Source organism: Paenibacillus sp. RC73 (assembly GCF_044908085.1).
Taxonomy (GTDB): domain Bacteria; phylum Bacillota; class Bacilli; order Paenibacillales; family Paenibacillaceae; genus Paenibacillus; species Paenibacillus terrae_A.
In genome coordinates, this window is the sequence record NZ_JBIYCV010000008.1 from 57,672 (window position 1) to 173,014 (window position 115,343).

At 48.1% G+C, this 115,343-nt stretch carries 92 protein-coding genes and 2 riboswitches (2 of these 94 cut by a window edge); of the genes, 17 read left to right on the forward strand and 75 right to left on the reverse strand.

All coding sequences use genetic code 11. The features are described from left to right. The 7 genes from ABH897_RS19335 to ABH897_RS19365 form a co-directional block, all read right to left on the reverse strand. Positions 1-244, reverse strand: the beginning of a protein-coding gene (locus ABH897_RS19335; protein WP_283652861.1) for a MarR family winged helix-turn-helix transcriptional regulator. 314 nt of this gene lie to the left of the window's left edge; the window shows 244 of its 558 coding nt (coding positions 1-244); the start codon lies at positions 242-244; its stop codon lies beyond the left edge, outside the window. A 106-nt stretch (positions 245-350) separates the two neighbouring features. Further along, a complete protein-coding gene (locus ABH897_RS19340) occupies positions 351-542 on the reverse strand; it encodes a hypothetical protein (protein WP_349361862.1) in 192 nt (63 codons plus the stop codon). Positions 543-648: 106 nt separating this feature from the next. Further along, positions 649-1,095 (reverse strand): GNAT family N-acetyltransferase, encoded by a 447-nt coding sequence (locus ABH897_RS19345; RefSeq protein WP_283652862.1) that lies wholly within the window; start codon positions 1,093-1,095, stop codon positions 649-651. 115 nt (positions 1,096-1,210) lie between these two features. Next, entirely contained in the window at positions 1,211-1,513 is a 303-nt protein-coding gene (locus tag ABH897_RS19350) for a hypothetical protein (RefSeq protein ID WP_283652863.1), read from the reverse strand. Between the two features lie 272 nt (positions 1,514-1,785). Continuing rightward, positions 1,786-2,127 (reverse strand): cupin domain-containing protein, encoded by a 342-nt coding sequence (locus tag ABH897_RS19355; RefSeq protein WP_404521705.1) that lies wholly within the window; start codon positions 2,125-2,127, stop codon positions 1,786-1,788. Positions 2,128-2,201: 74 nt separating this feature from the next. Then, positions 2,202-3,485, reverse strand: a complete 1,284-nt coding sequence (locus tag ABH897_RS19360) for a PTS ascorbate transporter subunit IIC (protein ID WP_404592591.1) — start codon at positions 3,483-3,485, stop codon at positions 2,202-2,204. Between the two features lie 286 nt (positions 3,486-3,771). Continuing rightward, on the reverse strand, positions 3,772-4,794 hold the full coding sequence (locus ABH897_RS19365; RefSeq protein WP_283652865.1) for a substrate-binding domain-containing protein: 1,023 nt from the start codon (positions 4,792-4,794) through the stop codon (positions 3,772-3,774). Between the two features lie 327 nt (positions 4,795-5,121). On the opposite strand from ABH897_RS19365, the gene ABH897_RS19370 reads away from it, so the two are divergent. Next, positions 5,122-6,315, forward strand: coding sequence for a glycoside hydrolase family 5 protein (locus ABH897_RS19370; protein ID WP_283652866.1), 1,194 nt, complete (start codon positions 5,122-5,124; stop codon positions 6,313-6,315). Between the two features lie 143 nt (positions 6,316-6,458). On the opposite strand, the gene ABH897_RS19375 is transcribed toward ABH897_RS19370, so the two are convergent. Beyond that, positions 6,459-9,266 (reverse strand): AAA domain-containing protein, encoded by a 2,808-nt coding sequence (locus ABH897_RS19375; protein WP_404581290.1) that lies wholly within the window; start codon positions 9,264-9,266, stop codon positions 6,459-6,461. Positions 9,267-9,516: 250 nt separating this feature from the next. Between ABH897_RS19375 and ABH897_RS19380 the strand changes: the two genes are divergently transcribed. After that, positions 9,517-9,780 carry a hypothetical protein gene (locus ABH897_RS19380; protein WP_404581291.1) on the forward strand — a complete coding sequence of 88 codons (264 nt, stop codon included), beginning with the start codon at positions 9,517-9,519 and terminating at the stop codon, positions 9,778-9,780. A 61-nt stretch (positions 9,781-9,841) separates the two neighbouring features. On the opposite strand, the gene ABH897_RS19385 is transcribed toward ABH897_RS19380, so the two are convergent. The 11 genes from ABH897_RS19385 to ABH897_RS19435 form a co-directional block, all read right to left on the reverse strand. After that, positions 9,842-10,858, reverse strand: a complete 1,017-nt coding sequence (locus ABH897_RS19385) for an ROK family protein (protein ID WP_404592592.1) — start codon at positions 10,856-10,858, stop codon at positions 9,842-9,844. Continuing rightward, on the reverse strand, positions 10,855-12,786 hold the full coding sequence (locus ABH897_RS19390; protein ID WP_283652870.1) for an alginate lyase family protein: 1,932 nt from the start codon (positions 12,784-12,786) through the stop codon (positions 10,855-10,857). The genes ABH897_RS19385 and ABH897_RS19390 overlap by 4 nt, the downstream gene beginning before the upstream one ends. Further along, positions 12,783-13,118, reverse strand: coding sequence for a cupin domain-containing protein (locus ABH897_RS19395; RefSeq protein WP_044648869.1), 336 nt, complete (start codon positions 13,116-13,118; stop codon positions 12,783-12,785). The genes ABH897_RS19390 and ABH897_RS19395 overlap by 4 nt, the downstream gene beginning before the upstream one ends. A 71-nt stretch (positions 13,119-13,189) precedes the next feature. Further along, positions 13,190-14,581, reverse strand: a complete 1,392-nt coding sequence (locus ABH897_RS19400; RefSeq protein WP_283652871.1) for an ABC transporter substrate-binding protein — start codon at positions 14,579-14,581, stop codon at positions 13,190-13,192. Positions 14,582-14,716: 135 nt separating this feature from the next. Beyond that, positions 14,717-16,324: a helix-turn-helix domain-containing protein gene (locus ABH897_RS19405; protein WP_404521715.1), complete on the reverse strand. Its 1,608-nt coding sequence runs from the start codon at positions 16,322-16,324 to the stop codon at positions 14,717-14,719. A gap of 9 nt (positions 16,325-16,333) precedes the next feature. Next, the gene (locus tag ABH897_RS19410; RefSeq protein ID WP_404521717.1) at positions 16,334-18,088 is read right to left on the reverse strand and encodes a cache domain-containing sensor histidine kinase; all 1,755 of its coding nucleotides are present in this window, start codon (positions 18,086-18,088) and stop codon (positions 16,334-16,336) included. A 48-nt stretch (positions 18,089-18,136) separates the two neighbouring features. After that, positions 18,137-19,006 (reverse strand): carbohydrate ABC transporter permease, encoded by an 870-nt coding sequence (locus ABH897_RS19415; RefSeq protein WP_404521718.1) that lies wholly within the window; start codon positions 19,004-19,006, stop codon positions 18,137-18,139. 22 nt (positions 19,007-19,028) lie between these two features. Next, positions 19,029-19,919 carry a carbohydrate ABC transporter permease gene (locus tag ABH897_RS19420; RefSeq protein ID WP_283652875.1) on the reverse strand — a complete coding sequence of 297 codons (891 nt, stop codon included), beginning with the start codon at positions 19,917-19,919 and terminating at the stop codon, positions 19,029-19,031. Positions 19,920-20,213: 294 nt separating this feature from the next. Continuing rightward, a complete protein-coding gene (locus ABH897_RS19425; protein WP_283652876.1) occupies positions 20,214-20,795 on the reverse strand; it encodes an NAD(P)H-dependent oxidoreductase in 582 nt (193 codons plus the stop codon). Between the two features lie 76 nt (positions 20,796-20,871). Continuing rightward, positions 20,872-21,456 carry a TetR/AcrR family transcriptional regulator gene (locus tag ABH897_RS19430; protein ID WP_283656308.1) on the reverse strand — a complete coding sequence of 195 codons (585 nt, stop codon included), beginning with the start codon at positions 21,454-21,456 and terminating at the stop codon, positions 20,872-20,874. A 281-nt stretch (positions 21,457-21,737) separates the two neighbouring features. After that, the gene (locus ABH897_RS19435) at positions 21,738-22,475 is read right to left on the reverse strand and encodes a cyclase family protein (RefSeq protein ID WP_404592593.1); all 738 of its coding nucleotides are present in this window, start codon (positions 22,473-22,475) and stop codon (positions 21,738-21,740) included. Positions 22,476-23,167: 692 nt separating this feature from the next. Here ABH897_RS19435 and ABH897_RS19440 point away from each other — a divergent pair. Next, on the forward strand, positions 23,168-24,451 hold the full coding sequence (locus tag ABH897_RS19440; protein WP_404521722.1) for a pectate lyase family protein: 1,284 nt from the start codon (positions 23,168-23,170) through the stop codon (positions 24,449-24,451). Positions 24,452-24,597: 146 nt separating this feature from the next. Here ABH897_RS19440 and ABH897_RS19445 read toward each other — a convergent pair whose 3' ends face one another. The 5 genes from ABH897_RS19445 to ABH897_RS19465 form a co-directional block, all read right to left on the reverse strand. Further along, positions 24,598-25,665 (reverse strand): ABC transporter ATP-binding protein, encoded by a 1,068-nt coding sequence (locus ABH897_RS19445; protein ID WP_044648917.1) that lies wholly within the window; start codon positions 25,663-25,665, stop codon positions 24,598-24,600. Positions 25,666-25,880: 215 nt separating this feature from the next. Further along, positions 25,881-27,260, reverse strand: a complete 1,380-nt coding sequence (locus ABH897_RS19450) for a sensor histidine kinase (RefSeq protein ID WP_404592594.1) — start codon at positions 27,258-27,260, stop codon at positions 25,881-25,883. 2 nt (positions 27,261-27,262) lie between these two features. Further along, on the reverse strand, positions 27,263-27,976 hold the full coding sequence (locus tag ABH897_RS19455) for a response regulator transcription factor (RefSeq protein ID WP_283652880.1): 714 nt from the start codon (positions 27,974-27,976) through the stop codon (positions 27,263-27,265). Between the two features lie 169 nt (positions 27,977-28,145). Next, entirely contained in the window at positions 28,146-28,676 is a 531-nt protein-coding gene (locus tag ABH897_RS19460; RefSeq protein ID WP_404592595.1) for a hypothetical protein, read from the reverse strand. A 156-nt stretch (positions 28,677-28,832) separates the two neighbouring features. Further along, on the reverse strand, positions 28,833-34,580 hold the full coding sequence (locus ABH897_RS19465) for a WIAG-tail domain (protein WP_404592596.1): 5,748 nt from the start codon (positions 34,578-34,580) through the stop codon (positions 28,833-28,835). Positions 34,581-34,768: 188 nt separating this feature from the next. Here ABH897_RS19465 and fabV point away from each other — a divergent pair, with 188 nt between their 5' ends. Together fabV and ABH897_RS19475 are read left to right on the forward strand one after the other, a co-directional pair. Continuing rightward, the gene (gene fabV / locus ABH897_RS19470) at positions 34,769-35,956 is read left to right on the forward strand and encodes an enoyl-ACP reductase FabV (protein ID WP_283652883.1); all 1,188 of its coding nucleotides are present in this window, start codon (positions 34,769-34,771) and stop codon (positions 35,954-35,956) included. A 261-nt stretch (positions 35,957-36,217) separates the two neighbouring features. Further along, a complete protein-coding gene (locus tag ABH897_RS19475) occupies positions 36,218-36,370 on the forward strand; it encodes a DUF1540 domain-containing protein (protein ID WP_081473770.1) in 153 nt (50 codons plus the stop codon). Positions 36,371-36,443: 73 nt separating this feature from the next. Here ABH897_RS19475 and ABH897_RS19480 read toward each other — a convergent pair whose 3' ends face one another. Continuing rightward, complete coding sequence (locus tag ABH897_RS19480) at positions 36,444-36,707, reverse strand: hypothetical protein (protein WP_283652884.1); 264 nt, start codon at positions 36,705-36,707, stop codon at positions 36,444-36,446. A 92-nt stretch (positions 36,708-36,799) separates the two neighbouring features. After that, positions 36,800-37,168, reverse strand: coding sequence for a DUF4190 domain-containing protein (locus ABH897_RS19485; protein ID WP_283652885.1), 369 nt, complete (start codon positions 37,166-37,168; stop codon positions 36,800-36,802). 759 nt (positions 37,169-37,927) lie between these two features. Here ABH897_RS19485 and ABH897_RS19490 point away from each other — a divergent pair. Both ABH897_RS19490 and ABH897_RS19495 read left to right on the forward strand, forming a co-directional pair. After that, positions 37,928-39,286, forward strand: coding sequence for a DUF6055 domain-containing protein (locus tag ABH897_RS19490; RefSeq protein WP_283652886.1), 1,359 nt, complete (start codon positions 37,928-37,930; stop codon positions 39,284-39,286). A 476-nt stretch (positions 39,287-39,762) separates the two neighbouring features. Further along, the gene (locus ABH897_RS19495) at positions 39,763-40,350 is read left to right on the forward strand and encodes a hypothetical protein (protein WP_283652887.1); all 588 of its coding nucleotides are present in this window, start codon (positions 39,763-39,765) and stop codon (positions 40,348-40,350) included. A 17-nt stretch (positions 40,351-40,367) separates the two neighbouring features. On the opposite strand, the gene lpdD is transcribed toward ABH897_RS19495, so the two are convergent. The 5 genes from lpdD to ABH897_RS19520 all read right to left on the reverse strand — a co-directional run bounded on the left by lpdD (position 40,368) and on the right by ABH897_RS19520 (position 51,377). Continuing rightward, positions 40,368-40,718: a prenylated flavin chaperone LpdD gene (gene lpdD / locus ABH897_RS19500; RefSeq protein WP_283652888.1), complete on the reverse strand. Its 351-nt coding sequence runs from the start codon at positions 40,716-40,718 to the stop codon at positions 40,368-40,370. 179 nt (positions 40,719-40,897) lie between these two features. Further along, positions 40,898-46,402, reverse strand: coding sequence for a S8 family serine peptidase (locus ABH897_RS19505; RefSeq protein WP_404581296.1), 5,505 nt, complete (start codon positions 46,400-46,402; stop codon positions 40,898-40,900). 626 nt (positions 46,403-47,028) lie between these two features. After that, positions 47,029-48,639, reverse strand: coding sequence for a S8 family serine peptidase (locus ABH897_RS19510; protein WP_404520976.1), 1,611 nt, complete (start codon positions 48,637-48,639; stop codon positions 47,029-47,031). Between the two features lie 593 nt (positions 48,640-49,232). Further along, positions 49,233-51,017 (reverse strand): SulP family inorganic anion transporter, encoded by a 1,785-nt coding sequence (locus ABH897_RS19515; protein WP_404592597.1) that lies wholly within the window; start codon positions 51,015-51,017, stop codon positions 49,233-49,235. 30 nt (positions 51,018-51,047) lie between these two features. Beyond that, positions 51,048-51,377 (reverse strand): ArsR/SmtB family transcription factor, encoded by a 330-nt coding sequence (locus tag ABH897_RS19520; protein WP_014282840.1) that lies wholly within the window; start codon positions 51,375-51,377, stop codon positions 51,048-51,050. 576 nt (positions 51,378-51,953) lie between these two features. Here ABH897_RS19520 and ABH897_RS19525 point away from each other — a divergent pair. Continuing rightward, positions 51,954-53,411, forward strand: coding sequence for an RtcB family protein (locus ABH897_RS19525; RefSeq protein ID WP_283657249.1), 1,458 nt, complete (start codon positions 51,954-51,956; stop codon positions 53,409-53,411). Beyond that, positions 53,412-54,692 (forward strand): AAA family ATPase, encoded by a 1,281-nt coding sequence (locus ABH897_RS19530; RefSeq protein WP_283652892.1) that lies wholly within the window; start codon positions 53,412-53,414, stop codon positions 54,690-54,692. Between the two features lie 75 nt (positions 54,693-54,767). On the opposite strand, the gene ABH897_RS19535 is transcribed toward ABH897_RS19530, so the two are convergent. The 3 genes from ABH897_RS19535 to ABH897_RS19545 all read right to left on the reverse strand — a co-directional run bounded on the left by ABH897_RS19535 (position 54,768) and on the right by ABH897_RS19545 (position 57,128). Beyond that, complete coding sequence (locus ABH897_RS19535) at positions 54,768-55,520, reverse strand: amino acid ABC transporter ATP-binding protein (protein ID WP_404520978.1); 753 nt, start codon at positions 55,518-55,520, stop codon at positions 54,768-54,770. Positions 55,521-55,533: 13 nt separating this feature from the next. Beyond that, positions 55,534-56,202 carry an amino acid ABC transporter permease gene (locus ABH897_RS19540; RefSeq protein ID WP_404520979.1) on the reverse strand — a complete coding sequence of 223 codons (669 nt, stop codon included), beginning with the start codon at positions 56,200-56,202 and terminating at the stop codon, positions 55,534-55,536. Between the two features lie 74 nt (positions 56,203-56,276). Then, complete coding sequence (locus ABH897_RS19545; RefSeq protein ID WP_404581297.1) at positions 56,277-57,128, reverse strand: amino acid ABC transporter substrate-binding protein; 852 nt, start codon at positions 57,126-57,128, stop codon at positions 56,277-56,279. Between the two features lie 297 nt (positions 57,129-57,425). On the opposite strand from ABH897_RS19545, the gene ABH897_RS19550 reads away from it, so the two are divergent. Continuing rightward, entirely contained in the window at positions 57,426-58,727 is a 1,302-nt protein-coding gene (locus tag ABH897_RS19550) for an MFS transporter (protein WP_404581298.1), read from the forward strand. A gap of 106 nt (positions 58,728-58,833) precedes the next feature. Here the strand turns inward: ABH897_RS19550 and ABH897_RS19555 are convergent, their stop codons facing one another. Further along, entirely contained in the window at positions 58,834-59,091 is a 258-nt protein-coding gene (locus ABH897_RS19555) for a GlsB/YeaQ/YmgE family stress response membrane protein (RefSeq protein WP_404520982.1), read from the reverse strand. 297 nt (positions 59,092-59,388) lie between these two features. On the opposite strand from ABH897_RS19555, the gene ABH897_RS19560 reads away from it, so the two are divergent. Further along, complete coding sequence (locus tag ABH897_RS19560) at positions 59,389-59,652, forward strand: YkgJ family cysteine cluster protein (protein ID WP_082067208.1); 264 nt, start codon at positions 59,389-59,391, stop codon at positions 59,650-59,652. Between the two features lie 40 nt (positions 59,653-59,692). Beyond that, positions 59,693-60,643 carry an acetylxylan esterase gene (locus tag ABH897_RS19565; RefSeq protein WP_404581299.1) on the forward strand — a complete coding sequence of 317 codons (951 nt, stop codon included), beginning with the start codon at positions 59,693-59,695 and terminating at the stop codon, positions 60,641-60,643. A gap of 137 nt (positions 60,644-60,780) precedes the next feature. On the opposite strand, the gene ABH897_RS19570 is transcribed toward ABH897_RS19565, so the two are convergent. Beyond that, a complete protein-coding gene (locus ABH897_RS19570; RefSeq protein WP_283652897.1) occupies positions 60,781-61,104 on the reverse strand; it encodes a DUF3817 domain-containing protein in 324 nt (107 codons plus the stop codon). A 172-nt stretch (positions 61,105-61,276) separates the two neighbouring features. On the opposite strand from ABH897_RS19570, the gene ABH897_RS19575 reads away from it, so the two are divergent. Then, a complete protein-coding gene (locus tag ABH897_RS19575; RefSeq protein ID WP_404520984.1) occupies positions 61,277-62,281 on the forward strand; it encodes an LLM class flavin-dependent oxidoreductase in 1,005 nt (334 codons plus the stop codon). A gap of 324 nt (positions 62,282-62,605) precedes the next feature. Here ABH897_RS19575 and ABH897_RS19580 read toward each other — a convergent pair whose 3' ends face one another. The 17 genes from ABH897_RS19580 to ABH897_RS19660 form a co-directional block, all read right to left on the reverse strand. Then, on the reverse strand, positions 62,606-64,189 hold the full coding sequence (locus tag ABH897_RS19580) for a cellulase family glycosylhydrolase (RefSeq protein ID WP_283652899.1): 1,584 nt from the start codon (positions 64,187-64,189) through the stop codon (positions 62,606-62,608). Between the two features lie 398 nt (positions 64,190-64,587). After that, complete coding sequence (locus tag ABH897_RS19585; protein ID WP_283652900.1) at positions 64,588-64,839, reverse strand: hypothetical protein; 252 nt, start codon at positions 64,837-64,839, stop codon at positions 64,588-64,590. 191 nt (positions 64,840-65,030) lie between these two features. Continuing rightward, the gene (gene clpP / locus ABH897_RS19590; protein WP_283652901.1) at positions 65,031-65,612 is read right to left on the reverse strand and encodes an ATP-dependent Clp endopeptidase proteolytic subunit ClpP; all 582 of its coding nucleotides are present in this window, start codon (positions 65,610-65,612) and stop codon (positions 65,031-65,033) included. A gap of 20 nt (positions 65,613-65,632) precedes the next feature. Continuing rightward, positions 65,633-66,406 carry an RNA polymerase sigma factor gene (locus ABH897_RS19595; RefSeq protein ID WP_283652902.1) on the reverse strand — a complete coding sequence of 258 codons (774 nt, stop codon included), beginning with the start codon at positions 66,404-66,406 and terminating at the stop codon, positions 65,633-65,635. Positions 66,407-66,776: 370 nt separating this feature from the next. After that, positions 66,777-67,553, reverse strand: coding sequence for a DNA and RNA helicase (locus ABH897_RS19600; RefSeq protein ID WP_283652903.1), 777 nt, complete (start codon positions 67,551-67,553; stop codon positions 66,777-66,779). A gap of 13 nt (positions 67,554-67,566) precedes the next feature. Continuing rightward, entirely contained in the window at positions 67,567-67,722 is a 156-nt protein-coding gene (locus ABH897_RS19605; RefSeq protein ID WP_170970890.1) for a hypothetical protein, read from the reverse strand. A gap of 60 nt (positions 67,723-67,782) precedes the next feature. After that, positions 67,783-68,295, reverse strand: a complete 513-nt coding sequence (locus tag ABH897_RS19610) for an RDD family protein (RefSeq protein ID WP_283657251.1) — start codon at positions 68,293-68,295, stop codon at positions 67,783-67,785. A 104-nt stretch (positions 68,296-68,399) separates the two neighbouring features. Next, positions 68,400-71,051, reverse strand: a complete 2,652-nt coding sequence (locus ABH897_RS19615; RefSeq protein ID WP_404520985.1) for a molecular chaperone — start codon at positions 71,049-71,051, stop codon at positions 68,400-68,402. A 31-nt stretch (positions 71,052-71,082) separates the two neighbouring features. After that, positions 71,083-71,772 carry an iron-dependent peroxidase gene (locus ABH897_RS19620; protein WP_404520986.1) on the reverse strand — a complete coding sequence of 230 codons (690 nt, stop codon included), beginning with the start codon at positions 71,770-71,772 and terminating at the stop codon, positions 71,083-71,085. After that, the gene (locus ABH897_RS19625) at positions 71,769-73,088 is read right to left on the reverse strand and encodes a normocyte-binding protein (protein ID WP_404520987.1); all 1,320 of its coding nucleotides are present in this window, start codon (positions 73,086-73,088) and stop codon (positions 71,769-71,771) included. Before ABH897_RS19625 ends, ABH897_RS19620 begins: the two co-directional genes overlap by 4 nt. 47 nt (positions 73,089-73,135) lie before the next feature. Continuing rightward, positions 73,136-75,034 carry a serine/threonine protein phosphatase gene (locus tag ABH897_RS19630; RefSeq protein ID WP_404520988.1) on the reverse strand — a complete coding sequence of 633 codons (1,899 nt, stop codon included), beginning with the start codon at positions 75,032-75,034 and terminating at the stop codon, positions 73,136-73,138. A gap of 22 nt (positions 75,035-75,056) precedes the next feature. Beyond that, positions 75,057-75,887 (reverse strand): PP2C family protein-serine/threonine phosphatase, encoded by an 831-nt coding sequence (locus tag ABH897_RS19635; RefSeq protein ID WP_283652910.1) that lies wholly within the window; start codon positions 75,885-75,887, stop codon positions 75,057-75,059. Positions 75,888-75,921: 34 nt separating this feature from the next. After that, entirely contained in the window at positions 75,922-76,449 is a 528-nt protein-coding gene (locus ABH897_RS19640) for an FHA domain-containing protein (RefSeq protein WP_014282882.1), read from the reverse strand. A gap of 39 nt (positions 76,450-76,488) precedes the next feature. Next, on the reverse strand, positions 76,489-77,037 hold the full coding sequence (locus ABH897_RS19645; RefSeq protein WP_283652911.1) for an FHA domain-containing protein: 549 nt from the start codon (positions 77,035-77,037) through the stop codon (positions 76,489-76,491). 32 nt (positions 77,038-77,069) lie between these two features. Then, positions 77,070-77,519: a J domain-containing protein gene (locus ABH897_RS19650; protein ID WP_283652912.1), complete on the reverse strand. Its 450-nt coding sequence runs from the start codon at positions 77,517-77,519 to the stop codon at positions 77,070-77,072. Between the two features lie 130 nt (positions 77,520-77,649). Then, positions 77,650-78,075: a membrane-associated protease 1 gene (locus ABH897_RS19655; protein ID WP_283652913.1), complete on the reverse strand. Its 426-nt coding sequence runs from the start codon at positions 78,073-78,075 to the stop codon at positions 77,650-77,652. Between the two features lie 119 nt (positions 78,076-78,194). Beyond that, positions 78,195-80,363 (reverse strand): transcriptional regulator, encoded by a 2,169-nt coding sequence (locus tag ABH897_RS19660; RefSeq protein ID WP_283656309.1) that lies wholly within the window; start codon positions 80,361-80,363, stop codon positions 78,195-78,197. Between the two features lie 630 nt (positions 80,364-80,993). Between ABH897_RS19660 and ABH897_RS19665 the strand changes: the two genes are divergently transcribed. Continuing rightward, the gene (locus tag ABH897_RS19665) at positions 80,994-83,084 is read left to right on the forward strand and encodes a VWA domain-containing protein (RefSeq protein ID WP_404581304.1); all 2,091 of its coding nucleotides are present in this window, start codon (positions 80,994-80,996) and stop codon (positions 83,082-83,084) included. 41 nt (positions 83,085-83,125) lie between these two features. On the opposite strand, the gene ABH897_RS19670 is transcribed toward ABH897_RS19665, so the two are convergent. From ABH897_RS19670 to gcvH, 17 genes are all read right to left on the reverse strand, one after another. After that, entirely contained in the window at positions 83,126-84,037 is a 912-nt protein-coding gene (locus ABH897_RS19670; RefSeq protein ID WP_404520990.1) for a serine/threonine protein kinase, read from the reverse strand. 178 nt (positions 84,038-84,215) lie between these two features. Beyond that, entirely contained in the window at positions 84,216-85,463 is a 1,248-nt protein-coding gene (locus ABH897_RS19675) for an L-lactate MFS transporter (RefSeq protein ID WP_283652916.1), read from the reverse strand. A 190-nt stretch (positions 85,464-85,653) separates the two neighbouring features. Then, positions 85,654-86,418, reverse strand: a complete 765-nt coding sequence (locus ABH897_RS19680) for a LytR/AlgR family response regulator transcription factor (RefSeq protein WP_404581305.1) — start codon at positions 86,416-86,418, stop codon at positions 85,654-85,656. Further along, the gene (locus ABH897_RS19685) at positions 86,415-88,076 is read right to left on the reverse strand and encodes a sensor histidine kinase (RefSeq protein WP_283652918.1); all 1,662 of its coding nucleotides are present in this window, start codon (positions 88,074-88,076) and stop codon (positions 86,415-86,417) included. The genes ABH897_RS19680 and ABH897_RS19685 overlap by 4 nt, the downstream gene beginning before the upstream one ends. 52 nt (positions 88,077-88,128) lie before the next feature. Beyond that, the gene (locus ABH897_RS19690; protein WP_404581306.1) at positions 88,129-89,115 is read right to left on the reverse strand and encodes a S66 family peptidase; all 987 of its coding nucleotides are present in this window, start codon (positions 89,113-89,115) and stop codon (positions 88,129-88,131) included. A gap of 75 nt (positions 89,116-89,190) precedes the next feature. Further along, positions 89,191-89,349: a hypothetical protein gene (locus ABH897_RS19695; protein ID WP_404581307.1), complete on the reverse strand. Its 159-nt coding sequence runs from the start codon at positions 89,347-89,349 to the stop codon at positions 89,191-89,193. 135 nt (positions 89,350-89,484) lie between these two features. Continuing rightward, on the reverse strand, positions 89,485-89,622 hold the full coding sequence (locus ABH897_RS19700) for a hypothetical protein (protein WP_283652920.1): 138 nt from the start codon (positions 89,620-89,622) through the stop codon (positions 89,485-89,487). Between the two features lie 40 nt (positions 89,623-89,662). Continuing rightward, a complete protein-coding gene (locus ABH897_RS19705) occupies positions 89,663-89,944 on the reverse strand; it encodes a hypothetical protein (protein ID WP_404581308.1) in 282 nt (93 codons plus the stop codon). A 234-nt stretch (positions 89,945-90,178) separates the two neighbouring features. Further along, a complete protein-coding gene (locus ABH897_RS19710; RefSeq protein WP_283652922.1) occupies positions 90,179-90,820 on the reverse strand; it encodes a 50S ribosomal protein L25 in 642 nt (213 codons plus the stop codon). Positions 90,821-91,052: 232 nt separating this feature from the next. Further along, positions 91,053-93,554 carry a type I pullulanase gene (gene pulA / locus ABH897_RS19715; protein ID WP_404581309.1) on the reverse strand — a complete coding sequence of 834 codons (2,502 nt, stop codon included), beginning with the start codon at positions 93,552-93,554 and terminating at the stop codon, positions 91,053-91,055. Between the two features lie 370 nt (positions 93,555-93,924). Beyond that, a complete protein-coding gene (locus ABH897_RS19720) occupies positions 93,925-95,580 on the reverse strand; it encodes an amino acid ABC transporter ATP-binding/permease protein (RefSeq protein ID WP_283652924.1) in 1,656 nt (551 codons plus the stop codon). Next, positions 95,573-97,738, reverse strand: coding sequence for a DUF454 family protein (locus ABH897_RS19725; protein WP_404520992.1), 2,166 nt, complete (start codon positions 97,736-97,738; stop codon positions 95,573-95,575). Before ABH897_RS19725 ends, ABH897_RS19720 begins: the two co-directional genes overlap by 8 nt. A 217-nt stretch (positions 97,739-97,955) precedes the next feature. Continuing rightward, entirely contained in the window at positions 97,956-99,101 is a 1,146-nt protein-coding gene (locus tag ABH897_RS19730; RefSeq protein ID WP_404581310.1) for a mannitol-1-phosphate 5-dehydrogenase, read from the reverse strand. After that, positions 99,098-99,532, reverse strand: a complete 435-nt coding sequence (locus tag ABH897_RS19735) for a PTS mannitol transporter subunit IIA (RefSeq protein WP_014282897.1) — start codon at positions 99,530-99,532, stop codon at positions 99,098-99,100. The genes ABH897_RS19730 and ABH897_RS19735 overlap by 4 nt, the downstream gene beginning before the upstream one ends. Continuing rightward, positions 99,529-101,607 (reverse strand): BglG family transcription antiterminator, encoded by a 2,079-nt coding sequence (locus ABH897_RS19740; protein WP_283657260.1) that lies wholly within the window; start codon positions 101,605-101,607, stop codon positions 99,529-99,531. Before ABH897_RS19740 ends, ABH897_RS19735 begins: the two co-directional genes overlap by 4 nt. 83 nt (positions 101,608-101,690) lie before the next feature. Continuing rightward, the gene (locus ABH897_RS19745) at positions 101,691-103,169 is read right to left on the reverse strand and encodes a PTS mannitol transporter subunit IIBC (protein WP_283652929.1); all 1,479 of its coding nucleotides are present in this window, start codon (positions 103,167-103,169) and stop codon (positions 101,691-101,693) included. Between the two features lie 516 nt (positions 103,170-103,685). Beyond that, positions 103,686-104,081: a glycine cleavage system protein GcvH gene (gcvH, locus tag ABH897_RS19750; protein ID WP_283652930.1), complete on the reverse strand. Its 396-nt coding sequence runs from the start codon at positions 104,079-104,081 to the stop codon at positions 103,686-103,688. Positions 104,082-104,380: 299 nt separating this feature from the next. Further along, a riboswitch (glycine riboswitch) is annotated at positions 104,381-104,569 on the forward strand. Beyond that, a riboswitch (glycine riboswitch) is annotated at positions 104,570-104,666 on the forward strand. 80 nt (positions 104,667-104,746) lie between these two features. Here gcvH and gcvT point away from each other — a divergent pair. The 3 genes from gcvT (at position 104,747) to gcvPB (ending at position 108,856) form a co-directional block, all read left to right on the forward strand. After that, positions 104,747-105,847: a glycine cleavage system aminomethyltransferase GcvT gene (gene gcvT / locus ABH897_RS19755; protein WP_283652931.1), complete on the forward strand. Its 1,101-nt coding sequence runs from the start codon at positions 104,747-104,749 to the stop codon at positions 105,845-105,847. 130 nt (positions 105,848-105,977) lie between these two features. Continuing rightward, positions 105,978-107,333 (forward strand): aminomethyl-transferring glycine dehydrogenase subunit GcvPA, encoded by a 1,356-nt coding sequence (gene gcvPA / locus ABH897_RS19760; RefSeq protein ID WP_283652932.1) that lies wholly within the window; start codon positions 105,978-105,980, stop codon positions 107,331-107,333. Then, entirely contained in the window at positions 107,330-108,856 is a 1,527-nt protein-coding gene (gene gcvPB / locus ABH897_RS19765) for an aminomethyl-transferring glycine dehydrogenase subunit GcvPB (RefSeq protein ID WP_404580098.1), read from the forward strand. The genes gcvPA and gcvPB overlap by 4 nt, the downstream gene beginning before the upstream one ends. 117 nt (positions 108,857-108,973) lie before the next feature. On the opposite strand, the gene ptsP is transcribed toward gcvPB, so the two are convergent. The 5 genes from ptsP to ABH897_RS19790 form a co-directional block, all read right to left on the reverse strand. Continuing rightward, positions 108,974-110,686: a phosphoenolpyruvate--protein phosphotransferase gene (gene ptsP / locus ABH897_RS19770; RefSeq protein ID WP_404520997.1), complete on the reverse strand. Its 1,713-nt coding sequence runs from the start codon at positions 110,684-110,686 to the stop codon at positions 108,974-108,976. Beyond that, a complete protein-coding gene (locus tag ABH897_RS19775; protein WP_014282905.1) occupies positions 110,679-110,954 on the reverse strand; it encodes an HPr family phosphocarrier protein in 276 nt (91 codons plus the stop codon). Before ABH897_RS19775 ends, ptsP begins: the two co-directional genes overlap by 8 nt. A 120-nt stretch (positions 110,955-111,074) precedes the next feature. Beyond that, positions 111,075-113,126 (reverse strand): glucose-specific PTS transporter subunit IIBC, encoded by a 2,052-nt coding sequence (gene ptsG, locus ABH897_RS19780; RefSeq protein ID WP_404592598.1) that lies wholly within the window; start codon positions 113,124-113,126, stop codon positions 111,075-111,077. Between the two features lie 256 nt (positions 113,127-113,382). Next, positions 113,383-114,240 carry a glucose PTS transporter transcription antiterminator GlcT gene (glcT, locus tag ABH897_RS19785; RefSeq protein ID WP_283652935.1) on the reverse strand — a complete coding sequence of 286 codons (858 nt, stop codon included), beginning with the start codon at positions 114,238-114,240 and terminating at the stop codon, positions 113,383-113,385. Positions 114,241-114,433: 193 nt separating this feature from the next. Then, positions 114,434-115,343, reverse strand: partial view of a flotillin lipid rafts scaffold protein FloT gene (locus tag ABH897_RS19790; protein ID WP_283656311.1) — the 3' portion only. It continues 626 nt past the right edge of the window; 910 of the gene's 1,536 nt are visible here — the last part of the coding sequence; its start codon lies off the right edge, out of view; the stop codon is at positions 114,434-114,436.

Genomic DNA, 115,343 nt, shown 5'->3' on the forward strand with positions numbered 1-115,343 from the left:
GCAACTCTTCTCCTTCGTTATCTTCAAGGTCTGCCAATAAACGATATCGCCCTGTTGATAAACCGAATCTGGAGAAATGAATCTCTGCGGCATGTCCAAGCTTGGCTCCCGCTTCCATTAGCCTAGACGCGACGAGTATAGCCTGTGCATCTAGGTCTAGGTTATAGCGATCAATCTGACGCTTGGATTGTGCAAGCGAGGGAATAGCATCAATGTCGTTGGTTATTTTATTATCCTTGTTCATATATATAGTATGGTTCCTAATCATTTTTGTGTCAACACATTTATTACCACATCTTCATTTTTAGGTTTTTTCCTTTTTCTACAGTAGCAAGATTATCAAATCGTCTCTAAATTTGTGTAGGCCAATGAATACATTTCTTTTCTGGTGTTCCGTCTTCTAGCACATAGGCATTCAAAGGAGATAACACTATGGCAGAAAACTGTCCATTCGAGTCGATATAGTTCAATTTGTAGCTCTCGCCAAAGATTTCAGATTGTTTCCATAGCTGTAGTTTATGCTCTTTATCCCAATGATTCATATGTACGTCTATATTATGTATGGCTTCGTCCTGATCCGAATGGGACACATAGTTTACTGAGCGGCCTTATCCTGGTTGCTCAGTGAGCTCTCGTTCCACATATGTACTATTTGAACTTTTTTATAAAATTTTTTTGGTCCTTTGTAAACATATAACCACGTTGTTCGTAGAACCTGTGAGCATGTATTCGACTTGGGTGAGATAACAGTTTAATCCCAGAAAATCCATGGCTCTTTCCCCACTGTTCAAGACGCTCAATCAACAGGCTACCTACACCTTGATTTCTATACTTTTCTTTTACAACAAACCCCAGTACGTTTACTAAAGAGTCAGAAAAAAGTAATTCATACGGGCTCCCATGAATATATCCTATTACCTCGTTGTTTTCTTCACAAACAAAAATAATATCATTTGTTTTCTTTGTTATGATTTCAATCTTCTCTTTTACTTTTTCTTCAGAAAATAGATATAGTTTTGGGTTAAAGTCTTGGTTTAACAAATAAATATCATGATAATCAGTTACCCTAATTCCCCTGACATTTTTTTCTTTCATTCTTGAACGCCTCCTATTTTCATCACGAACACCCGAAATAAATGTTAGACGTCTTTGTACATTTTGGCAAGACTATACGCTTGCACTGATCTGCCCACTTGCTTAACGGATTGGATCAATTGGACAGCCCATATAAACTATCCGGCGCATCGTCGTATGTACAGTTTCGATTGTAATCCTTAACCTGATAGTTATATCTGAGGTTATCCGAATTGAATAGAATATGCCCTTTCCTAATTTCAGGCTCCAGACTCATAATGCGTTCATGCTTCTGTCCCTTGGAATGCACACTTTCTACAGGTGTATGTATATGAGCCTTCCATACCTCTTCTTCAAACTTTTGTTTCATGTAGCTCTGTGCCATATTCAATAAGTCTTCGGCTTCCAGTATTTTCTGCTCCCGGTATTCTCGCCCCATTTCTTACGCAATCCCCTGATTACTATAAACAATGATCACCATTCAGGCGGAAACAATTTCTAGCTCTATAGTCATACTCCTCTCAAAGATCTTATGCTATTCATATTCTATAGAACTAATAGTTTTTCCTTTACTTGAAACAAGGTATATCGCTGGGTAGACAAATACAAAAAGGGATGCTCGCATTGGGAGTATCCCTTTCTTTTACTCTTCCTGTCCATCAATCATTTTTTCGACATACTCAATAGATACACCGTATTTAGTAAGGGAATTTACATAAAATCTGCACGTGCTGGTGTAAATGCATCTAGCAGAATACCGTCATCCTCTAGTGGGATACAGCCATGAAGAGTATCGGATGGAAAATGGATGCTGTCTCCTTCTCTAACGGTCTGCACATCCTTTGTTTCGCCATTATCGATCATGAACTTAAAACTTCCCTTTATTACATAAGTGACTTGTTCATGGATATGCTTATGCAATGGGATCTCCCCTGTTTGGGCTTTAGCAAACATCACTTTGACATACATAAGCTGGTCGCTGTGGGCCAGCACTTTCCGGGTGGTATTACTGTCAACGGTATCAAGTTGAATATCTTGGTCGTTAAAAAACATGGATAATTCCTCCTCATTTAGAACACAAATTATTGAGATGAGTTATTCTAAAAAACTTCATAAATCGATTTAGTTTAAAACCAACGGAAAATAAGCCACAGTACTCCGGAAAGGGTAGTAAAGTCGGGATCGGCGAATGTCACCCCTTCGGCACCCAAAAAAGAAAAGAGCGGCAAGGTGAGGGCCGGCAGCAGACAGAGCAAGAATCCATTAAGACAACTGGAAATGACAGCCCCTCTGAAACCACCGCTGGAATTGCCAAATATCGCGGCTGCACCACCAGCGAGGAAGCAGGCCATGATCCCCGGCACAATGACAGGCAATCCGACAAGCGGAAAAAGAAAGACGCAGGCAACGCCTGTGAAGAAGCTGACCAAGAAGCCGACCAACGCGGAATTGGGTGATTTGTCGAACAGTACCAGAACATCCACACCAGGGATTGCTCCAGGTGCGAACACTTGGGAGAACCCTTTGAAAGCGGGTACAATTTCAGTCGTGAACAGCTTAACACCTGCTTTTGCTATATACAAGCCGGCAGCAAAAATAGCTGACTGTTCGAGGATGAAGACGATGTATTCTTTGCCATCAGATAATTTGCTGACATAATCAGAACCAGCAACCAGTCCGGATACCAGTAAAAGCACAAGCATCGTCAAGGTCGTTGCAACATTGGGGTCGCGCAAAAAACTGATGCGGTCATTAATTTTTACATTTTCGGTGTCATTTTCACGGTTACCAAAAACTTTTCCTAAATAGGTGCCGAGAATGTAAGAGGTCATGGAAGCATGAGCAATCGTATATTCATCAGATTTGATAATGTTTTTGCTGGCATTCCGAAGCAGGTAAGGGAACACTGCCATATAGCTCCCGATTACCAAAGAACCGACGATGATCGTAGTCAGCGAACTGAGACCAAGACCTTTCATAACGGCTGTAGCGGCAAAGCTCATGAACAGAATCAAGTGAAGAGACAAATAAATGCACTTGAACTTGGTCAGGCGTGCAAGCACGATGTTAAGGATCATGGAAAAGAGTAGAATGAGCGCAGCATCCGCCCCGATCTGATCAATGGTCAGTGCCATGATAGCTTCATTGCTTGGTACGACACCTTTAAGTTTGAACGCATAAGAAAAAATTTGGCTGAAGTTGGTGAGAACGCCTCCTAAAATTCCGCCGCCGACTTTGATCATGGTGAAACCCATGAAAGAAAGGGTAGTTCCCGTAATGATCTCGGATACTTTCTTCCTCTGAAATATAAGGCCGAGTAATGTCACAATCGCGATAATGATGGATGGCTCCCTGATAATACTCATAAACATTTCCATAGTGATCTCCGACTTTCTTTTATTAATTTTCACTCTTACTAAATCGATTTAGTAATACTTGAAAAAAATTTCCCTTCCGGGAATGTAAAAAGAAGCAGAATTATTTTTTGTGAATTAAATCACAACTTACTCCATACATTATTCGTTTAAGCTCCATTCCTCCCCTCTCTTCAATCGCAACATCACTAAAATCAGGACATACATAAATGAAAGGGTATTCATGACTCGAATCATAGGATCATTATAGCTCATTATTTTCTTTTTACAATAGAATTCATAAAAACGTTTCCAATAAGATAAAAAGACTTATTCAAATTATTCAGTTCAATTTTTGTACAGATTCTCTGTGGTTAATGGCCGGATCCAATCGGATGATTTCTGACAGCTCCTCATGGTCCTGCTCTTTTTGATCGATTTTCTCCAGCAGCAGCCTCGCACTTCTTTTCCCCATTTCAAAGCTCGGCTGGGAAACGGTAGTGATCGGCGGATTATAAAAAGACGCAAAGGATACATCATCTATGCCAATCAAGGAAAAGTCATTAGGTATAGTCAGACGGTTATTTTTTGCATAAATCAGCACCTGCTCCAAAATCATGTCATTAGTAGCGATGATTGCGGTGGGCGGGTTCTTCATGTGGAATAGTTGTCCAATAAGATTTGGCATTTCATCCAACCTGCCGCTTTTGATATAGTTTTCATTCACTGGGATGTCATGTTTGCCCATCGTATTTCTATAACCGGACAGCCGCTCACTTCGTGTGGTGATCGCTTTTTTGCCTAAAGGGAACGTGATGATGCCAATATTTTTATGACCATGCTCAATGAATGCTTCAACCGCAAGCTCGCTGGCTTTTTCATTATTCAACAGCACCGTGTCTACGCTGACTTCATCGATTTTTCGGTCCACAAACACGAAAGGATAGCCATTCTTGACAAGAGAAACATATAATTTCTTGTTCTCTTCCGTCGGAAAAATGATAAGTCCATCCACTTGCCGAGCAATCATCGACTGGACATACTTTTTCTCTTTGAGCGAATCATCATCGGTATTGCAGACAATGACCTGGACATTTTCCAGTTGGCATTCATCTTCAATTGCACGCACGACTTCTGTTGTAAATCTCGATAAAATGGTTGAAGAAATAACACCCACAATAAAGGTCTTCTTCTGCTTGAGACTGCGTGCCACCTCATTGGGAATATAACTGAGATCCTCAATCGCTTGCTCGATCTTCTTCTTGGTGTTTTCACTCATATAGTTGTATCTCTTATGCAGAAACTGCGAAACTGTGCTCTTCGACACCCCCGCACGTTCTGCAACTTCTTTCATCGTTGTGACCATGGTTAACCCCCTCTCTTTTTCTGCGTGTTAGGCGTGTTCATTTTCAAATATATATTCTGCAACCTGTATGTAAAGCGAATTTCACTTTATTATATACCTTCTTGTACAGGAGGAAAATATAATAAATGAAGTGTTGAACTCCCTTACGAATCTTTTACAAGAGGAACTTTCGCACTTAGCTTGACCATCCGTTGTTACAAATCTATTGAATTAGAACGAAATCTTAGAAATATACGAATTTTATGAACTTGTTTGATGGAATATTTGAACATAAAATGGAATTGTAATCGGTTACAAATATATTAAAATAAAGGAGGAAGCAAAAACATGAAGAAAAAAGGGTTGAAAAAGACATTTTTCGTCATTGCCTCCCTCGTAATGGGCTTTTCACTGTATGGCTACACTCCCGCTTCGGCAGATGCAGCCAGTGTGAAAGGATATTACCACACCGCAGGAAACAAGATTGTAGATGAATCCGGGAAAGAGGCGGCATTTAACGGCCTGAACTGGTTCGGTCTGGAAACTCCTAATTACACCTTGCATGGACTGTGGGCCCGTTCAATGGACGACATGCTGGACCAGGTGAAGAAAGAAGGCTACAATCTGATCCGTCTGCCATACAGTAATCAGTTGTTCGATTCCAGTTCCCGTCCAGACAGTATTGATTATTACAAAAACCCTGATCTGGTCGGATTGACTCCGATTCAAATTATGGACAAGGTGATCGAAAAAGCTGGACAACGCGGTATTCAGATTATCCTTGACCGTCACCGTCCAGGCTCAGGTGGACAATCCGAGCTGTGGTACACGTCCCAGTACCCTGAGACTCGTTGGATCAGCGACTGGAAAATGTTGGCTGAACGTTATAAAAACAATCCTACCGTCATCGGTGGAGATCTGCACAACGAGCCACACGGTCAGGCAAGCTGGGGGACAGGCAATATCTCCACAGACTGGCGTCTGGCGGCACAGCGCGCTGGGAATGCGATTCTGTCCGTGAATCCGAATTGGCTGATTCTCGTCGAAGGTGTGGACCACAATGTACAAGGAAACAATAGCCAATACTGGTGGGGTGGCAATCTGACAGGTGTAGCGAACTACCCTGTTGTTCTGGATGTACCGAACCGCGTCGTATATTCTCCGCATGATTACGGCCCTGGTGTGTCCTCGCAGCCATGGTTCAACGACCCTACCTTCCCGTCCAACCTGCCAGCCATCTGGGATCAAACCTGGGGCTACATCAGCAAGCAAAACATAGCTCCGGTGCTGGTCGGTGAATTTGGCGGTCGTAATGTCGATATGTCCTCAACAGAAGGTAAATGGCAAAATACACTCGTAGACTATATTCGTGCCAACAACCTGTACTTCACCTACTGGTCCCTGAATCCGAATAGCGGCGACACAGGCGGGCTGCTGCTGGACGACTGGGTTACCTGGAATCGTCCAAAACAGGATATGCTGAGCCGGATTATGAAGCCTGTCATCTTCGCAGCGGAGCAAGCGACAGCAACCGCTGAATAAGCCTGTTGTCCATGCTTCGCAGGTGAATGATAGCAGCCCATCCTTTCAAAAGCTTATTCCAACTTAACATGAGTGGGAATAAGCTTTTTTTGCATGTTCAAAACTATTGGATATTAAGCTTCTTACCAGTAAGAAAAGATATATTATTTATAGCCTAACACGCTATCCAACATTTCCCGAACCTTTTGTTCCTCCCCACTCCCCTCTGTTTTTAATCTCAAAAAAGGAACCTTGTATTTCGCCAAAATACTGTCTTTCTTGCGATCTCTCTCCAGCTGCTCTGGCTTATTTTCATGGTAAGCAAACCCGTCCACTTCAATAACCAATTGAGGCCTTTTGTCCAGCTTGTGGTACACTACAAAATCGAGCGAAGCGTTGTTTTTTATGTATTTCCGCTCACCCTCATCGAGCAGGTCTGTCGAGCTCAGGAAATTTTTGAGGTATACCTGTCTCTGTATGTTCAGAATATGGTACTCTTCCCTTTTCAATAACTCCTGCAAAAAAACATTCGCTATATTCTCGGACTCATGTTTGGAAATCTTTATTTTTTTATCGCGAAGTCCAATTAAAACCTCAGAGTATTCTTTATACAATAAATCAAAAATAGATACGATTTCGCTTTTGATAATGTTCTCGTTCAAAGTGCTGTACTCCATATATCGGATCAGGTTGCCTACATCGCTGTTCGCTTTGGTGAAAACATTTTGCCCTGTCACTAGCACGAATTGCTGTTGTGCTCTGGACACGGCTACGTTAATTTTGCAAGGATCATCGACAAAGCGAATTCCCTTTTTACCTTGAGCACTCTGGTCAAGCACGGTGGAAAGGATCATGAGTGGTTTTTCACGTCCTTGATATTTGTGGATAGTATCACTTTCAATTTCCTCAGATAACACTTGCCCTGCTTTGATGACCTGCTTTCGGTAGGGTGTAGCAAAACCAATTTCCTTCTTATCTTTCACCGTTACAAATGGGTGCTCCAGTACCTCCTCCACAATATCCAGCTCTCGCTGGTTGAATTTCCCTAGTTTCTCCCCTCGCGTCACTTCACGCATATGATTTCCTTTAGCCGTATGAAACAAAATAAGCGGCTCGACATTCTCTTCGTGTGTGGTAAAAGGAATCAGATCGTCGTCATAGTACTGTGCGTTACAAAATCCAATAATTTGGGGATGGCAACGATAATGCTCTCGCAGCATGACTTTGGGTAAAGCTTCACCATACAGCGACAGCATGGAGGACAGGATATTGTGCTGGAAATAATCGAAATGATGAGCAACATCGTTCTTACTGAGTTTGTTCTTGATCTTTAAGTCCACGATATGCGGCAGTTGCTTCGTATCCCCTACGATGATAGCATTTTTACAGCATGACAAAGCAAGAGCTCCTGTCAGTAGATCCACCTGTGAGGACTCGTCGATAATGACATAATCAAATAGAAAGTTTGGTGGCGCACAATTGCGTAAGGAATGGGTGGTACTCAACACCACAGGAAAATGCTGAACAAATTCCTTATACTTTCTTTTATAGGTGCGGTGTTCAAAATTCAAGCTTTGTCTTGCGTGGTATTTGCTGTGTAGTTGATGCTTAAATACAGTCGTCGAAATCCGCTCATGCTCACACAACAATTCATCAAATGTGGCTTTATCCATTTCCTTTTGAATATGCTCTATTTTTCGCTCGATGTACTTAATTTTAGCGGCATAAAATTCTTTTTGAAGATTCAACAAAACATCATTTTGATGTTCACGTAAGCTCACAAAATCGGTATAGCCGAATTTGAACGCTGCTTTGGCCTTATACAGCCAACTGTTCAGCTTTCCTTGCGCCGCAGCCACATGATGATGAGCCAGAAACGAAAGGATACTTTGCGGACTTTCCCGATAAAACTTGCGATATACTTGGTATAAGAGTCCTGGCTTAATTTCCTCGGAATCCTGATTCTCATAGTAATGCTCATAATGTTGCTGCTCCAATTGGTAGGCCGCTAACTGCTGCTTTAATTGGGCCTGCTCATTTTGAAGCTCCATCAGCTTATGGATCTGATCATCCAATTCTTTGATCCGGTGCATCAATTCGGGCACGGATTGCTCGCTTTTCCATTCTTCAGACTTGTCATATTGGGGAATATGCTCAAAAAAAGCTTTCTGATTTTCCGCATTGCCCAGCGAAGCAACAAAAAAGCCATACCCCGACTTCTCCAGCTTATCCTTCACGTTTTGCACCGCTGCATTGTTTCCTGAAACAACTGCTACTGTCTTATTTTGCATGATCGTCAGGTTCGCAATAATGTTGAGAATGGTCTGTGTTTTACCTGTACCAGGCGGCCCCTCAATCACGGAAATATTGCTACTGAGTGCATGAATCAAGGCTTGCTTTTGACTCAAATTAAATTTAAAAGGAAAAATCATATGATCTGTCTGCGGTGCATTCCGAGTTAAGGCAGTTTGATTTATAAAACAGCTAAGAGCACTTTGGAGATGAATAAAAGCATTCAACCTTACCATTTGTTTACTCAAAAAAGAATGAGACTCGGATTCGAGATCGTTTCCATTATCTATCTGGGTATGCTCTGATATTTCCGTCCAATATTGAAGAATGCGGATGGCATTAGCATTGGTTAAGGCGCGATGGTGCAGTGTAAGCTGATCAGCATCTACAATCAGTGTTCTTCCCCATGTAAGCCATATTTTCACCTTTTGGTCGAATAAAATGACTTGCTTGACATCTTTCAAAGGCTTTTCTTGTACAAAAACTTCCTGTTCGGATACATCTATCACTTTCGGATTTTGGCTTATTAACGTATGCAACTGATCTAGCGGATAGTTATAGGTTTTACTAGAGTCATTTTGGAACGTCACAGTCGCTTTATTCCCTTGTATCGCGAATGAAAGAACTTCTGCAGTACGATCCCTATCTTTTAATATCAGTAAAAACTTCTGTTCATCCATTATGTTTCGATCCCTCTATATCTTCGATTAGTATGCTTTTATGTAAAATCATGGTGTTATAGGTATACCCCTCTTCTTCATTTCGACATTTTCCTGTATCATCCTTTTTTTGAAGTATTATTTTTGTCGCGATCAACTTTTCCATGCTTCATTCACAAATTAGAGTAGATTCACTACGTCACAATGAGATTGACCTTGGTAATGAGGGAGACAAGCTGATTTGACTATCCCTACTACGATCTCAGGAATAATGAAGCTTCCCATCCCAATCGTTCGTGCAACAAAAAACCGTTCCCCAGTTGATGATCAGAGCGTGCAATCCTGCACACTTACCATTCAACTGGAGACGGTTATTTGTCGGTACTCTAACTTTGCAGATAATCCCTCTCTTGCAACCGCTATTTCAGGCATTTCCGACCCTTTTATCGACTATCACAACGACGTTGAAGTGGCTTTGAAGCAGACTGACTATCAGGTTGGCCCGAATTTGTACAAAATCTTCAACGTTGTCTAATTTCAGTACGTTTATCAAGATAGGCCTCCTCATAAATAACGGGGTACGTATTGCAGGATGCTTAAGATTCCGTCAGCCGCCCACTGCCCCGGAGCGCTCTCCTGATGGCCTCGACCGCTCCGATCGCGCCCGCTTCGTTGCCGAGTGCCGCCTTGCGAATGTCCACAGCAACAGGACTTAATGCGGAGACACGTTCGGCCAATTCGCCAGCATATTCCGCATTTTTCTCCACGACGCCGCCACCCAGCACAACAAGCTGTGGATTAAGTGTGATGGTCAAGTTGGCGATGGCAACGGCCATCAGATGATAAGCCCGGTCCAACACGCGGGCCGCGAGCTGACTGCCCTCTGCAGCCGCCGCGAAGACATGCTTGGCCGTGACCGGACCGCCAGCCGCCTGCAACGAGAGCATCGGGCACAGCTCCCCTTTTTCCAGACAACGCGCCGCCTGTAACGCGATGCCAGTACCGGAAGCTTGATTCTCCAACGCCCCGAACCTCTCCAAGACACCGCTCTTCCCTGCGGACAGCGTCTCCCGATCCATTTCGATCACGAAGTACCCGATCTCCCCAGCGGAGAAGGTCACCCCTTTATACAGCTGCCCGTTCAGGTACAACGCACCGCCGATGCCAGTGCCGACCGTAATCATTATAAAATGTTCACAGCCAGCCGCTGCACCCTTGCACTGCTCCCCAAGCGCCGCCATGTTCACATCATTGTCCAGCACCACAATTCCTTCATAGTTGTGCGCAATCCACGGGCGAATATCTTCTGCGGGCCAGTCCAGTGCTGGAGCGCTGGACAGAATACCTGTCTGCTCGTTCATCACTCCCGGCAAGCCGATACCCACTCCGGCCAGTTTGGAAAGTTTGGTTCCATGAGCTTGGCAAAATTGCCCCAGCTCGGCAAACAGCCATTCCATAAAGCTTTTCGGGTCCCTGCTCAGCTGCGTATCGAGCTTGCGTTTGCCGCGAATGCTCCCGTCCACCCCAGCGAGGCAAAACAAGGTCTTGGTGCCGCCGACATCAATCCCCGCGATCCACGCGGTAGGTGTGTCCGGCTTAGCATCGCCCGTCATCCATGATCCCTCCATTCCAGCGTGGTGCCATCAATTACGATGGTTCCGGATGCGGTACCATACACATAGGACACCTCGACCCGCTGACGCGCAGGATCGATCTCCCACGCGGTCAGGCGGAGCGGCTCGCCGTTATCGGCCGAATCCTCCGGCAGACACACCGTAAGAATGCCTGCTTTTCCTGAAAAAGCGGCTTGTCCCTGTAACACAGGCGTCTCCGCTTTGGAGCCGTATATTTTCGATACCCAGCCCTGCTGTTCGCTGACCGTGAAGCGCCCTTCCGTCAACCCGGCCGTTGTCCATTGTATAGCAAGCTTGACAGAAGAACCCGGATAAACCAAGGAAGCGGAAGCGCCCAGACTACCCGTCTCGCCCTCCAACAGCTCTACTACAGCTTCCGGGTGCAGATGAAACCGTTGCTCCATCTCGTGCTCCGCTTCGGCTTCCAGCCAATCGACTAACAGCATAATTGGAACCTCCGAACCAAGCAGCACCCACCTGCGATGTGTTACAGGATCGGACAAGCGAGTATAACCGTCATGGGAAGCATCAATGAAGTGATAACGGCTGTTGCTCTCCCAGCGGTATGTCTTCGCTTCGGCCGCAGGTGTGCCCCATTGCTGCGTGGACACATACGGCGTCTGATCCTCACCGTCCACCGTGATCGTATTATGCGCCCGTGTGCTTTTGAAATAATGGCGCCATTCCCCTTCTTCGTAGGTATACCGTCCGGTATCTGTGAAAAAAAGCTGCTGCTTCCACATCCATTCCAGATTCAGCGCATCGGCATGACCGTGCGCCCCGCCCATAGCGGCGGCGTCAAAAAACAAATACTGCTGCTCATCCCGCATTACATAGTACCCGGTCTGTGGAAATGCTCGGCTCGCCGTTGAAGGCTTGTAAGCAGCCTGAAGCTGCATATAACGTTCGTATTTCTCCGCTCCCAGCAGCCACAGGCTTTCCGAACTTTCCGCCCCCCGGCAGATCAGTTCGTCATCTTCGAGAATCGCGCCCAACAGCGTCAACCGCTGCCGCCCGTCACCAACCCAGTCGGAGTCGCCGACTCCGGTAGATTGATGGTCTGGCCGAATAAGCCCCTCCGTGAATGCCGTCATTTTGCGAAGTTGCTCGCCGAACCATTCCGAGAAGGGATAACCGGACAGCCGGCCCAGTAAATAAGGGGTACCGAACATTTCGATGCTGGCATTGTGATAATGGGTCGTAAGCTCAATCTGCACCCCTTCGGGGCCAACCTGATGCAGCAGGCAAAGCTCCAGCCGCTCGGCCGCCAACTGCCGCCAATACGGCGCGCGTGGATGCCAATGATAAAATGTGGCGATCATGAACAGACCTTGCATATGCATAATGGCATGATTAATTTCGGTACTGCCCAGATACCGGGTGAGGAACTCAGCATGCTCTTCCAGCCCCTGCAAAAATTCGGCGTGAAACGGTTCCGTCAGTAGTGAGCTGTCCTCCATATATTTGTAGGCAGAGATCCAGGACTGCACGCGCAATCCGGTTTCCAGCAGCCGCCAAGGGCCAAGCTTCTGGAAGAAAACGGCTTCTTCATAGGACGGAACGACTGGAACCGGGTTCTGCTTTCGCCAACCGCGATAATGGTTGATAAACGCGGAGACGTACTGCGGATTGCCGTTCATCAGGTATGCTTTGCCCAGATCCGGCATATGCCAATGCCGATTGATTCCCCAGGTGAACTCCGGGTCCTTGGAGGGATTATGCAGCCAATCTACCGGATCGCCTAGTGGAATCCAGCGGCTCAAGTCATGGGTGTAAGGCACGATAAATTCATTGACCACAGCATGATCGGCAATGGCGATTGACGCTTCGGCTTCGCCGGGAAAATGGCGGGCGTAATACTCCGCAGTCCTGCGCAATTCGAGCTGCGGCAGGTAATAGTCGTTCATTGCTGATCCTCAAGAAAATCTTCGCGGAAGGGATTGAACACATCCAGAATGACGGAGTCTTCCAGCGCCTTCACGCCATGCAGAACGTTATAACCCGCGTAGAAGCTATCTCCCGCCTTGAGAATGCGCGTCTCGTCGCCGACTCGGACCTCGAAGCTTCCTTTTACAATATAGCTGACCTGCTCATGCTTATCGTGGGAATGGACTTCTCCGACTCCGCCCTTGCGAAAGGTGACCTCCACCATCATCAGCGTTCCACCCATACCGAGAATTTTGCGGGAGCTGCTTCCGTCAATGACATGCGTTTTGGCTTCCCCATTTTCAATAATCATGCTTTTCTACCCCTTTCAGATAAAATAAGCGGCCGAACCGCTTGGGGAATCGGCCGCGGGACAGCCACAGGTTATTCTTCTGTGGACAATTTGCCCTGTAGCTTGGCAGCATCAAAATTGGGATCAGCTACAATATTGGTAGTACCAGATGCTCTTAATTTTTCCAGAGATGTATTATACCTGGTATCCAAATCCTTGATTATGGCATTCACATCACCGCCGGTGAATACAAATACGTTAAAGGCTTCTGCCCATTTCATGCCTTCCAAAGAGCTTTCCGTAATTATACTTGGATTAGCTGGATAAATAGCGTCAACCCGTTTTGGCAGGAATCCTTCAATGCCCGGAATACTCGGCTTCTTGCCTGAGCTCAACACGGCTGGGATTAAGGAGATTCCATAACCCTTTTCATAGTATTCACTTTGCAATTCCTTGCTGTACACGTACTCCATAAACTTCCAGGCCGCTTCCTTATGGGCGGAATCTGCGCTGATACCAATGTAGGAACCGCCGATAATTTGCGATGCCCCTTTAATGGTTCCGTCAATAGACGGCACGGGAACCGCTCCCCAGTTTTCGGTGGTCGGGAACTGGTCCTTGTACACTCCGGGTTCAGCCGAGTGGTTAATGTACATCCCGATTTTACCTTGGGCAAATTGCGCGCGTAGCGGATCGATATCCAGATTCTCCACTCCCGGCAGCATACTGCCGTCTTCTTTCATTTGCCGCAGCGCCAAAGCGATATCCTTGTACATGCCAAAATCAAACTGGCCTGTTTTGTAATTGTAACCGTCGATGCCTGTATTGTTGCTGACGCCTGCAATCGTATTCGCCGCCCGCCAGAAGCCGTTTCCGCTCTTGAACGGACTGGCAAAGCCGTAAATACCTTCGCTTTTGCCGACCTCTGTAATCTTTTTGGCCGCAACCACCATGTCGGCAAGCGTTGTGGGAGGAGTAGCGATGCCTGCTTTCTTAAAGATATCTTTATTATAAATCAGTCTCCAGATTTGCCCGGTGTTGGGCAAGGTAAATATCTTGCCGTCGATGGTGTTCTTATTCTCGATCAGGCTGTCTTTGAAGGTCGCCTTCATCTCGTCGCTCATATAGGAGTTGATCGGGGCCAGATAGCCTTTCTTGTAATAGGTCTGGAAATCGTTGACTTGCAGTACATCCGGAGCCTGCTTGCTGGCAAACGAGATGTCCACCGCCTGCGGATAATTGTCGCCCATAACGTTCATTTCCACTTCAATATTATCTCGGTTTGTCTGGTTAAACTTGTCAACCTTTGCTTTCATGAAATCGGCATCATGGCGGTCAGGCGTCCAGTAAATGATTTTGGTTTTCGCTCCCGTAGTTCCTTTGGAATCGGCCGGAGCGTCATTATTGCCACTGTCCGATGAACAGCCGCCCAGGCTCAAGGCCAGGACTGCGCTCAGTGTTAGGATAATCCACTTCTTAACCATCGTTATGCCCCCTTTTGTTTTTCCGGACAACCTCTGCGGTTACCCGTTAACGTAATCATAGTGGTTCCGTTTTCACGGGAGTGAGGGACATTTTAACTTTGTATGGGGGAAAAAATGATTGTCCCGGCTTGGTGTTCATTTCAAATACATCTGCCTGAAACTGGTGGGCGTCATGCCACAATACTTTTTAAACAGACCGCTGAAATACGGACGGTCCTCATATCCGAGCATCTGTGAAATTTCCTGAACCTGTACTCCTGCAATCAGCAGTTCCTTTGCTCTTTCCATTCTCATCTTGGTAATATATTGGATCAGGGTCATGCCTGTCTCCTTCTTGAAGGCGTTTGCAAAATAACTTGGACTTAAATGAACCGCCCGAGCGCAATTGTGCAGCGTTAGATTCTCCTGGAGATGCAGGCGGATGTATTCCCTGGCCCGATGGATCGCTTGCGTAACATCCCTGAGCCGCTTCTTCTCTACAAATTCACAGCCCATGCTGCTGAAATGATTGATGTAGCTCTTCCAGCCGCCGAAGGTCAACGAACGGTTCTCTTCCAGCGCCATTAAGTCAGCCTCCAACTGAATGCGTTCTTCCTCGGTGATCTCATCACAAAACGCCCGGTACATGGCGAAAGCGAGCCCTGACAGTAAGCGGATCATAGCCAGTGGCTCCGGAAATTTTTGGGACAATGTCCATTGGTGGAAAATGTCGTCAATCATGAGGTGACAGCTCGTTTTATTACCGCATCTCAGCGCATACAGCAATTCCTTTTCCTTCTCCACAGGGTAGTCTGGAGCTGCAAAATCCTCCTGCGCCAGTTCCGTATACCGGAATACACAATTGCCCTCGCTGTAAAAACGGTAAGCCAGCGCTTTGGCGGCATGCACAAACGCTGCATGGATTTCTCTGGGTCCCCGGGCCATCGTGCCCAGGCCAATCGAAACGGTTTTTTTGCTGAATTTCTCCACATTTCCCCGGCAAAGTTCCAGCAACTCCGAAGTCTCCATCCCATCTGGCGGATTAAAGATGGCTGCCAGCCGCTGCTTGCTCTCATGCAGCACAACACCCCGGGTATGCAAATTCAGCGTCTCGTCCAAAATATTTTTGATCGCAAAGGGAATGATTTCGTTGTCGTCAAGATGCAGAGTGTAGCCGTATTCGGTATAGCAGTCCATTTCGATGGCCATGACCATTAGTTTATCGGCTTCCAGATCAATATGGAGATCGCTCCAACGGCTATCGCTTAGACGGCCACCTGTTTCCTGGCGAAGCAGACTGGTCAAATAATCCTGGCGGAGCTGCAAATGGCTGGCGTCCATTTTTTGCTCCAACTGCTTAAGCTGCTCCGACTTGGCCCGTTCGGACTCGATTACCTTTTTCACTTTCAGCACTGCTTCCAGAATTTCCGGCGGAGTGAACGGTTTTAGCAAATAATCGGAAGCGCCAAGCTTAATCGCTTCCTGCGCATAACTGAAATCGGAATAACCGCTGATAAAAATAAATTTGGCGCGTAAACATTGGTCAGAAGCGCGCCTCATCAGTTCTAGACCGTTGAGCTTCGGCATCCGGATATCACTGATGACGATATCCGGATCTTTCTCCAGCAGAAGAGTCCAACCATGCTCGCCATCACCTGCGGTGCCCACAACCTCAATATGGTGATCCGACCATGGAATGGTCGCAGATATTCCTTTTACAACGGCTTGAATATCATCCATAACACACATCGTCAAGTGATCCATTCTGACCTCCTACATGAACGGGATTGTGATGGTAACGGTCGTCTCGATGTCTGGAATACTCCTGAACGTAATGGATGCCGATTCCCCGTAATGCAGACTGAGCCTGCTCCGGAGGTTGGAGAGCGCATAACCCTTGCGGTCGGCATCATGCTCGTACACAGCCTTTTCCATCTGCCCGGCATCCATTCCGCAGCCGTTGTCGGTCACTTGTAGCAGCAGGAACTCGCCTTGGCGGTACACTTTGATGAAGATATTGCCAAGAACGGCCTTGTCTCGAAACCCATGCAGAATGGAGTTCTCCACCAGCGGCTGAAGTAGTATTTTCAACATTGAAATGGAAAGATATGATAGATTTTCAACATGGATCGAATACGTAAATAGGTCCTCATAGCATTTTTGCTGCAATTGCAAATATTGCTCGACATGCTTAATTTCCTGTTTCAAGGTAGTGATATCGTTCCCGTTGTTCAGTCCTAGCCGGAACAATAGCGACAAGGAGACAATCATCTCACTAACATCTTTTTTCTCGCCGCTTTCGCTTTTCCAAAAAATAGTATTCAACGTGTTATATAAAAAATGAGGGTCCACCTGCGCCTGAAGCGCCTTGACCTCGGATTTGCGCTTGTCCTGCTCCGAAGTCCGCACCTCCTGAATCAGCAACTGAATCTGATCCAGCATTCGGTTAAATGTATGGCCAACACTGCTCACCTCATCCTCATACCTGCTGTTGAACCGCACATCCAGATCATTGTATTCCACCTTAGCCATCAGGCTCTGTAGTTTATGAAGCGGTTTCAATAAAGCGGAGGCCAGCAGGTTGGACAAGATAAGCGCGAGCACAATGCAGAACAGCATAATCCAAATGATCAGCCAGCGGATCTTCTTCAACGGATATAGCAGGTCGGCCTTGGACTGAATGCTGACCATCACCCAATCCTCATTCATGGATAGTGTGTTGTAATTGACCAGCAATTCCTCTCCCTTGGCATTCGTATAATGGAAATCCCCTTCTCCTCCCCTGCTAAAATGGTCGATAAACTCCCGTTCTGTATTAAAATCATACTGCCGGGCTTCGGGCTGGATCACCATCGTTCCATCCTTTTGTAGCAAAAAAAGCTGAACCTGATTATTCATCAGATCCTGCTCCAGAATGGCCCGCATAGCTTGCTCTCTCATATTCACAACCATATATACATTCGGAATATAATGATTGTCCAGCACCGTCGGCTTTAGCAGCAACGACAGCACGTTGCCTTTCCACTGAAACAGCTCGTTGCGATGGGTCCCGATCCACAGGGTATTCCAGCCTATCTGCTTTGTATAGGTTCCATATTCTTCCGAAAAGTGCTTCGTCCGGTCGGGAAAATCTTTGGTGGAGAAGAAATCGCCGATTGGCGTACTCAGATAAGCTGTATCAATCAGCGGCTCCACCAGCTTCAACTGGGCAAACGAAGTCTGCAACAAGGACAGATTCTGATAATAGTTGACAGCATTATTGCTGCGCACATCCTTCATCACCTGGTTGAACGTTTCATTAAGCATAAAGGAATAAGACGAAACTACAATATGCCTGAGATGTTCATCCATCACCTGCACTGATTTTTTTAAAATTCCCTGCTTAAGCTGCAAGGCATTGCGCTCGATGCTGCGAGCGGCAAAGAGATAAGAGCAGATCCCCGTCACGCTGATGCACAATATGGCCAGGAAAATAAATAGCAGTTGAATTCTCTTTTTCAGAGAAAGCTTGTAGAAACTGAGTCTCATTGGCCACCACTCCTTGAAGCCCATTGTATCAACAGAACCCAAGTTACTCTACCCCTTGACAGCACCAGCGGTAACTTGCATAAACGATTTACTGGCGAACACATAGACCACCAGAAGCGGCAGAATGGACAGGCAGGCGCCAGCCATCATCAGTTGAACCTCCGCGGCAGCTCCGATACCGTACCGAAGATTAGCCAATCCTACTGGGAGCGTCTGCAATTCCGGATTACTCATCGTGAACACAAGCGGCAAAATATACTCATTCCATGAGCCCTGGAAGGCTGAGAGCCCGGCAACGGCAAGCGCAGGCCGCAGCAACGGGAGCACAATCCGCCAATACACCGAATAAAAGTTGCAGCCGTCAATCATCGCTGCCTCGTCAAGATCCTTGGGAATACCTCTGAAGAATCCAATCAGCATGAAATAACAGGTGGCATGTGTGCTGACCAGTATAATGATGATGCCCCACAGCGTCTTGTTCAGACCGAGCATGACCATCAAGTCAAATTGCGGACGCAGCACCACAGCCCCGATCGAGATAAACAAGGTGGATGCCATGAGCAGAGAGTACGCCTTTTTGCCGATAAAATGTACCCGGTTCACTGCATAGGCGGACATGGACGCAACCAGCAGAGTACCGATTGTCGTAGCCACGCTTACAAAAATGCTGTTCAGGGTAAAGCGGGAGAAATTGGCGTTTTTCCAGGCCTGAACATAGTTGGAAAAGTGCCAGCTTTGTGGCCAGATGGTTGCACTGCTGGTCAGCTCCTGATTCGTCTTGAACGAGCCGAGTACCACGATGACAATCGGGAATATCGCTAGAATGGCCGTCATGAGCAGGAACACCCAGAGCACTGTCTTGCCAGTCCAGTGCACCAGCTTCGGGGATAAGGTATGGTTGGTATGAGTATGATTCATTCTGTTCTCCTCCTGCCTGCTTCTAGTAAATATCATTCAGCTTCTTGGAAATACGGAAGTAGATGAACGTAACTCCCCCTACAAGCAACGCTGTAGTGAAGCCGACGGCACTGCCGTAACCCAATTGCTGGAGCGACTGGCTTTCAGCCGACACCGGAAACAGCAATTTGAACAGATACAGATACATCACCTCTGTTTTTCCATAAGGACCACCTTCGGTCAGCACCATGATGCTCTCATAGCCCTTGAGGGAGATGGTAATGGCCAGCATGATGATCATCTGCATAACAGGTCCCAGCATCGGAATCGTCACATACTTAAGCTTCTGGAACTCATTAGCACCGTCAAGCGAAGCCGCTTCGTAAAGGTCGTTGGGAATGCCTTGAAGACCAGCGAGGAACAGTAGCATGTAGTTGCCCACAGCGCCCCAGATGGCGATGATAATGGTGGTCATCATGGCTTGATCGGCACCAAGCCAGTTAATCGGGGCAGAGACAAGATGATACTTGAGCAGCAGTTGGTTCAAAATTCCGTTGTAGGAGTTGAAGATAATAAAAAAGACGATCGCCATCACCGAGGCGCTGAAAATCGTGGGCACATAATAAATCGCCCGCAGCAAGGAACGCCCTTTTAACTTACGATTCAAAATAATAGCCAAAACCAGAGACATTGGAATGGTGATGAGCAGCTTGCCGAGAGCGTAAATCCCGGTATTTCCCACGGAGGACCAGAATTGCTGGTCTCGCAGAACTCGCGCAAAATTATCGAGGCCAATAAAAACAGGCGTCCCGAATCCCTGATAATCATAGAACATATAGCGTAGTGCCCAAAGCAGAGGATAAATGCCAAACACAAGGGTCAGAAACAAACTCGGGAATACAAACACATAGGCGTGTACTTTTTTCAGTTTCATCGAATGCCCCCCTAGAATCTTTAATTTGATTATAGAGGGAACGAAAAACAGGACGGGATAGGGAAATCAACTTTTCAAAGGGGAGAATGTTACTTTAGCCGGATCATCTCCCAGATGTAGCCCTGTGAGACGTGCCACAAACAGCCCCTCTTTTACTTCAAAGAGAGACTGTTAGGCTGACCCTATTCTATTAACCAATCTACTCCGATGCAGCTCTCAGCTTTTGATGATCCTGTCCCCACTGATTCATTAAATCCAGCAATGGAATCAGACTGATCCCGGCATCATGAAAACTTAACTCATGCTGCGTCCTAGCTGCTCGACCTTGCTCAGCCAATCGTTGCGCTGTTGATCTGTTTTCTTATTCATGAGATCAATCACAGTAGAATGCACCGGTTTGACACCGCATAAATGCAGCGTGGAATCCTTCATCATTCGATGCCCAGGCTGTCCCTGGAAAAATCGGTAATACCAGCCCGGTCCGTCCATCGTAGTAATGAGGCGGGCCGTTCTGCCTTTTAAGAGCTTGTCAGGCAACGACTTTCCCTTTTGATACTTAAACGCAAACCCCGGCATAAAGGTACGGTCAATGAAACCCTTCATTAATGCGGGCAAGCTGCCCCACCAGATCGGAAAGACGAAAACGAGATGCTCTGCCCACTTAATGGATTCCTGAGCCTTGATTAAATCCGGTTCCAGCGGCAATTTATTGCGATATCCACCTAATAGATTAGGATTAAAGTCCAACGCGGACAACTGCAATAAACGCACCTCAGCCCCCGCAGCCTCCGCTCCTTTTACATAGGATTGAGCCAGCGCTTCTCCATAACTGCCAACGACCGGATTTCCCTGAATAACCAATATCTTTTTAGACATTCGAGCCACTTCCTACCCTCATATTTTATTTTTTTAGTTAGAAAACACTAACTTTATATTTAAAAAGAAAAGGTCACTACTGACCTTGACTTAATAAAGCGGTTAAACGTTCCTTGACCTCCGTTGCAAACGGAATAAGCTGCTGGGGCAATTCACCCTCCAGACTGGACACGGACAAGCGTGTAATGGCCCCAATAATGAGCACACCAGATAGCAGGGCATCCTGCTTGGGCAGTTCTCCGTGCTGAATCCCCTGCTCGATAAATTCGACTAACGCATCCTGCGGCTGCCGGACATTCGAGCTTTGGCTGGCCTCTACATACAGCTCATGATGCTGTGATAACAGAAGCAGACCATACTGGTCTTCATCGTGCATCACAAGCACCTCGTCCACCAGTTGATGAAAACGACTAATAAAGCTCCCGCTCTGCTTGCGATAGAAGTCAATCAACGTAGTGTAGCTGTTGCAATACTGCCCGAATACTTCCAGGGCCATCGCATCTTTACTCTTAAAATGCTTATAAATCGCGGCATCCGTCACACCGGCAGCCTCCCCGATTTCTTTGACAGAAATGCCGTCGATGCCTTTGGTTGCAAATAAGCGCATAGCTGCTTGCATAATATCCTTCTTCTTGCTATCTACATGTGTTTTCTTGTTCATAAGCATATAGTAAGTGATAACTAACTAAATTGCAAATGATATTTATGCAAGGCGAAAAAGGATAACTATCGTCTTGTTTTATTAATATAAAAATGGATATGTAACCAAATAAAAACGGACGTTCTAAACCGTGAATAAGAGGAGTGAATCAAATGAGCTGACTGTTTCAGCCCAGGAGGATGGAAAAGCAACCGATTGGCATAACTGCATACTACCCATATAGATCTTAAAAGACCGATCACAGATATTCATGTCTGTAATCGACCTTTCCTTGTTTATGATTAAGGTAAAATAGCAAAGGAACGTACCGGAAATCCGGGGGAATCCTGAATGCTCGGAACGATATTATAAATAACAGCACCCATCGCGGGCAGCTTGTCCAAATTCGTCAGCACCTCAACCTGATAACGATCCTGTTCCAATATGTAATATTCCCCTACCAGCTTGCCTGCTTTGCGATAGGCCACGGAGGAATCGGTATCCAGCGTTTCATGTCCGATCGCAGCCACATTCCGTTCTTCCACCAAAAAGCGCAGCGCTTCCAGCGACCAGCCCGGGCAGTGTGCGTCTCCGGCTGCATCCTTGTTCGAAAAAGCTTCCGAATCAGGCCAACGCTTGCTCCAATCACTGCGAAAGGCTACAAAAGCTTGATCAACAATTCGTCCATGCTCCTTCTCAAAGTCTACAATATCCGCAACCGTAAGCTCATAGTCGGGATTAGTGGCGACAGCTGCTGCACGATTGATAACGACCAGTGGCAGAACCAGTTCCTTCAAGGAAAGCTCATGTAAATAACGGTTGCCCTTCACAAAATGAACTGGCGCGTCAATATGAGTACCATACTGACCCGGAAAGCGGTATTGCTTCACAAAAAAACCATCGTCATGAGTAAACAGCGTGTCTACCTGAACATCATCGAATACCGGGAAATGAGGAATTTCAGGATAAAAGGCGTGGGACAAATCCACCCACTCTTTTTGCTTCAATAACTTCAAGATATCTGCTAAATGCTCTGCCATGATGCCCATTCCTCCTCAGCTATATTACAAGGATTGTACCTGAGGATTCTGCGAAAATCCACAAAGTGACTTGTAATCAGAAATATATAGATCAAAATGGTGCTATTCATCTATATATTTCAGCTTGGAGCGGCTGGTATGAGTAACAGGACTGCCCACGCAGTCAGCCAAAATCTGCGATAAAATGAGCGGTTTCTTAACATTTGAGATTCCTCCTCTTAGATTGAAATCGTTAACATTTTCAGCTAATCTATGTTCACTTCCATTTGTCTAGTGTACGACCCATTGCTAGTATTGTGGTAAATATGCTCAATTTTGTTATATTTACCAATTTTGATTGTAGCATGAAATTTGTTCGTTTCCCAGTATTTTTCCACGGAAAGCGCGAATTCAGAATACGGAAAATAATGATTTTCCGAGTAGAAAATACAAAAACAATTCCATATATTCATATATACAATTCCCATTTCATGTGATTGTTAACGTTTCCATTAGTGTAACTACGATATTAATGGAAAAAAGTAGGGGTACGCTGTATTATGTAAAATTTTCGACAAATATTTTAGTATGTAACTTTTATTATATTAACAAATACTGGAACAAGAAGTATGATAGAAAAGTAGAAACCATAGGAGCACCCGGGACTCCCTTCGTTCGTCTACTCCACTAACCCCATATACGGAGGTCACTTTATGAAAAAGAGATTTTCACTCGGCATTGCAGCAGCTCTGCTGTTCACTACCCTTGCTCCTCTTGGCACACCCGCTCATGCGGCAGGCGATATTGGTAAGGAGGTGCTCGGCAGCAAGAACGGATGGGCAGCCTTTACTACAGGCACAACAGGCGGATCTGCAGCCTCTTCTTCCAATATTTTCACCGTAACAAATCGCAAACAACTTGTGGATGCCTTGGGTAAAAGCAGTAATACAACTCCTAAAATCATTTATGTCAAAGGCACAATCAATGTCAATGTCGATGACAATAACAAGCCGTTAGGATTAAACGATTACCAGGACCCTAAATATGATTTCGATGCATACCTCAAAGCATATGATCCATCTACGTGGGGTAAAAAGGTTCCGTCCGGTACATTGGAAAAGGCACGTGAAGCTTCACAAAAAAGCCAAGCCAGTCGTGTCGTCATTGAAATTCCGTCCAATACAACGATTGTCGGTCTGGGTAGCGATGCCGTCATTAACGGCGTAAACTTCCAACTGAAAAAAGGGACGGACAACGTCATTATCCGTAATATTGAATTCCAGGATGCCTACGATTATTTCCCTCAGTGGGACCCAACTGACGGTAGTACAGGCAACTGGAATTCGGAATATGACAGCATTACAATTAATGGCGCCACACATGTATGGGTAGACCACAATACCTTCAATGATGGATCTCGCCCCGATAGCGGAAACGGCACCTTTTACGGTCAAGAATATCAGCATCATGATGGACTTCTCGATGTGATTAACCAAGGCGATCTGGTTACTGCTTCTTACAATCACTTTTACGATCATGATAAAACGTCGATTATTGGCAACAGCGACAGCAAAACAGCAGATGAAGGGGCTTTACGTGTAACCCTGCATCACAATTATTATGAAAACACAGTACAACGCACACCACGCGTGCGGTATGGACAAGTCCATCTGTACAACAATTACTATACAGGTGATGTAAAACGCTCCGAATATCCTTCGCTGTATATATGGGGCGCAGGCAAATCCTCCAAAATCTTCGCCGAAAACAATGTTATCGACGTTGCAGGTTTGTCCGCAGCTAAAATCGTAACTGTCTTTGGAGGCACCGCCCTGTCCGACACAGGCACTCTCCTGAATGGACAAGCCGTAAATGCAGGCTCCAGCGCGGGTCTTAGCTCCTCTGTAGGCTGGAAACCATCGCTGAACGATAAGATTTCTCCATCCGCCAGCGTGAAGGCAGAAGTCACTTCCCAAGCCGGTTCCGGCAAGCTGTAAAAAACTGCCCCGCTAGCTCAAATAGCCACAGGCTCTCACAACCTGCGGCTTCACACCAAAAAGGCTGTTCCCACCGTAGATTCTTCCACGGAGAGAACAGCCCTTCTTTTATTTTGACTCGGTTTATTTACAAACTACATTACACCTTAACCGCCGTATTGTTCTACCAAAACGGGCTTTTCAAATGCATTATCCAGCTTGCGAAGCTTGGCCTTTACCGCTTCTGGCGGCTCAACCGCAGGCGCATCCGGATGCAGTAACCATGATTTCACAAAATGCGTATCGGATAATTGAAAGAGCGGAGGCTCTTTCTCAAAGTCAATCTTCATCGCATAAGCACTGCGGGCTGCAAAAGCATCCCCTACAGGCGGATGAAGCAAATCAGGAGGTGTACCCGGAATTGCTGCCAGCTTCTGACCGTGGCTGTCCAAACTTGGCATGGAAGCGAGAAGTCCCCATGTATATGGATGTTTCGGGTTATAGAAAACTTCATTAACTGTACCCGTTTCCACGATTTGTCCGGCATACATAACAGCAACACGATCCGCCATCTTCGCTACAACGCCAAGATCATGGGTAATAAAGATGATGGAAGTGTCGATCTTCTTTTGAAGGTCCTTCATCAGCTCCAAAATTTGAGCTTGAATCGTTACATCCAGTGCAGTCGTCGGCTCATCGGCAATCAGGAGCTTCGGATTGGCAGCCAATGCCATCGCGATAACGACACGTTGACGCATACCACCACTGAACTCATGCGGATACTGGTTAAAACGCTGCTCCGGATGTGGAATACCTACCAGATTAAGCAGCTCAATACCACGTTTATGAGCAGCATCCCTGGATATTTTTTCATGCTTGAAAAGCACTTCCGTGATTTGCTTGCCGACTTTCATCGTCGGGTTAAGCGAGGTCATCGGGTCCTGAGAAATCAGTCCGATTTCCTTACCGCGAATTTTCTGCATCTGCTTTTCCGTTTTATTAATCAGCTCTTGTCCGTCAAAAATAATTTGACCCTTTTGATAAATACCGGGAGGGGTCGGAATCAGCTTCATCACAGCCTGTGAAGTTACACTTTTGCCTGAGCCGGATTCGCCCACGATCGCCAGCGTCTCTCCTTTATTGACATGAAAGTTTACGCCACGAATGGCCTGCACTAGTCCCTGGCGGGTCTTGAAAGATATCGTTAAGTCCTTCACTTCCAAAAGGCGGTTCATCTCATCACTCTTTCATTTATTATTAACCACTATTATTGACCACTATCTAAAAAAACGACGTTCAAGAGTCAAGGTATATACGATTAATTTTACTCAGTTTAGTACCCGCCAGTCAAGCTATATCTGCAATAATACCTAAAACCTGTCATATTGTGTTATATTAACGGAATGTTTATCCAGAAAAACGATCATTTTTAACCATTTTTTGCACTCATTTATAACATGCGTTGAATATAGCTGAACCGTGCTCCACCCAATGGCGAGCGTGTGCAGATCAGTTCTCCGTTCAGCCGGGAGGCAATTTGGCGGCAAATAGCCAATCCCAGACCTGTAACACCGTTCGAGCCGGTATAGAATCGTCCAAACACCTCAGCCGCCTCTTCTTCGGTTAAACCTTCTCCGTCGTCATCCACATGGATTATCCATACAACCTCCGGTGTCGTTCCCGCCTCCAAATGGATGACAACCTCCGTGGAGGTATGTCGAACCGCATTTTGCAACAAATTCAGCATCATACGGAATAATTGCTCGGCCGGAACAGCCACATGCAGGCCCTCCCCCTCCACGCGAAGCGAGATCGAGCGTTCGGCAGCCACCGGCATCAACAAATGAACAGCGTCCTCTGCCATGCTTCTAAGATCAATCAGAGAGACAGGCCATTCTTCGTTCAACGCCTCCAGCCTCGATAGCTGAAGCAGCTTTTCCACCATATCAATTAATCGCTGGGACTGCACTTTAATGATACTCAGCCCCTCATCCTGGGATACCACCTGATCCTGAATGGCGTAAACGTAGCCTTGAATGGACATTAACGGTGTCCTTAGCTCGTGAGATACATTTTGCAAAAATTCAATTTGACCGTGGTGATGCTGCTGTATACGGGTAGACATGGAGTGAAAAGTACCGATCAGCTCGCCAATCTCGCTTTTGTCCGCTTGTGGAAAATCACTATCCTGTGGTTGATTCGGCTCGTAGTTGCCTACGGCCTCCTTCAGACGTTTGAGTGGGCGCACCAGGCGTGAAACGACCATCAGTCCAATGACGAGAATGACGACAAAGCTCGCGACAATGGATAGCAGCGTGGTTCTCATTAATGGCACATACAGCGCTCTTAAAGAAGACAGCGGTGAATATACAAAAATACGAAAAGGCTGCCCGGGCAGTTCTTCATTTGTAAACAGTATCTTTTTACCTTGGAGCACAGCAACCCCTTCATGTACGGTAGCCAGATCATGGGCAGACGGATGAACGGATGCAAAAAAAACCTGACGGATCAATAGCAAACTCTCTATCTTCTTGCCCTCCATTCCAGAAACACTGGAGTCGATGATGCGGTTATCCGTGCTTAAAATAAAATAATCGGCAGACAAAAGCATACCTTTGATAACATAGTTAAGCTCAGCGTTATCCAGCCGATCAAAGCCTCCGTCGCTCATAATATGGACGGCTTTGCGTGCCTGCTCATGAAGCTTGGATTTAGCCTGATTTACAAGAAGGTCGTCGATAAGCCTGATGAATAAAACCACCGTAATACAAACGGTAATGAGCATTGCGATGGATAGAGACAGCAGTATTTTAGCTCTCATCGTACGCATGGCTACTGCTCCTGAACCGTTGCTTTATATCCGAATCCCCAAACGGTATTAATGACGAGCGTAGAGTGGCATTCCGCCAGCTTTTTACGAATCCGTTTGACCAGATCGTCCACGACCCTCACATCACCTATAAAATCATAGCTCCACACCTGCTGAATCAGATGCTCCCTGCCAAAAGGTCTTTCCAAATGATTCGAAAGAAACAGCAGCAAATCAAATTCACGCGAGGTTAGATTCAGCTCTTGACCGTCCACCGTTACCTTACGAAATTCAGCGAAAATACACAGATTGCCCGCACGACATACATTTCCGACTGCCTCTGCTGCCTCCTTATCGTCCGGTACAGATGTTCCGGCCTTGGTCAGCCTCAGCATGGCTTTGACTCTGCCAACCAGCTCCCGAGGATTGAATGGCTTAGTTAAAAAATCGCTGCATCCCAGCTCCAGCCCGTGAATACGGTCAGTTTCTTCCCCTCGAGCGGAGATCATAATAATCGGCATTTCCGTAAATTCACGCAGCTGAGTCAACAGGGAAAGTCCATCAATTCCGGGCATCATGATATCGAGAACGAGACAATCCGGATGGTCGGTACGGATATGCTCTACCAGTGTTTTTCCACTGGAAAAGGAAGCCACCTCGTAGGATTCCTTTTTTAAATATTCAGATATTAATTGCAAAATGAACACGTCATCATCTACTACCACTATTTTTGTCATGACCTTAACCCCTTGCCGTTGTTCTGGATGATTTCATCCTCTCTATAAGCTTAACAGAAGCCTAGCAAAATAGACAAAAGACGGGTATACCGTCCCCGGTCCCGTCTTTTCTTATCATGAATCGCTGCTGTATATGCCAGGCGAGCTGGAGGCGAATTGCGCTCCAACCTTATTTCTTGGTTGTTACCACTTTAGCTGCTTTTGGAGCTGTTTTCACTGCTGTTTTTGGAGCTGTTTTTACCACTGTTTTTGCATGAGTCACTTTGCTAACAGGAGCTTTATGAGCCACTTTTTTAGCTACAACATGGTGTGCACGAGTTTTGTGAGCTGGCGCTTTTGTTTTTACGGCATGATGTTTTTTCACATGATGTTTAACGGTACGATGCTTCGCTTTTACTGTTTTTGCTTTGTGGGCTACTTTTTTAGCAACCGCCTTTTTGACTGGAGCTTTTTTCGCTTTTGTTGTTGATTTATGAGCTGTTGCAGCTTTTTTAACAGGTGCTTTCACCACTGGTGTTTTCGTCGCAGGTGCTTTTACTGCTGGTGCTTTGGTAGCCGGGGTCGTAACCGCCGGTGCTTTCGTTGCTGGTGCAGTTGTAGCTGGCGTTGGTGTCGCTGTAGCGGCGAATGCACTGCTTGCTCCTCCCAGTACGCTTACTACGGTCAATACGGCTGCTGCGTTTTTAGTCCATTTTTTCATGATTGTATCACCTCTCCTTTAAAGTATCTTTAGCTTATCAGGAGAATTCGGGATAATTGTGGAACAAATGTGTGAAAAGTATATGAAAAGGCGTGCAGCCCCGTATTCAGAAAATACGTGAGTCTGCACGCTATAAGTTTTACACAATTACATTCACTAACCGATGGCAATCCAGGAAACAATACCGTAGTTGTGCGCGGTTTCGTTCCATTTGGTTACTACGATCACCGCTCCATTCGGCGTCTGCGATTTCAGCGTCGCATGAAATAGAGGATGGTTCGTCATCGCTACCAGCGTATAGTCCGGGTTCATAAAAGGCTCTGCGAATACAATGGTCACTTCCGTCTCTCCTTCGCTGCCCTTCAAAAGAAACGGCGCTCTGCCAAACTGCTGCAATGCAGACTGATTGGCACAAGTACGAACCGGGGTGATGCTCAGATGCTCCGGCTTCACTGCGTTCAGCTCCAGCTCACGCGAGCCTACGGAGCCTTCCACCAGATGATGCCCTTCAATGCTTTGCTCTGCCAAGTGATGGCTTTGTACCGCAGCGGTCTGTAGATGCTCCGATCCTACAGCTTCCGGGCTCAGCACCTCGCTGTCGACGGCCTGAGCTTTCAGATGGCTTCGAGATACACTATCTACCTGGAGTCTGTCGCCACTGATACCTTCCTCCGGCAAAAGCCCCGCGAGGTGAATATCTGTGGATAGCTGAGCCAGCGTCACCGCCCCTGGCTTCAGGTGATACGTATCAATGACTTCCTCGCCAATATGTCGGCCTTCAATGGACTCCTCGGCCACATGCCAGGACTGTACCGCTCCATTCACGATCTTGCTGGACGTAACCGCTCCTTCCTGCATTGCGTCTTCCGACACCACCTGCCAGCCTATATGCTGCGGCTGGATGGCACCTGCTTGCAGATGCTCCGACTGGACGGAATCCAATGCGATATGCCTTGATTGCACCGCGCCTTCTGCCAGCGCTGATTCCTGTACCGACCCATCAGCCAGATGTTGGTGGTGTACTGCTTGCTCCATCAGATGTACGGAGCTTACGCTGGCTTCCGCCAGATTCGAAGCACGCACTGCCCGAAGCGCAAGCTTCTCAGCGTTCACGCTCCCTGCCTGGAGCGCGTGAACAGATACACTTCCCGGCGCAATATGCCGGGTCATCACCGCTGAAGCCTGCAAATGGTCAGAGGTGACGGCTTCCGGGGCCAAATGGCTCGATTGAATCGCTTCTTCTGCCAAATGGTTTCCTTGCACCGCTTCGTCCGTAATGTGCCACGGCTGTACCGAGTGGGCGGACAGCTTGGCGGCCGTCACACTTTCCTCCGCCAGTTTGTCGGACGTAACAGACTCACTTTGCAAAGCATCGGTTGATATCGCCTGTGATGCGATATGCTCGCCCTGAATGGTTCCGATGTGCAGATGATGCGGCTGGATGGACTCCGGTGCGATATGCACGGACTTCACAGCTCCCTCTGCCAGCGCTCTGTCCTGTACCGCTCCAGCTGCCAGATGCTGGGGATGTACGGCCTGCGCAGCCAAATGTGCAGGACCGACGCTACCTTCCGCGAGGTTCATTCCTTGTATCGAGCGCGCCGCCAGCTTTTCCGAGGTGACGCTTTCCGCTTGAAGCGCGCGACCGGATACGCTATCCGGAGCCAGATGTCTCGTAAGCACCGCCGAAGCCTGCAAATGGTCAGAGGTGACGGCTTCCGGGGCCAAATGGCTCGATTGGATCGCTTCTTCTGCCAAATGGTTTCCTTGCACCGCTTCGTCCGTAATGTGCCACGGCTGTACCGAGTGGGCGGACAGCTTGGCGGCCGTCACGCTCTCATCCGCCAGTTTGTCGGACGTAACAGACTCACTTTGCAAAGCATCGGTTGATATCGCCTGTGATGCGATATGCTCGCCCTGAATGGTTCCGATGTGCAGATGATGCGGCTGGATGGACTCCGGTGCGATATGCACGGACTTCACAGCTCCCTCTGCCAGCGCTCTGTCCTGTACCGCTCCAGCTGCCAGATGCTGGGGATGTACGGCCTGCGCAGCCAAATGTGCAGGACCGACGCTACCTTCCGCGAGGTTCATTCCTTGTATCGAGCGCGCCGCCAGCTTTTCCGAGGTGACGCTTTCCGCTTGAAGTGCACGACCGGATACGCTATCCGGAGCCAGATGTCTCGTAAGCACCGCCGAAGCCTGCAAATGGTCAGAGGTGACGGCTTCCGGGGCCAAATGGCTCGATTGAATCGCTTCTTCTGCCAAATGGTTCCCTTGCACCGCTTCGTCCGTAATGTGCCACGGCTGTACCGAGTGGGCGGACAGCTTGGCGGCCGTCACGCTCTCATCCGCCAGTTTGTCAGACGTAACAGACTCATCCTGCAAGGCATCGGTCGATATCGCCTGTGATGCGATATGCTCGCCCTGAATGGTTCCGATGTGCAGATGGTGCGGCTGGATGGACTCCGGTGCGATATGCACGGACTTCACAGCTCCCTCTGCCAGCGCTCTGTCCTGTACCGCTCCGGCTGCCAGATGCCGGGGGTGTACGGCCTGCGCAGACAAATGTGCAGGGCCAACGCTGCCTTCCGCGAGATTCGTCGCTTGCACCGAGTGTGCTGCCAGCTTTTCCGAGGTGATGCTTTCCGCTTGGAGCGCACGACCGGATACACTATCCTGGGCCAGATGTCGCGTAAGCACCGAGGAAGCCTGCAAATGAACCGAGGTGACCGCTCCGGCTGCCAGATGTGTCGAATCCACAGCCGCCACAGCCAGGTGGCTGCTTTGTACGGCTTCATCTGTAATGTGCCCAGACTGCACTGCATGGGCAGATAGCTTGGCGGAGGTTACACTTTCCTCCGCCAGTTTGTCGGACGTAACAGACTCACTTTGCAAAGCATCGGTCGATATCGCCTGTGATGCGATATGCTCGCCCTGAATGGTTCCGATGTGCAGATGATGCGGCTGGATGGACTCCGGTGCGATATGCACGGACTTCACAGCTCCCTCTGCCAGCGCTCTGTCCTGTACCGCTCCAACTGCCAGATGCCGGGGGTGTACGGCCTGCGCAGACAGATGCGGAGGACCGACGCTGCCTTCTGCGAGGTTCATTCCTTGTACCGAGCGCGCCGCCAGCTTTTCCGAGGTGACGCTTTCCGCTTGGAGCGCACGACCGGATACGCTATCCGGGGCCAGATGTCTCGTAAGCACCGTGGAAGCTTGTAGATGTACCGAGGTGACCGCTCCGGCTGCCAGATGCGCCGAATCGACAGCTGCCACAGCCAGATGGTTGCTTTGGACCGCCTCGTTTGAAATGTGCCCGGACTGCACTGCATGGGCAGACAGCTTGGTAGAAGTTACGCTTTCCTCCGCCAATTTGACAGAGGTGACCACTTCATCCTGTAAGGCCGAGGTCGCCACGGCCTGGAATGCGATATGCTCTCCCTGAATGACCCCGTTTTGCAAATGCTCCGATTGGATGGATTCCGGTGCAAGATGCTCGGACTTCACCGCGTTCTGAGCCAGTGCCGTTTCCTGTACCGCTCCGGCTGCCAAATGCTGGGTGTGTACCGCTTGCGCAGCCAAATGTGCAGGACCGACGCTGCTTTCCGCCAGGTTGGGCGCTTGCACGGCCCGAGCCGCCAGCTTCTCCGAGGTGACGCTTTCCGCCTGAAGTATATGACCAGATACGCTATCCGGGGTGAGATGCTTGGTCAGGACCGATGCAGATTGCAAATGGTTGGAGGTGACGGATTCAGGAGCGAGATGATTCGCTTCCACCGCTTCAACAGCCAGATGATTGCTCTGTACAGCTTTATCCGTGATATGCCACGGCTGCACGGAACGTGCGGACAGCTTGGAGGAAGTTACGCTGCCCTCTGCCAATTTAGGAGCTGTAATCGCCAGATCATTAATTTTATCCGTAGCTACGCTCTCTGGCGACAGTTTCAGCGAAGTTACCGCATGATCCTGCAAATGATGGGAGTACACCGCTCCACTCGCCAGATGCCCTGTTTGAACAGCGCCTTCACCCAATATGTCTGCGGTAACAGACTGCCCTTGCAAAGCCGAGGTTCCCACACTTCCGTTCCCGATATGTTCACTTAGCACAGAACCCACGGCCAAATGCGCCGAACGAACGGACTCAGCCTGTAATGCCTTACCACCCACACTTTTGTCCGCCAGATGGTTTTCACGAATAGCCCCGGATGCAATGTGTACATCTGCAATTTCTTGAGGCGCAATTTTATTTCTGGTTACCGCCCCTGCGGCAATTTTGCTTTCCGTAATCGCTTCGTCAGCAATTTTGTCAGGCTTAATAGCGTTCGAAGCAATGTGATTTTCCTTGACCGCCTGATTCGCCACATGGTGATCCAGAACTGCGCCCTTCCCTAATTTCTCGCTCGTGACAGCCCCGGACTGTAAATGATGCTCCGTAACTGCACCCGTTACAATATGATTTTCCCGAATAATTTCGGACTGAAGATGTAATGAAGAGACCGCCTCCGGAGCAAGCTGAGGGCCTTGTATAGCCGCTGTGGCAATATGTCTGGTAAGTACCGCCTCATCGGCGATTTTGTGCGGTAAAATGCTTTGATCCGATATTTTGGATGAAGTCACGGATTGATCGACAATTTGCAGCGAGCCTACAGATTGATCCGCCAACTTGTTGGACTGGATACTCCGGTCTGCCAAATGACGAGCTGTTACTTGGCCCGTTCCAAGCTGCTCTTCCCCAATGGAGCCGGGACTCAGATGCTTTCTTTCAATCGCTCCAGCCTGAATATGCGCACTGGTGACGGCCTCATACTCCAGATGACGCCCACTGACAACTCCTTCTTCCAGTTGTTCCTTGCCCACAATTCCGTCGGAAAGCTGCTTGCGGTTAATCGAACCGGGTGCCAGATGCCGGGCAGTGATGGCATGCTCCGTTAAATGTGCACTTTCAATGCTGCCAGCCTGAATTTTAGAGCCATCCACAGCCCCATCCCGCAGTTTGGACGTGGTCACAGACTGATCTCCAAGCTTGGAGCTGTCGACGGCCTCATTGGCCAAATTGTTAGATTGGATTGTGCCGCTGCGAATTTTATCAGAGGTGATCGCCTGATCCTGAAGCATTTCTGAAGACACAATCCATTGCTTAAAGTGTCGGCTTTCAATCGAGCCATTCGCGATATGATCGCTGCTGATAATCTTATCGGCCAGCTTTTCCGGGGTGATACTGCCATCACGAAGCTTCTCACCGCCAATGGAACGATCCTGCAACTTGCTGCCTGCCACCGATGCGTCCGACAGATGCTCCACCGTAATGGAATCCGGGGCAATTTTCGAAGAAGTTACTGCACCGTCAGCTATTTTAATGGTATGAACAGCATAATCCGCCAGAGTTTCCGTTTGGACGCTCTCTTGCTTCAGCTTGCTGGAATCTATGGAGGCGGGAGCGATCTTCTCACCGGTTACAGCCAGATCACTTAAATCGTCTGTATAGATGAAAGCATTGTTTACATGTGGCGCCTTTTTATTGTTCAAAATTTCTTCGACGTCAATCGCTTCAGGCAATGGCTCAGACGGGGGCTCAGACAGAGGCTCAGATAGAGGCTCAGATAGAAGCTCAGGCTCTTCGGGCACATCCATCAATACTTGAGTTTCCTCTGCTGCACCTGCATCTTTATTCTCCGTCCCGTCCCCGATTGGGACTTCGGGCTCGGCAATGGTCTGTAGCTCCGCCTCCTCTACCATTGGGGGAGGCGGAGAAGCAACCTGATGAAGTCTTGCTTCTGTCTCCCTCTCCGCAGGCTGTGGCTTCAAGCGCTGTATCATACTTAATTCATTCATATCCGGGTCAATTACACGATAGAGCGGCTTTTTGCTTCTGGTGGTCTTTCGGCTCTTGTTCTTCAAGCAGCTCTCTCCCTTCTCATATTTATCGTTACGGCATCATATGCAGGCTCTTAGGCACTTGCCACCCTGCATACGGGATTCACTTTTGTCCAGGAAAGGCTCTATAAAATCCACGTTTGAAAAAAAATTGTTAAAAGTTAAAATAGTAAGGGTGAAGATTGCTACAAGAAGAGAGGAATTACAATAAAATGATTATCAAACCAAGAACACGCGGCTTTATCTGTACCACTGCTCATCCAGTGGGGTGTGCCCGACATGTTCAGGAACAAATTAACTATGTGCAAGCCCATCCTGCTATCGAGGGACCTCGCAATGTGCTTGTGATCGGGGCATCTGCCGGATATGGCCTGGCTTCCCGCATTACGGCTGCATTCGGAGCGCGGGCCAATACAATCGGCGTATATCGTCCTAGTAATGCTACAGCTACACGGACAGCATCGGCAGGCTGGTACAATTCCGCTGCATTCGAAAAGGCTGCTCAGGAAGCAGGGCTTAAATCCTTTAGCGTGACAGGGGATGCCTTCTCGGATGAAATCAAAGCCAAAACGGTGGACGTCATTCGCGAAGAGTTGGGGCAAGTCGATTTGGTGGTGTACAGTGTCGCTTCCGGTCGCCGCACCAATCCCCGTACAGGTGAAACGTTTAGTTCCGTGCTCAAACCCATTGACAAGCCGTACACAAATAAAACAGTCAACTTCCACACTGGCGAAGTGAGCAGCGTTACACTGGAACCAGCGACAAATGAAGAAGTGCAGGGGACTGTAGAGGTTATGGGCGGCGAAGACTGGCAGTTGTGGATCGACGCCTTGCGTGAGGGCGGTGTGCTGGCTGATTCCGCGACCACCTTCTCCTTTTCGTATATCGGTTCAGACATTACCCAAGCAGTATACAGAGAAGGTACGATCGGAAGTGCAAAGGATCATCTGGAAGCGACAGCACATCAGCTGAATGATCAACTGAGAGCCACAGGCGGACGCGCTTTCGTCGCAGTCACCAAAGGACTGGTCACTCAATCCAGCTCTGCTATACCAGTCGTACCTCTGTATATTTCCGCTTTGTACAAGGTAATGAAGGAAAAAGGATTACATGAAGGCTGCGTGGAGCAGAGCTACCGTCTGTTTTCCGAGCGTCTCTATGCTCCGGAAACTCCTGTGGATGAGGAAGGACGTATTCGCATTGATGATTGGGAGCTACGAGAAGATGTTCAGGCTGAGGTAGCGAAAATATGGGACGAGCTGACGACAGACAACATCTACGAGCTGTCTGATCTTGAAGGATATCGCCGCGAATTTTTTAAACTGTTTGGCTTTGAATTTGAGGGTGTGGATTACGAGGCCGACATTGACCCGATCGTGGATATCCCTGCCGTTCGCTAAGTCATTTTAGTACCGTTATTGTTATATGTTCAGACAGCAAAAAAGCTGCTCTCCGTCAGAGGGGTATTCCGCTCTGCATGGAGGACAGCTTTTGTTTGAAGCAAACATTGCAATTTTAAGATTCATTTGATATTGTACAAGTAGGCATAGCAAAATCCCTCTTTCCAATAAGAGGGTAATCACAGTTGGACAAGTCCTACCTTGCCTGACCGTATTTATTTGCTTAGCCTATTACATCCAACTCATAAGGAGATGAACAACATGGCAAAAGACGTTATGTGTGAAGTGAACTCATGTACACACTGGGCTCAAGAAAATAAATGTAGCGCAAGCTCCATTTATATCGTAAGCAACAGACCTACAGACACTCACAAGTCCGAAGAAACGGACTGCAAAACCTTTGAAGCAAAATAAGGTTGGTTATTTCTGTAAAGCATTGGTTTACCCTAAAGGAGCCCCTAGCCGGGTTCCTTTTTCTTTTTATATTTTAGCAAGAATGATAATTATTATCAAGTCCTTTTTTAACAACTTGGAATAAAATAATAACACGGAAGACAAAAAAAGAAGCGTCGCTCTGAACGATTCGCTTCTTGTGCTTGATTCTTTGTAATTGTTCCTGCTTGGTTGGCTTCATTCGCACATGCTGCGATATCTCGCCATAATGACCATTTGTTTTGCGGCTCTGTGCAGAGCAGTAGTTTCCGGCGTGCTTCGCCTTGCTTAGCGCTTTTTGTGTTTGAGTACGTGCCATATGACTTTCACTCTCCTTGATTGGACTCCATTCATCATAGCATCTGGAATCCCCATCGTGAAGAGTACAAGTGTATGAGCTCACTGATTTCATTAAATGTCGGAAAACGGATTGTCGCCACTTGAGGCTGCTAAAACAAAAACAACGACTATGAAAATGATGATCAATGCATAGATCAGTGTTCCGATAATGCTGCATACCAATCCGGCAATAGCCATACCCCTGCCTTGTTCGCCATGACGGTTAATTTCCTTCAGGGAAAGACTGGACAAAATGATACCGATGATGCCGATAATGAACCCCAGATAGGGAATGACGACAGCTAGAATACCGAGCACCATCGAAGCAACAGCTTTACTGTTTGTAGGCGGAAGCTGTGGGGGCGGATTAAATGGGGCGTTATAACCATTCGTCTCCTGAAAAGGATCGGACGATTGGGGGTCTTTGTATAAATTACTCATTTGTCTGATTCAGCTCCAATATGTAAAATAACAATATATACGTTCTAGGGTACCACAATCTTACAAATCAGGACAGTACTTATTTCAAAAAATGATGGTTATCTTTTAAAGCCATATGCAATTCTGATTAAAGTTCACAATACATTTTACCGCAATACGTCTGTACTTAATTGTCGAGATCATTGGCCTTTATATAAAATGTAGTCAAGAGCTAAAGAAGCTTAGATGCACTAATATCCTCACTCTTTGGCAACAGCCGCTTTGAAGAGCGGTCGCCAATAGGTTGTATCATGAAATGGACTGTTACCTTACCAAAGTAGGGCAGCGGTCTATTTCTTTTTCTTTTGGTACAATTCAACAATAATGTTGACGATCGGCACCCAAACCTTCAGCAGTCTCACGTAGAGGACCCAAATTAGCACAATGATCTAGAAAATAGACAAGAGCCACTGTCCTTATAATTATAACATCAGGTCTATATGAGTATACGCAACGATAATAGTAATCTTCTTTTTCTATATCTGTCCATTCGCCAACTCGAATCCAGCAGCAAAAAAATCAAAACCTCTTATCCTTAAATTTGATTTTATCAAGGTACTAAGTAATATTCTCAGCTAAATCAATTTGATTTCGCAGGCTGTTCTTTTATTATTGGAAAATAATATAAAACATTAAAATATTTTCATTTCAGCATCGAGGAATTTGCGTTATTATATAAAAGAAATCAATATACTACATTAATGTAAAGGAGTGTTAATTATGAAAAAGCTAGTATGCTGCTTGTTAATGGTTTTATTATTATTGAATGTAACAAGCTATGGGGCAGTAGCTGATTTACTAGGCACTGCCAAAACGGCAAAAGCTGAAGGTTATGAAAGCGTTATCACTACAGAAAGTACGAAGAATACAAACGAATACAAGGCAAGAGATGCTTTTTATTCTTTATCTGATTCTTCTGTAAATCGTGCTACCTCCGAGCATTTTCAAATTATTTGGGGAAACAGAGATACAACTGGAACAGTAAATAGGGATTTTGTTCAAGGCAACTTGGCCAACCTCGAAAGTATCCGTTCATTTTACATGGATAAATTTGGATTGGGGGATATCGGAACTTCTCCAAATTTAACTGGAAAATATAAAACGAACATTTACATTGCGAGCACTGGACTGAAAAAGATTGACGAAGATTGGGCTTATATGTCAGTAGACAACGATGCATTTGCTTACATGGTCATGATGCCGGCTGCGATGCGTGTAGACCCACCAAGCTGGGTAGTTCCTCATGAATTAGGCCATGTATTTACCTATCATAATGGAGGAGAGGTCCCTTATGAGTGGTATGAAGCGGTAGCTAACTTCTTGCGTAATGAATATTTGGGTAGCGATTACTACAGTTATGGTGGAACGGTATATGGTCCAGACTCTGACTTTTTTGCCCCCTTTATACTGAATTCGGAATCACATTTTCCACATGTAAAGAATTGGTACGATGCATGGCCTATTCTCCTGTATATTAATGAAAATCCAGATCACATCAACGGACTTGGCCATCGAGCAATGTTGGATTTATTGTCTTACGGCGGAAAAGATACGACCTACTTTGAATCTATGGAAAAGGTAACTGGAGTTTCTACTAAAGAATTACTGGGTGGAATGGCAAGAAGATTGGTAACTATGGACTTCAAGAGCCAACAATATTATTTGAAACATTTAGATGAACTTTTGAGAACTAACGGCAATTATGAAAAGATATATACAACACTGAAAAGTGGTAAAGGCGGCTGGATGACCGTCCCTGAAAACAAGGCTCCACAACAGACAGGCTACAACATTGTTCCTTTAGATGTTGATTTGAGCAAAGCTTCCGTTACCATTGATTTCCAAGGAACAAGCACAGCAAAAGGCGCTGATTGGAGAGCTAGCATTGTTACCGTAACGCATTCGGGGGATACCCGATATTCTACAATGTGGAACAAAGGGAAAAATTCATTGAATTTGCAAGGAGATGAAAAATCTGTTTATTTGGTTGTATCCGCAACTCCAGATGAAATTAAACATTTTAATATTGAAGAGGATGGTGAAACTTATCCTTATAAAGTAAAAGTAACAACAAAGTGATTGTGGATAATAATCATATTGTGGTTGAATGAAAAGCTTATCTAGGGTAAATATCAGAGTTTACGAAAAAAAGTGAATAAATGCCTGAACAATGGCACTGGTATCAAAATACCAGTGCCATTGTTGTTAGTATGCTCTGAAAATAATCTTTGGGAATTGAATACACAGCAGCTTCACTAATGTTATCCATCGGGATACATCCAAAGGTAGTTTCTGAGATATGGGGTCATACAAGTGTAACTATAACATTAGATACTTATTCACATTTATTAAACAAGAAAGCGATAGAGACATCACTAGAAATTGAAGAAAAATTCTATGATCAGAAATTCGACCAATAAATTTTAAAAACAGTTAATTATTAGCAACAAAATATGGATACATAATCACTTTTCGTAGTGATCGGGCATACAGTATTTTACCTATTACTGATAAAATGCGCTCCCTGAGAGCATCCTGCCTAGGAGGTCGGAGCTATGGTATATCGTGCAACATCCCGCAGAAGGTGTTCGCCTCACAAACGCTTAAATGCTGACATGCTCAGGAAAATATCCGCCGCCATGCTGCCATTTTACAAAGCTATTGCCACCCGTCGTTCTTTCGCCGTTCAATGGTCACGTGCTGTAGTGCATGGCAATTTGGATCGGATGAAGGCCCTTCTCTGCTCGGTAGCGCCATTTGCTGCCAAGCAAGGACTGGGCACGAATGGCATCGGCTATTTTATCTCCTTCTTGGCCCAGCCACCAATGCTGTATTATACGAACGGAACGACGATTCCACCCGGTACGGTGCAGTTTACATTTGAGCCGAGGGTTCACCGCGCCATCGCCAGAGCCGTTTTTCCGCTGTATCTCGAATTGGCACGCAATCGATGCTTTGCTTCTGCTTTAGCCAAAGCCATCAACCAGAAAGACCAGCGTGCGGTTACTCTGATGATCCGCAGCTTGATTCCATCCACTGCACTGAAATCCGTACAAATCGAGGATCATGGCTTTGCTTTGCTTTTTAAGTATCCTTACAGTAAATATCCATACCGAAATCTGCTCATTCAGGAGTTTTCTTAAAAAGGTCGCTACAGTCGTTACAGACGTTTTTGCTTGAGTTGATCGATCAGCTCTTTACCCAATTGTATAGCCATTTCCGTCAACATTCGGATTTCGTCCTTCGTTACATGGTCCATATGCGCCCCGCAGCAAATTGCAAAGTTACCCGCAAACTCTTTTCGCAAACGAACGGCAATTTCTTCGGTAATATAAAATTCCTTGTGGGCTTGCAATTGAACGGTTTGGATCGGCTCCAGTCTGGCGCCTGCTGTAATCGTTCCCAGATGCGGCTGATCGCCGCCGGAAATAAGTACGACCATGTCCTCTCCCATAAAATAGGCATCCAGCACAAGGCGGATACGCCCGCTTTCTTTTTGCAAATGAATCATATGATTCTCTCCTGTCTAAAAAATAGTATTGTGAATAGATTCACTTTATATGTTTCTATTCATTCTATCGCTTCCAGACCTGTTCCACAATTCAAAAAGACCCACAGCAGACCTCCGAAAATGGTGGCTTGCTGTGGGTCTTCTGTTGTTATTTTAAAAGAAACATTCCGTGTACCTTATTAACGGATCGTGATGGTATGCGCAGCTTTTCCGCTTGCACCATTATTATCTGTCACCGTCAGCTCCACGGTATACGTTCCGGCTGTGGTAAATTTATGCTTTACCTTGGAGCCGGACGCTGTATCGCCATCGCCGAAGTTCCAGCTATAGCTGACGATTTCACCGTCTACATCACGTGAGGCTTTTCCGTTAAACTGAACGTTCTTGTTCTTCTTGGCTGAATCATTCGCCTGAATGATTGCAACTGGTTTCTCGTTAGAGGTCGGTGGATTCGGATCAGGGTCCTGCCCTCCACCCTTCGTTACATACAATCTTCCGGGTGCTTCCGTCTCCACTTCATTTCCTGCTGCATCCCTTACCCGGATCACGATGACTCCGCCTTCCAGGCTCAGAGAAGAGGAAGTGAAGTAAGTTCCTTCATAATGACCTGACGAAGTTTCGTTTAATGGAATTTCGTTTCGGGCCAAGGTGGTCAGATTGAAAGGCAATTCCACACGGAAGGATGCCTCCAATCCGGACGTACTGTCGAAGGATACCTGCACCGGTTGCCCTGGAGTGATACGCACATCCTCAGCAGGACTGATATTTTCCAGCTTCGGCAAGGCTGTATCGACATACACCGAACGGGTAACCGTAGTTACGTTCTCGGCAAGATCCTTGGCCGTTACCGTAATTTGATTTTCCCCTTCATTGATGAGCAACCGCTTGTTAAAGCTGCCGTCGCTTCCAAATTCGGTTGGCTCCCCGTTAATCGTCAAGTTGGTGAGGAACTCATCATACACCGTACCTGTTACACTGACGACACCCGCATTTGTACGGGCTCCTTCATCTGGCGAAGTCAAGATCAGACCCGGTTTAGTCTGGTCAAGTATGACGACCACAGGCTCGGAACGATCTGTTGCTTTGCCGTATACCGCCGCCTGAACACTCAGTGGATTGGCACCCGGCTGAAGATCGACTGCCAGACTGAACTGGCGATCCTTCACCTTGGTTGTACCAGCCAGTTCATTACCGTTAAAAAGCTGGATATCCGCTCCGTCTGCCGGGGAAGTACCTGTAACGGTGATTGTCTCTTCCTTCGTATACGTTGCCTTGGTCGGTGTTGTAATCGTTGGCGCATTAACCGGATATCTGACGATCGCCCGGATCATGTAATTGCCCTCATCCTCCGGTGATTGGCTCCATGCGCCGCTTACACCTTGCCAGCTACGAAGCGCATTGGGTCCACTCTCGTCTGTAGCAAGACCCGGAGCTTGCGTGCCTGCGCTTGGCTGCGTATAGACGATATAGAAGTCGCCTTGAACCGTTACGGGTTCAGGGAATTGTACGGTCGTCCACTGTGTTTCATCCCGAACGGCTGTGCCATCAAATGGACCAGCCAGCAGACGTCCCGGTGCGCCTGCCGCACCAGATGCATCATATACGGAGTATTTGAACGCCGTTCCTCCCGGATTCGGGAAGGTTGAATTCCAGAACAGAAGCGACGCTCCTGTCACTTGAGCCACCTCTGATTCAGGTGTCATTCTGACTGCCCAGGAGTTGCCTGCCGCGTTAAAGGCTCTGGCATTTTCTCCGGTACCGTCATCGTAAGCGATGCCCCCCTGGAAGCCGATAAATGGCTTCAATGCGACATTCGCTTCCACACTGCCGTTCGGAGGTGCTGTGACCGTGACACTGTCGCTGTAATAATTTTCTGCTGCAATGGATAATGTATATGTCCCTTCCAGCACATCCAGCGTAAATTCTCCAGCCTCATTGGTTTCTACCGGAGCAATGCGTGCATCCTCCAGCACAAGCACTTTCGCTTTTCGGATCGGTTCACCGGATTGCTTATCGGTAATGACTCCGTGAATCGTACCATGAGGTACCGCTTGGAGACTAAAGTTCGCTCTGATTACTTTATTATTCTCAATCGTGACCTGCTTCGTTTGAGGCTCATAGCCATAGGCTTCAGCCTTCAGCGTATAATCGCCTGCTACGTGAATGAAGCTGTATTTACCTGTGGTCGGATCGGTTTTCACCGAACGTCCGGTTTCCAGTACGGTAACTGTGGCGCTGGCAGGAAGACTTTCGAGACCGACACGTCCACTGTCCACCGTTGTTTCCGTCGGCTTCACTTTTTCCTGGAATTCACTCTTTTCGGTGCTTGTAATTTTGTACAGTGGGAATTGTTCTTCCGCTTTTTCCAGTTTGATATTCGACTCAGGTACTACATCCTTGGTCACTGTCGAAGCTGGAATGCCCAGTACACGGAAATCGTCAATGTACCAACCGTTTTTGTTCACACTGTTATCCGATTTCAAGCGGAAGCGAATTTGAATCTCATTGCCGGTATAGCTATCCAGATTGTAGTAAACTGGAGTCCATTTTTTCCCATTAGTGTTATGAGAGAATTTGCCCAGCTCGGTCCAGGTGTCGCCACTATTTTTGGACACTTCTACATAACCGAAGTCATAGCCGGACTCAATTTCAAACCAGTGGTTGAAGGTAAGTGTTGCGTTCCGCACACCATTCAAATTAATTTTTGGAGAAACCAGCGAAAAGTCAGCTCCGCTCTCATAGTTACTATCGAGATCGGTTGCCCATACGTTTGGTCTGGATACTGCACTTTCTGGTCCCACTTCTGTGGGGATGCCACGTTCCCATTCATCCTTGGTACCAGAATGAGTCCAGCCGTTATCCGAGTTGCCATCAAACGAATCGCTATACAGCGTATCCGGCACTTCTACTCTCAGTGAAGCCTCATTCGACTTGGCTCCCTCGTTACCACTGTAATCCTCGGCCGCCACTGCATAATGATAGGTCGAGCCGCTGACCGTGATTGTATCGGTGAAGGTCAGTCCAGAGGTTGTACCCAACGAAGTATAATTTTTGCCCGATTGGGTGGAGCGATACACCTTATACTGCTTCACGTCTTCATCGGATGAAGCATTCCAAGCCAGCGAGACGTTGCCGACTGTATCCGCTTCGGCAGTCAGATTACTTGGCGCGGCAGGTGCAACGGTATCCGGCTCCTGAATCGACAGATCGTCGATATACCAGCCATCTTTTACAACCGTATTATCACTTGTAAAGTTGAACAGAAGGTATACCTTCTGACCTGCAAATGCTCGCAGATCGAGATATTGTGTTTTCCAGCCGTTGCTGGTGCCTGTAAATGATAATACCTGCTCAAATGCATTCTGATTGTTGGCGGTGGCTATATACACCTTGCCCAAATCAGAATTGTTTTCAATATCGTACCAATGCTTGAAGCTGAGCAACGCCCCTTTGGGACTATTGGTCAGATCAATCGGAGGAGCGAGGAAATAGCTGTTAGAGTTGGACGCATATTTGCCTTCGAGATTGGTCGCAAGGACCTTCGTTCCCGAATGTGCGCTTCCGGGGCCACTTACCGGGGTTCCCCATTTCCAGACACTACCCTGTCCACCGACATTGATACCAGCAATATCCTTTTCAAAATCCTGTGTATAGCCAGGTTTGACGCCTTTGGAGACATTAACCTTGTACACTTCGGTTTCAAAACCGTTATTGCCGTAATCATTCACGCGAATATAGTATTCCAGACCGGCGCTATCCACCAAGAAAGTCGGGATGGACGCTTGATATGTACCGTCTTTGCTGTCGCCGGAGGTCCGTTCCAACGGAATATATACATAGTTTGACGTACCCGCTGTTTTGGCAAAGGCCTCAACTGCTGTCACCCCGACATTATCCGTTACATGAGCAGTCAGAGGTATGTCAATGCCCTCGAATGCCGCAGCAGACGGTGTATGCTCCAGAACAGGCGCTTCCAGATCATCTCCACCTGTTACAACTTTACCGGATACGGAGCCCAAGCCCTGAACGACAGAGCCGACTGCATCCAATGCATTAATGACACCATGTCCGTAGCCATTGTTCGGAGAGGTCGGATATGTGCTATCCGTGCGTGGTGTAGCTGTATTTTCCAGAATTTCTTCCAGTTGATCCACGGTAAGCGAATGATTCGCTTGCAGCAACAGAGCCGCAAGTCCCGCTACATGAGGGCCCGCCATGGAAGTTCCGTTATATCCGCCTTTATAAGCACCGCCAGCAACGGATGATCGAATATTTACACCCGGTGCAGAAACTTCGGGCTTCACTTCGCCATATGGCGACGGTCCCAGCAGTGAGAAGCTAGCCAGCTTGTCATTAAGATCGGTTGCTCCAGTAGCAAAGGATTCCGGATAGTTAGCCGGATTCGCTACCGATCCAGGACCGCCCGGATTGGAAAGGGAAGTATTACCTGCGGAGAATTCAGGGAATATCTGTGCATCCCGCCATGCTTGAACCACAGGTCGGAACCATTCATCGAGGCCGGGTCCGCCGCCCCACGAATTGTTCACCACGTCCGGTGCAAGCTCGGGATGAAGATTGCCTTGGGCATCCCTTGGCGCAAGCAGCCATTGACCGCCGTCGAGTATAATTGCATCCGTCGTTTCCGGATTAAAAATCCGAACGGCAATCCACTTCGCGCCAGGCGCAACGCCGACCCGGTTCGTTCCATTTTCCTCGGAGCCGACCATCGTTCCCATCGTATGCGTACCGTGGGAATCCGCTTCCTGATCGACCGGCAACGTCGCATGACTATGCGGATCGTACCAGCTCAGCTCGGGATTCACGACATTGCCTGCCGCGTCCAGACCGCGCCATTTGCGATGCAGGGCCGGATGAGTATAGTCTACGCCTGTATCGAGATTGGCCACGACGATTCCGGTTCCGTCGATTCCTTGTTCCCATACTTGCGGTGCATTAATATGTGATATATTCCATTCCACGGTAGACGGGTCTACAGCGTTCTTACCTGCATTGTCTGGCTTCGCCGATGTTTTACTATCGTCCTTTTCCAGCTCTACTGCTTTCTCTGCCGTTGCAGATTTTGCAGTGTCTGCTGTCGCTGTTTCAGCAGTTTTGGCTGCTGTTCCCTCTGCCTGCTTGTCAACTGTCACCTTTTGCAGATAACGTGTTTCATTCGGCAAAATTTTGTCTACCTCAGGCAGCTGCGAAATATGGTCCAGCACCTCCTTGGTGCTTGTGACCGCCAGGGCATTGACAATAAAGTAGCTTTTATATTCCTTCACTCCGCCGCTCTCTGATTGTTTATCCAAATAATTTTCAAGCCCGTATTGGGTTCTTGAAGCGGTTTCACGCAGAGAGCTGATCACATTGCTGCGAACAGCCATTTTGGCGGCAGAGGGTGTTATTTTCTCAAGCGAGGCCTTTTGGAGAGCATTTTTGGAAACCTTGTTCGTGTCTACCTGTTCTTTTAATTTGACCAGATAGGTTACATAGTTGTTCTCCTCAAACTGTTTGGTCAGTTTAGGGGATACCTTCGCAGTCGTTACTTTGTGCGCAGCTGATTTCAACTCCAGCTTGGAGCCATCCGGTGTGTTATTCGCCAAAGCGGGTTGAACAAAAGAAAAGGCCATAAGCAAAGATAGTCCGATAGATAGTGGTTTCTTAAATCGTTTAGGTTTAATCAATTACTTCTCCACTCCTTTTACTAGGTTTAATATTTCTGGTATAACCTGTACGAGAGTAAGACCTCATGCCTTCTTGCCTTCACATCAAATCTACGGGCTGTACAACATGATATGGTTGGCAACCACCTCCTTCATAGAATATAGAGGTCAGCATTTTGCATCATTCGATCCCCAACGCTCGAAAGTACAATTTGAAATCGCTCTTGGGATTGTTGCAAAATGCTCAGGTATAAAACGATTTGGATTTTCTTAGGTGAGTTTATTTCATAGATGAGTTTGTGAATCAAAGATAACATGCGATGAAATTCAGCAGATACCAAGGAGAACAAGCAGGAGAATGTCGAAGAGAGAACATGCTATAACACGACATGTTATATCGTTACATTTTATATTAAAAATTGATATAAAAACATATATTATGGATAGTATAAAGTTATCAAAACAGATATACAAGTGATTTTTTTGCAATTTCCTTGAAATTTATAATTTTTGTATTTTCTATGTACGAAAACCCCTTTGTAGCGGCTGCGTTAATGTTACATTACACGGTTAGCAGGTGTATGCAATCTCTGGACGAGCCGCTCCAAGGGATTTCCGAAATCTTTCTAAAGAACGATCAGATCATTCTAGTTAAGTACCGAATTGACCGCAGCCAACGCGTCGATCAGGCCATATCCATAGCCGTTATTCGGTGAAGTTTTATATTGGCTGTCTGTCAGCGGCGTCGCTGTTTTCGAAATAACATCCTCCAGTTGGTCCACTGTCAAGGATGGCTTGGCCTGAAGCAGCAATGCCGCTAATCCGGCCGTATGCGGGCCTGCCATGGAAGTACCGTTCCAGCCCCCCTCATATACTCCGCCAGGAACAGAGGAACGGATGTTTACCCCAGGAGCCGATATTTCAGGCTTCACTTCGCCATATGGAGAAGGACCGCGCAACGAGAAGCTGGCCAGCTTGTTGTTGACATCAGTCGCTCCAGTGGCATAAGCTTCCGGCAGATTCGCCGGATTGGCTACAGACCCAGGACCGCCCGGATTTGACAGAGTCGTGTTACCTGCAGAGAACTCAGGGAAAATCTGTGCCGCTCTCCACGCTTTGGTGACAGGACGATACCATTCATCCAGCCCAGGTCCGCCACCCCATGAGTTATTCACCACATCCGGTGCAAGCTCAGGATGCTTCTTGCCATTTTTGTCTACTGGAGCCAGCAACCATTGACCTCCGTCCAGCAGAATGGAATCTGTCGTGCTCGGGTTGAACACTCGAACAGCAATCCATTTGGCACCGGGAGCAACCCCGATTTCATTCGTACCGTTACTATCCGAGCCAACGCTCGTACCAATCGTATGTGTACCGTGTCCATTTGAATCTGTTGGCAGTGATGCTCCGTTAACCGCATCATACCAGCTCAGCTCTGGATTCACGACTTGACCGGAAGCATTCAAGCCGCGCCATTTTCTTTTCAGCGCCGGGTGAGTGTACTCTACGCCTGTATCGAGATTGGCAACGACAACCCCTTTGCCGTCGATGCCTTTAGCCCAAACCTGTGGTGCTTTAATTTTGGAAATATTCCATTCGGCTCGGCTCGGCGTTACAGCATCCTTATATACGGATTCCTCCACGGATTTTTGTGCATTCTCTTCCGTTACAGCCGTGTCTACAACAGCTTGTTCGGCTGTCGCTTCCTCGACTGCTGGCTGGGCATCCTTATCTATTTCAACCTTTTGCAGCTCCCGCGTTTCATCCGGTAAAATTTTGTCTACCTCAGGAAGTGTGGCGAGATTATCCAATACCTCCTTGGTACTCGTTACCGCAAGCGCGTTCACGATAAAGTAGCTCTTGTACTTTTTGACGCCTCCGTTATTGACTTCCTTCTTTAAGTATTCTTCCACAGGCTGTTGAGATTTTTCAGCAGTATCAATGAGAGAGTTCACAACCGTTGTACGTACAGAAAGCTTAGCGGCAGCCGGAGAAATCTGGTCTGCGGAAGCCTTTTGGAAAGCATGCTTGGCAACCGACTCTGTATCTACCTGATCTTTTAATTTGACCAGATAGGTGACGTACTCGCTGTCACTGAATTGCTGGTTCAGCTTGGCTGAAACCTTGGCGGAAATGGTCGAAGCTCCTGCCGCGGTGGTTGTGCTTGCATCTCCGTACACCGGAGAAATCAGAGAAAAAGCAAGAATAGCAGTAAAACTAGCCGATAACGTCTTTTTGATATTTTTCGACTTAATCAATACTTTCCATCTCCCTTTACTTGGTTTTATGGTTCTCAAGAATAACCTGCCGACAGCCACGTGAAAAGCTCACAAAATAGCCTTTGGCCCTCACCTCCTTCAAAAAATATAGATTCTAGCATGGAATCCATAGGTCATGATTCTGTGGTGAACAACCAAGAGGGCAGGACCGAAAGAAACAGTAATCCTTCGGGCAAAGGTGACCGCTGATGCTCGTACAGCACCATTCTGCCTACCTCGTTCCCATGTAAATTTTTAAAATTCAGCTTATATCGCTTTGGAAAAAGTAAGAGAAAAACGTGAAGAAAAAGTAGGGTATGAAGCTAGAAGTTATCGAGGGGTTTAATATCTGTGCATTAAAAACCAAATTAAAACAAAAGAATGATACAATTGGTATCTTTTGAATCTAGTATAATGTCATAAAAACAGATATACAAGCATTTTTTTGAATTTTTTCCCTTTTTCTTCGAAAACAAAAAACCTCTTCCGTTTTTACGAGCAGGTGCTAATCTTGAGGGCGCACTGCTAATCGTAAAAATAAAAGAGATTTTTCAGCATTCGTTCTGCACTCCAATAGAAGAGTTCAGAGAGGGCTATCTGCCGCTGTTTACAGGTATGGGAACCGGAACAGCTCCATCCGAAATGGATGGTTTTGATAGTGCTTGCGATCTACCGCATAGAGCAGCACATTCCCGAAAAGCCATTTGGCTGCACCCGCGACATGCATCCCGATCCACCAGTGCTATGGCTGCCGTGAGGGCTTCTCCTGTATGCTCGAAAAAATGCTCATGTCCGATCATGTCGTAGCATCCGGTTTTGTGAAGTAATGCCAGAGGCTGTGGCTGAAGGCCGGAAACAAGCACCGTTCCACCGGATTTCCGATATTTCTGAATCAATGTGGTAAAGTTAGATTCTCCTGTCATATCCATAAAGGGAACCTTACCCATACGCAGCAGCAAAATCCCTTGCTGGCGGTTAGCCTGACCTCCCATCCCCGAATTTTCCAATGCCGAAGCGGCACCAAAAAATAGAGGGCCTTCCACACTATAAATCGCCACCTGTGGGCAATCATGCTGCTCTGTTACCATATGCGCGCCGACTTTTTCATGCTTGACAGAAGGATCGGGTAGTACCTTATCCACTGAAAGTGTACTGCTCATACGCTTGACGAACAGCACAACGGCCAGAATCAGACCTACTTCAACAGCCGTAGTCAGCGTCGTAAATACCGTCAGTAAAAAGGTGACAACCAGTACAATAGAGTCAGCTGTCCGCGTCTTGAGGATGTGTGCAAAATGTTTGCGCTCGCTCATATTCCAGGCGACCACCATCAACACCGGGGCCATGCTCGCCAGCGGAATATTGGATGCATACGGAGCAAAAACCACCAGAATAAGCAGCACAACCAAGCCGTGTACAATACCCGACATGGGAGACACGGCACCACTGCGGATATTTGTGGCTGTACGCGCAATCGCCCCCGTCGCAGGAATGCCGCCAAATAGCGGTGTGAGCAAGTTGGCAACACCCTGTCCAACCAGCTCACGATTGCTGTTATGCCGGTCTCCTGTCATGCCGTCAGCAACCACTGCCGAAAGCAGGGATTCGATAGCTCCCAGCATTGCGATGACAAGTGCGGGCGGCAGCAGCTTCACAATCAGGTCCCAGGTCACGCCTGGAACATGCAGCTCAGGCAGAGATGCCGGAATTGCGCCGTATGCGGAGCCGATCGTTGCCACCTGACCCGGAAAAAGCCAGACTGCCACCAGCGTGGATAAGAGCAGGCCCACGAGTGAACCGGGTACCTTGGGCCATTTTTTAGGCACCAGAATGAGGGCGGCAAGACAGATACCCGCCGTCAGAATACTGTACACATTCAGTGAAGGCAGGCGATGGATCAGCTCTGCCATAGAAGGCAGAAACGTTTCATGCCGCTCTACTCCGCGCAAGCCGAGAAAGTTAGCAATCTGACCGCTGAAAATCGTCACGGCAATGCCCGCCGTAAAGCCAATCGTTACCGGCTTGGGGATGAACTTAATTAACGCGCCTAGCCTCAGCACGCCCATTAAGATGAGCATAATCCCCGCCATAAAACCGGCTATGAGTAAATTCTCATGACCGTACTGCATGACAATAGCCAGCAAAATCGGAATAAAAGCGCCCGTCGGTCCGCCAATCTGAAATTTGGACCCTCCCAACAGTGAAACCAAAACTCCTGCCACAATGGTCGTGTACAGCCCGTATTCCGGCTTTACTCCTGATGCAATGGCAAACGCCATACCGAGCGGAATTGCCACAATTGCCACGATACTTCCGGAAATCAGGTCCTTTCGCAAAGCTCCTGCGTTATATCCCTCGAACCTTCCCATCCACTTCATCCTCTGTAACCCTTCTTTTCTGTAGTAGCATTACTTCTCGTTCCGAATACCCTCCAGCAACGAGATCGCTTCGACCAGATGATTGTCAAAAATTTGCCGCGCCACCGCAAGCAGTTCCGTCAAGAGCGGGTCCCGCAACGAGTAAACGACCGTCGTGCCTTCCTTGATGCTGCTCACCAAATTTTTGGCGCGCAACACGGCCAACTGCTGCGATACGGCAGAGCCTTCGGAACCGAGCGCAGTCTGTAGCTCATTTACGTTCCGCTCCCCTTCACTTAACACCTCCAGAATGCGGATGCGCAGAGGGTGAGCCAATGCTTTGAAAAAGTCGGCCTTAAACTTCTGGAGATCCCCTTCCATGCTTGCTCCGTCCCCCTCACAAAAATTGTCCTGTAAACCATCAACAATCTCTGAATATTTGAATATTTAGACAATAACAGGTTTGGGTCATTTGAACTATGATCTAACTCACACTTCACTATGATTAAAGTCACATCTTTCCATTCTCCCTCTTTTCAGGGTTGACAGCTTCCACAGGTTTCCATTAACATAGCAATTAACTTTAGGAAAAGGGGGCCGACAGACATGACTGAGCTTTACATGATGGTGACAGACAGGCAGCATGACAAAACCATATATATGAATTTTCGTCTCATCGGCCCCGTTCGGGCGACATGATGGGTGACATCGCGCTGTCTGACGGCGTGATTAACCAGGCTTTTTTCTGTATTTAATGCTATTGGAAGAACAGGTTATTTTACGTATTAATGATGTATAGATCATGACGTGTAATGACACTTTCGGTGCAGGAAGCCGTAGACGACAAGTCTGCGGCTTTTTTTTATTTTCTTTTTTAAAGCTTAATTTGTAAGTAATTTTAGATTTCAGGATTTTGCAAAATCCTGATTTACATGAAGAAGGGAACTATCCAACCATATGAATATACAGCACACAACAGACTCGTTCTTAGAAAAGGGACCATACAGCCATCTTATGAAGCTTCCGGCTGGCGATTTGACCGTATATGCTTCTCAGCAGCTTTTCTCCTCGCTGGATTACAAGGTGTTCGAGATGGCTAATAACAATTTACAAATTCCCGGTATCCGCTATATGGGCTATACTCCGGATGTGCATGTAGGCGTCGGAACCTGCATCGGCACGACAGCGGTATGGGGAATGGAGGACGGCTATGTATCTCCCTCCATCGTCGGCAGCGATATCGGCTGCGGCATGCGCGTACACCTGACAAATTTGCACAAGGATGCCTTGAAGGAAACCAAGCTGCGCCGCAAGCTGGTCAAGACCATTGATAAATATTTGCCGATGGAAGCCCACCAGCGGGGACATTATTCAGATATCCGGCTGGAGCATATTGTACGCAAGGGCCTGCATGGGTTACCCAATAAATATATTCCAGACAGCTACACGCCTAAAAAATCAACCTCACTCACCCATGTAGAGCACAGTAAATTCTCATTTGATGAAGAGGTACTTAATCTCGTCGAAGATCGCACGTGGCACCGGGCTCACCGACAGCTTGGCACGCTGGGTGGAGGCAATCATTTCGTTGAAATTCAGGCGATTGAGATTGCCGAGCACAACCGTGAAATAGCCGAAGCCTGGGGAATGTTCGACGGTCAGGTTGCCGTCATGGTCCACTCCGGATCACGTGCCTGGGGTGGAGCGGTCAGCCAAACCAGCTCGTCTGCCATTGCCAAAGCAATGGGTCGCCTTGGGCTTGGTACCTCTGATCCAAGGTTGGTATTTGCCCCTCTGGAGCATCCCGAAGCTGCGCAGTACATCAATATGATGTACTCGGCGCTGAACTATGCGGTGGTGAACCGACATTTGATCGCTTTTTCCGTGCGTGAAGCCTTCCGTGATGTCTTTGGTACAAAGTGCGAGTTGCGCACCTTGTACGATCTGATGCACAATTATGGTTGGGAGGAATCCCACCCGGATCACGGTAACGTGTTTGTGCATCGTAAAGGGGCTACCCGCGCCCTTCCAGCCGGACATCCCGACAATCCAAAACCTTACCGGGAAACAGGACATCCGGCCTTGATTCCCGGCTCTATGGGGACGTCCTCCTATATTATGGTCGGTCTGCCGGGCGGGCAGGATAACTTCCACTCCATTTGCCATGGAGCGGGCCGTATCCGTTCACGCTCTGCGACCAAACGGCTCGTAAGTGTGGACGATTTTGCCGGAGCACTTGGTGTAGGGACAGACGACGAGATTGTGGTCAATCAGTCATCGCTGGAAAGCATTCTCGACGAATCTCCCCAAGCCTACAAAAATGTAGATGATATTATTGAAAGTGTCACCGGGGCAGGACTCGCAGCCGTTGTAGCTAAATGCAAGCCGCTGGCCGCCCTGAAAGGAGCCAAATAATTGAGTATAGACATCCCAGCTATTTACGAATTTGATGAACGTACAGATGGGCGTATTACCGGCTATGCCGCTTATGCCCGTCTGATCGACGGCATCAGTGAGGCCCTATATAACCGCTATGGCGTAAAATATGAGCTGTATGCCAGCGACGATCCCAATATTGAGTATTGGGACTTGCTGGAGGAGGACATTCGTTCAGGCAGCCCGGATCTGGAGCATGTGGCACGGGTCTTTGATCGCCTGGAGGAACGTACCATCCAATATGACGATGACGGGCCCACTCCAGAATACGGCGTGCACCTGTCTATGCGTAATAATGTATTCGCCTATCCCAAGTGGGGCATCGCGCTGGCGCGGGTTCCCTTTTTCCGTGAAAATGGCGTATATAATGAAGATTACGTATTTGCGACAGGCGATCAGGAACTGCAAGGCTTCCTCGCGGGGGTACGCGGGCGTGAACGCAAGCAGAACATGAAGCGGGTCACCGTCTTTACGGACACAAGCCGCGGATTATCCCGGCAGGCGGAGCCGATTACCCGTGCCATTACGCGGGATGACGTTATTTTGAAAGCGGAAATCAAGCGCGATATTTTCCGTTCACTCGATCAGTTTTTTGAAGCAGATCGTACATTCTATCAGACTTATAATATTCCATACAAACGCGGTATTCTGCTGTATGGCCATCCGGGCAACGGGAAAACGACGCTTGTTAAATCTATTGCGAGCAGCGTACCAGGTCCGGCCGCCTACTGGCAAATTACGGAGTATACAACTAGTGAATCAGTCAAAGAGGTGTTCGAGGCGGCTACCCGTCTGGCTCCGATGGTGCTGGTCATTGAGGATATTGATTCCATGCCGCAGGAGGTTCGTTCCTTTTTCCTGAATACGCTTGATGGCGCTACTTCCAAGGAGGGCATCTTCCTGATCGGAACGACCAATTATCCCGAAAAAATTGATCCGGGTCTGATGAACCGGGCGGGTCGTTTCGATCGCGCCTATGAAATCAGTCTGCCGGACGAAGCGCTGCGACTGGCGTATCTCAAGCTGCGCAACTTCCTTATTTTTGCAGGAGAGACAGGTACACAGAAGGCAGCAGCGATGACTGACGGCTTCTCCCTGGCTCAGCTCGGCGAGCTGTATGTCAGCACTGCTCTGGAATGGCATGAGAGTGGAAAAACAGATATTGAGCTGATTATTAAAGGTATGAGAGGCGAGCTTGATAAGAGCCGTAAGCAGGACTGGTTAAAAAATGTGGCCGAAGGACGCGTTGGATTCTTCTAAATCATCATAAAAAGGAAGAACCTCTGATGCCCATAATGGCGCATTTAGAGGTTCTTCTTTTTTCCAGCTTCATTTTTATTCTGTTTCCCCGCTCAACCGATTTAAAAACTGAATAGCTCGTGAACTGGTGGGCTGCTCCAGAACCTTATGTGGCGTCCCCTGTTCAACGATCACACCCTGATCCATCAAAATCACATGGTCCGCGACCTCAGCGGCAAACTTCATTTCATGGGTGACAATGACCATGGTCATGCCTTCGGCAGCCAGTTGCTTCATAACTTTAAGCACCTCACCTACCAGCTCGGGGTCAAGCGCAGAGGTCGGCTCGTCGAACAATAGCACCTCAGGTTCGACCGCCATTGCCCGGGCAATACCGACGCGTTGCTGCTGTCCGCCCGACAACTGATGGGGATAGGATTCCGCTTTGTCAGCCAGTCCCACCTTTTTAAGCAGCTCCAATGCGCGTTTGCGTGCCTCGTCCTTGTTTTTCTTTTGAACGGTGACTTGTCCCTCCATTACGTTTTGAACTGCTGTCATATGCGGAAACAGGTTGTAGGATTGAAACACCATACCCGTTCGCTTGCGCAGCGCCAAGATGCTTTCCTGCCGCAGCTTCGTTCCTTTGGCAAAATTCAGTGCAATATCCCCCACCTGAATCTCACCCTGATCGGGAACCTCCAGCAAATTCAGACAGCGCAAAAGCGTTGTTTTTCCAGAGCCGGACGGGCCGATGATTACCAGCACCTTCCCTTTATCCAACGTCACATTAACACCCTTCAGCACTTCCAGCGAGCCGAACGATTTGTGTATATTCCGAATTTGGATCACCGTACAATCTCCTTTATCTGACGGAAAAACGTCTCAGCCGCTTCTCCAGGTAATTTTGCAGCACGGTCAATACGGTGCTAAACAGCAGATAAATAACCCCCGCCTCGGTATACACCAATAACGGCTCATACGTGGTGGCTACAATCTGGTTAGCTGTTCTGAACATTTCCACATAGGTGATCGTCGCAGCTAGCGAAGTATCCTTGACCAAACTGATGAAAGAATTCGCTAACGGCGGTACGGACACACGGGCTGCTTGCGGAAGCACGATACGTCGCAGCACTTGCCAGCGCGTCATCCCCAAGGAGTAGCCAGCCTCCCATTGACCTTCCTGAATGGATATGATAGCCGCACGCATAATTTCGGAGCCATAAGCCCCCACGCTGAGCGTAAAGCCGATCACTGAAGCAATGAAAGGGTCCAGCGTAATGCCAACTGAAGGCAAGCCGTAGAAAATAATATACAATTGCACCAACAACGGTGTTCCCCGAATCACCCACACATAGAAGCCGGAAATCAGCTTAAGTACTTTCCATTTGGACAGTCGAGCCAACGCCGTAACCAGCGCCAGTATCAAGCCCAGAGCAAAAGAGATAAGTGTGAGCGGAATCGTGAAAGAAACCCCTGCTTTCAGCAGAGGCAGTAATGAATCGATAATAATTTGTATCTGGCGATCATCCATTGTGCAGACATCCTTTAAAAAGATAAGTTTGCGAAAGTCCGGTTCGACATGGCGAGACTCCGGTTATTCGTGTGTTATTTGGATACGTCGGATCCAAAATATTTCTCGGAAATTTTCAGATACGTACCGTCAGCCTTCATGTCAGCCAGCGCTTTGTTGACTTCCTTGATCAAGTCTTCACTGCCTTTATTAAAAACAGCCGCGCTGTGTGAAGCATCTGGAGATTCATCTACCTTTTTGATGGGAGCGTCAGGCTTTTGCTTCTTCAAATCAAGATAGGACAAACCATCATTGACGGTCGCATCCACTCGTTTGGATGTCAGGAGATCAATCGCCTGATTGAATCCATCCGTTGCCACAATTTCCGCGCCATTGCTCTTCGCGATTTGAGTCAGGTTACTGGTCAGGGATTGCCCGGCCTTTTTACCTTTCAGATCAGCAAACTTTTTGATGTCATTATTATCCTCGCTCACGATCAGCACTGCCTTGGAGACAATGTACGGATCGGAGAAATCGTATTTTTGCTTGCGCTCATCGGTAATGGACACTTCATTGAACACCGTGTCAAACCGTTTGGAGTTCAATCCCGCGAATATACCATCCCATTGCGTCTCGATAAACTCCGGCTGTACGCCCAGACGCTTACTTACTTCAGTTGCAATATCGATGTCGAAGCCTGTCAGCTTACCAGCAGCATCATGGTAGGTAAATGGAGCATAGGTACCTTCCGTACCGATTCGCAGCTTGCCGCTCGCTTTTACAGATTCCAAAGTAGCTATGGCGGTTGAATCTGCTTTTCCATTAGTAGACCCGGCATCCCCGGTAGAAGCATTATTTGAATTAGTACCTTTATCGTTGTTGCCGCAGGCCGAAACCAGCAAAGCCATTACGATCAGTACGACTGGTAAAAATCTAAATTTTTTCATGTTAACCACACTCTTTTCCTTTTTCTTGATAACCTAGCACTTAGCTGGCTCATTGAATAGTACATCATTCATTTTTACACGTCAATGCTTTTATCCAATAATCCCTATGCAAAAGGTGAGCTATAGCATTTCTGGGCTCAAAGTTATCCTAGGTTGACTCATTCATAGACAGACTATTCATTTTATCTATCCTCACAGTAACTTTTTTCTGTACCTTTACGTCCAAGGTTTCGTATAATTGATTTCAATATGAAGATTAGTAATATTTACCTCGTTTTCGATTGAAAGGAAGGCATTATGGAAACCCAAAATTCAACCCTATCCTCTGCTTCACCCGAAGGAAGACGTTCAGCTTGGGCCACCTTCACTTCGCCTTTAAGGCAATCCAAAGCGTTCACTCTTCTGTGGCTTGGACATTGGATCGCTATGCTGGGAACCTCAGTCACCACCGTCATTTTGCCACTGGTTATCTATTCCCTGACGGGCTCGACTACAATCATGGGCCTGGCGATGACTGTCTATATGCTGCCTAACGTGCTTATTCTGCCCTTTGCAGGGATGATTGTAGATCGGATCGACCGAATCCGTCTGCTTCTGTTCACCAACATTGCCCGCTTTGGGCTGATGTTCGCTGCGGCGGTGCTGATGTTTACCGACGGGATGAAACTGCCGTATCTGTTCGTTGGCCTTGCCTTATACGGATTGATGGACGGTATCTTTAATCCGGCTTATTCTGCCCTGCGCGCACAGGTGTTTACGCCGGACATTCGCAATGCGGCTAACGCGCTCAGTCAGATTAGTATTCAAGCCGTCCGCCTTCTCGGCCCTCCACTGGGCGGCTTCATTGTATCCTTCACCTCACCAGGGGTCGGCTTTGGTCTGGATTCTGTCGCCTATCTGATATCTTTTGCCTGCTTCTGGATGCTGAGCAGTCATTTGGCCTCGCTCATCGGTGAGCGCCAGGCAAATGCAGAACAACAGGATCAGGAAGGTCAGCATTTTCTCAAAGATTTTATTGCGGGCTTTACGATTCTTAAAAGTCATCCGTGGCTGTGGATTACGATTCTGGCTTTTTCCTTCATTAATATTTGTTACTCAGGCATTATTGCAGTACTCATTCCGTGGCTGTTCAAGGTTCATCATAGCTACAGTCCAGTCGTGTATGGCGTTGCGATGGCAAGTAGCGGCGTCGGCGCTATGCTGGGTGCCTTTGTATACGGGTCGCGCAAGCACTGGAAGCATCGCGGCCTGCTCGCTTACCTCGGGGCTTTTGTCAGCGGGCTTGCTTTATTATTGTTGTCTGTAGTCACCTGGATGCCGGGACTGATTATGAGCATGATGCTTGAAGGGTTCGGCATTATGATATTTGCGATCATATGGGAAACAAGCCTTCAGGAAATGGTTCCCGCCGAATCCTTTGGCCGTGTAGCCAGTCTGGATCTAATGTTTTCCTTTGCCTTACTGCCTGTAGGCTATCTGGCTGTGGGTGCGATGGCGGACAAGCTTGGCGGCATTTTCACTATCGGTCTGTTTTCAACCGTTGGCATGTGCATCGTGTTGGGCGTTTTATGTGTGCCTCATATCAGGCGGTTTCAATAAAAAAAGCTGCTCCTGCAGGTTCATTTGCGAACCTTGCGGGAAGCAGCTTCTTTTCATTTTGTAGCCTTATGCCCTATAAGGGCTAGTGGAATCGATGTTTTATGTGTTAGCCCCTGCTCCGTCCAATGGAACGGAAGATCAAGCTTACGATAACAACCAGCACAATCGCACCAATTAATGCAGGGACAATGTAGAACGATCCGATTTCAGGACCCCAGTCGCCCAGAATCAAGCCACCCAACCATCCACCGATAAAACCAGCGATAATGTTACCAATCACGCCACCCGGAACATCACGACCTGCGATAATTCCTGCCAACCAACCAATAATACCTCCAACAATCAATGCCCATAACCAACTCATTTTACTTCACCTCATTTAAGTTTTTATCGTTGTGTTCTATTATTAACCACTCGAACTCCTTTTGAACACGTTGAGCACAAATGGTTAATATTACCTAATGAACAGAACAATGACTTAGGAGCTTGATACCATCCTACGTGCCTAACTGCTTATTTATAACCCTTGTGTGAAAAGCGTGTATAAAATACAGTCATCCTTGTATTCCTGCTTTTTTTGTGCCATCCTCACATTATGGCTTCATTGAAGTCGCTTCATGCATACGTTGCAAAAATAACAGATGATAAGGAGTGACCCCAACTGGAGTGTCGTGTCGGATGCGCCGCGTGCTGTATTGCTATTACGATTTCATCTCCTATTCCCGGCATGCCTGATGGAAAACCGGCTGGTGTCCCTTGCCCACAGCTCACTTCGGATAACCGTTGCCGATTGTTTGGCAAGCCTGAGCGGCCAGCCGTATGCAGTGGATTTCATGCTGATGAGGATACGTGCGGAAGCACAAACGAAGAAGCATTTGAGCTGCTGAGAGAGCTGGAAGAGTCTACTCTACCGGGTAAAGCTTGAGTAGATACTCGTTCTATATATGAAGGAGGATTTTTTCACTATGAATTTCATTGAAAAAAGAATTGCCGAATTGAAGCAGTATCAACCGGATCTGACCGCCCCGAAGGACATCGAGCAGTTCTGGGACAAAACACTGGAAGATGTACAGGCTAAACCCGTGTGTGCGTTCAAAACACCAGTGGAAACGCCGTATCCTCATATTCATGCCTCACGGGTTACCTTTGAAGGTGTAGATGATACGCCGCTGCATGCATGGTATATACGCCCCCAATTTGCCGGAAATCAAAAGCTGCCGTGTATTGTCCTTTTCCATGGCTACACAGGTGGCAAGGGCTATCCTGAGGATTACTCGTCCTGGCTGATGCTTGGCTTTGCTGTATTTGCCGTAGATGTACGCGGTCAGGGTGGTGAAACAGGAGATCGTTTGGATGATCCTCATGGTACGGTTAAAGGCTGGGTAACGAAAGGAATCCTGGATAAGGATACCTGCTACTACAAAACGATAACGACAGATGCCCTCAGAGCCGTAGATTGGGTGGCAGAGCAGCCGGATGTGGATGCGAGCAAAATTGTAATCTCTGGGGCTAGCCAGGGCGGCGGACTTGCATTAATGGTAGCTGCACTCAGTGATAAAGCTGCTGTTACGGTGGCTGACATTCCTAATATGTGCCATATGGATTTTGGTATGATGAATTCTACCAGCTCGCTGACGGAAGCTGCCGAATTCGCAAACCGATTTCCAGAGCATTTGGAGCAGGTGCTACATACATTAAGTTATTTTGACGTGATGAATCTTGCTCATCGCATTCATATTCCTGTCATGGTATCGGTGGGACTCAAGGATACCGTATGTATGCCGGAAACGATTTTTGCCGCATATAATCGCATTGAATCGCCCAAAACGATTGAAATTTATCCATTTACCGGTCATTGGGTGGACGGCTTTCAAAGACGTAAAACTGCTGAGTTTTTAGTGAAGGCATTCAATTAAATTAGTTTCCGGTGCACAAAAAAAGAACACCACGCGTCAATCTGCGCAATGCTCTCTTCTCTGCTGCACCGGGGCTAGTCCCGCTTGAGGGGCTTAAGGAGCAGATCCTCGAATCTCACTCGACCTTTACTAAATTATTACGATGCGGCTCGCTGTTCTGCTGCCGAATCCCCTGTCCATTTTTTCACCCAAATCCAATCCATAATGATCAGACCAAAAGGAATGAAGGACGCAAACATAATGAATAGAGGCCGCCGTAGGGACCAATTCAGTGCTGTTTTGCCATAGATCAAAGCGACGAGGAGCAGCAAAAAGCTGATCCGGTATATGTTACCGATCACCATGACTGTCTGGGTCATGCCCGCAGCTTGCAGCGGCTGATGGGTGAATAGTATTGCCAAATACGCTATACCTTGAATCCAGAGCATGAGTCGGACACGCCCCAAAGGTGTTCTTAACACAAATTCGTTCCCCTTTCCAAAAGCAAGGATGTTCTCTCATCCTGCACTTCTTTCATTATAACGAAAAGATTCCTAAACTCCAACCGATTCAGCTTCAACTCCAAATAATCCAACTTCAAGTTTTGACCAAATGAGTTGTGTCTGATACAGTTGTGTAAGAGGTGATTGCAAAATGCTTAAACTGGGTATACTGGACCAGTCTCATATTCCTGAAGGTGGTACTGCTCAGGATGCCTTATCCCATACAACTGCGTTAGCGCGTGAAGCCGACAAGCTGGGATATAGCCGTTATTGGGTGTCTGAGCATCATGCGTCCAAAATGCTTGCACACTCCAGTCCTGAGGTGCTGATCGCACATTTGGCTGCGAATACGTCACGTATTCGTGTCGGCTCAGGCGGTATTATGCTGCCACACTACAGCGCATATAAAGTCGCTGAGAATTTCCGGCTGCTGGAGGCGCTTCATCCGGGTCGAATTGACCTGGGTCTGGGACGTGCTCCGGGCGGTTTGCCGCTGGCAACACGTGCCTTGCAGGAAGGTAAGTACCAATCCGTCGAGCAATATCCACAACAGATTCTCGATTTAATTGATTATTTCCATGATTCTGTGCCTGCCAACCATCGGTTTGCCGGACTTCATGCGGCACCGACGATTTCGACCATTCCTGAACTGTGGCTGCTCGGTTCCAGTGGAGAAAGCGCAAGATTAGCCGCGATGATGGGCGCATCCTATGCCTTTGCCCAATTTTTCGGCACACCAGGTGGGGTAGAAGCTACCGCACGTTACCACGATCAGTATCAGCCTTCCATCCTGGGCGATAAGCCCCGCTCCATGGCGGCAGTTACTGTGTCATGCGCCGAAACTACAGAAGAGGCCGAGCAGTTGGCTTCCAGCGCCAGCCTGTTTTTCCTGTTGCTTATGCAAGGCAAAGAAATGACTTCACTGCCATCAGTGAAAACAGCGCTGTCCTATCCGTACACGGAGTTTGATCGCGAGCGACTGCGTCAGTCAGCATCATGGCGCGTTGTCGGTACACCCGATCAGTGTAAGGAGCAATTACTGCGCTTGGCTGAGCAGTATCGTACCGATGAGCTGCTAGTTGTCTCATCCATTCATGACTTTGATAAGCGCGTTCAGTCCTATCGTCTGCTGGCCAAAGCTTTTAATTTAGCTTAAACACGATTGAACCTAGAAATACCTATATTTGGAAACGTAAAGAACCCCCGCCTGCCTGTAATGGCAAACACGGGGGTTCTTTGTTAAGGGACGGTCCATTAGGACCAAGCCCTCTGTGCTATGGAAGTAGTTCAAGCACCACTAAAGTCGAATATCATATGGTACTTTAGTAGTATGAACACCGGAACCAAAGTTCTTAAATCGCCCTCCTAAAGTTCCAGTACACATATACCAAAGGCGCATACTATATAATCCAATATTGAAAAGTATGGACCCAAAAGTCCCATGTTCATTACTCATTCCGGGCATGATCCCTGTTGTGCCTTAAGGCTCTATACCCCATACCAGCTTGCCCTGTTGATAAACGGTTGCACGGTCCCAGTTTGCGAAGGCAGTTTGGCTGGAACCATACGAATAATCATTGGTTTCATCAAAATTGCTCCAGTTCGCAGCATGGATACGGGGTTGAATTTCTCCGCTTTCCCCGCCGGGCTGAATAGTACCCGCTCCATCAGTAAATGAAATTTCCACATATTTATCAGCCTTGGCCTTCGGCTCTGGCAATGTTACAAAAGTCGATTTTACCTTTTCATTTCCAACCTTGGCCCAGTCTACAAATAATTGCTGACCTTGTTTGCTTTCATCTGTGTAATAGTAGCGAATTTTCAAATCACTCAGCTTGACAGCCGTTTTTCCTGTGTTTTTGATATTAAATTCAGGGCGGATTGCGTTATCCTTGGTATTCGTGTCTCCGGTGCGATACTGAAGCACAATCCCTTGATCGTCCCCGCCTGGTGTGCTTCCTCCGTTGCCGTTATCGCCGCCGTTGTTTCCACCACCGTTATCGCCACCATTGTTTCCGCCTCCATTATTGTTGTTGGAGCCTTCCAGAATGGCTTGTTTTACGAATTTACCGGAAGCTGACAATTGTGAATCAGGCCATCCCCCTTTACGGTTAGCGCCAGGTAAAAGCGCAGCAGAGGTTTCATTTTTATCGGCCAACGACCAGTTTGCCCAACTGATTCCACGACTAGCCAGGAAATCTGTCCATACCTTAGACTCATTCAGGAACGGCCCCCCGTTACCCGAAGCATCACTGGTTCCCCATTCCGTAGCAAATATGCCCACGCCCTTGTTCAGCGCGTAATCGACGCGATCCCGCAGGTATTGTCCGTGCGTACCCGCATAGAAATGCACGGTGTACAGCGTATTTTTGTCTGGAAGTGGGTTATCTGCTGCATCGTGTACATCCTGACTCCACATGCCTGTACCTGCAATAATAATATTGTCCGGGTCCTTGGCTCGAATAACCTGGGATACCTCCAACGCATAAGGACGAATTTGGTTGTTCCAGTTCACGTTCCCGTTCGGTTCGTTGGCAAGCTCGTAGATCACGTTTGGCAAATTCCCGTACTGAGTTGCAAATTCATTAAAGAAAGCCTTGGCTTCATTTTTATGAATGTTCGGATCACCATCCGAGAGAATGTGCCAGTCAATAATAACGTATAATCCCAGCTTCTGTGCTGCTTCAATGGCTTCCTTCACTTTATTTTTTAATGAAGGATTGGCAATATAACCATCTTCCTCGGTGTATAGCGCAACCCGGAACACGGAAATGCCCCAGTCGTCCCGCAGCCATTTCATCGAGTCCTCATTCACCAGATCCCCAAACCATTGGACACCATGAGAGCTGATCCCTTTGAGCTGCACAGGCTTCCCGGTTTTATCCACCAGCTTACCATTCTTCACTGAAAGTTGTCCGTAACGCTCCACGGGAGTTGTCCCGGCAGCCTCTGCGGTCTGCGCATTCCAGTTAAATCCGTTCGTTAACGTCAACAGTAACACCGCAGTTAACATCACCGCTACTCTTTTTGCGATCCTTGGCAGGACCCATTGCCCATTCATCATTTACACATTCCTTCCTTTTAATAAAGTGGATAAGCTTATCAGTACGTTGTTCTCCGCCTTTTCGCTCCCCTCCTTTATACAGCAAGAGGATCAGGTCCAACATTAGGTGTCACTTACCTGTATATGGATGTTACTACTATTATAGTTAGTTCCATGTTATATTTCGACTTTATGGTGGAAAATGAACAGGAAGTCACGGTTTCGGGACAAAAGACCCACCTGAAAATTGCGAAATTTGACGAATTTTGCCACTACGAAAAAGGATCCTAAAACTTCTAAAAAGCCTAAAAAAAAGACTGCTCCCCCATGCCCTTCGGCCCGGTATAGCAGTCTTATACATGATCATGTATGTGAATCGGATCGTGTTAAAAATATCGTATTAACGTATGATCTGCCTATTACCCCTGAGCGGCTGCCTGAGGTTTTTTGATCGTCTGATCTTCCTTCGTATCGCCGCCATCCGTCACTTGACCTGTCAGTATAGTCTCAGATGAGTTGCCCATTACCTTGTCGATCAGTTGCAGCCAAGGCTCTTCACTTCCACCACAGCTCTCAATATCACCGAGCAGGGAGTCCAGCGTGGTTCCTTCTTCCGGCAAATCAATAACTAAACTGTCTTCGTCTACCTGGATGGTGCAGCAGGTTTTCATTGTAAATCCCTCGCTTAATTCTTATTTGAGCATGCACACGCAAGCTCAGATAGGATGAATTCCCATGGATTCCGGGATAAGCCCCTTTGAATCCGTTTGAAATTATAAACCTATTGTTTTGAAATTGCAATGAACAAACCTTGAATTTTTTCAGAATTAGCGAGGGACTACATGAAATTTTTCAATAAAGGCTAGATCCGAGTAACAATTTGATCCACCAAGCCATATGCTACCGCTTCCTCAGCCGTAAGGAAGTGATCTCTATCGGTATCTTTTTCCACACACTCCAGCGGTTGCCCGGTATGATCTGCCAAAATACGGTTCAACTGTTTCCGGCTCTTGATCAGACGCTCGGCGTAAATCAGCACATCCGAAGCTTGTCCCTTGGCTCCGCCCAACGGCTGGTGAATCATAATCTCACTGTTGGGCAGCGCCATCCGCTTGCCCTTCGTGCCTCCGGTCAGCAAAATCGTACCAAAGCTCGCTGCCATGCCTGTGCATATGGTAGATATATCATTTTTCACAAATTGCATCGTATCATAAATGGCAAACCCCGCTGAAATGGACCCGCCCGGACTGTTAATATACATCTGTATGTCCTTCTCGGAATCCTCGGCGGTAAGATGCAACAGTTGCGCTACAATGACATTTGCCATTTGATCCTCAATCTCACCCGACACCATAATGATACGATCCTTTAATAGCCGGGAATAAATATCATAGCTTCGCTCTCCGCGACTCGTTTGCTCAATTACATAAGGAATGGTGCTCATTTGCCAAAACCCCCCTCTTGTTAAGCGGCCATCCTAGCCTGCATGCCATGGGAAGGATTAGAGTTCATTTGAGCGCCAGAAGAATAAAAGCTCTGATACAGCACAGATCCGGCAATCGCTATTGGCTCAGCCATATCGTTCAAGCCAAGCGCAATCCAGCGTTGTGCGTCTCCTGCACAAAAGGCCGCCAAATAAGCCTTAAGCCATTCCCGCTCCTCTTCATGCTCAGGTAGGGTTACAGACTCCAGCCCATTTCCCTCTTTGTGCTTCTGGGCAAGCAAAGCGCGGGCCCGGCTTAAGGCCGCTTTTACCGCACCTTCCGTCGTATTCAGCATCTTTGCCGTTTCCGACGCCGTATAGCCCCATACATCCCGCAGCACCAAGATGGTCCGCTGCCATGTTGATACATGTGTCATTAAATATTGAAGCGCCAGTTCCAGATCTGGTGTGTAATTTTCTTCATAACTCGGTGAAGGCTCATCATACTTTCGAGTATAATCTCCTTCGCCAGGCGCAGACAGGCGCTTTTGAGCATTTTGCCTGCGAATATCATCAATCCATCGATTCCGCGCGGAACGTATTAAATAAGCCTCGCCATTTTCCAGCTCATGCAGTTTTTTCTCAGATTGCAGCATATGCAGAAAAGTCGCCTGCGCCAAATCCTCCGCATCCCATGTGGAGCCTGTCAACGAAAGACAGTAGCGATACAACGCAGGAAGTACTTTTTGGAATGGTTCATTTCCCTTAGAGTGGGAAGATTCATTTTTCATCCGTTCGGATATCACAAAGGCCATATTTGGGGCCCCCCTTTGTTCAGTCCATTTGAGTTTGAGTGTTTCATTGAGGTAGACGGAATTACATATCAAAAGGATACGGTCGTTTAATGGTTTTATTGTAACAAGTAAAATAAACAAAAAACAGCTGATTCACGAGGCCTAGTTCGTTGCTACGGCAACTCCATTTACTTATAACTCCCTTCAACACATCTACCTCTGTCAAAATGAATGTCGATTTTTCGCAAATAAAGGAAGTTTCAATTCATCAAACGAGTGTCTAATAGCCCCAGCGACTTTATTCCTACTTTTGGACATATGTAAATTTTTATTTAAAAGAATACGTTAAAGCATCCTACTTCCATATTGAGGGCTTTGTCAAATTTTGAGACTAATCCACAATCATCCGTCCGGCTCCGCCGCCTTGCCAACGCCCTGCTGTACGTTTCCCCCGTCCAGCGCCTTCCAGAATAAGAACCAACTGTCTGTGTAGCTGTACCTGGGAATAGTCTCTGTATTCCGCACCGCTTCGGTTTGCAATGTAATGCTGGATTGATTCTCTGTCCACGGCTTCCAGGTTCAGGCACATGAGCGCAAACATACAATCCATCGGATCGGTTGCGCCACTTTTAAGCAGCTCGGATGCAAAATACCGCATCGTTTCCGGGCGCAATGTACTTTGATGCAAGCCTGCAAAGGGAGCATGGATATCGCTCCATGTATTGAATTCGGTAGCCATATCAGCAAAATCCTGATAATCCGAGCGAAGCACGGCTCCATCTTTGAGCTTAAACCTGCCCAGCTCCAGTTCATCCAGACCCAGCTCTGGCTCATCCTCCAGCACAATATCCGCATGATGAACAGTGAAATCCGGTCGATCCGTTTGTTCCATAAATAGCAGCTTCAACACCGACAGCCGCCCCATAGCCTTATATGGTACTTCCTGCTCTTGCTCCAGCAGGTACAGCCTGCCCTTGTGCTTTACAATGCCTCTGCCAATGGTCAGCGTGTGCTCCCCGACAGTGACGTTCATCCCGGTAATAATGCCATCCGAATAATCCTGATACCGGATATCCAGAAAACTGCGAGGATAATCTCGCAGATTTTCCAGCATCTCGGTTTTAAGAATACGGCCTTTCTCAAACTTCGGAACGATATGGGTTAACATGGTTTCCCTCCTTTCACAATTCTTCTTTATTCAGGGGAACAGACAGCCGATTCACACCGGGCGCAGGAGGTGGAACAGTAACTCCATCATCGGTGGGCTGAGCTTTACTTCCTCCGAGTAATCCAGTAAACAGGCGAAAATTCTTTTCTAAAAATCTGCGTATATCCATCGTGCTCCCCCTGATTGAAAACTGCGATTCATTAGGATTTTAAGATCTATTTATCTACCTTTACAGCCCGGCTCCCCGCTCGGCCTGCTCACGCAGGATATGATTCAGCTCGCGTTTATCCACGACGTAGGTACGAGCGATCAGATCGTGAAGGGCTTGTTTTCTAGCTGTAAAGGCTGTCATGATAAAGCCGATGCACAGAATGATAGCGGATATAAACTTACTCCAATGGCGGGCACTGGCACGTCCAAAGCTGAGCCTCTGGTTAAACTCATCTACCACGACGATCCCGAGAGCCAGCTTGCCCACCGAGGCTTTGCATTTGGAAGATTCCATAATCGCGTGATACAGCCACAGCGCACCCCAATTAAGCAAAGTCTGTCCAACCATCTTTATGGTAAAAATAGGGGGCGATCCGTCTGTGAGTAAAGAGGTTTCCACCGAAGAAGACCCCCAGTCCCCAATGGCTTGAATCACAAACCAGATCAGACCCAGAATCATAAACACGAACCACATCAACAGATTGTCAATAATACTCGCCAAAACCCGTTTCCAAAAACCTGCGTATAACATACTATATCCTCCATATATTGTATTTTTATTCCACGGTGTCTCCTGGTATTTCGCACTTCATAGTGTCTTCGTATCGCGCTGTATGCTGCCTCTGTTGGCCTGTCCTACTTCGTACCGTCAAAGAAATCCAGCTCGGAGAGATCGTTTTCGAAGGCAAAAAAGCGTTTGGGTCCCAGATGCAGCAATTCATCCCGGCGGGTAACCGGCACCACATAAAAGCCCCAACGGCTGTCGCCTGCAAAAACAAAATATTTCGTCTCACCGTTGCGAATAGAGTCGGTATCATCCTGCGGAATATCCCGCCCGTACAGCACGGCGATTTCCTCATATGGCATCGGCTCAAAGGCTTCTGGCCGACTGCGGTACACATGGCGCTGACGCAGCTTGCCACCGTTCGCCGTCAGGAAAAATTCCACCTCGGCCGCATGGGACGGCCTGGAAATAGAGCCGCGCACGCGGTTGCTTTCCAAGCTCGCAATCAGCTCCTTCTCGCGCCCCGTATGCGTCCATGCGCTGACGGTGTACGGAATAGCTGGAATATGATTGGTAATGACAGGCTCAATCGTGCCCATTTTTTTGGCGTTCAAGTAACGGATAGCGCCGCGCAGACAGGCCATTTTCAGCTCGGGCACCCGACTCAGGTCCTCCGCCTTCTGACGGAACTCAATACTGCGCCCCGGCACAAATTCCTTGAGTGCCTCACGGAACACATCAATTCGGCAGGACTGCCCGGTCAGCTTGATAATCGAGTAATCCTGCAAGCGCCCCTCCTGATAAAAATCATCCAGAAACTTACGCACAATATTATAGATATCCGCCTTGAGAAGCTGCTGTATTTCACGGATATTGAACACTACATCAGGCAATCCATATTCATCACGAAAACGTCCATTTTCGATGACTGAAACCAGCCAACGATCCATCACGGCAATGTTCAGATCGCTTTCAGATGAAAATACCTGCTCTGATTCGAAGCGGCTGCGCAGGATGCCTGTGCGTAAGAAAAATTCCTTTTTCATATTTTCCGCCGCGCTCCACAGCAGATGAAAATTGCTTAGCACCCGCTGATATTCATCCCGTGTGGCATGCTCGTACTGCTTGAATGCCGTAGGCAAGATGGCCTCTGCCTCTCGATAACGTTCCTCCAGTCCGGCATACACAGCATCTACGCCAAACTCATCCACATGGCGGTACAAATCCCCTGAAGGAATGCCGATCAAGGCATCAATATCAGTGTCAGGCAATCGCGTTTCCGCAGCATAATAGCCTGCAAACACAATTTTCATGAACTGCATAATCCGATACGTCAGATTGTTTCCGCCAAAATTGGTATCCCCATTTTCATACGTGGTGTGGATATCCAGCTTATAGGCAATACGTCCATCCTCAATGCGAAATCGGCAGGATGATAAATCCGTTGTACCTCCACCACAATCGATCACAAGAGCCTGATATTCCTCACCATCCGCAAACGTCCCTCGTTCCATCTGGTCTGCCAGTGTATTGTACAGCACAGCCAGCCCTTCATCCAGTGCATCCTCTGCTTCAATCCGATAATCCGGTAAAATATCGCTAAACATCTCGATAAACTGAGGCTGCAGCTTGACGGGTGCTGAAAAATGAAGGTTACGAAACCGGCACTTGAATTGCTGCTCGGCTGTGGCAATCACATAGCGTATAAAAGCCGCCAGAATTTCGCTGCGGGAAGCAGTCGCCGTATTCCCCTCGGAATCCATTAATTCCTCGGTTCGCTTATAGTCGTTGACCCAGCGCTTGATACCCCGTAGTACCGTCGCCCGGCTGCCCGCTACATCCGTTCCACGCAGTGCTTCCTCTCCGAATACATATACGATATGCTCCGGGTTAGAGCAGTCCGCGACACGAATGGCGGTCGGCAACACTTCGATCCAATCCCCCTCCGCTCCCTCCGGGCCGGGGAAGGACACATAGTTGATCGCGTTTAGCCGTACCGTGCTGCTCATGCCCGCATCCGGGGCAGTAACATAGGAGCTGTCCAGATATGCGCCTGCCGTGGTGTTCGAGGTGCCAAAATCAACCGCCAATACTGCATCTGTCGTTTCAGTACCGCGAATGATCAGCTCTGCCACCGGAATACGTTGGCCTTGAAGCTTCAATGGCAGCATCGGCTTATCTCCATAGTAGAGGTTATAAAAATATTCCGATTCCTGTCTTCGCAAAAACAGCAGACTGTAATTATGGTTGGTCGTCTCTCGCAGTTCAGCGTCGAGATGGCGGGAAAGGTAATATACGCCTGTCCGCCCCTCGTCCTTCACCAAATTCAAAATACCGCACAGGTCGCCTACCGCATTCACCAGCAGCACATTAGACGCATTCAGCCAGGGCAAGTCGGATTCAATCCGGTAATTGTCCATTCGACCTGTACGCACACCCTGATACAGCGTGATTTTGGCGGGAACCCGGATACCGCCGCTCTCCTGCCGTCGATCATTCCAATTTTGCCGCAGTGCCGATTCGATGCGCTCGAAGCCGCCGGGGTTGGGCCGCGTGATGAGCAGGTGCTCCTCTGCACTCCGAAACCGCAGAATCACACGAATCAGTTCCTCACGTGCCAGACGATTAGCAAAGCCCTCGACCAGCCGCTCCTTATCGCATATTCCGCGCAACTGAAAGGTTGTCATTTGCTCTAGCTCCGCCCGCGTGTATTTCGCCGTGAAGCGAATGCCTTTTCGATCGGTGAGCGGGTCAAGCAGTCTGTATGTATAGGGTCCGTTCATCGTTCACATGTCCTTTCTCTGCCATTTGGCCTTAATAGAGGGCAATAGCGTCTATTTTCATCGTCGGGTCTGCCTCCAAAATACCGAAATGACGTGTCCAATACAGCTCAATCGTAAAACGCGCCGGAAGAAACAGATCCAGAATTAAATCTGCTTTGGTCCGTGATAACTGCGTTTCCTCCTGACCGATATAGATGAGCAATTCGTCCTTTTCCTCACAATTGGTATAAATGATCGAGCGGTGAAAAACGCGGCGCATCGTTTCTTTTAGCAGATGTACAGCTTCCCCCGTCTCATACAGCCGCAGCAATCCTTCGGCAATCGCATCCTGCTCATCACGGTTTAACTGTGCAAAGCTTTCCCTCACCTTCGGGCCAAAAATGCCGTTCCCGATGTCACGCTGAACAAACCGGATATGGTACTCCCGCCGATTCATGCCCTGATACAAATCAGTTTCTGCCAGAAAATGTATCATAATATCGAACAGCGATTCTCTCAGCTCTAGGTACTCCTCAGCATCCGGCGGAAACAGGTCCCGAAAAATAGAATAAAAGCGGTAGTATGGATTGATTTCCACCACCTGCTCCAGCTCGGATGTATTCAGCTCGGTCAGACTCAGCTCCATATACGGGGAGTAGCTAACAGCGGGTACAAACCGGAAGCTATTCACATCTAACTCCTGTTCCCTCGCGCGCATAAGCAAATCCCAGACGTAATTCACAGCCATTCTCCTTCACATTTGTATTCCGGGAAATACATCTGCACTTCCGACACCAGAAAGCTCATCAAGTCGGACAAAATATAAGCGGGAAATGTTGGCGAAGCATCCGCAGAAGCGTGTCTGAACCCCAATCGCATGATCTGCTTGCCTTCTTCGGTCCGCACGTTGTCACTGACAAACGGATTTAACGGATACGTCTGAGTTTTGGATAAAAGCTTGCTCACATCATTTCTGCCTGTGCCTCCCCAAATGTCCACACGCTCCAATTCCAATCCCTGTGCAGCTTCAAAAGAGTGTACAATGCGTGTAATTTCGGCTTTGGCCCGGACGATCACAGCCTGTTTACCTGCATAGCGGCCCAAAAAGCTGTCCTGCCGCCGATTGGACAACACCGGATAGGTCTGACGACTAAGCCGCGTTGGGACGGGCTTCGTAACCTTCAACACATTCCATTCGCCGGACTTATCACGTGGCGTGACAATCGTCAGTTCCTCTTCCGTGCGTTTGATATACCGGATATCGCCTTCCACTCCGTCAATCAGGTAGCCGTGCTCAGGTCCTGTTTTACTTAAAGGAAGCACATGCTCATAGTTCACATGATCTATAGCTGGTATTGGGAAACCACTGTTTTTCAGAGACAGTCGTTCAATGTTCCAAAGTGGAAAAACATCCACCTTCTTAAAAACGTCGAATTCCTCCAATGAGATCGTAATTTCGTGGATTTCCTCATCAGCGTCAGGCTCGCCTTCTCCTCCAACCAGTACACAATCGACAAATTTATAAGCGTACGGGTGATTAATCGTTTTCCACGGCATGCCATTTTGCATGAACATCAGATACAGCTTCTCAATCTCTAAAATATAAGAACGGTTGTGTTCCAGACGAAAACGAATCGGATAGCTTCCGGTTTCCGTTACCAATGTTCCCCCGAAAACCCGTTTGCTGCGTACAAGCGCGGTGATCTGCTCGGTCTCCATCTCCAGAAAAAGAGTAAACAACGGCAACGCTCCGCCTTCCCGAACGACCTCTGCCACACGGCTGATATCCATCACCTTGTCCTTGGTATCTGTCGGCAACACCGGAAATAAAAATTCATGAATCGGATCATAGTCCTCACGTGATGTCAATGACACGTACACGTCAAACTTCTCTTCCGTATTCTCAATTTCCTCAAATACCCGCCGTTCCAGCTGGCGGGTCATTTCTTCCTGGTATTCGACGAGGTTCATAAACACCCCCGCCATCATATTTTTAAGCAAACGTCTCTGCTCCAAATCGTCCATCTTGCTCAAACGGTCCTGCACCAGCTCTTTCACGACGCCTCACTCCTTTCCGGCTCCAGCATTCATTGAACATGAAAACCTCAATTCCCGTTCGCAGCCGCCTGATCCTTGCTGCCTGAATCAGACGTACCTGCTTCTTTGGAAGTGGAATCAGCAGTTCCTTTCTCCTTGTTGACAGCTGCCTTCGTCGAAGAAGCATTTCCATCACTCGTACTGCCGTTCTTTGTAGCTGATGAAGCTTCCTTCTTCGCGTCCGCTGTATCCCCTGAACTCGTTGTCGCAGCATTACCCGTAGCTGGCGCAGCCTTGGTTTGCGATGTTGTAGCAGCTGGCGCAGCAGCCGAAGCCGCAGCTTCGTCCGCTACGTCCCCGGTGCCTGTATCGTTCAGCGCTCCGTCAGATAGTGACGCTCCATCAGCAAGCTGACCATTTTTCTGCTGGTCCGCGCTCTGTTTCTCCTCTGCCTTCGCAATACTTCGCTCCAATGCCAGCACACTTTCTAGCTTGCCGATTTCCTGATAAATCTCCTGTGCCCCGCTATAAGCGTCAATGGCTCCTTCATAATCGAGGTCCTTCATCAGCCGATCCCCTCTGGCCTGAAGCTTGCCAGCCTGAATTTCCTTGAGCTGCTGCTGGATGGCCGTCATTTTATCATTAGTCTCGGTAATCTTTTTCTCCAACTCTTTTTGCGCAGATGTATAACCGGATTCCATCGCAGCTTTATTCGCCTTCGTATACAGCTTGAGCGCACTCGCGTAATCTCCGCCCTGAAATTTCAAATCTCCGTCCTTCATCCAGCTCGCCGTCTCGGCATAGCTGTCCAGCTGGTCGATTTTTTTCTCAATATCCTTCACATTGAAAGGCGGGTACAGACCGGCACTTTTCCTCGCTTTATCGTAGCTCGCTTCGGCTTTGGCAAAGTCTGCTTTTTCCACATATCCGTCTCCGTCAACCATGAGTTGAGATACTTTCTGCTCTGCCGTATACAGTCGCTTGTGAATCTTATCGTTAATTTTAACTGCCGCGTTTTTCGCTTCACTGTAGGACTTGAGCGCCTTCGCATAATCTCCTGCCCTGGCGTAATCATCCGCGGCCTGAGCCGATTCGACCATCGTTTCCAACGCAGCCGCCTTGTTCGCAGCCATACGGGCCAGGGTAATCCATGCTCCTCCGCCTACAATCACAAAAGCGAGCAACGCAATCAAAATCCGTTTGATCAGCTTGCGGCGGTTCTTAGGCTTTTCCTGAAAAATTTTGTTCACATAGATGGCGGCAGCCGTATAATTGTTCACCGCCCGACGCTGCTTGCTCAGCAGAACCTCTTCCAGCGTATCCGTCAGCACGACCGGGTCCTTTGCTTCCTCCAGCGCACCCAGCATTTCCGCCAGTTCAACATCTTCCCACATCCCGGATGTGGCAAGCAGCATTACATCTCCATCTGCAAGCTGCGTCTTTTTGGCATAATGGGCATGAACTCCATTCGGATTTCCCAGGTATTCCAGCAGATTGCCCCGTTCCTCATGCGTGCTGGTCGCTTCGTCGGGAATACGTCCGTCATCCGCCAATGACTGAGCCAAGCTATGATCCTTACTGCGAAAATTAAGCCGTCCATTGCGAAAATGATACAGCCTCACATTACCGCACGAAACATATACCATTTTGTTGTAGTTGGTCACCACTATGAGCAGACTGGCCTTGAGCCGCACACGGCGGCTTTCGAATTGCAGCCAATCCTGCGCTTCACGCAGGTCTCTCATCAGGCGCCGCTTGGACATGGAAGGCTTCTCCATGAAGTTTTCCAGTACCGTTTTGACAACCATTTCCGCGCTGCGCAGCTCCTGATCCGAATCCAGACCGTCTGCGAGGACATAACAGGCCATGTCGTCCGTCTCCATGAATGCAAAATAGTCCCGGTTGTCTATGTAAGAGCCCGCTTCCGACACAAAGGCGGTACTAAAATCGCTGTTGTCCTTGCGCATCGCTACCCCCGTCTTTCTGGTTTCATCCTATCGCCAACATAACCACTGTCGCGTTATCCTGACTTTTAAAGCCTTTATCATTAATCGTATCGATCATCGCTTCCGCCATTTCCTGCGGTGCTCCACCCTTGCGCATGATCTCTTCCAGCTCAATCTCAGTCAGTGCCTCCTGAATGCCATCGCTGCACAACAGCACATGATCGCCTGCGTACAGGCGAATCGGTGCCGCACCAAGCTCCATGCTCTCAAAGCCCTCATAGCCCAAATAATTGACCAATTGATTGCGAACCGGACTCGTTTTGGCCTCTTCCGAGGTCATTTGCCCAGCCAGCACGCGTTCCTCCAGCAAGGTTTCCGCCGTATGCTTGGAATTAACATTCTGAAAATGACCATTGCGGTAAATCGTAATCAGGCTATCGCCCACCGCTCCGTAATACAACTGATAGCCACAAATAATGACCGCCGCCAGCGTCGTTCCTCCACCCTGCCCATTCAAATTTTGCAAAATACCGCGATTGCTCTGAGTTGCCGCTTCTGCAAAATAACCGTTCAGGTTCGACGCATCCTCCAGTTTGACGAACGCCTTCGTAAAGGTTGTCACCGCTAACGTACTGGACATGCGCCCATTAGCCAGTCCGCTGATGCCGTCTGCGACAACCGCCAGCGTACCGACAGTTGTCGTCATACTTGCAAAATAATCATCCTGCTCGCTTCGGCTCCCGATCGTTTGACCATTTCCGATCTCAATTCCACTCACGGTACGGCTGCCGGGACTTCGCGTCAGCCGCATGCGGATCATGAGAAGAACAGCGAATAGCACCGCAGCTCCGCATACAACAAAATAAGGCTGCATTTCGTTACCTCCCTGCACCATGCCCACTTCCGTCCTAGTTTTCGTTGTCCCACTCAAAATGGGCACCGCACAGCGGGATAAAGATAAATTTGCTATGTCCCAGCTGAATCACGTCATAAGCAGCCAGCTCTGCTGGTGAATATACTGCCTCGTTATTGTGATACGCCAAGCCTGACGAATCCCCCGGCAGCAAGTAGAAATTACGCTTCTTCGGATCATACACAATGACCGCATGATTTCTGCGGGAAATCGTGTTGTCCCCAATAATACGGACATGCATTTCCTCGGCGCGTCCAATAAAGTTTTTCTCGGCCATAATGCGGTAGTCCTGACCCACCTGCGCTCCTTCGATGCATACCAGCCACCCGGTTACCGGGTGAATCCCCACAGTCTCGCCCAAATACGGCATCGTTCTGTCATCGTCTCCCGCACCGTTGGTTTTTGCCGTTGGTTCAACACTTTTGGGTGCGGCTACATTTACCACCGTATTACAATAAGGACACGTATTTCCATGCTTTCGTGTACTGAACATGTGTCCGTTCGGGCATCTTGTCAAACTCATAATCGGTTCCTTCCCCCATTGTCATGATTGTCTTTTCAGCTATTTAACGAGCAGCCTCGTATTGGCAATATATAATAAATCACCTGAGTAAATCCGGTACGGCTCACCGCTTTCCAGCTTCTTGGTTACACTTTCGTTCGCAGGTCGCAACCCCGTACCATTGCCAGAATCCACATCCTCCACAAACCAGTCACTGTTCACCCGATTGAGGACTGCATGTTCCACGCTTACAAGAGATGCATAATCTGTGCCTGCCAAATCAATATCCGCCTCGGAGCGACCCGTTGTTTTGCCGATCAGGAGCGAAGTTTCGCCTTCGATATACCATTCTTTAATGGACTCACCCTCTTCATCCATCAGTATCAGCTTGGCAATCCGATTGCGCTGTGTCTTTGGCTTCGCTACACGTTCAACTGACACCAGATTACGCAATATGTATACAAGCACGCCGATTCCGATACCTATCACGACCACGGTTTTCAAACCGCTATAGCCTGTACGACTAAACATATAATAGGCGATCGCCAGCATCAGCCCGAACATGGCAACATCTATGATGAAAACCCATCTGTTCTGCGCCGTTTTCACTGCTTGCTTCCCCCGTTTCTATCCTGAAATCATCACTTTTTACGAATACCGAAAAACTGATTAAACATCGCCGAGGTATCCGTCGGATCACCGGATTTTTTCGTTTTTTTCCCCGGTGAGCCTTCCTTCGTTTTCGGATGAAAACCGAAAAATTGCTCAAAATCAGTTCCTATATCAGCCGGATTAAACCCTTTGGCTGCGGTGCGAGCACCGCTGGAAGATGCTGACCCTCTTCCTCTATCTTGTTGCGGTCCGCCAGCTCCCTCTGTTTTTCGGATGAGCTCGGCATCGTATGCCTGCCGCAATGCTTCGTCACGCAAGGTATTGTAAGCCTCGTGAATCAGCTTGAACTTGCGCGTTGCTTCCTCGCTTCCCTGGTTGGTATCAGGATGATACTTTTTGGCCAGTTTGCGGTAAGCCTGCTTAATCTCTGTCTCCGAAGCATCCCGGCTGACACCGAGCAGCTCATAATAATTGGTCATTGTGTGATGTTCCCCTCTCCGAAAAAAACAAATATTAAGAGACCCGGGGGCCTCTTAATATTGATCCACCCTACGCTTGCACGTGGAGTGAGTGTGTGTTCAAGCTGCGCTTAACGTCAGGACGTCAAGCTTAAACCGGATATCCGCCGTCGATGGTAGCCAGCTCGGTTTTGTCTTTCTTTTGTTTGATGAAGAGTGTAAACGCACCTACACCTTCTGTGTCGCCAAAGTGCTCGTTGTAGTCTACAACGAATGCATTCGGGAAGTGGATTTTACGCACAACTTGGTCAGCTGCGATAACTTCCAGTGTTACTTTACGGTAGCTGTCTGCTTTTTCAGCAGGAACCAGGGACCACAAAGCCAGTTTCAGCGTGTCATCCGCGCTGTCGCCGTCTACGGCTGTGATAATTTTACCGCTGATGCGCAGCGTGGAGCCTACGTCAGTGGAACGTGCATTGGAGTCGTCCGGTGTATCGGTGTCATAAATAACCGTTTGGATGTTATCCAAGCCCAGCTCGATTGTTTCTTGTCCTTCAACTTTCAGTCTGAATCCCATGTGTGTTGCCTCCTTGAAATTAGGTAATATGATGGCGGGAGAAGCAGGGCTTCTCCGCAATTTATGTATAAAGGCAGTTCTGGATAGAATCGCCTCTAACATCTTTCGTAGCGCTCGGATCATGATTTGACCGAGCTGGTTCCTTTAGTAATCATGACTTCCAGGTTCTTCACATTGCCGTTGAAGACCAGATCGATATGGCACATATTGCTTTTCTCATCAATAATGAAGCTCATATCGTCTCCGTCCTGAATGATCGAGTTAACAGATCCTCTGCTGCCCAACCACTTGCTCTTTTGGCTGCTCGGATTGTTACTGAAGAAGCGGACGATATTTTCGTGCTTGAAGTCTCCTGTCTGGTAGCGCAAAATACGTTCAATGTACGTGCTGACCAGCGTCTTGTAGATGGAGTCAAAGCCGTCCTCAGACATCGCCATGCTTCTCGCCTTGTAGACGGTAATCCGGCGGATATCCTTATCCTGAATCTGAGCATTCTCGGACGAGAACACAAAACCGAAGTTTTTACGGTTGATGGCATCCTTGATCGTGTTGGTGAACCCGGTGATTTCCTTGGCCATCGTCGTCACCGTGCGCAGACTGTTGTCTCCCGCTTCAATGTCAAAGCGTACGCCAGGGAAGTTTTTGTTGACCGTTTTGAATGTCTCACGCAGGTACTCAGGACACTGATAAGAAGCGACCAAACCAGCGGCAACATAGGCTGCACCCACATAAACGCCTTCGATCCACAGCTTGAGAATATCCTCTTTCTCCTTGGAGAGCTCCACACCGCTTTCGGTCTGTAGCATTTTGCTGTCGATAATGACACCCGATTTGTCCTTCGGAATAATCGTGAAGTTCGGTACGCAAGGAATTGCAAATTCGCTGTATTCTCTGCGAACGAGACTGGCGCATTTATCGACATATTTATCGATGCCTGCTGTCGCCATACTGTTGAAAGTCGTTTCTTCACCGGATTCAAAATTAAAGAACATTTGAATTTTGTAATCCTTCACGACTTGCAGCAGCATCGAGAGCGATTCCATAGAATTTCCGCCCTGCTTAACGACCTTCTCGTTGCCTTTGAAGCGTTCACGTGAAACCTTCACCTTACCAGCTGCTTCCAGCTCGACGGATGGGACGATACCGAACCAGATCGTGTCGCTGAATTCATTTTTGGCATTCACGGTATTCAGGTATGTTTCCAGACGCGGGATATTGCTGCTTTTCACCAGCATGTCCAGCTTGTTATTTGCCACCAGCATGGTTGGTAACATACCTTTACTCTTCGTTGCATATTGATCGAAGAACATTTTGACACCGAGGATTTTTTCCACAAGCGGCTTAACCGCCTTTACGAAATCATCCTTGGCATTTTTATAGAACTCCAGATACGTGTTGTAGTTCTGAACTTCAACTGCTGTATCGACCTTGGTCTGAACAGCTGGCAGCGGCACAAACGTGCGCACCACCAAATCCTTCACATAGTCGGAAGGCGTATCCGTAATAGAGTTGTAATCTTCCTCGAACACCTGTGACAGATCGCCCGTGCTGTTCTCATCCAGCAGCATCAGCTCGGTGCTGTCACTCTTCGGTGCTTCAATGATTTTCAGCTCGCCGCTTTCCCCAATGGAGAGCATACCCACCTGGATCAGCTCACCGGAGTTTTCCTCCTGGGCACCACCGAGCAAAAGGCGGGTTTTGATATCCTCAATCGCCAATGGCAGCATCGCCATAACGTTGTTATAGTTCTGGCTTGCTTCCTCGAACATGCCATTCAGCTTGTCGCCCATGTCGAGTTTCTTCGGATCGCCATCATCCAGCTTGTCATATTCACCATACATATAGTGAATTTCTTTGCGGACTTGGCGAATATCGTCCATAACCTTTTTCGGAGAAATCATGTCCAGCAGATTTTCAAACTTGAAATCTACGTTTGTGATTCCTTGACTACGCTTGGTGTCAATGAGCGTAAACAACATTTTCAGAAAATCATTACTTTGGTTCACACGAATTTCAGAAATGCTGTCCTCATCAATCCCTTCCGGCTTTTTGAGGGTATAGACCACTTTTTGATTAGCCGCGTTAAAAAACGAATACACAGTCGGCGAAAATTTATCCAAAAATTCGTCGAAGCTGCGCACCAGAAGGTGCTGGTTAATTTCCTTGATTTTCTCATCACTCAAGCTGTCAATGCCCTTCACATCACCTACAATTGTGATCAGGTCCAGCTTTTCCGGGTTGATTTCTTCAAAAAGCATTGTCCGGTTTGTTTGATAAATGATTTCCATCGCTGTCGGCAAACGAATAAAGTATGGATATACGCCGAAAGCCCCATACACGGACACGGGATGTCCAATTTAGAGCAGCCGGGTTTCCACGCTTAGTTCTTTTGCCTCCTCCCCCCCTACATAACATTCAAATTGGCCAAAGGATTCGGCTCATACTGCATATGCAGTACAGGCATGTAACCTCGAAAATTAGTCCGAAGCGTTCATTTAACTTTTAATTACAAAATTAACAAACGGAGATATGTTGTTCAGATAACAAGGAATATTGCGTTTCTGCTATTCCGTGATCCTACTGCTATCCCATTTTTTGCCGTTGATACGAGAGCTATCATACAAAGTACCCGTTAGTTTTGTCAATTTCTGTAGCCCCAGATTGAAACAGGGCAATTCGACTCATTTTATGCGTAAATACGTAATTTTCATGATATGTTAGACCTGTTTATTCAGGGAATTATTCACAAATGGAACTCAATTGCCGATAGAAATCCATTGGATATATCTGTTAAGCGTAAAAGTATCAAATTCATGGCTAATGTGAGGGTTAACAGTCTGTTTTTATCCTTTATCCCTTATATCCCAAGGATTAGGAGAGTGGGCGCGCCCGCATTGGCCTCGTCGATGGAGGGGCTTATGTTCAGAATGAGGAAATTGGGAATCATTTCTTTTATGACTTTTGTACTATTTTTTCAAATTGGCTCAAACGGGGTCATTGGGACTGTAAATCAGGCCAATGCCGTATCTTTGGGAACTGTTCCGGTCGAGGGTTATGATGCCGTTTTTGTATTGGATACCAGCTATTCCATGAGGGATACCGATCCCGAGGGCATTGCGGCCGAAGTTATCAATATGTTTATGGATTTGAGTGATGCAGACCGTACACGCGTCGGATTCGTCGCTTACAACCATCATGTAGTCGCCTCGAAGTCGCTGACTTCTATTGCGGTAGCAGCGCAAAAATCACAAATTCAGCAGGAAATCAGAACGCTAAACCGTTCCGGTTATACAGATTTGGGACTTGGATTGCGTAAAGGCTCGGAACTGCTTTCCGCAGGGGCTTCTAAAGGACGTCAGCCTTTTATGATCCTGTTATCAGATGGAGAGACTGATTTTGGAGCCTCTTCCGGTTCCCGATCCAAAGGAGACTCAAGTAATGACGTGTCCTCCGTTATTAAATCTGCACAGACTAAAGGATACCCGGTGTATACGATTGGTCTGAATCATGACGGGACGGTGAACCGTCAGGAACTGGAGCGAATCGCTTCGCAAACGGGGGGAGCTTCTTTTATAACGAGCAGCGCCGAGGATCTGCCAGAAATATTAAACCGTATTTTCGCCAGCCAAATTCGTTCCAAGCTCGTTCCAGTCGCGGCGATTACAACCACTGGCGAAATGCAGGAATTAACCGTGGATATACCGGACTCTAGTATGGAAGAAGCCAATCTGGTACTTTTGTCGGAGCATCCTCTTCAGGAAACACAGCTCTATTCCAATTCAGAAAATGTCCGCAGGTACAAATCGAGCCGATATGCAATTTTAAAAATTGAGCATCCACAGGCAGGCAAAGTAAAGCTGAAACTGAGGGGCATTCGCGGAGATTTGGTCAAAATCAATTTGCTTGGCAGCTATCGACTGGAAGCCGAGGCCACCATGACAGGAATTAAGGAAACACAAGCCACTGGAAACAAACCCGTGCAGCTACTTAAAGGACAAGCCATACCGTTCAAAGCTCAGTTGTTGCTGCCGGATGGTCAAAGGCTTACAGACGAAGCCATATATAAATCACTTCAAGCCCATATCATGGTTACACCCGTAAAGGGTGGTACAAGCAAAAAGGTACCTATGACCTACAAGTTGGGATTCTTTCAGGCCGAATACGCGTTCCCTCTAACGGGAGATTATACGTGGCAGTTGTCTTTGGACAGCCCGCAATGGTATCGCAAGGGAGCAGTCCATACCGTCCATGCGGCGAATGCAGCACCGCAGGCTTTAAAGGACCTGACGATTCGTCTGGTGAAGGAAGACGGGAATGCCCGCCGGAGTTTAAGCGAATTTTTTGCTGATCCTAATCATGACAAGCTCACCTATAAGCTGGATTCAGGAGCCTCCGGGGATGCGGTGAATGCTGAGATTAACGACACAGATCTGCTGTTATCCGGGCTTCACACGGGCGACTCCGAGCTGAAAATTACCGCTACCGATTCGGAAGGAGCATCCAGTAGCGCTACGCTGACCGTTTCCGTACAGTCCCGGTATACAGCCATCAAATGGACGGTAGCTGTTAGTGTCGTAGTAGCGGCACTTCTGTACTGGTTCTTGCGGCCAAAACCGCAGTTTGCGGGAAGAATCGAAGGATATTTCCTCGCGACAGCAAGTGGACAGGAGATTCCGGTAAAATCCTGGCCGCTTACCTCCTTTCCGGGACAGAAGGTCAGCTTGCAGGAGTTGTTCCGTACGCTTGACGTTCACGAACCGCTGCCGGAAGCGGAGCGGATTGTCTTTTCCGCGGGTAAAAAAGGGACTCTGGTGGTCAAACATGATACACGCTGCGCCTTGCAGCACGGGAAAGTCAGAATTACCCGCAATAAAAAGGCCGTGCTGGAGTACAGCGACAAGCTGTACATTACGTTCGAGGACGGTGTTACTGAAATCGAGCTGCGGTACAAGGCGATCAAGCCCAATACCTCCGTGTACACCGATCATATTCAAGCTCCGACAGGATAACGTACTTCGGAAACAAAAAAGGGAAGCGCCGTCTCTTACGATTAACGAACCGTAAGAGTTGGGCGCTTCCCTTTTTTTATCCAATATTCCGCACGCAGTGCGGCTTTAAACCATCTGAGCGAGCGGCAACGCTTGTTAGCCTGTACCTCCAGACCACGCCGAATCACATACGGCAGCAGGGAAAGACCTGCATTTTCGATCTGAATCCGGTCAGCCTGATCTGCAAACAATCTGCCCGGCACATCCGGTGGAGGTGATCCTTTTCGGCAATAATACAGCGTGGCCGCCAGGCTGTAGATATCTGACACGGGTCCTTGCTGCGAGCGGTTAGAGTAGAACTCCAGCGGAGAGTAGCCCGCCGTGGTGAAAATCGGATGCTCTTTGCCTTCAAAATGCACAGCCGATCCGAAATCAAGCAGCTTGATGTTGCCATTCCCCCCGATCATAATGTTGCCCGGCTTAATATCCCGATGAATAATGCCTTTATCATGAATGTATTCCATGGCATCAATTAAAGGCAGCAGCGCATGGTACAAAAAAGCAGGATCGGATGTTGGAGCATCCTCTTCCTTCATCACCCTGTCCAGCGTCTTGCCGGCACAGTATTCCATGACCAGATAAGCGGTTCCATTTTCTTCGAAGTGATCTATATAACCGACAATACCCGGATGGCTTAATTCCTTGAGCATTTGCCCTTCACGCAAAAAATAATGCATAAACTCCACGTATTTGAATTGCATAGATGCACTGCAGGTCACCATTTTTCGATCCGATCCCCGCAAAGCGAGCGCATTCGGAAAAAACTCCTTAACAATGACCTTTTCACGATTATCCAACAGCCTTGCCGTATACACGATGGCCAGCTCACTGCGGGACAAGGCGCTTCGAATTTGATATGTATTTCGCAGCTTCGTATTGCGGGCAAGCAGATTCCCGCTTGTATCCACGATCATGACTCGTCCTCCTGTCAGGTTCTTAGCTTATGTCTTTTGTATATATCGGCTTATCACATATCTTTTTATTATACCGTATAATCGAATAATGGAAAAACAAATAACCTGCCATAATCTCCCTCAGAGAAATGATGACAGGTCTTTTGGCATTCATCTGGTACTTTGTTCTCAATCCCTTTTAACCCAGCTTCGTTTCAGGCTTCATGCTGCGCATGCTGTTGGTATCTTTCTTTCGTTGGCTGCGCAGATTGCCTTGATCCGGGGTCCGGATGGTAAGCGCAATCAGGAACGATACGACACACAGCACAGCAATCGTGGTAAAGGTCGGGATGAATCCGCCGAGTAAGGCTGCGATAAAGGATCCCGCCAGCGCACCAAGGCCAAAGCCCTGATACACGATACCGTAGTTTTTGCTTTGATTCTTCAGACCGAAGAAATCAGCTACGATGGCAGGAAAGACTGTAATGTTACCACCGAAGCAGAAGGCAATCCCTGCTACACAGGCAAAGAACAAACCGTAATTCAGCGGCACCAGACTCAGCACTGCAACTGCGACCGCTGTTGTTAGCAGCGCACCCGCTACTACTTTCAGACGACCAACTTTATCCGACAGCGCACCTAATATGATCCGACCCGCCGTGTTGAAAATAGCGACCATAGCAACCGCATTAGCGGCTGTAGCTACATCCAGCCCCGCCATCCGTACGCCGATATCCTTTACAACTCCAATCAGATACAAGCCACTCATACAAGCTGTGAAGAACATGACGAATAGCAGATACGCCTGCTTGGTGCGCAGCATTTCTTTAACAGTGTAGTCACGCTGCACAACTCCATTTTGTACCGAAGGCTTGTTCACGACTGCAGCTTCTCTCACCAGGAAAGAACCACCCACAATCATGATTAGCACGATCATTCCCCAATACAGAAATGCCTGCGATACGCCAACGGACTGAATCAGCGAACCGTTAATATACTTGAATATAAGACTGCCTGTTCCGTATGCCCCAACCGAGATACCGGAAATGAGTCCTTTTTTCTCAGGAAACCATTTAATCAGATTCGACAGTGATGTAATATAAGCCGTACCATCCGCAAATCCTACAACAATACCCGCCAAAATGTACAACAGGGACAGGGAAGTTACCTGTGAGCTGAGCATGAGTCCAGCGCCCAACACGACGCCCGCACACAAAATCAGACGACGTAGTCCCCATTTATCCTGTAGCTTGCCTGCGAATAACGTAGCAAATGCCAGCGCAAAGCTGGTAATCGAAAATGTAATGGCGACCGAGCTGAGATTCCAGCCAAAGCGGTCCACCAGCGGTTGATTGAATAAACTCCATGTGTAAATCGTTCCTAATCCCATTTGGACGATGATCGTTCCAAGCACGACCAGCCAACGGTTTCCGCTGTTTGTTTTCATATGAATCTCCTCTTTTCATTCCGGCTCTATAGCTTCAATTCGTTATCATGATGACCGGGAATCCAGTACGCTTTGCGTCTTGGGAGAAGCAAGTCTGTAAGGATTCTCTCTACATGGATCATTATAACGTTGCATGTTAGCCAGAAATCGTTTGAGGAATGAAATGCACCTATAGCGGAATGAAATGCCTTTATAGCCGCATAATTTGCCGAAATTCCTTGGCCTTGCTGCGGCTTACCGGAATCTCCGCGTCCAGACCCCGCAAGCGCAGGAGATACGTATGATTGAACCAAGGTACAATTTCACGGATCTGCGACAGATTAACCGTGTAGGATCGGTGACAGCGGAAAAAGTCCTGCTGCGGCAGTCGGGCATGAAAATCCGAGATGCTCATCGGCATCGTATATTCCTCATGTCTAGTAAAGACAAGAGTGACCTTTTCCTGTGCGCACGCATAATAAATATCGTTGGCATCCGTTACGATGATTTTGTCGTTTTTCAGCAGATTGATACGGCCCGGGGCGCTAACGATGCTGGTTTCAGCAGGTCGGGGCTGCGCAGGCTGGGCATTCTCCTGTACCTGAACGTTTCGCTGCTCATAAGCATTTTCCAGCTTGCGCAGCATGGCGGCGATCCGCTTTTCATCATACGGCTTGAGGATGTAATCAAATGCCTCCAGTTCGAAAGCCTGCGCGGCATGCTCTTTGTAGGCGGTCGTAAAAATAATATAAGGCTTTTTGGCAAATTTGCTAATGTTCTGCGCCAGCAGCATCCCGTCCACCGAAGGAATGTTAATATCGAGAAAAATAGCGTCCGTCTCATGGTCCTGCAAAAAACGGAACACGTCCAGCCCGTCCTCAAAGCTGTCCGTCACTTCAATATGGCTGTGGGTCTGAATAAGATACTCCAGCTCTTCACGCGCCGGAATTTCATCTTCTACAATGATGGCCTTCATGACTGCTCCTTTGGTATGTCAAAATAAACTTCGGTGCCTTGCTCATGCTTGAGAATAATAACCCCTTCTCCATACATGAGCTTGAGTCGTCTATGCACATTATACAAGCCAATTTGTTTGGCTGGAACCCGATCATGATACAGGTTATCCACGACATCATCCCGTATGCCTACTCCTGTATCTGCCACAGAAATCCGCACCTTTTCTCCCCGATCCTTTACGGAAATGGTCACTGTACCCGGTCCCTTTTTCTTGAGAATTCCATGATTAATCGCATTCTCAACCAACGGCTGAATAATAAGGCTTGGAATGCGCACAGACACCTCGTCCATCACATACTCCACCTGAAGCCGGTTCCCGAAGCGGGCTTTTTCAATTTCCACGTAATCAGACACCTGCTGAAGCTCCTTATGAATTTCGATCAAATCATCATTCAGCTCCAAATTATAACGCAGATATCCCGACAAATTAATGATCAGCTCTCGTGCCTTATCCGGCTTGGTGCGCGTCGTAGAGGCAATGGCGTTCAGTGCGTTGAACAGAAAATGCGGATTAATTTTAGTCTGGAGCGCCTTCAACTCGGCTTTATTCGCCGCTTCCTTAATTTGCTCCACCCGCGATACTTCCATTAATGTGGAAATAATTTGGGACAAGCCAATCGCCATCGTTTGCAACGGATACGTGATTTTATAAGCTTTGCGGTAGTAAATTTTCAGGGTTCCGGTCACCTCTCCCCGTTCCTCCAGCGGGATAATGAGCAGAGACTGGATTTGGGGTGTTTTATCGTCGGCAATATGGTTGCGAATCGTGATTTTACCGCTGCGGATCGTCGATTTGGTCACATCGCTAATGATCTCGTCGCCGATATGATAACGTTCCTCGCCAAAACCAACGTAGGCCAATACATCTCTGGTATCCGTAATCGCCACCGCGTCCGCCTTGATATCCTCCTTAATGATCGAACAAATGGTATGCAACGATTCCGCATTAATGGAGCGAAAATAAGGCAAAGTCTTGTTGGCAATATCTAGTGCCAGCTTGGCCTGTCTGGCCGCGATATTTTCCTTTTCCCCCTCGACACTCTGAATCAGCAGAACGATCAGACCGACGCTGACTTGCCCGATAATCATGGGCAAACCTATTTTAGAGACGATGTCCAAACCAAGCTCGTACGGCTGTGCCATCACCAGAATAAGGAGCATCGTTAATGTTTCGCAGATCATCCCGGCGGCAATACCGACCAGCCACCTCTTGGAGCGGTCGACCCGGCGCCCAATATATCCCGATACCACACCTGCCAGAATACTCGTAATCAGACACGGAATTGAGGTCACTCCCCCGATATCAATCAGATAACGGTGAATACCCGATACAATACCCGTAATAATCCCGACCCACGGTCCAAATAAGATGCCACCCGCCATAATCGCAATAATCCGGACATTGACAAGCGAGCCTTCGACTTCAATCCCGGTGTACGTGCCAAACAGTGCAAACATGCAAAAAATCATCGTTAATAGCGTCAGCTCTGCCGGGGAATGACTGTTCTTCTGCAAGGTCTCCTTAAACCGGGGAATACGGGTAATAAAAAATAGACAAATCAGCAACAACGCTGCGCGTTCAAATAGCTGCATCAGCGTTTCCAAAAAGCCGTTCACATGCGTTCCTCCTAAATATAAACCCATCATTAAGCCTTCTCTATCCCACTCACTATTCACATATTTCAAGATCAATCATGTCATTCCGGGCACGAATACTCGCCTTCCCGCCAATCGGATATGTAAATTGTGGTGTGGTATGTCCGAAATCGGCATCTGCAATCACCGGAATAGAGGTCAGTTCCTTTTTCGAGCTAATGATTTGCCGCAGCAACTTTTCCGTCATATGAGATGCCTGCTGAAAACGTCCGATGATGATTCCTCTCACCTGATCGAATCCCGGCTGGTGCAGCAATGATTGCAAATCTCGATCAAACGTAGCAGGAGAGCTTTCATAATCATCCTCAACCAATAGAATCGTTCCTTCCAGACTCGGCATATACGGCGTTCCCTGCAACAAATTCAGGGTGCAAAGGTTTCCACCCACAATCGTACCGTATGCTTCTCCTTCGTGAATCGCATAAGGCCCGACATTGCGGTGAAAGATTCGTTGATCCTGATCCAAATACCATGTATCGTCACTCCACTCTGGCGAAGACTGGATTTGAATACTGCCCTCTTCCAACATCATCCTTTGAAAATACGCTGTCGTATATTCATTTCCTTGCTGCATGCCAAATGTCAAAAAATGAGGCCCTGCATACGTGATAAGTCCCGTCTTTGCATATATGGCATGGCTTAAAGCAGTAATATCCGAATAACCACATAACCGTTTAGGATGAGCGCCAATCAGTTCATAGTCAAGGTGGGCAAGGAGCTGATTAGCATTATACCCTCCAATGGCAGTCAAAATGCCCTTCACCTTCGGATCGGCAAAAGCTTCGTGTAAATCTGCTACTCTGGATTCTATTGAGGAAGATGTAAAATCATCGCTTTCCAGCACATGCTGCGAAAAGCTTACCACAAATCCGAGTTGCTCCAGCTTTTGCTGGGCAATTAGACGATTTTTCTCAGAAACGATAGACAAACTTCTGGACGGCGAAAGAATGCGTATCTCGTCTCCAGCCTTTAGTTTGGGCGCTTGCTTTCCCATGATCATGGTCATTCCCCCTATATACGAAGCATTTAAACTGCCACAAATTATACCATCAACTTCCATCTATATAAACTGAACTTAAAAGTTACCTATTGCGCCACTGCACAGTCGGATAGTGCTTCCCATCGCCACCGCCCCCCGGATTTCTCGAATAAAGCCTCTGATCAGGGAAGAAATCCGGGGACAAAAGCGACCGCTTCGCTTGTACAGCACCATTCCGCCTACTCCGTTTTCCATGTACCTTTTTTAGTTCAGCCTATGTAATTATAGCTTTTAGAAATATACTCTCAACTCTACATCAGCAAAAAACCGGGGATTACCGTCTGATAGCGATATTCCTCGGCTCATTAGCCCGATGATGAAGCTATCTGATTACTTGCTTTTGCTGGTTTCGATATGGTTACTGTCCTCATTCTTTTCTTGTACCAGCTCTTTCAATTGGATAATCAGCGTCTCCAGCTCACCGAAGCCAGCCACCATGTTGGAGGTTATATTTTGTTGCTCCTCCACACCAGCAAAAATCTGTTCCGACGCCGCACTAACTGTTCGGTTACACTTTAAAACGCTCGGTAAAGCTATACAATCCAGCCACAGCTTGTCTAACCTGTTCAAAAAGAAAATCAATACGTTGCCTTGTCGCATTAATATCTTTATTTTGCTCTTCACTTTTTTGATACTGCATTTGATTCAATACCGACACCACTAACAGCAAAAGCCCAATTAATAAAACAATCACAAACTCGTGAACATAGCGCAAAGAACTGGTAACAGGTGGACCTGCAGGCGTACCGATCGAAATTTGCACAAAAATATTACACAGATTTAAGATCATAGCCACCAGAAAGTATCGGTAAGACGGATACAGCAAAAATAAAGAGCAAATCAATATGGTGGTTTCCAATCACCTTTAATTACCAAGTCACAAAATGACATCATCACTAGATGGATGTAATCGCATATTATTTAAACGCAAAAAATCGCCCCCTGATCAGGGAGCGATTTTACATTTATCTTTGAATAGCCGTCTTCGGCAGGAAGACACTCATCTATCCGATGACCTACAGCATCAGGCCTCCTTGTTTTCGGAAGCCTTTTCTGTACCTTCTGTTGCAGCTGCATCGCCTGCCACAGCAGCATTTTCCACCTCAACCGCACGCGGAACGATAATGGAAGCAAGCAACTCTTCCTCAGGAACGTGCAACGTTACTCCTTTAGGAAGTTTCAGGTCGCTCGCGCTCAGCTTGTCACCGACATCCAGTGCGGATACATCCACCTCAATGGTAGATGGCAGGTCAGCAGGAAGACCCTCGACTTCGACTTCGTTTTCCTGAATTTGCAGAATACCGCCCGTTTTTGTACCTACAGGTGTACCCTGATAATCAATAGAAACACGCACGCGAAGCGGCTTGTTTTTGGAAATTTTCAAAAAATCGGCATGCAACCACTGGTTGTCACGCTGCTGATAATCCTTAATGATGACCGGAATGGTTTCTCCACCCTCTACGGTGAGGTTGAACACCTCCGAACGTCCGGTTCTGACTACTTTATTAAATTCTTTGGCATCGACATGTACAGGGGTTCCTTCAAGCTCAGAGCCGTAAACCACAGCTGGAATCCGTCCTTTTAACCTCAATCCACGAAGTGCCGAACCCTTCTTCTCTGTTCTCGGCTGGGCGGTCAGTTGAATACTTCCTCCATTAGAACTCATGATATACAACCTCCTTCAGGTTACCTTACAAATGATTATTCCTCAAGAATCTTGCCTGTTCACCAGTCGCACTACAAGGTATAAGCCAGCAAGCTGGCAAAATCAAACAAGTCCATAATTCTATATTACCCCTTTTTTCTGAAAATGACACACGTTTGCATAAAAAAATAGCATCTCTCGAAATAATCGAAAAATGCTATTCAATGTACGAAAGACAACCACCCCTATAAAGCTATCCTGCCCGGTTGTCGTTGACCAGCAGCAAATATTCTTCTCTGCCACTGTGAATCAATACCTGCATCACAGATCGGTTCAGGTCTACATCAATATACCGATCGGCCTCAATATCCTTGGCATCCCACTGATTGAGGCGGACGATATAGCCGATACGCCGCACATGAGGAGCCACTTGAATAAGCGCTACTGCGCGACCGTCATCCAATTCACTCAATTCTACATGTCCGTCCCGGCATCCGGTGCCCCATACCCACACATTCCAGCCAGAATATTGTCGATCCGCACGCTCGTAAATCAACTCAATGGTGCGATACAACGCCACTTCTTCGTAGTAACCTGCGATTTCTTGGTCTGTTCCCTCATCCGAACCTTCCAATCCGTTCTCCGCCAGCTCGGTCGTCTGATCCTGTCCGGTCAAAAAGGATGGCTGAGCGGGTTCCTCCTGATCATACAGTACCATCATCGACCAGCGCGAAACGGTCACACGATGGCCTGCTACTTCATACCGTATCTCATTTCCAGCCCCGTGAGCATCCACAACGACATGCCAGCGATCCGATTCCACAGGCAGCAGTATCGTCTGCTCCGTATCCGAGCCGTTATAAATCACCACAATCTGATTCCAGGCATCGCCGTTAGCATGGTGCCTCAATGCAAAAGCTACCACATGCCCGCTGCTGTGCAGCACTTCCATATGCTGCTTCACCAGCTCCCGATGATCCATCCGGAATGCCGGATGACTGCGCCGTAAAGCGATTAGTCCCTGATAGTAATCAAATACGGGACGAAATCTCGCTTTGTTCTCCCAGCGAATAGCATTCACCACATCCACACTACGGTAGCTATTATGGTCTCCATATTTGGAGCGCAACAGTTCATCACCTGCATGGATAAAGGGAATGCCCTGGGAGGTCAGCACCATGCCGTTTGCCAGCAAGGATTTGCGTACGGTTTCATTCTCCAGCAAGTCATGCTCATTCACTTCCCGGTACGGGTCTGCATCCGCCACGGCTTGTTCGGCGGCTCTCCCATCCTGCGGCTGACCCTGCTTCCATTGAGGAAAACCGCAGCGTTCCCGCAAATGCCGCACCGTCAAAATTTTATCCCACAGATTGAGATTATCGTGAGCCGTGACATAATTGACCGTTTCCGAAGGTTGGGCTGTAAAATCATGAATAGCTCCAAAAACACCTTTAAGCACCAGTTCCTCCTGATCCCATGCCCCCGTGGCAAAGCCACTTGCGGTACCATCACTGTCACCCTTAATAGCAGAACGATAGTTGTCATTGAAGACGGCAAAGCCTTTGTCCCGTTGTGTTCCTTTTAACGTCAGCAGAGGCTGCGGGGATTCTCCCCCCGTCCAAGGCTCTCCATAGATAAGCAGATCGGTACGAACCTCAGAGCGAAGCTCCTGTGTAAGCTGCTCCACAGTCGGCGTATCTATCAGTCCCATCAGATCAAAACGGAAGCCGTCTATATGATATTCCTCTGCCCAATAGCGCAGCGAATCCTTGATATACTTGCGAACCATCGGGCGTTCGCTTGCCACCTCATTACCCACACCCGAGCCGTTGGAAAGCTGCCCATGCTCATCCGTACGGTAATAGTAACCCGGTACAACAGGGTCGAACGGCCCTTTTTCCACCGAGAAAGTATGGTTGTACACGACGTCCATAATGACACCGATGCCAGCATTATGCAGGGATTGCACTAGCAGCTTCAACTCCCGTATACGTGCCTCCGGGTCAGCCGGATTGGAAGAATAAGATCCCTCCGGCACATTATAGTGCTGGGGATCATAACCCCAGTTATATTCCGTGCCCTGTTCCGCAAAATCATTTACCGTATGGAAATCAGCTACTGGAAGCAGATGGACATGTGTAATGCCCAGCTCCAGCAAATGATCCAGTCCGATGCTGTTGCCCACCGAATCTTTTAGTCCCGTATACGTAAAGGCTGCAAACCGTCCTTGTGCGGCAGATAAGCCTTTTTCTCCAGTATTAAAATGTGTATCCATTGAAAAATCACGCACATGAAGCTCATATATAATGGCATCCGTAGCCCGGGCAAGTGTGGGTCCAGCATCCTCTTTCCATCCGTCCGGATGGGTTTGAATCAAATCAACGATTGCCGTGCGCTGTCCATTGGCTGATACCGCTGTCGCATAAGGATCGGCGGCATAATGAAGGGTACTGTCTGCCCCGTCCAGCCTGTACATGTAATAATACTTGTTCCAGTCGCCTTCCAGCTCTACGGACCATACACCATGCTCATCACGGCTCATCGGAAATTCCCGGCCACCGCTATGGTCCTGAACGTTACCTTCCTGGTCATACAATCCAGCGTTGTCATACAGCGCTACATGGACCTGCTTCGCAGTCGGTGCCCATACTTTAAACATGCTGCCCGCAGGCGTATAAGTAAGACCCAAATCATGGCCTTCATATGTGGGATATGTTGTGTGCTCAAGCTCCTTGAGTTGATTGAAATCAGACATTCCTGTTCACCACCCATTTCGTTACATCGGCTTTCAGCCTCTGTTCATCCATCATTTATGATGTATACGACTTGTCAGTATACCTCAGGATTTTGCAAAATTCGATTCCAGTCGCTCCAAGGTACAATACATAGACGGAAAAAATCATTTCGATCTATATATTGCTGATTACACGTCGCTTTGTGGATTCTTGCAAAATCCTCACCTACTAGGCTATCAAAATAAGACAAGCTTGAAAAGTTGGATGATTTCAAATACGGATGCTGCTTTCATTTCACACGCACACTCCATTTTATGACAAAACCATGAACAGGCTACAGCAGCAGCCCTTCAAGCACCATAAATAATTCCCTTTATCCCTTCACACACGTCAGGACAGCCTACGGTTATCCATCTGAAACATATCGTCCGCAATCCGCATGGTAGAGCCTCGGTGGGAAACAAGGACAATCGTTTTATCCTGCTGCTGTTCCTTTAATGATTTTAAGATAATCGCTTCGTTCAGGCTGTCCAAATTGCTGGTAGGCTCATCGAGCAGCAGGAGCGGAGCATCATGAACAAAGGCTCTGGCCAGCCCCAGCCGCTGACGTTCACCACCGGACAGCCTGTCCCCCAATTCTCCAACACGGCTGTCATATCCTTGAGGCAAGGTCATAATAAAATCATGCACCGACGCCCTGCGGGCTGCTTCCACAACCTGCTCATGCGTAGCATCAGGTTTTCCAATTTTAATATTGGCCGCAATCGTGTCATCAAACAGGAACGTATCCTGATCCACATAGCTTTGCAGACCTCTCAAATGCTTCGTTCCGATTTCTTTCAAATCATGTCCAGATAGCAATATCCCGCCCTGCTGTGGGTCCCTGAACCGCATCAACAGCTTGAGCAAAGTGGACTTGCCAGAGCCGCTTTTACCCTGAATACCTGTAATCCGCTTGTGCGGTATCGTGAGACTTACATCATCCAGCACCGTCTGACCATCATATGCAAAAGTAACCCTGTCCACCTTCGCCCCGGAAAAAGCAACGCTCATTCCCCCGATATTTTCCTCGACCTCCGGGGTTTCCTCCAGCAGACTCAGCACGCGTTCCCCGCTCGCCAGCGTTTGCAGCAGATTGTTGGACAAATTGCTAAGCGCAACTACCGGGCCAAACGAGCTAAACAGGGCAATGACGGAAACAAGCATCCCTGTAAAGCTGACCTGCCCCTTGGACATGCCATACAATCCAGCCAGTAGCATCAGAAATGAAAAACCCACGACCGCTGCATCCGTTATCGCTCTTGTGATGCCTTCATGATGCTTCAAGCTCTTCTGCTTGGCATCCAATTGATCCGTGCGACGGTTAATCTCCGCCAGTCGTTGTTCCCCGCGCCCGTATTGCACAATTTCCTTCATACCACGTAGACTATCCAGGAAATAACTGCTCAGCTTGCCGAAGCTGCTCCGGTATTCCATCCCCTGACGTCTGCCCATACGCGACGTTAACAGGGGAATGAACAGACCGACCGTTATGTAAGCAAGCGCAGCGAGCCAACCTAACACAGGTTCATAGGAACCGATAAAGAATACCATCAACAGGGAAGTAATGATTCCGATCATAACAGGCGCTATCGTATGTGCATAAAACACTTCCAGCAGCTCAATATCACTTGTAATCAGCGAGATCAGATTCCCTTTGTCCTTGCCTTCGAGCTTGGCTGGCGCCAGTCTGCGCAGGGCTTGAAGCACCTTGTCACGCAGCACAGCCAGCAGCTTGAATGCGAGATAATGACCACTCATTTGCTCGCCATAACGGAACACGCCGCGCAGTACAGCACAAACCACGATGAGCGTGAGCAGGAACGTCATGCTGTAGCCCGTCGTGATGCCCGTTGCTGTAAGCAGGGCAAGGGCTCCATAGACAATAATGCCAATAGCACAAGCAAATCCAAGCACTCCAGTAACGATCGTTATGAGCAGAACGGGTAAAAGAGGCCCGGCCAGTACCAGTAATTGGGCCATAATCCGCATTCCGTGTCTACGCATATACAGCACCTCCTTTTACAAACTGCTCTACCTGGTGTTGGCTGAGATACATCTCGGCATAATGCCCTTGCTGGCTCATTAGTTCAGCATGTGTGCCGGACTCTGCCACTTGGCCGTTCCGCAGCACATAAATGCGGTCGGATTGGACAACATTTTCCAGTCTATGCGCGATGAGAATAACGGTTTTGCTGCCTGCCAGCGCATGTATAACCTCCATAATGCCTGCCTCGCTCTCACTGTCTATGTTAGAGGTAGCCTCGTCAAAAATGTACACGCTACTATCATGCAGCAGCGCTCTTGCCAGCGCTAGCCGTTGGCGTTGTCCCCCTGACAGGTTCGCTCCCTGCTCCTCCAGCTCTACTTCCAGCCCTCCCTGTGAGAGAACAAAGTCATACAGCTTCACCTGCCGCAACGCTTCCAGCATCTGTTCCTCATTCGCGTGCTCATTGCCCATTTTCAAATTAGCTTCGACCGTGCCCTTGAAAATATAGCTGTTGAAACCGATCCAGGTCATATGCCGCATACGGCTTTCTTCTGAAATGGCGGCAAGCTCGGTTCCTCCAACGGTCAGACTTCCTTGATAACCCTCATGATGACCAACGATTAATCCGGCTACTGTACTTTTACCAGAGCCAGATTCCCCGACAATGGAAACAAAACTGCCCTGAGGAATTTCCATAGATATATTTCGCAGGGTGTCCCTTTCGTCGTAGGCAAAATTCACCTGATCCAGTCGAATATCGGTAGTCTTGATGCTTTTTTTTCCTTGTACTAGCTCCTCTGTACTCAGAATTTGAAATATTTTGTCACTCGCTGCCATGCCGTTCATGGCGATATGAAAGTAGGAGCCCAGCAGCCGCAGCGGAATGAAGAACTCCGCCGACAGCAGCACAATGATCAACGCTCCCGCCAAGCCGATATGACCAGCAGAATATTCGCTCACTGCGACCAGAACGCCCGCAGCGGCACCGCCAAATGCAATAAGGTCCATGACTGCCACCGAGTTTAGCTGCATGGTCAGTACTTTCATTGTCATTTTGCGAAAATCCTCGGCCGCCGTGTTCATTTCCTGATGTTTCTCCTGGTCTGTCCCGTATATTTTAAGCGTGGTCAGGCCCTGTACATTTTCCAAAAAGCTGTGACCCAGATTGACATAGCTGCCCCAATATTTTCGAAACAGCTTTTTAGCCATCCTCATAATGACTATAATCGACACCGGAATCAGCGGAACGCAGATCAACAAGATAATGGCAGCCTTGAAGCTGACAAAGGATAATGTGATGAACAACGTTACGGGTGCAAGCAGACTGTAAAATAACTGGGGCATGTATCTGCCAAAATAGGTTTCAAGCTGCTCCACTCCTTCTACAGCAACCTGAATAACCCCCGATGTGGAGGTATGATCCGTATACGCTGGCCCCAGCTTCAGCAGCTTGCCGTAAATTTGCGAGCGCAGCGTTTTTTTGGCATTCACGGAAGCCCGATAGGACAGCATACTGGCTGCATAATTGCACAAGCATCGGACTGCAATCGCAGCAACGACAATGGCCGTCACAGATAGAATCAGCTTACGGGTAACTTGTCCCGTCCATGCCTGTTGCAAAACAAAGGACATGGACAAAACAGCGGCTATACTGCCTAAAAGACCGATCCACTGCACAAGCACACCCAGAACGATATACTTTCGGGAATGCTCCACCAGACCAAGCAGACGGCTATCGACCATTTTAGACCTTTTCTTCGTGGTATCAGCAAGTGCAGCTACAGATGGAGTTGGGGATGGAGTTTCCCCTGTAGTGCCTCTCACCGTTCCGACCCGGAATATAAAGTAATAATATTTGAAGAGGATGACCAACGCGATAATCACTTTGGCCCACACTGGGGGGGTTAAAATAAAGCCGGTGATGAGCATGGCTGACGCCAATCCCAGAGTCATGATTTTCGTGGACAGCTTCAACGATCTCGTTTGGACGAAGCTTTCCAGATGCTTATGGTACAAAGAGGTATTCGAAAACCATTGGTGAATCCGTTCAGACCCCCGCATAAAGAAAAAGGCTGCCAGCAGCAAAAACGGCGTAGTCGGCAGCAACGGTACCACCACGCCAATGACTCCAAGCGCCAAAAATAGAAACCCTAAGGTAACATAGATCGGTTTCACTGTAATCCTCCCTAAAAAGATATGATGATGATCCATTTGATGGATAATGATAATCATTATCAATATAAACAATTTAGACAGGTTGTTATGTGATGTAAATCACGCATAAAAAAATCCTCTTGAAGCACATCTCTACAGAACACGCTTTTGTGGGTGTTGGTGTAGATGTATTGGCTTCAAGAAGATTATCGAAAATAACGCGCGATATTACGTTGTTTTATGAATTTATAATATCATATTGCTCCAATACCTGCCGATGTAGCGGGTGGTCTGCGGGTATGGATGTATAGCGTGTCAGCGCCACACCCAGTCCTTCGCTGCGGATCACCTGCTGAAGCTCGACTGCCTCAGGGTCCTCCGCAATATCAAATTTACAGGCAGCAGCCATTCCTAGCGCCAGATGATCCGTCAAGATGCCATACTCCTCCGCTTGCAGTGCCGGACGTACAAGACGGTCATTGGGAGACAGCTTCCGCAAGGGTGAACGTCCAACCCGAGTGACCTCGTCTGTCAGATTAGGGTTGCGGAAGCGATCTAAAATTTTGGAGATGTACTTCTGATGCTCTCCCTGATCCAAACCGAAGCGCTTCACAAGCACCGCCCCTGTTTCCTCCAGTGCCCCTTGGATCGAATCCACCACCTTGTCATCCTTCATCGCTTCCTGAATGGTAGCATAACCCGCGGCATAACCAAGGTAGGCCGCCACGCAATGCCCCGTATTCACCGTGAACAGCTTGCGTTCAATGTAAGGCTCCAAATCCTGCACGTAAAGGATGCCTTCGATCTCTTTATGGTCAGAAGCCATTTGCGATCGATCCACCACCCACTCGTAAAAAGGCTCTACCTGCACGTGCAACGGGTCCTCATGATGCTGGATCGGCACAATCCGGTCTACAGCAGCATTGGGAAAATAAACCGAAGCCTCCGCCTTGGCACGAGTCGCCTCATCCAGTAGCGCAAAAACATGCTCTTTCAGTTGGGCGCTGCCTCCGATTGCATTTTCGCAGGCGATCACATGTAGCGGCGCTGCCCCGCGTTTTACCCGCCGCTTAATTCCCTCGGCAATGCCTGCTGCAATATGCTTGAGGATGCTGACACCCACTGCGGTCGTTACCAGATCAGCTTGGTCTACCGCATCCGCTACAGCCGCTGCATCTTTGCCATCAATCGCGGTTACATTCGTGACCATCTCCGCATCCTTGGTATCATTCGCCAACTCTACAGTGTATTGCTTGCGCCGGCGTAACTCGGATACAAGAGTGTCGTTAACATCCGAAAAGACAACCTCATAACCTGCCCGCGATAGAATCAATCCGATAAATCCGCGACCGATATTTCCTGCTCCAAAGTGGACGGCTCTCATAGCTCCATCTCACTTTCGAACAGATCGATAATTTCCTGAGGGGTCACCGCGTTGCGGAGTTTATCCATGTTTTCTTCCTCCGCGCATACCACAGCGATACTCGTCAAAATCTCCATATGATCGCCGCCTTGTGCTGCGATGCCGATCACCATATATGCTTTTTCTTCCCCAAAATCTACACCTTGCGGGAACTGAATGATCGAGATGCCTGTCGACTGAATAAACGTCTTGGATTCCTTCGTGCCGTGTGGAATAGCCAACCCGTTCCCGATATAGGTAGACACGATCTCCTCGCGTTCCAGCATCTTGTCAATGTACTCACCTGTAATATGTCCGGCATCCAGCAGGATTTGTCCGGCCATGCGAATCGCCTCATATTTGTCTTTGGCGGTTGCGTTCATTTTTACTTTGTCTATCGTCATAATGCTCACGGTAGGTTCCTCCCTGTCCCTAATTTACTGTGAAAAAATTCAGCCAGTTCACTCGATATATAATTGGCGATATGCTCACGGCTACCGTGTTTCAGTAGCGTAACCATGTCTTCCCGAAGTAGTAATGCACTAATCTCGCTCAATACCTCCAGGCTTTCTCTCGGCAGCTCGCGAGGTCCCAACATAAGCAGCACGCAATCTACCTGTTCGCCTGCATCCGCCAGCAGCGGCTCTGCCAGCTTATACAGCGTAAGCGAAGGCTCGCGAATATAGTGGCTGCGCGTATGAAACAAAGCTATGGAGGTATCAGGGATCACCTGACTACCCTGGCGCTCTCTTTCCATGAGCTGTGCAGCAATGCCAGAAGGCTCTGTGACGTTCCCCCGCCCCGCCTCCAGCATGCAGATAGCCTGTACGGTAGCGCGCATATCCATCCCCTGATTTTCCAGCGTATACACTTGAAATTGCTGTACAATGTGTACAATTTCCTCGAGACTTTTTCGCAGCCCCGTGAGCCACTCCATGCCCTGACCGGGCTGGACGGCCTGCTCCTGCTGCTGATCATTGGGATGCTTGAGTGTAATATGCTGGATAAAATGTCGCAGACGGTCACTCTCCTCCTGCGTCAGCAGCGGGCTGATCTTGAGATAGCGATCCGGTTCCAGCGGTAGCTCCACCGTCGAAATGATCAGATCATAATCCTCTTTCGGAATCCGCGCCGCCTCGTACCATGAGGCCCTATCCACGATTTTGATCTGTGGCAGCTCCTTGGCGAGCCTTGTTGCCAGCAGCCTGGATGATCCAATGCCGCTCGTGCAGACGACGATGGCCCGCACCTCCCGCCGCAATTGTCGCAGCCGCTCCAGCGAAGCGCCGAAATGCATGACGAGAAATCCGATCTCTTCATCCGGCACTTCCATTTCTGTCATGCCCGCCGCAGCCTTCTTCACCGAGTCGAACAAGCTGCCGTAATCCTTGCGGATTTGCTGGAGCAGGGGATTACGGATGGATCTGCCTTCCTTCAAACGTTTGAGTACCGGAGCCATATGGGCAATCAGTCCTTCACGCAGAACACGATCCTCTGCCAATGGCGTGTCTGTCTCTTCCTCTACACGACGAATCAACTCATGAACCGACTCCAGCAGTACGAGATCATCCAGCGGCAGCAGCCGGGTTGAATGATCCTCGGCATCACGGAATAGCAGTCTGAAATAAGATCGTTCCGGCTCTGGAAAATCAATATCCAGCGCCTCTGACAATTCCGTGCATATGCGTTCCACCATAGCTGTGCGCAGCATGATATTCTCATCCGAATCTGTTTTGGAATACGAGAGACGATGATCCACAACGTATCCGAGCCGCAGACGTGCCAGCGAAACGCAAATTTGAATCAACAGCTCCATATATTTGCTTTCCACCATGTTTTTCAGCCATTTCTCATGGGGCTGCCAGAGGGCATTTTCCACGGTCAGCAGGTTCTCTCTGCCAATCATCTCCAGCAACTTGTCAGCGACACGTGTCACAGGACGAAGCTCCTCCCGGCTGGAAAACAGATCCGATTCATCCAAATACTCTAGAGCCAGCTCGGAAATCGCCCGTCTTTTGTCCGTCTCCCGGCCTGTAATCTCGACGCCGTACCCGCGTCTGCGCACAAGCACGAGTCCCCGTTCCACGATCCAGCCTTGCAATTCGTCCAGATCATGACTGACAGTAGTTACTGCGACCTTCAAATCAGCAGCCAGCGCCAGCAGCTTGATCGGCTCCTGTGTATCCAGCAGCATACAGAGAACCACGATCTTTCTTTCCTCAGCCGAATATTCGTCCGACTTCGTATGCATCAATTGCTCCCGCAGACATACAAGCTGAGCCGGGTCGGCATCCACATAGATACCAATCCCTGATTTTTTCTCCAGCTTTACCTCATGAGCCGCTAACCAATGCTCGACTGCACTGAGTTCCCGGTGAACCGTCCTTGTGCTGACATTAATCTTCGTGGCAATTTCCCCGGCCGTTACCTCTTGGGACTGCTCCAGAAGATATTCCACGATGTCACGTTGTCGTTTCGTAATATTCATAAGCGCATACCGTTCCTTCCCAAGCTCATCCCTTCCGCAGAACACACGAACTGCATACAAGGCGGCCTGACTACTACAGGGGATTAAGAATCGGATTTCAGACGTTCCACCAGCGCTTCGTATTCAGGACTCTTCAGGAAATTATCAATAGAAATATGCTCGGCATTTGGAGCCACCGTTTTAGCCCGGTCCGTCAACGTTTTTTGCGTAATAACAATATCCGCATCCTGCGGAATCTCACTGATTGCCGTGTTCGTTACCGTGACATCCACATCCGCCTGCTTCATTTTTTTGCGTAAAATCGAGGCGCCCATAGCGCTTGAGCCCATACCTGCATCACAGGAAAAGACGATCTTGTTCACATCTGATTTATCCTTGACCGTTTGAACTTCACCAATCTCCGCAGCCCGATCAGCTTCGCGGTTATCTTCCGTTACAGTGGTATTTTCGCCTGCAGCCTTGCTTTGAGTTTTCATATCCTTCATGCGGGATGCCGCTTCCTCAAGCCCCTCTTCTTTTTGCTTACCTGTCTTGAGTAACACAGCAGCAACAGCAAACGATACGACCGCAGCAGCAATCACACCGCTCAGCATTGGCAAATATCCGCCTTTTGGCGTCATCAGGAAATAAGCGATGATACTACCCGGTGAAGGAGCTGCTACCAGTCCGGCACCTGTCAGCATGAAACAGAACGTTCCCACCACACCCCCTGCTATAGCAGCAAGAATCAGAATCGGCTTCATCAAAATATAAGGGAAATAAATTTCATGAATCCCGCCGAAAAAGTGAATGATAACCGCGCCGGGAGCCGACGACTTCGCAGGGCCTTTACCAAACAGGCAGTAGGCCAGCAAAATACCGAGCCCTGGTCCAGGGTTCGATTCAAGCATGAACAAAACGGATTTGCCTGTTCTTGAAGCCTCCTCCAGCGCAATCGGACTCAATACTCCGTGGTTCAGTGCGTTGTTTAGAAATAATACTTTTCCGGGCTCAATAATGAGGTTGACGAGCGGCAAAAGCCCTGCGTTCACGAGGAACTGTACCCCTGCTGACAACACTTGACTGATAATTTGTACAAACGGTCCGATTGCCACATGAGCAAGCAGCGCTAAAATCGCCCCGATAATCCCTGCCGAGAAGTTATTGACCAGCATTTCAAAGCCTGATTTAACTTTGCCGTCAATCGCTTTGTCGAATTTCTTCAATATCCATGCAGCCAGCGGACCCGCTACCATCGCGCCGAGGAACATCGGAATGTCCGCCCCGACAATGACACCCATCGTCATAATGGCCCCGATCACACCTCCGCGCTGTCCGTGAATCATTGTGCCACCCGTATAACCGATCAGCAGCGGCAGCAAATAATTTTTCATCGGATCAACCAGTTGTGCAAAACCCTCATTCGGGAACCATCCGGTCGGAATAAAGAGTGCCGTGATCAATCCCCACGCGATAAAGGCCCCCATATTGGGCATAACCATACCGCTGAGAAAACGACCGAAACGCTGTACGGCAACGCGAGCGCCTCCGTTTGAATTGGACTTTGCGTCCACTGTGCTCATATTCATATCCTCCTTATAGGTCAGTATTTTGCATCATTCGATTCCCAACGCTCGAAAGTACAATAGATAAACGAACTAAACCGTTTCGATCTATCTATTGCTGATTTGAAATCGCTCTTGGGATTGTTGCAAAATACCCAGGTAATAAGCATCACTACCTTTTCTTAAAATTCATACTAAATGACAACGCTATCTTCATCAACGAAATGAAAACGTACTTTCGTCATGAACGTTGATGACAACATTTAAATTTAAGATAAACAGGCGCGAAATCATTAGGCATAATTCCTCTTAATGTGGCCTGAAACGTTAGAATTTAGTCGAGAAACCATGCGTCATCTATACCATTTCTATACAAGGAATATCCTCCAAACAAGGGAAAAAGAACGTAATTACGCTTGCCAAAAAAGACAGCAAAAAATAGCCGCTATGCCCAATCATCGCGACTATTTTTATACAAAACCGAGTGGACAAACGCCACTCTTATTCAGTTATCCAACCTACTTTGCCCCATTATTACTCATTGGCAGTCAACTGCTCGTACTGATCCGCAGACAGCAGCTTGCTTAATGATTCCTCTACATCTCCTCCAATCTCCACTTCGATCATCCAGCCTTTTTCATAGGGAGACTCGTTCACCAGCTCAGGCGTACTTTCCAGCGCTTCATTCACCTTCAACACCGTTCCCGTCACCGGAGCGAACAGGTCGGATACTGTCTTTACCGATTCAATAGTACCGATCTCTGCCCCCTGCTCAATCGTTGCTCCCTCCCCAGGCAGCTCCACAAAAACGATATCCCCCAGCTGATGCTGTGCAAAGTCCGTAATACCGATTCGTACCGTTCCATCCTCTGTGCGCTGAACCCACTCATGTTCCTCTGTGTACCAAAATTGCTGCTTCACTTCACTCATCCTGCTCGCCTCGCTTCCATATGGATTACATCGTTTCGCCTACCCGTCTGTGACAGGTTAAGATTATGACAACAAGAACTCTCATGTCAATAATACTAACAAAAATATTTCACATTTCTCCATATATCGTTCTAGCTAAAAATACGGCAGGATATAACAAACGCTTACATATCCTTATTTATGAATAAAATGTTTTATAAAATGATGTTGATGACATTTTTGTTGACATTTCAAATAAATTTGCGTATTAATGGGTTATAACAAGTGCTTTTAGAAATACCCGATAACTGTAAACGCGGATGAACGTGGAGGGAGAGACTGCCAAAACTCGCATAGCTGTTGCCGCCTGTGAAAACAAGGTAGCAAGCGAGTCGGATCAAGCTGTTACCGGCAGGGCCGGATGACGTATAGCTGATCCAAGGGCAGCGCCGAAGGAGTAAACCTGCACCGCAGGTGAATCTCTCAGGCAAAAGGACCTCTGCCGGACGCATCTCTGGAGAGCATTCGCCATACAGGCGGATCACCCAAGGGGAAACCTGGTACACACCGGGGTAACTCTCAGGTATCAAGGACAGAGCTGAAGAAAAGTGTGTGGACTGCCGTCCATACGTTTTTTTCAGCCTGTCTTTTTTGTTTAGCTGATCACACTGGATAGGAGTGAAAAAATGACTAACTTGCGAAAAACGTCGCTGTATTCCTCCTACGGCACGCTGCCGGGGGTTCGTTGCATTGATTTTGGCGGCTGGGAGCTGCCTGTACAGTTCAGCGGCATTCAAAAGGAGCATGAGGCTGTCCGACAACGTGCGGGATTGTTCGATGTATCGCATATGGGTGAATTCCTGGTCGAGGGCCAGGAAGCCGAAGCATTTCTGCAACAGGTGACGACGAACGATGTCAGCCAATTGGAGCCGGGCCAGGCCCAATATTCGCTGCTGTGTTACCCGGATGGAGGTGTAGTAGACGACCTGCTTGTTTACCGCAAAGGGCCGGAGCGTTACATGCTCGTTGTGAACGCCTCGAATATCGACAAAGATTGGGATTGGTTGCTTCGCCATGCTCCTGCATCCGTTCATCTGGAAAACGTATCAGATGCGGTAGCACTGCTGGCATTGCAAGGACCTGAAGCTGCGCGTATTGCCGCAGCCGTGACAGACACGGACATTACGAAGCTGGCATCCTTCCGATTCAATGAGGATGTGCAATTGTTCGGGGCAAAAGCGCTCGTCTCCCGCACCGGATACACGGGGGAAGACGGCTTTGAATTTTATGTGCCCACGGCGGATGCACCGGCAGTGTGGGACGGATTGCTTCGCATCGGTGAGCCGTATGGTCTGGTTCCCGCCGGACTTGGAGCCAGGGATACGCTGCGCTTCGAGGCGCGGCTACCGCTGTACGGACAGGAGTTGTCCGCTACCATTTCGCCACTGGAAGCTGGTTTAGGCTTCTTCGTCAAGCTGAATAAGGGAGATTTTATCGGGAGAGAGGCCCTGCAACGTCAGAAAGAACAAGGTATTCCCCGCAAGCTGATCGGACTGGAAATGCTCGACCGCGGCATCCCGCGTGCCCATTATCCCGTTTTTGCGGAAGGACAGCACATTGGCGAGGTCACAACGGGAACCCAGTCGCCCACCTTAAAGCGTAATCTGGGTTTGGCTCTGGTGGACAGTCATTTCAGTTCCCTATCCACACCGCTGGAGGTCGAGATTCGTGGCAAGCGCCTGCGCGCCGAGGTAGTAGCAGCGCCCTTTTATAAACGTCCACGCTGATTTAAACGCTCGTCTTACTATAACTATCGTGATCCGTTACTAACCGCTGCCCAGTGGGCAATCGTTTATTAATCATTTGTTAATCGTTTTACGTTTTTACGATCTTGTTGGTTGAAAGGAGCCAGACCCAATGAAACAACACCGCTATCTTCCCATGACCGAGCAGGATCAAGCTGAAATGCTGCGCGTGGTCGGCGCATCGTCCATCGACGATTTATTCAGCGATATTCCCGAGGCGATCCGGTATAAGGGGGAGCTGCTCCTGTCTTCTCGGTTAGACGAAAGAGCCTTAACCCGCCACTTATCAGGACTGGCCGGGCAAAATGCCAATACTGACACGCACGCCAGCTTTCTCGGCGCAGGGATTTACGATCATCATATTCCATCCGTCATCCAGCATATCACTTCACGCTCGGAATTTTATACGGCCTACACTCCTTATCAACCGGAGGTAAGCCAGGGCGAGCTGCAAGCCATCTTCGAATTTCAATCGTATATATGCGAATTAACAGGCATGGCTGTAGCCAATGCCAGTATGTATGATGGAGCGACTGCGCTGGCAGAAGCGGGCTCATTGGCCGCCGCTGCCACCCGCCGCAAGCAGCTTATCGTATCGCGGACCGTCCATCCGGAGGCACGTCAGGTGTTGGCTGCCTATGCACGCGGGCTGGATTTGGATGTCGTGGAGATCGACTGTGCAGATGGTGTAACTGACGTGAAGGCATTAACGGCGGCCATATCGGAGCAGACGGCGGCAGTTTTGGTCCAAAGCCCTAATTTTTTCGGGGCCGTGGAAAATCTGAAGCCGATGGCTGACCTGATCCATGCGCACAAGGGTCTTATGGTCGTCAGTGCCAATCCACTGGCATTGGGCTTGCTGGAAGCGCCCGGCAAGCAGGACGCGGATATTGTCGTAGGAGACGCGCAGCCGCTTGGCATCTCCTCCTCCCTCGGTGGCCCAACCTGTGGTTACTTTGCCGTTTCTCAGGCGCATATGCGCCGTATCCCCGGCCGTATTGTGGGCCAGACCACAGATCGCAACGGTAAACGCGGCTTCGTGCTGACCTTGCAGGCACGGGAGCAGCATATCCGTCGGGAAAAGGCCACCTCTAACATATGCTCCAATCAGGCACTGCTCGCTTTATCTGCCTCTGTGTATTTGTCCGTCATGGGTAGACAGGGCATCGCGGAAGTAGCCGAGCTAAACCTGCACAAAAGCCGCTACGCATTGGAGCAACTACTCGGCTTGAAGGGCGTGACTGCCTCCTTTACTGCACCCACCTTTAACGAGTTTGCCCTGCGGTTACCTGAGGGTACCGATATGAATAAACTGCAAGCCGGATTGCTTGCTGCCGGATTTATCGGCGGCTACGATTTAGGGCGAGATTATGAGGAATATGCAGGTCACTTGCTGATTGCCGTGACAGAGCAACGAACAAAGGAAGAGATCGATCAATTCGTGCATACCTTGGGGGGATTGCTATGACGCATACTACAGGACAAGATCAGGGTACACCGAATCCAGAAGTCGAATCCAGTCGGAATCAGATGAAAAAGCATGAGCAGGCGCTCATTTTTGAATTGAGCAGACCGGGCCGTATCGCCTATTCCCTGCCTGAATGCGATGTTCCCCGGCGTCCGGTGGCAGAGCTTTTGCCGGATTATGCGCAGCGCAGCGAGCTTGCGGCATTGCCCGAGGTATACGAAGTAGACGTTATTCGACATTATACTGCACTGTCACGGCGTAATTTTGGCGTGGACAACGGATTTTATCCGCTCGGCTCCTGTACGATGAAATACAACCCCAAGGTGAATGAGGATGTCGCCCGTTATGCAGGCTTCGCCAAAATCCATCCGTACCAGCCGGAGGACAGCATCCAGGGGGCCATGGCGCTGCTCCATACGCTTCAAAACGATCTGGCCGCGTTAACCGGCATGGATGCCGTCACCCTTCAGCCCGCCGCGGGCGCCCATGGCGAATGGACCGGGCTGATGATGATCCGCTCCTACCACGAAGCGCGTGGTGAGCGGCGTACCAAGGTGCTCGTGCCGGATTCCTCGCACGGAACGAACCCCGCCAGCGCCACTGTGGCAGGCTTCGAAACGGTCACCCTCCCCTCCACACCGCAGGGGCTGGTGGATCTGGACGCGCTGCGTCAAGCCGTGGGCAACGACACCGCTGCGCTTATGCTGACCAACCCGAACACGCTCGGGCTGTTCGAGAAGCAAATCGCTGACATTGCCGCGATTGTGCATGAAGCGGGTGGCCTGCTCTACTATGATGGCGCGAACTCCAACGCCATTATGGGGATCACCCGCCCCGGGGATATGGGCTTTGACGTGGTGCATCTCAATTTGCACAAAACGATGAGTACCCCACATGGCGGAGGCGGACCCGGCGCGGGACCTGTGGGGGTAAAGCAGCGGCTCATTCCGTATTTGCCCAAGCCGCTTGTCGTGCGTGATCCACAGGGCACGTACCACTGGGACCGAGAACAGGGCGATTCCATCGGACGGGTCAAAGCCTTTTACGGAAACTTCGGTATTCTCGTCCGTGCCTATGCCTATATCCGCAGCTATGGCCCTGACGGCTTGAAGCGGGTATCCGAATGTGCCGTACTTAATGCCAATTATATGATGCATCGGCTGGCTCCGCATTTTGACATCCCTTATCCAGGCTATTGCAAACACGAATTTGTGATGTCCGGACGGGGCTTAAAGAAATTCGGAGTGCGTACACTTGATGTTGCCAAGCGATTGCTCGATTTCGGCTACCATCCGCCTACGATTTATTTCCCGCTGAATGTAGAGGAATGTATCATGATCGAGCCGACAGAAACGGAAAGCAAAGAGACGCTTGATGCCTTCATTGACACCATGATCCAAATTGCGCGGGAAGCGGAGGAAACGCCTGAATTGGTGCTGAATGCTCCATATACCACTCCAGTCACGCGACTGGACGAAGCAACTGCAGCTCGCAAGCCTATATTGAATTGCTCATGCAGCTAAAAGCAAACTCCAATTTGGGGCATACAAAAAGGCCGGTATCTGTTAGATACCGGCCGCTGTATGTAAACAGCAATTTTTGTTGGAAAAAGATATACCTTGAAAATGTGATACCCTTCCTTAGCCTTCAATGCTTTGAACCAATTCAACAACCTGCTCGGCTGTTTGCATGTCCAAAGCTTTTGCAGCCAGTTTCTCCATGTCCGCGCGGGACAATTTCGAAATTTGACTGCGTGCTGGCAGAATGGAAGTGGCACTCATGCTGAACTCATCGAGTCCCAGACCCAGCAGCAATGGAATTGCTGTTGTATCCCCTGCCATTTCACCGCACATACCAACCCAACGTCCTTCACGGTGAGCGGCATCAATAACCATTTTCACCAGACGCAAAATGGATGGGTTATATGGTTGATACAAATAAGATACCCGTTCGTTCATGCGATCCGCTGCCATCGTGTACTGAATCAGATCGTTCGTACCGATACTGAAGAAATCAACCTCTTTCGCGAATTGGTCAGCCAATACCGCTGTAGAAGGAATTTCTACCATGATGCCCAACTGAATTTCTTCAGATACGGCTACACCCTCGGCTACCAACTTTTCCTTTTCCTCCAGCAACACAGCTTTGGATTCACGGAATTCGTTTAGCGTAGCAATCATCGGGAACATGACCCGCAGGTTACCATGTACACTTGCCCGCAGCAAAGCACGCAATTGAGTACGGAAAATGTCCTGACGGTCCAGACACAGACGAATAGCACGGAATCCGAGGAACGGATTCATTTCCTTCGGCAGATCCAGATAAGGAAGCTCTTTGTCGCCACCGATGTCCAACGTGCGGACTACAACTGGTTTGCCTTCCATTCTTTCCAGAACGGTTTTGTATGCTGTGTATTGTACTTCTTCGGATGGAAGCTTATCGCGTCCCATGTACAAGAATTCAGTACGATACAGGCCGACGCCTTCGCCACCGTTATCCAGTACACCAGCTACATCGTTAGGCGTACCGATATTGGCTGCCAGTTCGACGTGCACACCATCGACGGAAACCGTAGCTTCGCCGCGCAGCTTCCGCCACTCTTCGCGTTGCTTGTCGTATGCCACCTGTTTAGCCCGGTATTCAGCAACGATCTCTTCGGAAGGGTTCACGAATACGTGACCATCCAGACCGTCGACGATAATCAAATCGCCGCTTTTAGCTTGGGACAGTATATTTTTAGTTCCTACAACCGCAGGAATTTCAAGTGAACGAGCCATAATAGCCGAGTGCGAAGTACGTCCGCCGATGTTGGTTGCAAAGCCTTTAACAAATTCGCGATTCAGCTGAGCTGTGTCGGAAGGTGTCAAATCTTCTGCAAGTACAATCGTTTCTTCGGCAATTTCTGCAGGACTGACAAAATGAACACCAAGCAGGTGATTCAGGATCCGCTTGGTTACATCACGCATGTCCGATGCGCGTTCTTGCAAATAAGCACTTTTCATGTTTTCGAACATGGAAATAAACTGTGAAGCTACTTCGTTCAGAGCATAGTCAGCATTAAGCTGCTCGTCTCTGATCTTAGCTTTAACTGGATCGATCAGTTCAGGATCATTCAGGATCAACAGGTGAGAAGCAAAAATTTCTGCTTTTTTCTCGCCCAGCTCCTGTAAAGTTTTCTCCTTAATCGCTTCCAATTCGGTTTGAGATTCTACTAAAGCCGCATCCAATCTTGCAATTTCAGCTTCAGCATCACCAACCGCGCGTCTCTCTACAGCGTAATTCGGATGCTCCAAGATAAACGCCCGGGCAATGGCGATGCCTGCCGAAGCGGCAATCCCGGAAATTTTAAGCATGAATTTCGCCCAGCCCTTCGTTAACGATTACATTTTCAAGAGCTTTCAGAGCGTCAGCAGCTTCAGCGCCTTCACAGATGATGTTGATGGTATCGCCTTGTTCCAGACCAAGAGACAATACACCCAGAATGGATTTCAAAGTTACTTTTTTACCGTTAGCTTCGGCAAAAGATTCAGCACCGCTGAATTTGTTAGCTGTATTTACCAGCGCTGTTGCAGGACGTGCATGGATACCGTCTTCATCTGTAATTCTAAAAGTTGTTTGCATAATTGTTCCTCCCACTTTCCTAATGGATAATATTTGTTTACACGCAGTATACGTGTAGTGAAACCGGGTCGATGTGAGGCGACCTAAGCCGCCTCATCACGAATCCGAAACACATAGAGTTTATTTTATCGTAATTATACCATCTTCGCCAGCCTTCAATACTCCAGTTTTGTTTAAAGTTACCGAAGAGCCTTCTGGAAGGTTGGTAAAAATGACTGGTGAGATGATGGATTTTGCGTTAAGCTTCACGTATTCCAGGTCTACTTTCATAATCGGTTGACCGGCTGACACAAGATCGCCTTCGTTCACCAAAACGTCAAATCCTTGGCCTTTAAGCTTTACTGTGTTCACCCCGATATGAACAAGTACTTCCTTACCGCCGTCAGATTGGATACCAATGGCATGCTTGCTTGGGAATACATTGAATACTTTACCATATACAGGCGACACAATCGTTCCATCATTTGGCACGACAGCAAAGCCGTCTCCTGTCATACGTTCTGCAAATACCGGATCAGGAACAGTCGAAATATCAACCAATTCTCCGTTAACAGGCATCACGATATCTTCAACAATGATGGTCTGTTTTTGTTCGCCAGCTTTCTTCTCTTCTTGCGGAGCAGGTTGAGCCGAGGCCGGAGCCGGAGCAGGTGTGCGTCCCGCCATAATATCAGCCATTTGCGTTTTAATCGTGTCGGAACGTGTACCGAAAATGGCTTGTACGTTGTTGCCGACTTCGAGTACACCCGCTGCGCCAAGCTGTTTGAGGCGAGCCTTGTCAACGTTGGACTTCTCGTTAACTTCAATACGAAGACGTGTGATACAAGCATCTAAATGCTTGATATTGGACGCCCCGCCGAAAGCTGCCAAAATATTGCCTGGAAGCTCGTCTGTGGTACCGACTGCGGCCCCTTCAACATTTTCTGTAGCTTCTTCACGCCCTGGTGTCTTCAGGTTAAACTTCCGTATGATGAATCGGAATCCGAAGTAGTAAATAACCGCCAAAATCAGACCGACGATGATGACGTACCACCAAGGCGTACGATTCGGAATAATCCCGAAAATCAGGAAGTCGATAAATCCGCCGGAGAAGGTCATACCGATTTTAACATTCAAAATTTGCATCGTCATGAACGACAGACCTGCAAACACAGCGTGCACTGCGAACAGCAATGGAGCTACGAACAGGAAGGAAAATTCCAGTGGCTCCGTAATCCCTGTCAGGAAAGAAGTCAAAGCTGCTGAACCCATAATACCTGCTACATATTTTTTGTGTTCCGGTCTTGCTTCATGATACATCGCTAGCGCTGCGGCTGGCAAACCGAACATCATGAATGGGAACTTACCAACCTGGAACGTACTTGCTGTCAAAGCAACTCCATCGCGAAGCTGGTTAAAGAAGATTTGCTGGTCACCATGAATCGTTTGACCGGCTTTGTTCACGTATTCGCCGAACTCAAACCAGAACGGTGAATACCAGATGTGATGCAATCCGAAAGGAATGAGCGAGCGTTCAATCACCCCAAATATGAAAGCTGCCAGCGTCGGATTGGAGTCAACCATAAAGTGTGATACAACGTTCAGTCCTTGCTGTACGGGAGGCCACACAATGACCAGCAATAGTCCGATTAGCAATGAAGATACTGCCGTTACAATCGGAACGAAGCGCTTACCCGCGAAAAAGCCCAGATACGAAGGAAGCTCGATTTTGAAAAAGCGATTGTACATGGCCGCGGCCAGTATACCGATGATAATCCCGCCGAACACCCCGGTTTGCAGCGTTGGAATCCCCAACACGTTCGCATAGCCCGGTATTTTTTGAGCAATCAGACCCGGTGTAACACCTACAGCTGTACCCAATGTAATATTCATAACGAGATAACCGATGATCGCAGCCAATCCTGCTACGCCTTCACCGCCTGCCAGACCGACGGCTACGCCGACTGCAAACAACAGTGCCAGATTATCAAAAACAATTTGTCCGGCGTTCATCATGATCGTCGCTACCGATTGAACCCAGCCCGCATTTAATGCCGGAATGTACTGGAGAAAATCGGGATTGACCAACATGTTGCCGATTCCTAATAAAAGTCCCGCTGCCGGCAAAATGGCTACAGGAAGCATTAAAGCTTTGCCGACACGCTGTAAAACACCGAAAAGCTTTTTAAACATACGTTCCACTTCCTTCTCTGAAAATTAGAATACAGAGGCAAAACAACAAAAAAGGCATGAGCCGAATTAAGTATGTTTGAACACAACCTTGGGATATAGCTTACCCCGGTAGGCTGTAAACAATCATAACTTAAAACAACTCATGCCTGATCGAATCAGTAACACGTTAGATATTCATTTGTTGTCTTGCTCATTACAAAATTTATTATAGCATTCTGCCAAAAGTGAGGCAATACTTTTTTCGATTCTAGCTGTTCTAACGTTGCTCTCCCTGCTCTTTACGTTGGGACAACCGCTGTAAATGCATCGTCAAATAGCTAACCTCAGCCGGATATACGGATTTGCGAAGCCTTTTCTCCATAATCTTCGTAAGTTTCCAGGCTAACATATACATTTCCGGATACTCTTCATTCAACAGCTTGTCCAATCGGTAAATCTCCTGCACAATCTCTCCCCGACGTACACGTTCAATCGCAAACCTCAGATGAGTCAACAAACGTGAGTAATCCAGGGATTGGAGAGGAATGCGATATTCCAGCGTAGTCTCTACTACCTGTACCATATCAGCAATCAATCGGGAATCCTTCCTGACCTCGGAAATATGCTGATTCGTCATGGCACTGTAAATATGCAAGGCTACGAATCCGATTTCATCTTCTCCCAGATCCACACCCATCTTGTCCTTGATTAAAGAGACTGCCTGTTCAGCCATCTTGTATTCCTGAGGGTATATTTCTCTCGTTTCATACAAAAACGGATTATGGATCGTAATGCCCTGTTTCTGACGATTAATGGAAAAGGCGATGTGATCGGTTAAAGCAATCAATATGTGCTCATTCAGAGGCTTCTTCGCTTGAAGCTGAACATGGTGAAGCACCTCACCAATGACCTCAATGAGTTTTTCATCCAGCTCGGGAAGCAATCGCTTGTATTGCTCCTGCTCCTCATGGCTTTTTAATATAAATAATTTTTCAACTGAATCCAACGGTATAAGATCGCCGTTTTTGCGATTGAAACCGATTCCTTTTCCAATCACAACAACCTCATCATGCTCGGGATGCATCCCGATAATCACATTGTTATTCAGCGCTTTCGCCACTTGTAGGCTGCTCACATCCGCACCTCTTTTTATCTGAACCTTGATCCTAAGAATTAGAGCATGAAGCTCAGAGGAATCCACGTTAAAGTACCAAATATTTCGCTAAAGGTCAATAAAAAGAAAACGCTTTTCATCACAATAACCGGGAAAACCTGTGATGAAAAGCGTTCTTTCTGTTAAGGGGTATCCGCTCCTGAAAGCCCTACGGCTATTCTTTATCCCGCGGCGCAACCTCAACCGGGGCATGAATGTGCAGCTTATCCGTTTCACCGGAGGACGGTGCGGAATGAAGGCCCTTTTTCCCCGTGGTCAGCCCCTTAATTAACTGCTCCACATCAATACCGGACACACTCTTGAGCATCTCTGGAGCCGTAGCCATTAGCTCTGTGACATAATTGCTGACACGCGCTGCTCCTTCTCCCTTGCCTGTATCCACAACCGTTAATTTATCAATGGACGCAATCGGCTCGGCAATCCGTCCGGCCAGCTCAGGCAGCATTTTCACGATAATATCGAGTACGGCTGCCTCGCCAAATTTCTGGAACGCCTCCGCCAGCTTTTCCTTGGCCTCGGCCTCCGCCAGACCACGTAAACGGATGACATCAGCATCCGCCGTACCTTTGGCGCGTTCCGCATCCGCTTCTGCTTGCCCATTCAGCCGTTTTTGTTCAGCTGACGCTTTAGCCTGTGTCTCAATCGAGTATTGCAACGATTCCGCCTCACGCATCTTACGCGATTTATCCGCCTCCGCGGCTTGCTCTACCGCATACCGATCGGCTTCCGCCTTCTTCTTCACTTCCGCATCATATTGCTTTTCACGTACCTGAATTTCCTTGGTTTGAAGATCAATTTCTCGCTCCTTGCGCACCAGCTCGACCTTCATCTGCTCTTCGACAGCAGTCTGCTTGGCACGAGCCTCCTGAATGTGATAAGCCTGATCGGCTTCCGCCTTGGCTGTATCCTGCTCCTTTTTAAACGAAGCCACTTTCAGTTCCTTCTCCTTGGCTGCCTCGGCAATGTTTGTATCACGCAAAAGTTCAGCCTTCTGGCCCTCCTGTTCCGCACGCGCCTTTTGAATCCGGGCATCCCTTACCGCCTCAGCTTCGGCAATTTCTGCA

Bases quoted from the DNA above. Each gene is read 5' to 3' on its own strand.
- ABH897_RS19390 (WP_283652870.1), bottom strand. From the start codon at position 12,786: ATGAACGACTATTACCTGCCGCAGCTCGAATTGCGCAGGACTGCGGAG.
- ABH897_RS19475 (WP_081473770.1), top strand. From the start codon at position 36,218: ATGGCAAAAGACGTTATGTGTGAAGTGAACTCATGTACACACTGGGCT.
- ABH897_RS19550 (WP_404581298.1), top strand. From the start codon at position 57,426: ATGGAAACCCAAAATTCAACCCTATCCTCTGCTTCACCCGAAGGAAGA.
- ABH897_RS19615 (WP_404520985.1), bottom strand. From the start codon at position 71,051: ATGAACGGACCCTATACATACAGACTGCTTGACCCGCTCACCGATCGA.
- ABH897_RS19610 (WP_283657251.1), bottom strand. From the start codon at position 68,295: ATGTTATACGCAGGTTTTTGGAAACGGGTTTTGGCGAGTATTATTGAC.
- ABH897_RS19555 (WP_404520982.1), bottom strand. From the start codon at position 59,091: ATGAGTTGGTTATGGGCATTGATTGTTGGAGGTATTATTGGTTGGTTG.
- ABH897_RS19540 (WP_404520979.1), bottom strand. From the start codon at position 56,202: ATGGATGATCGCCAGATACAAATTATTATCGATTCATTACTGCCTCTG.
- ABH897_RS19380 (WP_404581291.1), top strand. From the start codon at position 9,517: ATGAAGCTTCCCATCCCAATCGTTCGTGCAACAAAAAACCGTTCCCCA.
- gcvPB (WP_404580098.1), top strand. From the start codon at position 107,330: ATGACGCATACTACAGGACAAGATCAGGGTACACCGAATCCAGAAGTC.
- ABH897_RS19680 (WP_404581305.1), bottom strand. From the start codon at position 86,418: ATGAAGGCCATCATTGTAGAAGATGAAATTCCGGCGCGTGAAGAGCTG.
- ABH897_RS19450 (WP_404592594.1), bottom strand. From the start codon at position 27,260: ATGCGTACGATGAGAGCTAAAATACTGCTGTCTCTATCCATCGCAATG.
- ptsP (WP_404520997.1), bottom strand. From the start codon at position 110,686: ATGCTTAAAATTTCCGGGATTGCCGCTTCGGCAGGCATCGCCATTGCC.
- ABH897_RS19775 (WP_014282905.1), bottom strand. From the start codon at position 110,954: ATGCAAACAACTTTTAGAATTACAGATGAAGACGGTATCCATGCACGT.
- ABH897_RS19375 (WP_404581290.1), bottom strand. From the start codon at position 9,266: ATGGATGAACAGAAGTTTTTACTGATATTAAAAGATAGGGATCGTACT.
- ABH897_RS19580 (WP_283652899.1), bottom strand. From the start codon at position 64,189: ATGATGAATGGGCAATGGGTCCTGCCAAGGATCGCAAAAAGAGTAGCG.
- ABH897_RS19675 (WP_283652916.1), bottom strand. From the start codon at position 85,463: ATGAAAACAAACAGCGGAAACCGTTGGCTGGTCGTGCTTGGAACGATC.
- ABH897_RS19490 (WP_283652886.1), top strand. From the start codon at position 37,928: ATGAAAAAGCTAGTATGCTGCTTGTTAATGGTTTTATTATTATTGAAT.
- ABH897_RS19435 (WP_404592593.1), bottom strand. From the start codon at position 22,475: ATGGCAGAGCATTTAGCAGATATCTTGAAGTTATTGAAGCAAAAAGAG.
- ABH897_RS19525 (WP_283657249.1), top strand. From the start codon at position 51,954: ATGAATATACAGCACACAACAGACTCGTTCTTAGAAAAGGGACCATAC.
- ABH897_RS19345 (WP_283652862.1), bottom strand. From the start codon at position 1,095: ATGAAAGAAAAAAATGTCAGGGGAATTAGGGTAACTGATTATCATGAT.
- ABH897_RS19395 (WP_044648869.1), bottom strand. From the start codon at position 13,118: ATGATTATTGAAAATGGGGAAGCCAAAACGCATGTCATTGACGGAAGC.
- ABH897_RS19585 (WP_283652900.1), bottom strand. From the start codon at position 64,839: ATGAAAACCTGCTGCACCATCCAGGTAGACGAAGACAGTTTAGTTATT.
- ptsG (WP_404592598.1), bottom strand. From the start codon at position 113,126: ATGTTTAAAAAGCTTTTCGGTGTTTTACAGCGTGTCGGCAAAGCTTTA.
- gcvPA (WP_283652932.1), top strand. From the start codon at position 105,978: ATGAAACAACACCGCTATCTTCCCATGACCGAGCAGGATCAAGCTGAA.
- ABH897_RS19445 (WP_044648917.1), bottom strand. From the start codon at position 25,665: ATGAACCGCCTTTTGGAAGTGAAGGACTTAACGATATCTTTCAAGACC.
- fabV (WP_283652883.1), top strand. From the start codon at position 34,769: ATGATTATCAAACCAAGAACACGCGGCTTTATCTGTACCACTGCTCAT.
- ABH897_RS19405 (WP_404521715.1), bottom strand. From the start codon at position 16,324: ATGGATCACTTGACGATGTGTGTTATGGATGATATTCAAGCCGTTGTA.
- ABH897_RS19515 (WP_404592597.1), bottom strand. From the start codon at position 51,017: ATGAAGTGGATGGGAAGGTTCGAGGGATATAACGCAGGAGCTTTGCGA.
- ABH897_RS19420 (WP_283652875.1), bottom strand. From the start codon at position 19,919: ATGAAACTGAAAAAAGTACACGCCTATGTGTTTGTATTCCCGAGTTTG.
- ABH897_RS19640 (WP_014282882.1), bottom strand. From the start codon at position 76,449: ATGAGTTTGACAAGATGCCCGAACGGACACATGTTCAGTACACGAAAG.
- ABH897_RS19440 (WP_404521722.1), top strand. From the start codon at position 23,168: ATGAAAAAGAGATTTTCACTCGGCATTGCAGCAGCTCTGCTGTTCACT.
- ABH897_RS19355 (WP_404521705.1), bottom strand. From the start codon at position 2,127: ATGTTTTTTAACGACCAAGATATTCAACTTGATACCGTTGACAGTAAT.
- ABH897_RS19425 (WP_283652876.1), bottom strand. From the start codon at position 20,795: ATGTCTAAAAAGATATTGGTTATTCAGGGAAATCCGGTCGTTGGCAGT.
- ABH897_RS19400 (WP_283652871.1), bottom strand. From the start codon at position 14,581: ATGGTTAAGAAGTGGATTATCCTAACACTGAGCGCAGTCCTGGCCTTG.
- ABH897_RS19415 (WP_404521718.1), bottom strand. From the start codon at position 19,006: ATGAATCATACTCATACCAACCATACCTTATCCCCGAAGCTGGTGCAC.
- ABH897_RS19695 (WP_404581307.1), bottom strand. From the start codon at position 89,349: ATGGAAAACGGAGTAGGCGGAATGGTGCTGTACAAGCGAAGCGGTCGC.
- ABH897_RS19665 (WP_404581304.1), top strand. From the start codon at position 80,994: ATGTTCAGAATGAGGAAATTGGGAATCATTTCTTTTATGACTTTTGTA.
- ABH897_RS19545 (WP_404581297.1), bottom strand. From the start codon at position 57,128: ATGAAAAAATTTAGATTTTTACCAGTCGTACTGATCGTAATGGCTTTG.
- ABH897_RS19710 (WP_283652922.1), bottom strand. From the start codon at position 90,820: ATGAGTTCTAATGGAGGAAGTATTCAACTGACCGCCCAGCCGAGAACA.
- gcvH (WP_283652930.1), bottom strand. From the start codon at position 104,081: ATGAGTGAAGTGAAGCAGCAATTTTGGTACACAGAGGAACATGAGTGG.
- ABH897_RS19480 (WP_283652884.1), bottom strand. From the start codon at position 36,707: ATGGCACGTACTCAAACACAAAAAGCGCTAAGCAAGGCGAAGCACGCC.
- ABH897_RS19745 (WP_283652929.1), bottom strand. From the start codon at position 103,169: ATGAGCACAGTGGACGCAAAGTCCAATTCAAACGGAGGCGCTCGCGTT.
- ABH897_RS19455 (WP_283652880.1), bottom strand. From the start codon at position 27,976: ATGACAAAAATAGTGGTAGTAGATGATGACGTGTTCATTTTGCAATTA.
- ABH897_RS19385 (WP_404592592.1), bottom strand. From the start codon at position 10,858: ATGACGGGCGATGCTAAGCCGGACACACCTACCGCGTGGATCGCGGGG.
- ABH897_RS19460 (WP_404592595.1), bottom strand. From the start codon at position 28,676: ATGAAAAAATGGACTAAAAACGCAGCAGCCGTATTGACCGTAGTAAGC.
- ABH897_RS19575 (WP_404520984.1), top strand. From the start codon at position 61,277: ATGCTTAAACTGGGTATACTGGACCAGTCTCATATTCCTGAAGGTGGT.
- gcvT (WP_283652931.1), top strand. From the start codon at position 104,747: ATGACTAACTTGCGAAAAACGTCGCTGTATTCCTCCTACGGCACGCTG.
- ABH897_RS19340 (WP_349361862.1), bottom strand. From the start codon at position 542: ATGAATCATTGGGATAAAGAGCATAAACTACAGCTATGGAAACAATCT.
- ABH897_RS19730 (WP_404581310.1), bottom strand. From the start codon at position 99,101: ATGAGAGCCGTCCACTTTGGAGCAGGAAATATCGGTCGCGGATTTATC.
- ABH897_RS19595 (WP_283652902.1), bottom strand. From the start codon at position 66,406: ATGGCCTTTGTGATATCCGAACGGATGAAAAATGAATCTTCCCACTCT.
- ABH897_RS19605 (WP_170970890.1), bottom strand. From the start codon at position 67,722: ATGGATATACGCAGATTTTTAGAAAAGAATTTTCGCCTGTTTACTGGA.
- ABH897_RS19740 (WP_283657260.1), bottom strand. From the start codon at position 101,607: ATGAATATTACGAAACGACAACGTGACATCGTGGAATATCTTCTGGAG.
- ABH897_RS19365 (WP_283652865.1), bottom strand. From the start codon at position 4,794: ATGGTCACAACGATGAAAGAAGTTGCAGAACGTGCGGGGGTGTCGAAG.
- ABH897_RS19370 (WP_283652866.1), top strand. From the start codon at position 5,122: ATGAAGAAAAAAGGGTTGAAAAAGACATTTTTCGTCATTGCCTCCCTC.
- lpdD (WP_283652888.1), bottom strand. From the start codon at position 40,718: ATGATTCATTTGCAAAAAGAAAGCGGGCGTATCCGCCTTGTGCTGGAT.
- pulA (WP_404581309.1), bottom strand. From the start codon at position 93,554: ATGTCTGATTTCAATCAACTCAAGGAGCTTGAGCACACAACATATCCC.
- ABH897_RS19650 (WP_283652912.1), bottom strand. From the start codon at position 77,519: ATGACCAATTATTATGAGCTGCTCGGTGTCAGCCGGGATGCTTCGGAG.
- ABH897_RS19705 (WP_404581308.1), bottom strand. From the start codon at position 89,944: ATGATCTTAAATCTGTGTAATATTTTTGTGCAAATTTCGATCGGTACG.
- clpP (WP_283652901.1), bottom strand. From the start codon at position 65,612: ATGAGCACCATTCCTTATGTAATTGAGCAAACGAGTCGCGGAGAGCGA.
- ABH897_RS19720 (WP_283652924.1), bottom strand. From the start codon at position 95,580: ATGCGTAGACACGGAATGCGGATTATGGCCCAATTACTGGTACTGGCC.
- ABH897_RS19660 (WP_283656309.1), bottom strand. From the start codon at position 80,363: ATGGAAATCATTTATCAAACAAACCGGACAATGCTTTTTGAAGAAATC.
- ABH897_RS19630 (WP_404520988.1), bottom strand. From the start codon at position 75,034: ATGCGCAAGGACAACAGCGATTTTAGTACCGCCTTTGTGTCGGAAGCG.
- ABH897_RS19485 (WP_283652885.1), bottom strand. From the start codon at position 37,168: ATGAGTAATTTATACAAAGACCCCCAATCGTCCGATCCTTTTCAGGAG.
- ABH897_RS19350 (WP_283652863.1), bottom strand. From the start codon at position 1,513: ATGGGGCGAGAATACCGGGAGCAGAAAATACTGGAAGCCGAAGACTTA.
- ABH897_RS19655 (WP_283652913.1), bottom strand. From the start codon at position 78,075: ATGGGATTCAGACTGAAAGTTGAAGGACAAGAAACAATCGAGCTGGGC.
- ABH897_RS19690 (WP_404581306.1), bottom strand. From the start codon at position 89,115: ATGATCATGGGAAAGCAAGCGCCCAAACTAAAGGCTGGAGACGAGATA.
- ABH897_RS19565 (WP_404581299.1), top strand. From the start codon at position 59,693: ATGAATTTCATTGAAAAAAGAATTGCCGAATTGAAGCAGTATCAACCG.
- ABH897_RS19635 (WP_283652910.1), bottom strand. From the start codon at position 75,887: ATGCAGCCTTATTTTGTTGTATGCGGAGCTGCGGTGCTATTCGCTGTT.
- ABH897_RS19430 (WP_283656308.1), bottom strand. From the start codon at position 21,456: ATGAACAAGAAAACACATGTAGATAGCAAGAAGAAGGATATTATGCAA.
- ABH897_RS19520 (WP_014282840.1), bottom strand. From the start codon at position 51,377: ATGGAAGGGGATCTCCAGAAGTTTAAGGCCGACTTTTTCAAAGCATTG.
- ABH897_RS19495 (WP_283652887.1), top strand. From the start codon at position 39,763: ATGGTATATCGTGCAACATCCCGCAGAAGGTGTTCGCCTCACAAACGC.
- ABH897_RS19670 (WP_404520990.1), bottom strand. From the start codon at position 84,037: ATGATCGTGGATACAAGCGGGAATCTGCTTGCCCGCAATACGAAGCTG.
- ABH897_RS19600 (WP_283652903.1), bottom strand. From the start codon at position 67,553: ATGTTAACCCATATCGTTCCGAAGTTTGAGAAAGGCCGTATTCTTAAA.
- ABH897_RS19410 (WP_404521717.1), bottom strand. From the start codon at position 18,088: ATGAGACTCAGTTTCTACAAGCTTTCTCTGAAAAAGAGAATTCAACTG.